This window comes from Aggregatibacter actinomycetemcomitans, from assembly GCF_003130205.1.
Classification (GTDB): Bacteria; Pseudomonadota; Gammaproteobacteria; order Enterobacterales; family Pasteurellaceae; genus Aggregatibacter; species Aggregatibacter actinomycetemcomitans_A.
Map to the genome: position 1 here is coordinate 1 of NZ_NRDF01000006.1, position 93,310 is coordinate 93,310.

At 43.3% G+C, this 93,310-nt stretch carries 96 protein-coding genes, 3 tRNA genes and 3 pseudogenes; 36 read left to right on the forward strand and 66 right to left on the reverse strand.

From position 1 onward, the window contains the following. The first annotated feature begins 124 nt into the window (after positions 1-124). The 3 genes from galK (at position 125) to DK423_RS05765 (ending at position 2,490) form a co-directional block, all read left to right on the forward strand. Positions 125-1,279, forward strand: a complete 1,155-nt coding sequence (gene galK / locus DK423_RS05755) for a galactokinase (protein ID WP_005555715.1) — start codon at positions 125-127, stop codon at positions 1,277-1,279. Further along, entirely contained in the window at positions 1,273-2,307 is a 1,035-nt protein-coding gene (galM, locus tag DK423_RS05760) for a galactose-1-epimerase (protein WP_005555716.1), read from the forward strand. Before galK ends, galM begins: the two co-directional genes overlap by 7 nt. Positions 2,308-2,403: 96 nt before the next feature. Then, positions 2,404-2,490: transfer RNA gene (locus DK423_RS05765), tRNA-Leu, on the forward strand. Between the two features lie 78 nt (positions 2,491-2,568). Here DK423_RS05765 and DK423_RS05770 read toward each other — a convergent pair. The 8 genes from DK423_RS05770 to citC form a co-directional block, all read right to left on the reverse strand. Beyond that, a complete protein-coding gene (locus tag DK423_RS05770; RefSeq protein WP_005555718.1) occupies positions 2,569-4,068 on the reverse strand; it encodes a disulfide bond formation protein B in 1,500 nt (499 codons plus the stop codon). A gap of 18 nt (positions 4,069-4,086) precedes the next feature. Next, complete coding sequence (locus DK423_RS11130; RefSeq protein ID WP_005542624.1) at positions 4,087-4,254, reverse strand: hypothetical protein; 168 nt, start codon at positions 4,252-4,254, stop codon at positions 4,087-4,089. A gap of 91 nt (positions 4,255-4,345) precedes the next feature. Next, positions 4,346-5,779: an anion permease gene (locus DK423_RS05775; protein WP_005555720.1), complete on the reverse strand. Its 1,434-nt coding sequence runs from the start codon at positions 5,777-5,779 to the stop codon at positions 4,346-4,348. Then, positions 5,766-7,178 carry a triphosphoribosyl-dephospho-CoA synthase CitG gene (gene citG / locus DK423_RS05780; RefSeq protein WP_005555722.1) on the reverse strand — a complete coding sequence of 471 codons (1,413 nt, stop codon included), beginning with the start codon at positions 7,176-7,178 and terminating at the stop codon, positions 5,766-5,768. Before citG ends, DK423_RS05775 begins: the two co-directional genes overlap by 14 nt. A 174-nt stretch (positions 7,179-7,352) precedes the next feature. Next, positions 7,353-8,855, reverse strand: coding sequence for a citrate lyase subunit alpha (gene citF / locus DK423_RS05785; RefSeq protein ID WP_109043905.1), 1,503 nt, complete (start codon positions 8,853-8,855; stop codon positions 7,353-7,355). A gap of 14 nt (positions 8,856-8,869) precedes the next feature. Continuing rightward, on the reverse strand, positions 8,870-9,745 hold the full coding sequence (citE, locus tag DK423_RS05790; RefSeq protein ID WP_032996502.1) for a citrate (pro-3S)-lyase subunit beta: 876 nt from the start codon (positions 9,743-9,745) through the stop codon (positions 8,870-8,872). Next, entirely contained in the window at positions 9,742-10,029 is a 288-nt protein-coding gene (gene citD / locus DK423_RS05795) for a citrate lyase acyl carrier protein (RefSeq protein ID WP_005555728.1), read from the reverse strand. Before citD ends, citE begins: the two co-directional genes overlap by 4 nt. A 39-nt stretch (positions 10,030-10,068) precedes the next feature. Further along, positions 10,069-11,076: a [citrate (pro-3S)-lyase] ligase gene (citC, locus tag DK423_RS05800; protein WP_032996503.1), complete on the reverse strand. Its 1,008-nt coding sequence runs from the start codon at positions 11,074-11,076 to the stop codon at positions 10,069-10,071. A 246-nt stretch (positions 11,077-11,322) separates the two neighbouring features. Between citC and corC the strand changes: the two genes are divergently transcribed. Together corC and lnt are read left to right on the forward strand one after the other, a co-directional pair. Continuing rightward, positions 11,323-12,219 (forward strand): CNNM family magnesium/cobalt transport protein CorC, encoded by an 897-nt coding sequence (corC, locus tag DK423_RS05805; RefSeq protein WP_061885952.1) that lies wholly within the window; start codon positions 11,323-11,325, stop codon positions 12,217-12,219. A gap of 370 nt (positions 12,220-12,589) precedes the next feature. Continuing rightward, positions 12,590-14,134, forward strand: a complete 1,545-nt coding sequence (gene lnt, locus DK423_RS05810; protein WP_061886585.1) for an apolipoprotein N-acyltransferase — start codon at positions 12,590-12,592, stop codon at positions 14,132-14,134. Between the two features lie 61 nt (positions 14,135-14,195). Here lnt and infA read toward each other — a convergent pair whose 3' ends face one another. Further along, positions 14,196-14,414: a translation initiation factor IF-1 gene (infA, locus tag DK423_RS05815; protein WP_005541870.1), complete on the reverse strand. Its 219-nt coding sequence runs from the start codon at positions 14,412-14,414 to the stop codon at positions 14,196-14,198. Between the two features lie 218 nt (positions 14,415-14,632). Between infA and pepB the strand changes: the two genes are divergently transcribed. The 3 genes from pepB (at position 14,633) to dspB (ending at position 17,654) form a co-directional block, all read left to right on the forward strand. Continuing rightward, a complete protein-coding gene (gene pepB / locus DK423_RS05820; RefSeq protein WP_005555583.1) occupies positions 14,633-15,937 on the forward strand; it encodes an aminopeptidase PepB in 1,305 nt (434 codons plus the stop codon). Positions 15,938-15,948: 11 nt separating this feature from the next. Next, positions 15,949-16,374, forward strand: a complete 426-nt coding sequence (gene ndk / locus DK423_RS05825; protein ID WP_005555585.1) for a nucleoside-diphosphate kinase — start codon at positions 15,949-15,951, stop codon at positions 16,372-16,374. A 134-nt stretch (positions 16,375-16,508) separates the two neighbouring features. Then, a complete protein-coding gene (gene dspB / locus DK423_RS05830; protein ID WP_005555586.1) occupies positions 16,509-17,654 on the forward strand; it encodes a glycoside hydrolase dispersin B in 1,146 nt (381 codons plus the stop codon). 89 nt (positions 17,655-17,743) lie between these two features. On the opposite strand, the gene apbC is transcribed toward dspB, so the two are convergent. Continuing rightward, positions 17,744-18,856: an iron-sulfur cluster carrier protein ApbC gene (apbC, locus tag DK423_RS05835; RefSeq protein ID WP_032996490.1), complete on the reverse strand. Its 1,113-nt coding sequence runs from the start codon at positions 18,854-18,856 to the stop codon at positions 17,744-17,746. A gap of 172 nt (positions 18,857-19,028) precedes the next feature. Here apbC and metG point away from each other — a divergent pair, with 172 nt between their 5' ends. Next, positions 19,029-21,092: a methionine--tRNA ligase gene (metG, locus tag DK423_RS05840; protein ID WP_005555592.1), complete on the forward strand. Its 2,064-nt coding sequence runs from the start codon at positions 19,029-19,031 to the stop codon at positions 21,090-21,092. 135 nt (positions 21,093-21,227) lie between these two features. Here the strand turns inward: metG and iscX are convergent, their stop codons facing one another. From iscX to trmJ, 9 genes are all read right to left on the reverse strand, one after another. Then, positions 21,228-21,422, reverse strand: coding sequence for a Fe-S cluster assembly protein IscX (gene iscX / locus DK423_RS05845; RefSeq protein WP_005542240.1), 195 nt, complete (start codon positions 21,420-21,422; stop codon positions 21,228-21,230). After that, positions 21,422-21,763 carry an ISC system 2Fe-2S type ferredoxin gene (fdx, locus tag DK423_RS05850; RefSeq protein WP_005542241.1) on the reverse strand — a complete coding sequence of 114 codons (342 nt, stop codon included), beginning with the start codon at positions 21,761-21,763 and terminating at the stop codon, positions 21,422-21,424. The genes iscX and fdx overlap by 1 nt, the downstream gene beginning before the upstream one ends. An 11-nt stretch (positions 21,764-21,774) precedes the next feature. Then, positions 21,775-23,634: a Fe-S protein assembly chaperone HscA gene (gene hscA, locus DK423_RS05855; RefSeq protein ID WP_005555595.1), complete on the reverse strand. Its 1,860-nt coding sequence runs from the start codon at positions 23,632-23,634 to the stop codon at positions 21,775-21,777. Between the two features lie 20 nt (positions 23,635-23,654). Continuing rightward, positions 23,655-24,176 (reverse strand): Fe-S protein assembly co-chaperone HscB, encoded by a 522-nt coding sequence (hscB, locus tag DK423_RS05860; RefSeq protein ID WP_005555597.1) that lies wholly within the window; start codon positions 24,174-24,176, stop codon positions 23,655-23,657. A gap of 11 nt (positions 24,177-24,187) precedes the next feature. Then, the gene (iscA, locus tag DK423_RS05865; RefSeq protein WP_005555599.1) at positions 24,188-24,511 is read right to left on the reverse strand and encodes an iron-sulfur cluster assembly protein IscA; all 324 of its coding nucleotides are present in this window, start codon (positions 24,509-24,511) and stop codon (positions 24,188-24,190) included. A gap of 142 nt (positions 24,512-24,653) precedes the next feature. After that, a complete protein-coding gene (gene iscU, locus DK423_RS05870; protein ID WP_005542252.1) occupies positions 24,654-25,037 on the reverse strand; it encodes a Fe-S cluster assembly scaffold IscU in 384 nt (127 codons plus the stop codon). Positions 25,038-25,096: 59 nt separating this feature from the next. Further along, positions 25,097-26,311, reverse strand: coding sequence for an IscS subfamily cysteine desulfurase (locus DK423_RS05875; protein ID WP_005555601.1), 1,215 nt, complete (start codon positions 26,309-26,311; stop codon positions 25,097-25,099). A 54-nt stretch (positions 26,312-26,365) separates the two neighbouring features. Further along, positions 26,366-26,839, reverse strand: coding sequence for a Fe-S cluster assembly transcriptional regulator IscR (iscR, locus tag DK423_RS05880; protein WP_005555603.1), 474 nt, complete (start codon positions 26,837-26,839; stop codon positions 26,366-26,368). A gap of 61 nt (positions 26,840-26,900) precedes the next feature. Next, positions 26,901-27,641 carry a tRNA (cytosine(32)/uridine(32)-2'-O)-methyltransferase TrmJ gene (gene trmJ, locus DK423_RS05885; protein WP_005555605.1) on the reverse strand — a complete coding sequence of 247 codons (741 nt, stop codon included), beginning with the start codon at positions 27,639-27,641 and terminating at the stop codon, positions 26,901-26,903. A 150-nt stretch (positions 27,642-27,791) separates the two neighbouring features. On the opposite strand from trmJ, the gene suhB reads away from it, so the two are divergent. Beyond that, a complete protein-coding gene (gene suhB, locus DK423_RS05890; RefSeq protein ID WP_032996491.1) occupies positions 27,792-28,592 on the forward strand; it encodes an inositol-1-monophosphatase in 801 nt (266 codons plus the stop codon). A 52-nt stretch (positions 28,593-28,644) separates the two neighbouring features. On the opposite strand, the gene DK423_RS05895 is transcribed toward suhB, so the two are convergent. The 5 genes from DK423_RS05895 to DK423_RS05915 form a co-directional block, all read right to left on the reverse strand. After that, the gene (locus tag DK423_RS05895; protein WP_109043906.1) at positions 28,645-30,756 is read right to left on the reverse strand and encodes a hypothetical protein; all 2,112 of its coding nucleotides are present in this window, start codon (positions 30,754-30,756) and stop codon (positions 28,645-28,647) included. Positions 30,757-31,133: 377 nt separating this feature from the next. Next, positions 31,134-32,180 carry a ferric ABC transporter ATP-binding protein gene (fbpC, locus tag DK423_RS05900; RefSeq protein WP_005555611.1) on the reverse strand — a complete coding sequence of 349 codons (1,047 nt, stop codon included), beginning with the start codon at positions 32,178-32,180 and terminating at the stop codon, positions 31,134-31,136. A gap of 15 nt (positions 32,181-32,195) precedes the next feature. After that, positions 32,196-34,253 carry an ABC transporter permease gene (locus DK423_RS05905; protein ID WP_005555613.1) on the reverse strand — a complete coding sequence of 686 codons (2,058 nt, stop codon included), beginning with the start codon at positions 34,251-34,253 and terminating at the stop codon, positions 32,196-32,198. Between the two features lie 26 nt (positions 34,254-34,279). Further along, positions 34,280-35,323: an ABC transporter substrate-binding protein gene (locus DK423_RS05910; RefSeq protein WP_032996492.1), complete on the reverse strand. Its 1,044-nt coding sequence runs from the start codon at positions 35,321-35,323 to the stop codon at positions 34,280-34,282. Positions 35,324-35,484: 161 nt separating this feature from the next. Next, entirely contained in the window at positions 35,485-36,525 is a 1,041-nt protein-coding gene (locus tag DK423_RS05915; protein ID WP_005555619.1) for an ABC transporter substrate-binding protein, read from the reverse strand. A gap of 305 nt (positions 36,526-36,830) precedes the next feature. On the opposite strand from DK423_RS05915, the gene udk reads away from it, so the two are divergent. From udk to DK423_RS05935, 4 genes are read left to right on the forward strand one after another with little or no spacing between them, the layout of a single operon-like run. After that, positions 36,831-37,481, forward strand: a complete 651-nt coding sequence (udk, locus tag DK423_RS05920) for a uridine kinase (RefSeq protein ID WP_032996493.1) — start codon at positions 36,831-36,833, stop codon at positions 37,479-37,481. A 9-nt stretch (positions 37,482-37,490) separates the two neighbouring features. Continuing rightward, the gene (gene dcd, locus DK423_RS05925) at positions 37,491-38,075 is read left to right on the forward strand and encodes a dCTP deaminase (protein WP_005555623.1); all 585 of its coding nucleotides are present in this window, start codon (positions 37,491-37,493) and stop codon (positions 38,073-38,075) included. Next, the gene (locus DK423_RS05930) at positions 38,076-39,278 is read left to right on the forward strand and encodes an AsmA-like C-terminal region-containing protein (protein WP_005555625.1); all 1,203 of its coding nucleotides are present in this window, start codon (positions 38,076-38,078) and stop codon (positions 39,276-39,278) included. It begins immediately after the preceding gene. 1 nt (position 39,279) lies between these two features. Next, positions 39,280-40,476, forward strand: coding sequence for a sugar transporter (locus DK423_RS05935; RefSeq protein ID WP_005555626.1), 1,197 nt, complete (start codon positions 39,280-39,282; stop codon positions 40,474-40,476). 69 nt (positions 40,477-40,545) lie between these two features. Here DK423_RS05935 and der read toward each other — a convergent pair whose 3' ends face one another. Then, positions 40,546-42,087 (reverse strand): ribosome biogenesis GTPase Der, encoded by a 1,542-nt coding sequence (gene der, locus DK423_RS05940; RefSeq protein ID WP_109043907.1) that lies wholly within the window; start codon positions 42,085-42,087, stop codon positions 40,546-40,548. 284 nt (positions 42,088-42,371) lie between these two features. Between der and DK423_RS05945 the strand changes: the two genes are divergently transcribed. Continuing rightward, entirely contained in the window at positions 42,372-43,355 is a 984-nt protein-coding gene (locus DK423_RS05945) for a DnaJ C-terminal domain-containing protein (protein ID WP_061886862.1), read from the forward strand. Between the two features lie 22 nt (positions 43,356-43,377). After that, positions 43,378-43,668, forward strand: coding sequence for a chaperone modulator CbpM (locus DK423_RS05950; RefSeq protein ID WP_005555634.1), 291 nt, complete (start codon positions 43,378-43,380; stop codon positions 43,666-43,668). A 64-nt stretch (positions 43,669-43,732) separates the two neighbouring features. Here the strand turns inward: DK423_RS05950 and purA are convergent, their stop codons facing one another. The 3 genes from purA to putP form a co-directional block, all read right to left on the reverse strand. Then, positions 43,733-45,031, reverse strand: a complete 1,299-nt coding sequence (purA, locus tag DK423_RS05955) for an adenylosuccinate synthase (RefSeq protein ID WP_005555635.1) — start codon at positions 45,029-45,031, stop codon at positions 43,733-43,735. An 87-nt stretch (positions 45,032-45,118) separates the two neighbouring features. Further along, the gene (gene cmoB, locus DK423_RS05960) at positions 45,119-46,084 is read right to left on the reverse strand and encodes a tRNA 5-methoxyuridine(34)/uridine 5-oxyacetic acid(34) synthase CmoB (RefSeq protein WP_005555637.1); all 966 of its coding nucleotides are present in this window, start codon (positions 46,082-46,084) and stop codon (positions 45,119-45,121) included. 13 nt (positions 46,085-46,097) lie between these two features. Continuing rightward, complete coding sequence (gene putP, locus DK423_RS05965) at positions 46,098-47,618, reverse strand: sodium/proline symporter PutP (protein WP_005555639.1); 1,521 nt, start codon at positions 47,616-47,618, stop codon at positions 46,098-46,100. A gap of 138 nt (positions 47,619-47,756) precedes the next feature. On the opposite strand from putP, the gene rng reads away from it, so the two are divergent. The 4 genes and pseudogenes from rng to DK423_RS11135 form a co-directional block, all read left to right on the forward strand. Further along, positions 47,757-49,232: a ribonuclease G gene (gene rng, locus DK423_RS05970; protein ID WP_005555641.1), complete on the forward strand. Its 1,476-nt coding sequence runs from the start codon at positions 47,757-47,759 to the stop codon at positions 49,230-49,232. 116 nt (positions 49,233-49,348) lie between these two features. Further along, positions 49,349-49,996 carry a glutaredoxin 2 gene (grxB, locus tag DK423_RS05975; RefSeq protein ID WP_005555643.1) on the forward strand — a complete coding sequence of 216 codons (648 nt, stop codon included), beginning with the start codon at positions 49,349-49,351 and terminating at the stop codon, positions 49,994-49,996. A 14-nt stretch (positions 49,997-50,010) separates the two neighbouring features. Continuing rightward, positions 50,011-50,709, forward strand: a complete 699-nt coding sequence (locus DK423_RS05980; protein ID WP_005555646.1) for an SIR2 family NAD-dependent protein deacylase — start codon at positions 50,011-50,013, stop codon at positions 50,707-50,709. Positions 50,710-50,994: 285 nt separating this feature from the next. Further along, positions 50,995-51,174: pseudogene (locus DK423_RS11135) on the forward strand (IS1595 family transposase); the annotation flags it as partial. A 45-nt stretch (positions 51,175-51,219) separates the two neighbouring features. On the opposite strand, the pseudogene DK423_RS11140 reads toward DK423_RS11135, so the two are convergent. The 4 genes and pseudogenes from DK423_RS11140 to mobH form a co-directional block, all read right to left on the reverse strand. Then, a pseudogene (locus DK423_RS11140) lies at positions 51,220-51,456 on the reverse strand (ParA family protein); the annotation flags it as partial. Between the two features lie 75 nt (positions 51,457-51,531). Further along, a tRNA-Lys gene (locus DK423_RS05990) sits at positions 51,532-51,607 on the reverse strand. A 278-nt stretch (positions 51,608-51,885) separates the two neighbouring features. Then, positions 51,886-52,707: a tyrosine-type recombinase/integrase gene (locus DK423_RS05995; protein ID WP_061886700.1), complete on the reverse strand. Its 822-nt coding sequence runs from the start codon at positions 52,705-52,707 to the stop codon at positions 51,886-51,888. An 83-nt stretch (positions 52,708-52,790) separates the two neighbouring features. After that, positions 52,791-54,677, reverse strand: a complete 1,887-nt coding sequence (mobH, locus tag DK423_RS06000) for a MobH family relaxase (RefSeq protein ID WP_109043908.1) — start codon at positions 54,675-54,677, stop codon at positions 52,791-52,793. A gap of 278 nt (positions 54,678-54,955) precedes the next feature. On the opposite strand from mobH, the gene DK423_RS06005 reads away from it, so the two are divergent. The 10 genes from DK423_RS06005 (at position 54,956) to DK423_RS06050 (ending at position 61,835) form a co-directional block, all read left to right on the forward strand. Further along, positions 54,956-55,135 (forward strand): hypothetical protein, encoded by a 180-nt coding sequence (locus DK423_RS06005; RefSeq protein ID WP_005700774.1) that lies wholly within the window; start codon positions 54,956-54,958, stop codon positions 55,133-55,135. Next, entirely contained in the window at positions 55,132-55,410 is a 279-nt protein-coding gene (locus DK423_RS06010) for a hypothetical protein (protein WP_005700773.1), read from the forward strand. The genes DK423_RS06005 and DK423_RS06010 overlap by 4 nt, the downstream gene beginning before the upstream one ends. A gap of 10 nt (positions 55,411-55,420) precedes the next feature. Next, entirely contained in the window at positions 55,421-55,585 is a 165-nt protein-coding gene (locus DK423_RS11145; RefSeq protein WP_187370356.1) for a hypothetical protein, read from the forward strand. A 639-nt stretch (positions 55,586-56,224) separates the two neighbouring features. Then, complete coding sequence (locus DK423_RS06020) at positions 56,225-56,560, forward strand: hypothetical protein (protein ID WP_061886697.1); 336 nt, start codon at positions 56,225-56,227, stop codon at positions 56,558-56,560. Positions 56,561-56,599: 39 nt separating this feature from the next. Continuing rightward, entirely contained in the window at positions 56,600-57,076 is a 477-nt protein-coding gene (locus tag DK423_RS06025) for a hypothetical protein (protein ID WP_061886696.1), read from the forward strand. 24 nt (positions 57,077-57,100) lie between these two features. After that, on the forward strand, positions 57,101-57,328 hold the full coding sequence (locus tag DK423_RS06030) for a hypothetical protein (RefSeq protein ID WP_061886695.1): 228 nt from the start codon (positions 57,101-57,103) through the stop codon (positions 57,326-57,328). A gap of 166 nt (positions 57,329-57,494) precedes the next feature. Continuing rightward, positions 57,495-58,088 (forward strand): recombinase family protein, encoded by a 594-nt coding sequence (locus DK423_RS06035; protein ID WP_061886694.1) that lies wholly within the window; start codon positions 57,495-57,497, stop codon positions 58,086-58,088. Between the two features lie 381 nt (positions 58,089-58,469). Next, positions 58,470-58,868 carry a hypothetical protein gene (locus DK423_RS06040; protein ID WP_061886693.1) on the forward strand — a complete coding sequence of 133 codons (399 nt, stop codon included), beginning with the start codon at positions 58,470-58,472 and terminating at the stop codon, positions 58,866-58,868. A 16-nt stretch (positions 58,869-58,884) separates the two neighbouring features. Then, positions 58,885-60,147 carry a DNA cytosine methyltransferase gene (locus DK423_RS11340; protein ID WP_061886692.1) on the forward strand — a complete coding sequence of 421 codons (1,263 nt, stop codon included), beginning with the start codon at positions 58,885-58,887 and terminating at the stop codon, positions 60,145-60,147. A gap of 32 nt (positions 60,148-60,179) precedes the next feature. Next, a complete protein-coding gene (locus tag DK423_RS06050) occupies positions 60,180-61,835 on the forward strand; it encodes an ATP-binding protein (RefSeq protein ID WP_109043909.1) in 1,656 nt (551 codons plus the stop codon). 120 nt (positions 61,836-61,955) lie between these two features. Here DK423_RS06050 and DK423_RS06055 read toward each other — a convergent pair whose 3' ends face one another. The 3 genes from DK423_RS06055 to DK423_RS06065 all read right to left on the reverse strand — a co-directional run bounded on the left by DK423_RS06055 (position 61,956) and on the right by DK423_RS06065 (position 62,886). Further along, positions 61,956-62,177 (reverse strand): hypothetical protein, encoded by a 222-nt coding sequence (locus tag DK423_RS06055; RefSeq protein WP_061886690.1) that lies wholly within the window; start codon positions 62,175-62,177, stop codon positions 61,956-61,958. A 33-nt stretch (positions 62,178-62,210) separates the two neighbouring features. Beyond that, positions 62,211-62,456, reverse strand: a complete 246-nt coding sequence (locus tag DK423_RS06060) for a hypothetical protein (protein ID WP_061886689.1) — start codon at positions 62,454-62,456, stop codon at positions 62,211-62,213. Positions 62,457-62,550: 94 nt separating this feature from the next. Beyond that, entirely contained in the window at positions 62,551-62,886 is a 336-nt protein-coding gene (locus tag DK423_RS06065; RefSeq protein WP_231102121.1) for a hypothetical protein, read from the reverse strand. 380 nt (positions 62,887-63,266) lie between these two features. Here DK423_RS06065 and DK423_RS06070 point away from each other — a divergent pair, with 380 nt between their 5' ends. The 5 genes from DK423_RS06070 (at position 63,267) to DK423_RS06090 (ending at position 67,458) form a co-directional block, all read left to right on the forward strand. Further along, a complete protein-coding gene (locus DK423_RS06070; RefSeq protein WP_081111329.1) occupies positions 63,267-63,707 on the forward strand; it encodes a TIGR03757 family integrating conjugative element protein in 441 nt (146 codons plus the stop codon). A 7-nt stretch (positions 63,708-63,714) separates the two neighbouring features. Further along, on the forward strand, positions 63,715-64,629 hold the full coding sequence (locus DK423_RS06075; RefSeq protein ID WP_061886687.1) for a TIGR03756 family integrating conjugative element protein: 915 nt from the start codon (positions 63,715-63,717) through the stop codon (positions 64,627-64,629). A 21-nt stretch (positions 64,630-64,650) separates the two neighbouring features. After that, entirely contained in the window at positions 64,651-66,645 is a 1,995-nt protein-coding gene (locus DK423_RS06080) for an integrating conjugative element protein (RefSeq protein ID WP_061886686.1), read from the forward strand. 22 nt (positions 66,646-66,667) lie between these two features. After that, a complete protein-coding gene (locus DK423_RS06085) occupies positions 66,668-67,009 on the forward strand; it encodes a hypothetical protein (RefSeq protein ID WP_061886685.1) in 342 nt (113 codons plus the stop codon). A 113-nt stretch (positions 67,010-67,122) separates the two neighbouring features. After that, entirely contained in the window at positions 67,123-67,458 is a 336-nt protein-coding gene (locus DK423_RS06090) for a hypothetical protein (protein WP_109043910.1), read from the forward strand. Positions 67,459-67,475: 17 nt separating this feature from the next. On the opposite strand, the gene DK423_RS06095 is transcribed toward DK423_RS06090, so the two are convergent. The 27 genes and pseudogenes from DK423_RS06095 to DK423_RS06225 all read right to left on the reverse strand — a co-directional run bounded on the left by DK423_RS06095 (position 67,476) and on the right by DK423_RS06225 (position 89,460). Then, the gene (locus DK423_RS06095; protein WP_109043911.1) at positions 67,476-68,999 is read right to left on the reverse strand and encodes a conjugal transfer protein TraG N-terminal domain-containing protein; all 1,524 of its coding nucleotides are present in this window, start codon (positions 68,997-68,999) and stop codon (positions 67,476-67,478) included. A gap of 12 nt (positions 69,000-69,011) precedes the next feature. Next, on the reverse strand, positions 69,012-69,341 hold the full coding sequence (locus tag DK423_RS06100) for a hypothetical protein (RefSeq protein ID WP_109043912.1): 330 nt from the start codon (positions 69,339-69,341) through the stop codon (positions 69,012-69,014). Continuing rightward, the gene (locus DK423_RS06105; protein WP_109043913.1) at positions 69,322-69,780 is read right to left on the reverse strand and encodes a hypothetical protein; all 459 of its coding nucleotides are present in this window, start codon (positions 69,778-69,780) and stop codon (positions 69,322-69,324) included. Before DK423_RS06105 ends, DK423_RS06100 begins: the two co-directional genes overlap by 20 nt. After that, complete coding sequence (locus tag DK423_RS06110) at positions 69,752-72,622, reverse strand: conjugative transfer ATPase (RefSeq protein ID WP_109043914.1); 2,871 nt, start codon at positions 72,620-72,622, stop codon at positions 69,752-69,754. The genes DK423_RS06105 and DK423_RS06110 overlap by 29 nt, the downstream gene beginning before the upstream one ends. Further along, positions 72,622-73,029, reverse strand: a complete 408-nt coding sequence (locus tag DK423_RS06115; protein WP_109043915.1) for a TIGR03751 family conjugal transfer lipoprotein — start codon at positions 73,027-73,029, stop codon at positions 72,622-72,624. Before DK423_RS06115 ends, DK423_RS06110 begins: the two co-directional genes overlap by 1 nt. A gap of 13 nt (positions 73,030-73,042) precedes the next feature. Next, positions 73,043-74,461, reverse strand: coding sequence for a TIGR03752 family integrating conjugative element protein (locus DK423_RS06120; protein ID WP_109043916.1), 1,419 nt, complete (start codon positions 74,459-74,461; stop codon positions 73,043-73,045). A 10-nt stretch (positions 74,462-74,471) separates the two neighbouring features. Then, positions 74,472-75,332, reverse strand: coding sequence for a TIGR03749 family integrating conjugative element protein (locus tag DK423_RS06125; protein ID WP_061886682.1), 861 nt, complete (start codon positions 75,330-75,332; stop codon positions 74,472-74,474). Next, a complete protein-coding gene (locus DK423_RS06130; protein ID WP_061886681.1) occupies positions 75,332-75,970 on the reverse strand; it encodes a PFL_4703 family integrating conjugative element protein in 639 nt (212 codons plus the stop codon). The genes DK423_RS06125 and DK423_RS06130 overlap by 1 nt, the downstream gene beginning before the upstream one ends. A gap of 8 nt (positions 75,971-75,978) precedes the next feature. Continuing rightward, positions 75,979-76,353 carry a TIGR03750 family conjugal transfer protein gene (locus tag DK423_RS06135; protein WP_061886680.1) on the reverse strand — a complete coding sequence of 125 codons (375 nt, stop codon included), beginning with the start codon at positions 76,351-76,353 and terminating at the stop codon, positions 75,979-75,981. 18 nt (positions 76,354-76,371) lie between these two features. Continuing rightward, on the reverse strand, positions 76,372-76,761 hold the full coding sequence (locus tag DK423_RS06140; RefSeq protein ID WP_061886679.1) for a DUF2976 domain-containing protein: 390 nt from the start codon (positions 76,759-76,761) through the stop codon (positions 76,372-76,374). Positions 76,762-76,777: 16 nt separating this feature from the next. Next, the gene (locus DK423_RS06145; protein WP_061886678.1) at positions 76,778-77,017 is read right to left on the reverse strand and encodes a DUF3262 family protein; all 240 of its coding nucleotides are present in this window, start codon (positions 77,015-77,017) and stop codon (positions 76,778-76,780) included. Further along, positions 77,017-77,301, reverse strand: a complete 285-nt coding sequence (locus DK423_RS06150) for an integrative conjugative element protein, RAQPRD family (RefSeq protein ID WP_231102122.1) — start codon at positions 77,299-77,301, stop codon at positions 77,017-77,019. The genes DK423_RS06145 and DK423_RS06150 overlap by 1 nt, the downstream gene beginning before the upstream one ends. Before the next feature lie 203 nt (positions 77,302-77,504). Continuing rightward, positions 77,505-78,191: a TIGR03747 family integrating conjugative element membrane protein gene (locus DK423_RS06155; protein WP_109043917.1), complete on the reverse strand. Its 687-nt coding sequence runs from the start codon at positions 78,189-78,191 to the stop codon at positions 77,505-77,507. Beyond that, complete coding sequence (locus DK423_RS06160; RefSeq protein WP_109043918.1) at positions 78,191-78,514, reverse strand: hypothetical protein; 324 nt, start codon at positions 78,512-78,514, stop codon at positions 78,191-78,193. Before DK423_RS06160 ends, DK423_RS06155 begins: the two co-directional genes overlap by 1 nt. Further along, positions 78,515-80,752, reverse strand: coding sequence for a type IV conjugative transfer system coupling protein TraD (gene traD / locus DK423_RS06165; protein WP_109043919.1), 2,238 nt, complete (start codon positions 80,750-80,752; stop codon positions 78,515-78,517). Continuing rightward, a complete protein-coding gene (locus tag DK423_RS06170; RefSeq protein WP_109043920.1) occupies positions 80,749-81,252 on the reverse strand; it encodes an integrating conjugative element protein in 504 nt (167 codons plus the stop codon). Before DK423_RS06170 ends, traD begins: the two co-directional genes overlap by 4 nt. A gap of 41 nt (positions 81,253-81,293) precedes the next feature. Next, entirely contained in the window at positions 81,294-82,004 is a 711-nt protein-coding gene (locus DK423_RS06175; protein ID WP_109043921.1) for a transglycosylase SLT domain-containing protein, read from the reverse strand. Further along, the gene (locus tag DK423_RS06180; RefSeq protein WP_109043926.1) at positions 81,983-82,702 is read right to left on the reverse strand and encodes a TIGR03759 family integrating conjugative element protein; all 720 of its coding nucleotides are present in this window, start codon (positions 82,700-82,702) and stop codon (positions 81,983-81,985) included. The genes DK423_RS06175 and DK423_RS06180 overlap by 22 nt, the downstream gene beginning before the upstream one ends. 38 nt (positions 82,703-82,740) lie before the next feature. After that, entirely contained in the window at positions 82,741-83,343 is a 603-nt protein-coding gene (pilL2, locus tag DK423_RS06185) for a PFGI-1 class ICE element type IV pilus protein PilL2 (RefSeq protein ID WP_109043922.1), read from the reverse strand. Positions 83,344-83,446: 103 nt separating this feature from the next. Beyond that, positions 83,447-84,286, reverse strand: coding sequence for a TraX family protein (locus tag DK423_RS06190; RefSeq protein WP_109043923.1), 840 nt, complete (start codon positions 84,284-84,286; stop codon positions 83,447-83,449). Positions 84,287-84,315: 29 nt separating this feature from the next. Next, positions 84,316-84,900 (reverse strand): hypothetical protein, encoded by a 585-nt coding sequence (locus DK423_RS06195; RefSeq protein ID WP_109043924.1) that lies wholly within the window; start codon positions 84,898-84,900, stop codon positions 84,316-84,318. A 170-nt stretch (positions 84,901-85,070) separates the two neighbouring features. Next, a pseudogene (locus tag DK423_RS06200) lies at positions 85,071-85,277 on the reverse strand (DUF3560 domain-containing protein); the annotation flags it as partial. A gap of 126 nt (positions 85,278-85,403) precedes the next feature. Further along, positions 85,404-85,886, reverse strand: a complete 483-nt coding sequence (locus DK423_RS06205; RefSeq protein ID WP_061886676.1) for an STY4534 family ICE replication protein — start codon at positions 85,884-85,886, stop codon at positions 85,404-85,406. A gap of 84 nt (positions 85,887-85,970) precedes the next feature. Continuing rightward, positions 85,971-86,183: a hypothetical protein gene (locus tag DK423_RS06210; protein WP_061886675.1), complete on the reverse strand. Its 213-nt coding sequence runs from the start codon at positions 86,181-86,183 to the stop codon at positions 85,971-85,973. A 792-nt stretch (positions 86,184-86,975) separates the two neighbouring features. Next, positions 86,976-89,009, reverse strand: coding sequence for a DNA topoisomerase III (locus DK423_RS06215; protein ID WP_061886674.1), 2,034 nt, complete (start codon positions 89,007-89,009; stop codon positions 86,976-86,978). Between the two features lie 12 nt (positions 89,010-89,021). After that, positions 89,022-89,270 (reverse strand): hypothetical protein, encoded by a 249-nt coding sequence (locus tag DK423_RS06220; protein ID WP_061886673.1) that lies wholly within the window; start codon positions 89,268-89,270, stop codon positions 89,022-89,024. Continuing rightward, positions 89,257-89,460: a hypothetical protein gene (locus DK423_RS06225; RefSeq protein WP_061886672.1), complete on the reverse strand. Its 204-nt coding sequence runs from the start codon at positions 89,458-89,460 to the stop codon at positions 89,257-89,259. Before DK423_RS06225 ends, DK423_RS06220 begins: the two co-directional genes overlap by 14 nt. 131 nt (positions 89,461-89,591) lie before the next feature. Here DK423_RS06225 and DK423_RS06230 point away from each other — a divergent pair, with 131 nt between their 5' ends. Continuing rightward, the gene (locus tag DK423_RS06230; protein WP_061886671.1) at positions 89,592-90,581 is read left to right on the forward strand and encodes a hypothetical protein; all 990 of its coding nucleotides are present in this window, start codon (positions 89,592-89,594) and stop codon (positions 90,579-90,581) included. On the opposite strand, the gene DK423_RS11025 is transcribed toward DK423_RS06230, so the two are convergent. From DK423_RS11025 to DK423_RS06245, 4 genes are all read right to left on the reverse strand, one after another. After that, entirely contained in the window at positions 90,550-90,954 is a 405-nt protein-coding gene (locus DK423_RS11025) for a hypothetical protein (protein WP_061886670.1), read from the reverse strand. The two genes, DK423_RS06230 and DK423_RS11025, sit on opposite strands and share 32 nt — an antisense overlap. A gap of 20 nt (positions 90,955-90,974) precedes the next feature. Beyond that, complete coding sequence (locus tag DK423_RS06235) at positions 90,975-92,201, reverse strand: DnaB-like helicase C-terminal domain-containing protein (RefSeq protein WP_081111326.1); 1,227 nt, start codon at positions 92,199-92,201, stop codon at positions 90,975-90,977. 5 nt (positions 92,202-92,206) lie between these two features. Then, entirely contained in the window at positions 92,207-93,040 is an 834-nt protein-coding gene (locus DK423_RS06240) for a ParA family protein (protein WP_061886257.1), read from the reverse strand. Positions 93,041-93,117: 77 nt separating this feature from the next. Continuing rightward, a tRNA-Lys gene (locus DK423_RS06245) sits at positions 93,118-93,193 on the reverse strand. Positions 93,194-93,310 lie beyond the last annotated feature (117 nt).

The window sequence follows — 93,310 nt, forward strand, 5'->3', positions numbered from 1 at the left end:
CTCAGTGTCTGGCACTTGGGACAGGTTCAATTTCTTACCCTGATTTTATGATTTAACTTTATCGGTTGAGATACAAGGGACAGGCTTTAAAGCCAAATTCACGAAAATTCAAAAGGATATATTTATGCCCTCAATTGAAAAATCCCAACACATTTTCACCCAAAAACACCATAAACAGCCCGAACTCACCATTTACGCACCCGGTCGCGTCAATATCATCGGTGAACATACCGACTACAACGACGGTTTCGTGATGCCTTGCGCCATTAACTACGGCACGGCGATTGTCGGGGCGAAGCGTCATGATCATGTTTGGAACGTCTATGCCGCCGACTTGGATTTATCCGATGAATTTTCCCTTGACGGCGAGATTCCTCAAAGTGAACAAAAATGGGCGAATTATGTGCGTGGCGTAGTGAAATTTATTCAGGAGCGTTGCCCGAATTTCAAACAGGGCGCGAATTTGGTGATTTCCGGCGATGTGCCTCATTCTTCGGGTTTAAGTTCATCGGCGGCGCTGGAAGTGGCGACCGGCAAATTCTGTCAGCAACTGGGCGATTTGCCTTTGAGCCATACGGAGCTTGCGCTCATCGGGCAGCAAGCGGAAAACAAATTCGTGGGCGCCAACTGCGGCAATATGGATCAGCTGATTTCCGCTCTTGGAGAACAAGATCATTTATTGATGATCGACTGCCGTAGCCTTGAAACCCTGCCGACGCCCGTGCCGCATGATGTGGCGGTGATTATCGTGAATTCCAATGTGCCGCACGATTTGGTGACGGGCGAATACAATACCCGTCGTCAGCAATGTGAACGCGCGGCGGCATTTTTCGGCGTGAAAGCCTTGCGTGATGTTTCTGTGGCGCAATTTAACGAAAAAGAAGTAGAACTGACCGTACTTGATCCTTTAGTTGCCAAACGTGCACGCCATGTGGTGACGGAAAATCAACGGGTGCTGGAGGCGGTAGAAGCCTTTAAGCGTAATGATTTAACCCGTCTTGGCGAATTAATGGGACAATCGCATGATTCTATGCGCGATGATTTTGAAATCACCGTGCCGCAAATTGATTATCTGGTGGAGCTGGCGCAATTGGTTATCGGTAAAAACGGCGGCGCTCGCATGACCGGCGGCGGTTTCGGTGGTTGTATCGTCGCCCTTGCTCCTCATGACAAAGTGGACGCCGTACGCCACATTATTGCGGAAAATTACGAAAAAAAGACAGGTTTGAAAGAAGATTTCTATGTTTGCACCGCTTCGCAAGGAGTACGCGTATGCTAGAACAACGTGCACAAAGCATTGCACCGGACGGCTTGCCGTTTAACCTGTTTACCTTGCAAAACGCACAAGGTATGCGCGTGCAATTTACCGACTGGGGCGCGACCTGGACTTCTTGTTGCGTGCCGGTGAACGGCGCATTGCGCGAGGTTCTGCTGGGCTGCAAATTAGAAGATTATCCCATTCAGCAAGCGTACCTCGGGGTCAGCGTAGGGCGTTACGCCAACCGTATCGCTAACGCACAATTTCCGTTGAATGGCAAAGTTGTACGCTTAACTGCCAATCAAGGCAAACACCAGCTGCACGGCGGAAACGGCTTTGATAAACGCCGTTGGGCGTTGGAAAAGTGCGGTGAAAATTTTGTGTGTTTTTCACTGCATTCCGCCGATGGTGATCAGGGTTTTCCCGGCAATGTGAAAGCCACCGTGACTTACACCCTGACCGAGGAGAATTCGGTGAAAATCGAATATGCCGCCCAAAGCGATCAGGATACCGCGCTGAATTTAACCAATCATGCTTATTTCAATTTGGAAAATGCGACGCAGGGCGCAGATGTTCGCAATCACAGCTTGCGCCTCAACGCCGATTTTTATTTACCGGTGGATAGCGAAGGCATCCCGAACTCGCCGCTCAAACACGTTGTCGGCACCGGCTTTGATTTCCGCATGGCGAAGCCGATTAAACAGGATTTCTTGCAGGGCGAACAGCTTGCCGCCAAAGGCTACGATCATTCCTTTATTGTGAATAAAGCCTGGCAAAAACCTTGTGTCCTGCTCACCTCTCCAAACGGCGATTTAAGCCTGGAAGTGCTGACTTCACAAGCCGCCTTACAGGTTTACACCGGCAACTTTCTTGCCGGCACCCCGACCCGCGAGGATGGGGAATACGCCGCTTACAGCGGCATTGCCCTGGAAACCCAATGCCTCCCTGACACCCCAAACCATCCCGAATGGCAAAATTACGGCGGCATCGTAAAAGCAGGCGAAGAATATTACCAATGGACGGAATATCGGTTTAAGGAAAATCAATAAGATAAAAGTGCGGTGAAAATTTCACGTGTTTTTTGATTAACAGTTTTTATTTCTGTATAATCGGCGGCGTTTTAATGCGTTATCGCAAAATCTTATGTCCGTGTGGTGGAATTGGTAGACACGTTAGGTTCAGGTCCTAATGCCTTAATCGGTGTGCAGGTTCAAGTCCTGTCGCGGACACCAAATCAAAAACGGTGCAGATCATCAAGGTCTGCACCGTTTTTTATTCTTGTTCAGCGACTTTATAAGGTGAGTCGCTATTTATTCTTCAGTTAGAGAATAAAGTAAATTTTTGCCTTTTTCATAGCTAAGAATTTGCATTACACCATGCTTGAAAGTAATCCCCTGAGGGTTTTCAATACCATTAAATTCATAAACATGAGTGATTTCCTTTGTGATTGGATTTATTTCTAACACTTGAGAAAATTGCTTGCTTACCGCGTATAGATTCCCATTATAGGCAGTTAATCCTGTGATGTAATAATCACCTATACTTTTTCCTTCTGTTAGCGCTATTCCCTTTTTTACCTTCGGGGTGAATTCTTCAGAAAGAATATTGTCACTTTTATCGAAGCGGGAAATTATGAGTTTCTGATTTTTTGAATTCGGTACAGTAGCTGTATAGATGCTATTGTTTTCCGGTAAGTAAGCCATTGATAGAACGTGAAATAGGCGCGAACGTACAGTGTTATAAGCACCACGGGCAGTTACAACATAATTATTTAGACCTTCTATAAAACTCGGATAGTTTTCTTTTGCAGTACGATTTGCATCTTCTTTAAAGAATACAAAAATTTTGTTCCACCCTAGTACGCCAAACTCATTTTCATTGAAGAACGCACTGCCTACCGGTATACGCCCATTAGCTCCGTTTAAATGATCTAACACGGAAAAGCGTTGAATTTCACTTAATGTATCATTAAGTAAGTATAATCCCCATTTTTCGGTGGAAATAAAATACTTATCCTTTCCGTTATAAGCAATATCTGTTGCAGGGGCGTTTAGTGGTATGGTTATGGCTTCTTGTTTTTGAATCACTAATTTTCCGGTAGAAGACAATGGAGCTTGTCTTGCATCAGTCGTAAATTGCATAGCGGTTGTTGGTTGACTTGGCAAATCCGGTGCCTCTACATGCCAAGTATTGCGTAATGAAGTTGGTCTGCTAAGACGTTTCCAGCTTTCGGTAGTCCAGTACCAATAGTCGGAATTAAACGATAATCTTGCAGGATTACTTACTCCCATATTCGGAGGAAGTCCCGTACTTATGAATGCCTGAACCATATTGCCGCAGATGACAATCATGAATAGAACCATACATGTTTTACTTAATATGCTCAATTGCTTATGAGATTGACTAACAAAGTTGTAAATATCTTTAGTAAAACAAAAAATTAAGGCGACAAAAATGAGAACGACAGCATGGATTACCATCGGCCAGCTATAAGTATGAGCACCTAAAATTTCAGCCCACCAACCTTGATGAATATCCCATGCAAAGCTGCCGGAGGAATGTCTAAAGCCGGCAAATATGCCAAATACAGCGATAAATATTACCCAGCCGATATATTTAGGTTTCGGTCCATATCGTATTATTAGGAAAGTAAACATTACTTCAGCGAACATTAGCATGCGGTGAGCCCAGCAAAGAATACAGGGAGACTCTTTATCAATAAAGCCCAGATAAAAAGAGGCAACACCCAAGACCGTTGCAATAGAAAGCGCAGATAAGCTTAGTATTCCATTGAATATTTTTTCATTCATGTTTTGCTCCTTACTTAATCAATAGGTAACACCCGGAAGAATCATTGTTTTCGTCGCCATAAAGAATACAAAAAATGCACTTAATACGACTACGCATGTAATCCTATAGGCTATTTTTTCTCCTTTGGGCTTAGAAAAAATTAAATAAGCCGCAATCAAATATAAAAAAAGCTGTAACATTTCCATATATACTCCTTAAATTTATCTAGATTAAATGATATTCAGCTGTTAGTAAGTGAAGATAGAATCATTTAGTTATTCTATATTTTTCTTACAACTAACCTAAATTGAACAGGAATTTCCACCACGCCATACCGATGGTTAAGTGGACGATTAAGCTGCCGGAGGCGATGATCGCGCCGGCGGTCCACCAGGATTTGATGTCGTTATAGCCGGCACCAAATGCAATCGGACCCGGACCGCCGCCGTAGTGCGTGACGGAGCCACCGTAGGAGTTGGCAAATAACAAGCCTAATGCCAATAATTCTGTAGGGGCGCCGGCAACATGACCGACGGTCGCGAATACCGGTACCATGGCGGCGACATACGCACCGCCGGAAGCGAATAAATAACGTACGGCAACGCTGAGGGTTAAGATCACGATAAGGGCTAAAGTGCCTTGTCCCTCAAATTGTAGAACGGATTTTAAGGATTCGGCTAACCAGCCGAAGAATTGGGCTTTTTCAAGCAAGCCGGACATTCCGATGATACCGCCGTACCAAATTAAAGTATTCCAGCCGCCTTTGCTTTTTAGAATGTCATCCCAAGACACGATATTCAGCACGATACAGCACACCATCACGATTAATGCCACGATGGTCGCGTTGACGTTTAACGCGGAGGAGAAAATCCAGCCGAAGAGGGCGATGACGAATAACACGATTAACGCTTTTTCGCGGAATGACATCGGGCCGAGTTCTTCCAAACCTTTTTTCGAGATGGCTTTGTTATCCACCTCTTTCATTTCCGGCGAGGAAACCCAGTAGCAGATTAACGGAATCACGAACAAGCACAGCAAGCCCGGTACGGACGCGGCTAAGAACCAGTGTAGCCAGTCAATGTTGAAGCCGAGAATCGGCGCCATTAAGGAAAGGGCGAGCGCGTTCGGCGCCATGGCGGTTAAGAAAATGTAAGATGTGGTTTTTACCACCATGTACACGTTCATCATCAAATAGCGACCGGCTTTTTTCGGACTTTTTTCCGGGTCGGAACCTAATGCTACCGCCACACTGTTAATGATAGGGAAAATAATCCCGCCCGAACGCGCGGTGTTGGACGGCGTTGCAGGGGAGAGCAGTAAATCCAGGAACATGGTCACATAACCCAAACGCAATGTGGTGCTGCCCATGGCGCCGATCATGTGATAAGCGATACGTTTACCGAGACCGGTGATAACGAATGCCGAGCTTAATGTGAAGGCGGTGAAAATCAGCCAGGTGGTACCTGATTTATAGCCGTTGAGGATGTCGCCGGCTTTCAGAAATTCTGCTGCACCGTTAGTATTACCGATAATCGCGCCGGAAACCGCAACTGCCGCCAGCAAGATAACCGGCTCGCCGTACGGTTTTAGTACCAAACCGACGATGGTGGAGATATAAACCCCAAGTAAGCGCCAGGCGATCAGAGAAAGTCCCTCCGGCGCCGGCAAAATAAAGGTGACCAACGGTATGGCTACCAAGATCGCCAGTTTTGCATTTTTAGATAATGCCATGTGAATTACCTCTTAAAGTTTGAAAGAAAATCATCAGTGCCAACAAATCGGCGCTACCGCCTGCGCTTAAATTTCGCGCGATGCAGGCGGCATCAAATTTCATTAAGGCTTGTGTCAGTTTCGCTTTATCCGACACAACGGTTTGATCTTCAAGCAGATCATGGGCTGTTTGCTGCACAAAATGTAACCCGTCCATCCCGCCGCGATGTACCACGTTCGTATCGGCATTGGTCGCCATTAGGTGCAATAACAGAATGAGTAGGCAATGTTCACGATCCTGTTGATGATCCTCATCCAACAGCGGTAACAACGCCTGAATTTGTTGAAAGCCACTTTCCGCTTCGCCACGCGCACCGGTTAAACCGAATTGACGGAATAATCGAACGCCGGCGGTGCTCGGCAAATGGTCCGGATAATGCCGTAGTTCGGCAGTTAAGCCTTGCGCAAATTGCGCCACCAAATCGCAAATGGATTTAACCTCAAAAATCACCGCACTTTGCGATAAATCCTGTTGCTGCACCAAGCGCCCGATGGCGGTACACACCAAGCCGAAGGAAAAAATCGCGCCTTTGTGCGTATTCACGCCGTGAGTCGCTTTGAACATCGCCTTTTCGGCTAAAACACCCAACGGACGAACCTGTGCCAGAATCTGCTCTGGCGGCAGAGACGCCGTTTGCATTCCTTTTAATACGAACGCCGTAAAAAAAGGCGTTAAACTGACCGCACTTTGCTCGAAAGTTTGCAGGTTCATGTCCTTGTGCGCCCCGTTATTGACGGCATCTACCAAGCCCGGCTTCGGCGACAAACGGGCTTCCTGAACCAACGCCGAATAAGCCGCATTGCCGATTTGTTCCGCCAAATCATGTTGTTGCGCCCGTTTGTGCATTTCCGCCAGAATCTCCGGCACGGCATGAGTGCGCGATCTGGCACACACTTTGGCATCCGCACCGCACACCAAACAGGTCCGCGGCGGCAGCCCGAAATCGCTTCGGCTAAGCAAATTGCCTTCATGATCGAACACGTCCAAATCCCAAAGGCGGGCGAGGGGAAGGCTTTCTTCCAGTTCAATCATTGCCGCCTTCAACGCTTTGGCATCCATGGGCAACATAAAAAATGCCTCATGTCCCGTTTCCAACGGACGAATCCGTTCTGCGCTCGGTGTCACGGCAAACTGCACAAAAAGTGCGGTGAGTTTTTCCAGCGTTTTTGCAAAAACATAATCCAGCAGGGCATTTTTTTTCACGCCGCCCACGGCGGTCAGCGTGACGCAAAGCAACGTTTGACTGTACTGCGCCAACAGTTTTTGTTGCAGCAACGCACGCGCTTCCCGCGCAGATAAAAGCTGCTCAAGGGAGATTTCGGTTCCTGCCGTGGAAAAATGTTTTAGGGATATTGTCATAAAAATAACTGTAAAAACGACCGCACTTTATGAATTTTTAGTCACTGCCACTTATTTTAGTAACCGTTACTTATTACGATGGCACGCGTCTCCCGACGCGAGCCTTCATTTTCTTATTTTTTATCAGCACGCGTCAGGAGACGCGCGCTATCGGTTGAGCGAAGAAAGTCACCCTTATTCTTTCACCTGATAAACCGTATCAATCACCGAGCCATCACGATACCGCACGACTGCCACAGGTTTGTCGGTAAATTCGATTTCTTTCGGTTTACCGGTGAGGCTGTAAGCGCGTTCGCACAGTTGCTCGATGGTGAATAACGGAATGCCGGTGGCGGTTAAGGCTTCAATGAGATCCGGACGTTTCGGATTCACGGCGACGCCGTGGTCGGTGACTAAAATGTCGATATTCTCGCCCGGGGTAACGCAGGTAATCACGTTTTCCACCACGGTCGGAATACGTCCGCGCACTAACGGTGCAACGATAATCGCCACTTGAGCGGAAGAAGCGGTGTCACAGTGACCGCCGGAGGCGCCGCGAATCACGCCATCGGAGCCGGTGAGTACGTTGACGTTAAATTTGGTGTCGATTTCCAAAGCGGAAAGAACGACTGCGTCTAAACGCTCTACGGAAGCGCCTTTGGAGCTGTAATTGGCATACTGGTTGGCGGACACTTCAATGTGGTTCGGGTTGCGCGCCAGGGATTCGGCGGCAACGGCGTCGAAACTTTGCACGTCGATGAGTTTTTTGATTAAGCCTTTTTCGTGCAGATCCACCATGCTGGCGGTGATCCCGCCGAGGGCGAAGTCGGCTTTAATGTCGTCGCGCACCATTTTTTCTTCAAGGAAGCGGGTGACCGCAAGGGAAGCGCCGCCGGTACCGGTTTGTAAGGAAAAACCGTCTTTGAAATAACCGCTGGCGAAAATCACTTCGGCACATTTACGGGCGATGAGTAATTCGCGCGGGTTAGTGGTCATGCGGGTGGCACCGCCGCCGATTTTTTTCGGATCGCCCACGGCATCCACTTGCACGATAAGATCCACTTGGTCTTGCGCAATGCTAATCGGGTGGTGTGGGTAGTCGGCAAATTCTTCCGTTAATAACACCACTTTATTGGCGAATTCCGCATCTACGCGGGCATAGCCGAGGGAGCCGCATTTGCTTTTACCGCTGAAGCCGTTGGCGTTACCGAATTTATCGCAACAAGGCACACCTAAAAATGCCACGTCGATTTTCAGTTCGCCGGATTTCACCAAATGCACACGACCGCCGTGGGAGTGAATGTTGACCGGTTCATCCAATAAGCCGCGGGAAATTTCTTCCGCTAATTGACCGCGTAAACCGGAGGAATAGATTTTGGTGACCACGCCGTTTTTGATGTGTTCGATGATCGGTGAGTGGCTGTCGATGAGTGAACTGGAGGCAAGGGTTAAATTTTTGAAGCCCATTGCTGCGATTTTGTCCATCACCATGTTGACTACGAAGTCACCGGCGCGGAAGGCGTGGTGGAAGGAAACAGTCATGCCGTCTTTTAAACCGGAGCGTTTAATGGCGTCTTCTAAGGAGTCGCAGATTTTGCGATCTTTCGCCGTGCGGGCAAGGGATTCCGCTTTCGGTACTGCCTGATACACCGGACGATTGGCATTGAATTTTGCAATGCGTTGTTCTCTTGTTGTCATCTTTCTTATCTCCCTTACTCTTCACGAATGCCTGATTTTGCGCGTTCTAACACGAGTTTCGCACGATCAATAATCGGCGCATCAATCATTTTGCCGTTTAATGAAACCACGCCGGAACCTTGTCTTTCCGCTTCTTCCGCCGCTTCAATAATGCGTTTTGCCTGATCCACGTCTTTTTGTGTCGGCGCGAACAAGTTGTGTAACAATTCAATTTGACGCGGATTGATTAAGGATTTGCCATCAAAGCCGAGCTGTTTAATTAGCGCCGCTTCTTTTAAGAAGCCCTCTTCATTGTTGGCGTTGGAATACACCGTATCAAAGGCTTGAATGCCTGCCGCACGCGCTGCCTGAAGAATGGAGCAGCGGGCGAATAAAAGCTCGATACCTTCCGGCGAACGTTCGGTTTTCAGATTACGTACATAGTCTTCTGCGCCCAAGGCAATGCCGATTAAACGCTTGGACGCGGTGGCGATTTGATTGGCTTGGGTAATGCCCAACGGCGATTCGATGGCAGCGAGCATTTTGGTGGAACCCACTTCACGCCCGCAGGCTTTTTCGATTTCGGTGATTTCGCGATCCATATCGATCACATCCTGTGCCGTTTCGGTTTTCGGCATCCGCACCACATCCACACCGGCACGCACCACGATGTTTAAGTCCGCCACGCCGAATTCGGAATCCAATGGATTCACCCGCACCACGGTTTCAATGTCTTTATACAGCGGATGTTGCAGGGTGTGCGCCACCAATAAACGGGCGGTATCTTTTTCTTTTAACGCCACCGCATCTTCCAGATCGAACATGATGGAATCCGGTTTATAAATAAAACTGTTACTTAACATTGCCGCATTTGAGCCCGGCACAAACAGCATACTTCTTCTTAATTTCATAGCACCGCCTCCCAGTTAATGTTTTCCTCTGTGGCGCGTAACACCGCCGCTTTCACGCGTGCCTGTAACACGCAATCAAGGGCGCCCTTGTCCTCAATAATCACTTGTGCCGCGGTGACGTTCAATTTGTCCAGAACCGCGCGCACGGTGGCGTTGATTTGTTCACCGAATTGTTTGGCGACGGAGCTGTTGATTTCAATATCTAATGAATCAAAAGGCTGAATCCGCACTTGCACGTCACTGGATTCCAGCGTGCCCGCAACGGCTGCTTTCGTTATCTTCATAGGTTTTTCCTTCTATTGGGTGATAATTAAAAAACGTTTTTAAAAACGACCGCACTTTTGTAAGTAATTCAACGTCGTTGTCGGCACAAAGGCTGCTAATGCCGTCCAATTCTTTTCGGCTAGCAATTGTCTGACGGCGGAGGCGGAAATGGCTTGCCCGTTGAGGGGTTTGCGCGGGATTTCGATCATGTCGATTTTCGGCGCGTCCATTTCGGCTTCCATCAGCCAGTAGAACATTTGGCGGTTGTATTCCGCCGTCACCGCGCAAGTCGGTTCCGTTCCCACAAAACGGCGGTTAATGCCTAATGCGGGCGCGATATAGCGGCGGAATAATTTCAAATCTACGGCAAAATAGCTGTCGTCGGTAATTTTTTGGTCTTTTAGGAAATAATCGGGAAAGGTAGCTCGGGAAATAATGTAGTCGGAGCCGGAATGAAGCGTGATATTGGTTAAATCGGCAATGCCTTGTCGGATTAATGTAAAACGTTCCTCGTAAGAAAACTGCGAGGCATCTTCACCCACCACGAATAAATGCAGGTGATCGCATTGTTGTAACGCCCGTTCGATTAAATACCGATGCCCCAAGGTAAACGGATTGGCGTTCATCACAATGGCACCGATATGCTCGCCCGCCACGCGCATGGCACGCCATGCTTCGCATTGTTTTTTCAGGCGGGTGGCGCTGTTTTCCAGCAGCACGACGTAAGGATAGGCATCGGAGATGGTGTAAAAACCGCAGGCGTTAAAAAGTTTTTCGTATTCGGGTTTGGTGTAAATGAAGAGGTGAGGGCGATTGAGTTCGTAGGCGAGATTGACTAATTCGGTGCCAAGCAGCAAGGCGACACCGTTGCCGCGCTGGGATTCGTCAATGGCGACGCATTTGATGATGTTACCCGCCAAACCGCCGCAAACCGCAATCTGTTGCGCCTCGTCGTAACCCACAATGAAATACTCGATTTGCGCATCTAAATTCAATTCGTTTTTGGCTAAAAATTCGCGGATGGCACTGAGATCTTTATGCGCCGTAGATAGTCGCTCAAACTGCATTTGCCCTCCGAGAAAAAACGAAAAAAAGTGGGCGTATTTTACTTGAGTTTCATCGTTTTTGCTAACACAAAAGGAGTATTGTTGATTTTGCTCAATTTTCTGCGAATTTTCTTTTTTGCCATGATTTTGTGACGTAGCACAAAATTCGCGGAAAAAAACGACCGCACTTTTGTTCTTCCTTTTGCGCTTTCGGGGCAAATATGATACTTTTCGCCTGTCAATCCGACGGTAATATTTTTAATTTTTATGAACGAAGAACACTCGACCAACCAATCTGAAGTTACTAAAAAATCTTTTTTCCAATCCCTTTTCGGACGTTTCTTTCAAGGCGAGCTTAAAAATCGCGATGATTTAGTGGAAGTGATCCGAGATTCCGAACAAAACGATTTAATCGACCAAAATACCCGCGAAATGATTGAAGGCGTGATGGAAATCGCCGAATTGCGCGTACGCGACATCATGATTCCGCGCTCCCAAATCGTGTTTATCGAAACCGATCAGAATTTGGATTCCTGTTTGGATACCATCATCGAATCCGCCCACTCCCGTTTCCCGGTGATTGCCGATGCGGATGACCGCGACAATATTGTCGGCATTTTGCACGCCAAAGATTTATTGAAATTCCTGCGTGCCAATGCGGAAGAATTTAATTTGCTGACCATGATTCGCCCGACCATGATTGTGCCGGAAAGCAAACGGGTGGACAGAATGCTGAAGGATTTCCGTTCCGAGCGCTTCCACATGGCGATTGTGGTGGATGAGTTCGGCGCGGTGTCGGGTTTGGTGACGATTGAAGATGTGTTGGAACAAATCGTCGGGGATATTGAAGACGAATTCGATGAAGAAGAAGTGGCGGATATTCGTCAACTTTCGCGCCACACCTATGCCGTGCGGGCATTGACGGACATTGCAGATTTCAATCAGCAATTCAATACCCGATACGCCGATGAAGAGGTGGATACCGTCGGCGGTTTGGTGATGCAGGCATTCGGTTATTTGCCGAAACGCGGCGAAGAAATTACGCTGGATAACCTGCACTTTAAAGTCACCTCCGCCGACAGCCGCCGCATTATCCAACTCCGCGTCACCGTGCCGGACGAACATTTGCCGGAGATGGAAAAAGAAGAAGAGGTTGCAGAATAGATTTATTGACGGCGTGCATTTTCCAATGCGCACTTCAAATATCTCCTTTTAGGGAAAGCTTAACGATGGCGCGCGTCTCCCGACCACAGCTGTTCGAAATATTGTAATATATTGATATTTAAAAAGTATCTTGCCTTCCCCCGTTTACGGGGGAAGATGCCCGAAGGGCGGAAGGGGGGGATTTATCTTGATATTTTGTTTAAAAATTGAGATTTCGCCCCCTCAGGGCTTCGCCCAGCTCCCCCCCGTAAACGAGGGGAGCCAAGTTTTATAATATTTCGAACAGCTGTGTCTCCCGACGCGTGCCGTTTATTTCATTACATAACGAAAATTTAGGAGTTTGCGTCCGGAGACGCGTGCCATTCCGTTTATGAACAAATATTTCACTTATCTTATCGCACTCATTTCAGGCGCCGTCGGCGTGTTTGCCTTTGCGCCCTTTCATTATTGGGACTTGTCCTACGTTTCGTTGTTCGGGTTGATTTGGGTAATAAAAACACCGCAAAAATCCACCGCACTTTTGTCCGCCTTTTTATGGGGCTTGAGCTTTTTCACCTTCGGCGTGAACTGGCTGCATGTCAGCATTCACCAATTTGGCGGCGCGCCTTTGGCGTTGAGCTATTTCTTGGTGGTGTTGCTGGCGGCATATTTGTCTTTGTATCCGCTCCTGTTCGCGTATTTAGTGCGTCGTTTGCAGGTGCAACGGGCGGTGCTTTACCCTGTGTTATGGACATTTACCGAATTCTTGCGCGGTTGGGTGTTTACCGGTTTCCCTTGGTTACAATTCGGTTATACCCAAATAGGCAGTCCCTTTGCCGGGCTGGCGCCGATTTTCGGCGTGACGGGATTAACCTTCTTTGTGATGTTTATAAGTGCGGTCGTTTTTAACATCGTTTCTGCGTTGAAAAATCCGCAGAAAAAAATCAATGTGGCAATGATGAATGCGTTAATTTTGGCGATTATCGGTGGCGTTGCCGCTTACACGTCGCAACTCAGTTATGTGAAAGAGAACACCGAAAAAGCCCTTAATATCACTTTGGTGCAGGGCAATATCGAACAAAATCTGAAATGGGACCCCAATTATTTATATCAAACTATGGAAAATTACGGGCGTTTGATTGGCGATAATCTGGGCAAAACGGATTTGATTATTCTGCCGGAAGTGGCGTTTCCAACCTACGAAAATGACATTCAGCCATTTTTCCAAGCATTGCAGTCGCTAGCGGAAAAAGCGGATACGGAAGTGATGGCCGGCACGCTTTATCAGGATGAAAGCGAGGGCAAATCGCTTAATTCCATTGTGGTGGTGGGCAACAAAAGCACGCCATACCGTATGCAAACCGATAACCGTTATAACAAGCATCATCTCGTGCCGTTCGGCGAATATGTGCCGCTGGAAAGCATTTTGCGCCCGCTTGGTTCGGTGTTCAATTTGCCGATGTCCGCTTTCCAAAGCGGTGATGCGGTACAGAAACCGTTACAGGCGAAGAACCTGAACTTCACGGCGGCGATTTGTTACGAGATTATTTTAGGCACGCAATTACAACAAAATCTCACAGCAAATAGTGATTTTATCGTCACCATTTCTAACGATGCCTGGTTCGGCAATTCCATCGGTCCGTGGCAGCATTTGCAAATGGCGCAAATGCGCGCGCTGGAGTTAGGTAAACCGGTGATTCGCGCCACCAATACGGGCGTTACTGCCTTTATTGATGCGCAGGGCAACATTGTGGCGCAGGCACCGCAATTCGTGGAAACGGTGTTAACCCGTAAAATTGCACCAACCGAAGGCAAAACGCCGTATGCCGTGTTCGGCAATATACCGTTGTATGCCTTAAGTGCGGTGTTTTTCTTGTTGCATTTACTGGGAATGTGGCTTCAGCGCATCATGCTGAGAAAGGCGCAAAAAGACTAAAGAAAAAAGTAAAAACACCGGATAAACGCCGGTGTTTTTGTTTGGGTGGTTAAGCCGAAAATTAACGGCTGCGGAAAATGATGCGGCCTTTGCTTAAATCGTATGGCGTCATTTCTACGGTGACTTTATCACCGGTTAAGATACGGATGTAGTTTTTACGCATTTTGCCGGAAATGTGAGCAGTTACCACGTGACCGTTTTCCAACTCAACGCGAAACATGGTATTTGGCAAGGTTTCTAAAATCGTGCCTTGCATTTCAATGGAATCTTCTTTTGACATTTAATCCTCTAAAATAATTAATCAGTGCTACCGCCGGTTTCCGTTGGCGGAATCTTGTACAAAAAGTCGGTGCGGATTATACCGTTTTTGTTGATGGCAAGAAAGTTTTTTAAATCAGAAGCCTGCCGGAATCGGTTTTTTCTTCGATTCATGGTGAGAAAAGCCGTGAAAACTGATATATTAAAAACGATTATCATTTGTTTCCAATGGGAGAAATTATGTCTATGCACGTTTTGCTTTCGAACCAACCGGCATCTGCCGTGTGGGGCGAAAGAGCGTTAATCAGTTTCAACGAAGATAAAGCCACCATTCATTTAACCGATTTTTCCGACCGCACTTCCGTACAAAAAGCCGCACGCAAATTACAAAATCAAGGCATTTCCAATGTCACATTAAGTGGCGAACATTGGCAGCTGGAAAATTGCTGGGCGTTTTATCAAGGCTTTTATAACGCTAAGAAACACTTCAAGGTTCAATTCCCGACCTTATCCGCTACACAACAAGAACTGAATCATCGCATTCAATGCGGCGATTTCGTGCGTGAAATCATTAATTTACCTGCCGCTATTTTAACCCCGGAAGAACTTGCCCAACGCGCGGCGAAGTTTATCGTTCAAACGGCGGAGCAACAGGGCAAAAAAAGTGCGGTTGGTTTTTCCATCGTTTCTCGTGAGGAGTTGCTTGAGCGCGGTTACCACGGCTTATGGCAGGTAGGCAAAGGTTCGCAAAATCTACCTGCGATGTTGCAATTGGATTTCAACCCGACAGGCAACCCTGATGCGCCCGTGTTGGCGTGTTTGGTAGGCAAAGGCATTACCTTTGACAGCGGCGGTTACAGTATTAAACCGAGCGACGGCATGAGTACCATGCGAACCGACATGGGCGGCGCGGCGTTATTAACGGGAGCGTTGGGCTTGGCAATTTTACGCGGCTTAAATCAGCGGGTGAAATTATTCCTTTGCTGCGCAGAAAATTTGGTCAGCAGTCGTGCCTTCAAATTGGGCGACATTATCCAATATCGCAATGGCGTGACCGTGGAAATTCTGAACACCGATGCGGAAGGACGCCTAGTGTTGGCGGACGGCTTAATTGACGCCGATGCGCAACAACCGCAATTTATCGTGGATTGCGCCACTTTAACGGGTGCCGCAAAAGTCGCCGTCGGCAATGATTATCACAGTGTTTTGTCTATGGATGATAATCTGGTCAGCGAATTATTCCGTTGTGCCGAACAGGAACAGGAGCCGTTTTGGCGTTTGCCGTTTGCGGAGCTACATCGCGGGCAAATTAAAACCGCCTTTGCCGACATTGCCAATACCGGCACGGTTCCCGTCGGCGCAGGTGCCAGCACTGCCACCGCTTTTTTATCTTATTTCGTGAAAAATTATCAACAGCATTGGTTGCACATTGATTGCTCCGCCACCTATCGCAAAACATCAAGTGATTTATGGGCGACCGGTGCCACAGGTGTTGGCGTGCAAACTTTAGCCAATCTATTAATTACTAAAGCAAATCAACAGTAAGAGGAGGTTACATGAGCTTACAACGAACATTATCCATTATTAAACCGGACGCGGTGAAACGTCACTTAATCGGCGCAATTTTGGCGCGCTTTGAGCAACAAAGCTTTAAAGTTGTGGCAGCGAAAATGTTGCATTTAACGCAGGAACAGGCGGAAGGTTTTTATGCCGAACACCAAGGCAAATCGTTTTTTGTGTCGTTGGTGGAATACATGACATCCGCCCCTGTGTTGGTTAGCGTATTGGAAAAAGAAAACGCCGTACAGGATTACCGCACTTTAATTGGCAGTACTAACCCTGAAAACGCTGATAAATGCACGATTCGCCATGATTTTGCCTTAAGCCAACGGGAAAACTCCGTACATGGTTCCGACAGTCCGGAAAGTGCTGTCCGTGAAATCGCCTATTTTTTCGTGAGCGATGAGATTTGTAGTTATTAGGATTGAACAATAAGTCTTTTGTGAAAACAGAATGGCTTTTTTACAGAGAAATGTGCTCTGTTTTTTTATATTAATTTAACTATTTAATGAGATTAGTTTAGCAAAAGGTTACAAAACTTCTACAAGGAATTTTTATGAATTATATTAAAAAAATTATTTTATCTCTTTTCCTACTGGGACTATTTAGCGTGTTGAATTGTTGCGTAAAAAGTAATTCCATATATCCGCAAAAAACAAGTGCCAAACAGACCGGATTAATGCTGGACATCGCCCGACATTTTTATTCACCCGAGGTGATTAAATCCTTTATTGATACTATTAGCCTTTCCGGCGGTAATTTTCTGCACCTACATTTTTCCGACCATGAAAACTATGCGATAGAAAGCCATTTACTTAATCAACGCGCGGAAAATGCCGTGCAGGATAAAGACGGTATTTATATTAATCCTCATACCGGAAAGCCGTTCTTGAGTTATCGACAACTTGACGATCTCAAAGCCTATGCTAAGGCAAAAGGTATTGAGTTGATTCCTGAAATTGACAGCCCGAATCACATGACGGCGATCTTTAAATTGGTGCAAAAAGACAAAGGGTTGAAGTATCTTCAAGGGCTAAAATCACGCCAAGTGGATGATGAAATTGATATTACTAATGCTGACAGTATTGCCTTTATGCAATCTTTAATGAGAGAGGTTATTGATATTTTTGGTGACACGAGTCAGCATTTTCATATTGGTGGCGATGAATTTGGCTATTCTGTGGAAAGTAATCATGAGTTTATTACGTATGCCAATAAACTATCCTACTTTTTAGAGAAAAAAGGGTTGAAAACCCGAATGTGGAATGACGGATTAATTAAAAGTACTTTTGAGCAAATCAACCCGAATATTGAAATTACTTACTGGAGCTATGATGGCGATACGCAGGATAAAAATGAAGCTGCCGAGCGCCGTGATATGCGGGTCAGTTTGCCGGAGTTGCTGGCGAAAGGCTTTACCGTCCTGAACTATAATTCCTATTATCTTTACATTGTCCCGAAAGCTTCACCAACCTTCTCTCAAGATGCCGCTTTTGCCGCCAAAGATGTTCTAAAAAATTGGGATCTTGGTGTTTGGGACGGACGAAACACCAAAAACCGCGTACAAAATACTCATGAAATAGCCGGCGCAGCGTTATCGATCTGGGGCGAAGATGCAAAAGCACTGAAAGGCGAAACAATTCAGAAAAACACGAAAAGTTTATTGGAAGCAGTGATTCAGAAGACGAATGGGGATGAGTGAAAATAAATGGCTAACGCGTGTTCAAAATAAAAGTGCGGTCAATTTAAAAAACGTTTTTCAAACCAACCGCACTTTTTACCTATCCTTTCCTAATTCACTTCCCGGAACATAATTTCGCTTGGGATTACGGAGCCTTGCCAGTAGAGTTCGCTTGCGACTTTTTCTGCCAGTTGTAGGAAGCTGTGGGCGATTTCGCTGTCCGGGGCGGCGATGACGGTCGGTTCACCGCGATCCAGATCTTGGCGAAGGCGGATGTGCAGCGGTTGCTGACCCAATACTTTGATGTTGTATTTATCCGAGATGTGTTCTGCGCCGCCGGTGCCGAAAATGGCTTCTTGGTGACCGCAGTTGCTGCAAATGTGCATGGACATATTTTCCACGATGCCCAACACCGGTACGGAAACCCGTTCAAACATGGCGATACCTTTCACTGCGTCCAGTAAGGCGATGTCCTGTGGTGTGGTGACGACCACCGCGCCGGTGACCGGGATTTGTTGGGACAAGGTGAGCTGAATGTCGCCGGTACCCGGCGGCATGTCGATGACGAGATAGTCTAAATCCGGCCATAAAGTTTCTTGCAATAATTGGCTTAAGGCACTGCTTGCCATCGGGCCGCGCCAAATGGTGGCGTTGTCTTCGTCCATGAGGAAACCGATGGAATTGGCATATAAACCGTGCGCCTGAATAGGGGTGATGTGTTTGTTATCCGGTGATGTCGGGCGTTGGTGCGGTGCGCCGAGCATATGCGGGATGGATGGGCCGTAAATATCCGCGTCTAAAATGCCCACGCGTGCGCCTTGGAGTTGTAAGGCGATGGCAAGATTTACGGAAATGGTGGATTTGCCCACGCCACCTTTACCGGAACTCACGGCAATAATATTTTTCACGCCTTTCACCGCGGGGTGATTGTTGGCGCGTTTCAGGGTGGCAATTTGGTAGTTAAGCTGCCACTTCAGGTTTTCTGCATCCGCCGCCTGTTTTAACGGCGCGGTCAAGGCATTTTTTAAGTCCGCAAAAGCGGTATTCCAGGCGAAAGGCATTGTCAGCTCAATGCGTAAGGTGTCGCCGCCTTTTTCGGCTTTTTTTAATGTGTTGAGGGAAATGAGATCTTTTTGTAGGGTAGGGTGTTGAAAGTCTTTGAATAACCGAACAATCCGTTCCTTTTGTTGTTCCGTTAAATTTTCTGAAAATAACGTCGCCATAATGTCGTCCTTTCTAATGTAGTAAATTCGTTCGCTATATTTAATCACGCCCGCCTTTATCTGTTAAGTTAAAAATGTCTAAACCATGATTAAACTAGAAAAAATACCCTCAATAAGGTAACATAAGCGCCAATTTTTTCCCTGTTTTTCACGAATTCTTAAGGTCAATATTATGCCGAATAATAAACGTAAAATCCTCGTAACTTGTGCCCTGCCTTATGCCAATGGCCCGATCCATTTAGGTCATATGTTGGAACACATTCAAGCGGATATTTGGGTGCGTTTTCAAAGAATGCGCGGCAATGAAATTCACTTCGTTTGTGCCGATGACGCGCACGGCACGCCGATTATGCTGAAAGCAGATCAGATGGGCATCACGCCGGAGCAATTAATTGATGATGTGCGCCAAAAACACATGGCGGACTTTGCCGGTTTTAACATCAGTTTTGATAACTATCACTCCACCCACAGCGAAGAAAATCGCGAGCTTTCCGAATTGATTTACAATCGCTTGAAAGAAAACGGTTTTATTAAAAGCCGCATTATTTCTCAATTATATGATCCGGAAAAAGGGATGTTTTTGCCCGATCGTTTCGTGAAAGGCACTTGCCCGAAATGTAAATCGCCTGATCAATACGGCGATAACTGCGAAGTGTGCGCGGCAACTTACAGCCCGACGGAATTGATTAATCCGCGTTCTGTGGTGTCCGGTGCAACGCCGGTGATGAAAGACTCCGAACATTTTTTCTTTGATTTGCCGAGTTTTGAAGCCATGCTGAAAAACTGGTTGGGCTCCGGCTCCTTACAATCGGAAGTGGTCAACAAAATGCAGGAATGGTTTGAAGCCGGTCTTCAGCAATGGGACATTTCCCGCGATGCGCCGTACTTCGGCTTCGGGATTCCGAATGCGGAAGGCAAATATTTTTATGTGTGGTTGGACGCGCCGATTGGCTATATGGCGTCCTTCAAAAATCTGTGTAAACGCGAAAGTCATATTGATTTTGATGGTTTCTGGCGCAAAGACAGCGACGCGGAATTGTATCATTTCATCGGCAAAGACATCATGTATTTCCACAGCCTGTTCTGGCCGGCAATGCTGGAAGGTGCCGATTTCCGGAAACCGAGCAACATTTTCGTGCACGGTTATGTGACGGTGAACGGCGAGAAAATGTCGAAATCCCGAGGCACCTTTATTCAAGCGGCAACCTATTTGAAGCACTTGGATCCGGAATGTTTGCGTTATTACTACGCAGCGAAACTGAGCAATCGCATTGATGATTTGGATCTGAACTTAGAGGATTTCGTGCAGCGCGTGAATACGGATTTGGTGAATAAACTTGTCAATTTGGCTTCCCGTAATGCCGGCTTTATTCAAAAACGTTTCGACGGAAAATTGGCGGCAACCTTGGATGATCAAGCTTTATTTGATGAATTCGTCGCACAATCGGCACAAATCGCCGCTTATTATGAAAACCGTGAATTCGGCAAAGCCATTCGTGAAATCATGGCGTTAACGGACAAAGCCAATAAATACATTGATGACAAAGCCCCTTGGGTGATTGCCAAAGAAGAAGGCAAAGATGCGGAATTACAAGCGGTTTGCTCTATGGGAATCCAGTTATTCCGCGTGCTTATGGGTTATTTAAAACCGGTGTTGCCGAAACTTGCCGAACGGGCGGAAGCTTTCCTGCAATCGGAATTAACCTGGGCAAATTTGGCGCAACCGTTGCTAAATCACCAAATTGCCCCGTTCAAAGCGCTGTTTTCCCGTTTGGACGGCAAACAAATTGAAGCCATGATTGACGCCTCAAAAGCCGAAAATGCACAGGTCAATGCCGCGCCTGCCGCAGCGAAAAGTGCGGTTGAAAATAGCGGTGAATCTGCCGGTGGTATTGAGCCGATTGCGGAAACCATCACGATTGACGATTTCGCCAAATTGGATTTACGCGTAGCGAAAGTGCTGAAGTGCGAAGCCGTGCCGGAATCCAATAAACTATTGCGTTTTGAGTTGGATTTAGGCGAACACAAACGCCAAGTGTTCTCCGGCATTAAAGCCGCTTACGACAAACCGGAAGAACTGGAAGGGCGCTTTGTGATTGTGGTGGCAAACCTGGCGCCGCGCAAAATGAAATTCGGTGTGTCCGAAGGCATGATTTTAAGTGCGGGAACGGGCGGCGCCGATTTATTCTTGTTGTCCGCCGATGGGGGCGTGACAGCAGGAATGCAGGTGAAGTAGTCAATAATGACAAATTTATCGGACAGACTTTATGTCTGCCCGATAAACCCGATGATATGAATAAGGACAGGCATAAAGCCTGTCCTTATGGTTAACGTCTGCGATTAAAGTGCGGTTGTTTTTTTGAGAGAATTTCTACTCGTATTCTTCCAACCACTTCAGCAAAATTGCTTCTAAAATGGATTCGTTGGATTTTTGCGGATCGTCATCAAAATCGTCCAGCTCACAAATCCAGCGGTGTAGATCGGTAAAACGCACGGTTTTCGGATCCAAGTCCGGGTTATTGTCATACAAGGTTTCGGCGATTTGTTGCGTGTCGGTCCACTTCATTAATGCGCTGCCTCATTTGCATGGTTGATGTTATATTTCGGAATTTCCACCACTAAATCTTCATCACCAATAATACATTGGCAAGACAAGCGGCTGTCTATTTCCAAGCCCCAGGCTTTGTCTAACATATCTTCTTCTTGATCGCATGGTTCATTTAATGAATCGCCGCCTTCGCGCACCACCACGTGGCAGGTGGTGCAGGCGCAGGAACCGTCACAGGCGTGGTGAATTTCCACACCGGCGTTATGGGCGACCTCTAATAAATTGTCACCGGCGGCGGCATCAACCACCATGCCTTCCGGGCAAAACTCTTCATTGGGTAAAAAAATCACTTTTGGCATGCTAAACGTCCTCACTTTCCTACAATATCTTCAACGGATTGACCTGCCAGCGCGGCGCGAATAGATTTGTCCATACGGCGTGCGGCAAAGTCCTGCGTTGCCAGATCTAATGCTTTGATTCCTTGTTTGATAGCAATGGAATCTTCTTGTTGTTTTAACTGTTCCAACGAAATAATCGCATTTTTGACCGCACTTAATTCGTCGTCATCTAATAAATCATAATCTTGCGCCAGCGCCGAACGCACGCTTTCCAGTACGCGTTCCGCTTCCACCCGTTGTTCCGCCAATAAGCGCGCCTGAATGTCCTCTTTGGCATTTTCCATGGAGGCTTTCAGCATATTGGCGATTTCATCGTCCGTTAAGCCGTAAGACGGTTTTACCTGAATGGACGATTGCACGCCGGTGGCTTTTTCCATGGCGGTGACGCTTAATAAGCCGTCCGCATCCACTTGATAGGTCACGCGAATATGCGCCGCGCCGGCCGCCATTGGCGGAATACCGCGTAGGGTAAAGCGGGCGAGGGAACGGCAATCGGCAACCATTTCCCGTTCCCCTTGCACAATATGCACGGACATGGCGGTTTGCCCGTCTTTGAAGGTGGTAAATTCCTGCGCGCGCGCTACCGGAATGGTGGTGTTACGTGGAATGATTTTTTCCACCAAACCGCCCATGGTTTCAATGCCGAGGGACAGCGGAATCACATCCAATAACAACAAATCGGAATCCGGTTTGTTGCCGGCAAGAGTATCCGCCTGAATCGCTGCGCCCAATGCCACCACTTTATCGGGGTCAATGGAAGTTAGCGGTTGTTTTTGGAAAAATTCGCCCACTTGCTCACGCACGTAAGGCACGCGGGTGGAGCCGCCCACCATGACCACTTCGTGTACGTCATCCGCTTCCACACCGGCGTCTTTTAAGGCGCGACGGCAAGCTAACAGCGAGCGTTTGACTAAAGGCTGAATCAGTTCGTTAAATTGTTCGCGGGTGATGTTGCCCAACCAATTACGGTAATGAATCTGTGTTTCCGTTTCGTGGCTGAGCGTTAATTTAATTTGATTGGCTAATTCAATGAGTTCGCGATATTGGTTGTCGTTTTCCGGTTTCACCGCGGATTGTTCGATAATCCAATTGGCTAATAATAAATCGAAATCATCGCCGCCCAACGCCGTGTCACCGCCGGTTGCCAATACTTCAAACACGCCGCGTGAAAGGCGCAAAATTGAAATATCAAATGTGCCGCCACCCAAATCATACACCGCAATGACGCCTTCCTGTCCGCTATCCAAACCGTAAGCAATGGCGGCGGCAGTGGGTTCGTTGAGTAAACGTAAGACATTTAAGCCGGCGAGTTTTGCCGCGTCTTTGGTGCTTTGGCGTTGCGCGTCGTCAAAATAGGCGGGGACGGTAATCACCGCACCGACAAGGCTTCCGCCCAAGCGTTGCTCACCAAGTGCGGTCAGTTTTTTCAGTATTTCTGCGGAAACTTCAATGGGACTGCGCGCGCCTTGTGTGGTTTGCAATAAAGGCAAGCCGTTTTCGCTGGCGACAAATTGATAAGGTAAATTCGGGTAACGTTGTTGAATATCCGCCAGGCTGCGACCGATTAAACGTTTGACGGAAATCACGGTATTTTGCGGATCCTGCGCCGCAAGTTCGGCAGCTTCATAGCCCACGATAATATTATCATCGCCGCCAAAATGCACTATGGAGGGCAGCAACGGGCGATCTTGCCCGTCGAGTAAAATTTCGCTGTGACCGTTGCGCACGGAGGCAATGAGGGAATTGGTGGTGCCGAGATCAATGCCTACCGCCAGTTTATGTTGATGCGGTGCGGCACTTTGACCGGGCTCTGCAATTTGAAGTAATGCCATGTTATATCTCGATATTTTTATTATAAATCAAATAGATTTTCTTCAACCCGCTCAATTTCGGCTTGGAGTTTTTTGATAAAACGTAATTTATCCGTAATTGTCCGTGCCGTTTGCCATTGTTGTTCGTTAAGTGCGGTGGATAATTCCGTTAAAATGGCGCTACGGGTTTGCTGAATATCTTGGCTGAAAACGGTTAATTCGTCAGCATTTTTTTGCTGTTCGATAGTTTCCAGGGTTTCCCGCCATTCCATTTGCTGCATCAAAAAGGCGATATCGTTGGTGCTTTTTTCTTCTACGTTTTCCGTTTCGCCGGTGTTGATGTCGATAATGCTGTCGGCGCGTGCGATGGGATCTTTTAAAATGCGCAGGGCATCATTAATTTCCGCCGATTTTTGAATAGCGAGACGTTGTTCCTGCGCGGAAGCAGCAGAAAAATTATCCGGATGGAGGGATTTTTGCAGCGCTAAATAACGTTCGTTTAATAACGCCGCATCCACTTGAAACGCGACGGGCAAATCAAATAAAGCAAAGGGATTGTTCATAACCGCCTCAATTACACGTTAAAACTTTCGCCGCAACCGCATTCGTCTTTCACGTTCGGATTGGTGAATTTGAAACCTTCGTTTAACCCTTCTTTGGCGAAATCCAATTGGGTGCCGTTTAAATACACTAAACTTTTGGTATCGACGATCACTTTCACGCCGTGTTGCTCAAACACCTGATCGTCTTCGTTTAACGCATCCACAAATTCCAGCATATAAGACAAACCGGAACAACCCGAGGTTTTGATGCCCAAACGCAAGCCGATACCTTTCCCGCGTTTTGCTAAAAATGTTCTCACGCGATCTGCCGCGCTTTCGGTGAGAGTGATAGACATATTTTATTTCTCCAAAACTAACAAATAGAACGATAACCGCTATTGTTCTTATTACTTTCTTTAGTTAGAAAAAGACAAAAGTGCGGTAGAATTTTTCGGTGTTTTGAAAAACATACAGAAAAGCGACCGCACTTTTATGTTATTAAGAGCCTTTTTTTGCTTTGTAATCGGCAATTGCCGCTTTGATGGCGTCTTCTGCCAAAATAGAGCAGTGAACTTTTACCGGTGGTAATTCAAGTTCTTCGGCGATCTGGCTGTTTTTGATCGCGCCGGCTTCTTCCAGGGATTTGCCTTTCACCCATTCGGTGATTAATGAACTGGATGCGATGGCGGAACCGCAGCCGTAGGTTTTGAATTTCGCATCTTCAATAATGCCGTCGTCGTTGACGCGGATTTGTAATTGCATCACGTCACCGCAAGCCGGTGCGCCGACCATGCCGGTGCCGACGGCGCTGTCTTTTCTATCCATTGAACCAACGTTGCGTGGGTTTTCGTAATGATCGATAACTTTGTTACTGTATGTCATTTTTCTGTTCCTTTCCTAAAATAATATGGCTAATCGGGCGACTTCCATCGCCCGTCGAATTAGTGGGCTGACCACTCAATGGTGTTTAAATCGATACCTTCTTTGAACATATCCCAAAGCGGGGATAATTCACGCAATTTTTCTACCGCACCTTTCATCAGGCTTACGGTATAGTCGATTTCTTCTTCGGTGGTGAAACGACCTAAGGTGAAACGAATGGAGCTGTGTGCTAATTCATCGTCACGACCTAATGCACGTAGGATATAAGACGGCTCCAGACTGGCGGACGTACAAGCGGAACCGGAGGAAACCGCGATGTCACGCAACGCCATTATTAATGATTCACCTTCTACATAGTTGAAACTGATATTCAGGTTATTGGCGACGCGGTGTTCCATGGAACCATTCACATAGGTTTCTTCGATGTTTTTTAAGCCGTTGTACAGGCGATCGCGCAGGGCTTTAATGCGCGGAATTTCCGTTGCCATTTCTTCTTTAGCAATGCGATAAGCTTCGCCCATGCCGACGATTTGGTGCACCGGCAAGGTACCGGAACGCATACCGCGTTCGTGTCCGCCACCGTGGATAATCGCTTCTAAACGAATGCGCGGTTTCCGACGCACATATAAGGCGCCGATGCCTTTTGGCCCGTATAATTTGTGGCTGGACATGGACATTAAATCTACCGGTAATTCGGCAAGATTAATTTCCACTTTACCAACGCTTTGAGTTGCATCCACATGGAAAATGGTTTTGTTGGCACGGCACAGTTCACCTATGGCTTTAATGTCCTGAATGACACCAATTTCGTTATTTACGTGCATGATTGACGCTAAAATGGTGTCGGGGCGCAATGCCGCTTTGAATTTTTCCAAATCGATTAAACCGTCGGATTCCGGCTCCAGGTAAGTGACTTCAAAGCCTTCGCGCTCCAATTGACGGCAGGTATCAAGCACTGCTTTATGTTCGGTTTTGCAAGTGATAATGTGCTTACCTTTGGTTTGATAAAAATGCGCAGCGCCTTTAATGGCGAGGTTGTCAGATTCCGTTGCACCGGAGGTAAACACGATTTCACGGGAGTCGGCACCGATTAAATCGGCAATTTGATTACGGGCAACGTCAACTGCCTCTTCTGCTTGCCAGCCGAATTTGTGTGAACGGGAAGCAGGATTACCAAAAACACCGTCGATGGTTAAATATTCCATCATTTTTTTTGCTACACGTTCATCTACCGGACAGGTTGCCGCATAATCTAAATAAATGGGTAGTTTCATTATTCACTCCTAAATAGTTATAATTTGACCGCACTTTAGCTACTTAGTGGGCCGTTAGCCGTTTACCACGACTAAATTTTCAAAATTCTGAGGTTTGTCAGGGGAGGCAACGCCCTGTTGTCTGCTTTTTTGTTGGAGAACTAATTCTTCCAAGGTAATTTCACTTAAGAAATCTTCAATGCGTTGGCTCAATTTTTCCCATAAGGAATGGGTTAGACATTCGGAACCGTTGCTGCAGTTGCCATGTCCAAGGCAAGCTGTCGTTTCAATATTTTCGTTGACGGCAGTAATAATCATCGCAATGGAAATCTCACTTGGCGCAAAGCCCAATTTGTAACCGCCGCCCGGTCCGCGCACGCTTTTCACCACATTGTGACGACGCAGTTTGGCAAACAATTGTTCTAAGTAAGATAAAGAAATATGTTGCCGTTCGGAAATATCAGACAGGCTCACAGGTCCATCATTGGCATAAAGAGCAATGTCTAAAATTGCGGTTACCGCATAACGACCTTTGGAAGTTAATTTCATTTTTTTGTGTTCCTAATAAAATTATGAATGCGAAAAATCTTTACATTGTTGACTTATTTAGTCAACTATTATCCTGGTTAAGATTTAAGTTTTTTTCTACCGCACTTAACATACCAAGCAGAATGTTTAATTCTGTTTTTTCTATCCCGGCGCGGCTGTATAATCGTCGCAACTTTTGCATAACGCCTTGATTTTGAATGAATCCAAGGGAACGATAAAGCTGCTCCGTGTGGTTAAAAAAATATTCTAATTCCTCCATCTGCGGGTAAATATTCGCGTTATTGCGGATATTTGGGGGAGGCGATGCTATAGTTTGGGTCAAATATGCCATTCTGACTTCATAAGCGATTAATTGCACCGCCATGGCAAGATTAAGTGAGGCATAATCGGGATTGGCGGGAATAGTCATATGATAGTGGCATTTGAGTAATTCCTCATTAGTTAAGCCGACGCGCTCGCGCCCGAACACAATGGCGACTTTCCCGTTTGTTGCATAAGCAACGGCTTTTTCGCCACACTCACGCGGTTCAATAAGTGAATTCTGCAAATGGCGCAATCTTGCGCTGGTACCGACGACTAAAGAGCAATCGGCGACCGCTTGTGAAAAGTTTTCCGCTATAACCGTACTTTTCACCACATCTTGTGCACTGGCGGCAAGAGCGATAGCCTGATCATCCACGTTTTGTTTCGGCGCGACCAACACTAAATCCGTTAATCCCATTGTTTTCATTGCCCGTGCAGCAGAACCGATGTTGCCACTGTGTGAGGTTTCAATTAAAACAATCCGAATATTTTTTAACATTATTTTTACTATATGACTTAAAATATTGGCTATTCTAACATAATACCCTTTATTTTTAGTCAACAATTCTAGAGATTTTTCTGATAGCTATTTCCTTATAAACTGCTTATAATTTGAGATCTGACTGTTCTTTAAAATCCGGTGGAATCTATGAATCCAATGTTAAATATCGCGATTCGTGCAGCACGAAAAGCGGGCAATATTATTGCGAAAAATTATGAGCGTCGTGACGATATCGAAACGATGGAAAAAGGTAAAAATGATTATGTGACGAATGTCGATAAAGCGTCCGAAGCAGCGATTATCGAAGTGATCAAAAAATCCTATCCCGAACACACCATCATCACCGAAGAAAGCGGTGCGCTGGAAGGGAGCGATAATGACGTGCAATGGGTGATTGATCCGCTGGATGGCACCACCAATTTCGTGAAAGGCTTACCGCATTTTGCTGTTTCTATCGCCATTCGCGTCAAAGGCCGCACTGAAGTGGGCGTGGTTTATGATCCAATCCTTAACGAACTTTTCACCGCCGTACGTGGCGAAGGCGCAAAATTAAACGAATTACGTTTACGCGTTGAAAACAAACGTGATTTAAATGGCGCTATTTTAGCCACCGGTTTCCCGTTCAAACAAACCAAATATATTCCGATGCAATTTAACATGATGCAAAGCCTGATTGCCGATGTGGCGGATTTCCGTCGCACAGGCTCCGCCGCGTTGGATCTTTGCTATGTGGCGGCAGGTCGCGTCGATGGTTATTTTGAGTACGGTATCAAAGCTTGGGATGTGGCGGCAGGCGATTTAATCGTGCGTGAAGCTGGCGGCATCGTCACCGACTATAATGCCGGTCATGCCTATTTAAAATGCGGTCATATCGTGGCAGCCGCCCCGCGGGTTTTAAAAGAAATCCTCGGCAAAATCCAACCCGCTGTTGCCGACGACTTAAAATAAGATTTAAAACGACCGCACTTCAAATAAAGTGCGGTCGTTTTCTTTGGTGTTTTTAGTTGTTCGGTTTTTCGATTTGATTCGGTTGAACTACCTCTTGTTTTTCACTCTCCGATTGTGGTTGTATTCCTGCTTGCGGTTTTACTTCCTCCGCTTCCTCTTGCTGTTCAACTTCTTCCGTTTGTTTTAATATTTCTTGTCGGATTTCTTCCTCGGTTTTGCCGTTGATAAACGTGCCTTTGTCGGTTTTTTCCAGTTTAATCACGTAATTATCCTTGTCTTCCAGGAAAAGCGGAGAAAGTGTGCCTTCCGGTTTTATTTCCATTTGAAGTTGTTGCCAGAATGGTGAGTCATTTTTGATTTTTAGACTTTGCTCGTTGGTGCCATCGATTAAGCCCTTGTTAAGGGAGATATTGAGTGAGCCTCTGAGGTTTTGGTCGAGCACATCGAATGGTGTTTGGCTATCTTTTTGTGATTTAATCGCGCCGTTGATATCCAGTTTAAGCGGATAGGCTTTGGTAGCAGGATAGGTGTTCAAATTCAGCGTAATTGTTGCGTTGTTTATGCTTAAATCTAATCCTTTCCATTGGTTTTCAATGTATTTCTCTGTGGTTTCTGAGGTGAAATAGGCAGAACACAGTGGCGCTGCCAGACCGGAGCAAAACTGCACTTCTGCCAGCTTCGGGTAATTGTTGATGGTAAGCGGAAGGCTGACGGCAAGATCTTCAATTTGTATTTGTGCTTCAGGTAATGCCAGTTTTTGCATGGAAAGTGTGGATGCACCGCGATATTGATGATTTTCTTCCGTGGATTGGCTTTTTACGGATAAGTTCTCAGACACAACATTGCCATAATTGAATGATTGCAATGCAATTTCCGTGTTGCTATTGCTACCGGATGCTTTCGCCCATTTCTCTTTTAATTTTAACAAGGCGTTGTTGTCTTCTTTCGGCGGGGTTTTTACCGTAAAGGAATCCAGATAAAAAGGAATGAACGCCAACTCATTTTCCAAGTTGTAATTTTCTAAATGATAGATAATTTTGGCGCCTTTCGCCTGCCATTGCTTGTTTTGATCTTCCGGTGTTTGCTTGACGTTACCGACATTAAGTTGCAGATCAATATTCGCGTTGTCGAGATGACGATTGTTCATTTTTAGGCTGAAGGTTGTGTCATTCAAATTGAAATAGGGTTTTTGATTTTTCGGGGCTTCAACCGATTTTACAGCAAGCGAACCGTTGAACTCCTCGTTTTGGATTAGCACGGCAACCAAAAAATTAACGGCATTTTTTATGCCTTGGTTATCATTGGTGAGTTTTTTAAATTCATCGGCAAAATCAACCGCACTTTTCACGCCTTTCTGGGTGAGATTGAGTGACAAACCGTGGATGGTGGTCTGGCTTTCTTCCGTGGTGCGTTCTTTATTGGCAACGCGGAGAATATCACTGCTGAATTTGGTGGTTAAATCACGATGTTGTGACTCTTCGTTTTTCTTAATATCAAACTGATATTTCGCATTTTTGAGCTGAATTTTAGTATTTTCACCGTTCATTAAATTTAATTCGGCGTTTTTTATGTTCAGTTCAATTGACGAAATATCATATTGATTATCGCCCACCGGCACGAAGTGGAGTTTTCCGTTAATTCGTTCCAGTTTGCTGTTTTTGTCGTAATTGAAGCCACTTAAATCGGTTTTAATGTTGACGTCTTTGTTTTCCGCATTGAAATTTAAGGTGACGGCAAGGTTTTGTGATTTATTGGTGAAATCGCGAAATTCGGTTAACACGTCCGATTGCAGGTAATCGCCCACCGGCGAGAATTTGCTGTTAATGGTGTTTTTATCAATGGTGATATTGAGATTTTTGTTTAATTGGTGAACTAATTGATCGGACAGTTTGGATTCCGCTGTGATAAAAAACGGCAGAGCAGTAAGCTTGGCAGAAATCACATCGGTGGTTTTACCATCCGGATTTTCAAGGCTAAAAGTTAAATGACGGCTGAAAAAGTTGTTATTTGTTTCGGTTACATTGAGGCGAAGTTGATTATCCAAGGAATAAGGGAATTTTTGTAACACCTGATCCACTTGTTGATTGGTGTAAATTTGTGCACCGCTACCGATAGCAACGATGATGGCGGCAAGTGTTAATGTGATTTTTCTCTTTTTGCTCATGTTGTCCTCAAGTTTGAATTAAGGGAGGTTAGGGTGTTATATAGCACAATCAAAAGTCTTTGCCTCTCCGTTTACGGGGGGCTGCCGAAGTCTGAGGGGGCCCTCTTCCGCCCTTCGGACACCTTCCTCCGCAAATAGGGGAAGGAAAGTCATTTTATCTATGGCCGGCATATAACAGCAGTTTCCAAAATGCCGTAAATCATTACTCATAAATCACAAAAAGTGATTTATTCGCCCCTACGGGGCCGTTGGCTTTGCCAACGTTCAAAAAACGTTGTTTTTTGTGCCCACACTTAGGGCTTGTGTGCTCATTAAAACACACAAGCCCTAATCTTTTGAATACAAAGTGCGGTTAAAATTTCAATTATTTTTTAATTTTATTCATTTTTTAACAGGAAAACCCCTTGTTCGGAAAGCTGAACATAGGCTTCCTGCAATGCCGGGTTGAAGTGTTCCGGGCGGCTGTTAATCAGCAAATCTTTGCCGTGCCATTGCGCCACCACTTCCCAATGGTTGCCCATGTACACCGCACTTTTAATGCTGCAACGTTGGGCTTCGCTGCCGGTTTCGGAAAGATAAACCGCTTCCGGGCGAATCCCTACCAGGCAATCACCATCTGCCAAATGAAATTGCGCAGCGTCTTTCAGGGTTAACTCATAGCCGTCAATATTGACGGTGCTTCCTTGCAATTTCGCCGGGAAAATGCTGGATTCGCCCATGAAGTTGGCAAGAAATAACGAGTTCGGGCGTTGATAAAGATCTTTCGCCGACGCTTTTTGCATAATTTTGCCTTTGTTCATCACGATAACTTCATCAGACACTGCGAAAGCCTCCGTTTGGTCGTGGGTCACATAAAGCGACGTGATGCCGAGGCTTTGTTGTAATTCACGGATTTTTTCACGCATGGCGCGACGCAAGTTGGCATCCAGGTTACTTAGCGGCTCATCGAACAATAACACTTTCGGTTTGAGCACAAGCGCACGGGCAAGTGCCACACGTTGCTGCTGACCGCCTGAAATCTGATCCACATAGCGCTCTTCAAACCCGGCTAAATCTACCAATTCCAAGGCTTCTTTTACCCGTTGTTTACGTTCTTCTTTGCTCACGTTTTGCATACGCAAGCCATAGCCCACGTTATCGCCGATGCTCATGTGCGGGAATAAGGCGTAGGACTGGAACACGATACAAATATCGCGGTTTTGAATGGAGGATTTGGTCACGTCTTCGCCGTCAATAAAAATTTGGCCGGAGGTCGGGTTTTCCAAGCCTGCCACCAATCGCAATACGGTAGTTTTACCGCAACCGGACGGACCGAGCAGGGTGACCATAGTGCCGCGTTTAATAGTTAAATTCAAATTATCGATCACTACGGATTTGCCGAAAGATTTGGTGATATTTTTTAATACTAAGAAATCATTGTTCATATTTTTACCTATAACTTAATTCATTTTTTTCGCTTTGGAACGGGAAATGCGGGTGTCACCGACAATCCAGTCGAAGAATAAAATAATCGCCATCATTACCACGATTAAGAGGGAGCCATAGGCTATCGCGATACCATACTCGCCGTCTTCTACACGGTTTAAGATGTATGAGGTAGCTACCCTGGTATCTGCAGTAACTAAGAAGACAATCGCACTAACGGTTGTCATTGCACGAACAAAGCTTGTTACTAACGCAGATAGCAGTGCCGGTTTTAATAGCGGGAAAACAATAAAACAAATTGTTTTGAATGAGCTGCCTTTAAGAGATAAAGAGGCTTCATCTAATGATTTGTCTAGTTGCCCTAAACCTGCAATTGCAGCACGCATACCTACAGGCATATTACGCATGATCATTGATAGAATAACGATGAGGCTGGTACCTGTAATGTAAATAGGCGCATCATTAAAGGCAAGAATATAAGATACACCGGCTACCGTGCCCGGTACGGCAAAGCAAAGCAAAGTGAGAAACTCTAATGTTTTCTTACCTTTAAATTCTCTTCGTACAGTAATGTATGCAATTAATAAACCAAACAATGCAGTGATCGGTGCAGCTGTAGCTGCGAAGATAACGGTTTGAATCAATGATGGCCATGCTCCATCGCTGAAGCCTTGTCCAAATAAGGTAATGTAATTTTTCAGTGTTAAAGTGTAGTTTACACCCCAGTTTACGGTGAAACTACCGTAGAAAATACTACCGTACAATAATATGTTAAATACTACCCAGCCCCCTAAAATAAGGGTAATGGCGTATTTCATTGTGGTTGGTAATTCTTGTACATCACCTCGATAAGATTTACCTGATACAGTCGTATAGGAACGGTTACCTATCCACCAATATTGGATGATAAAGATACCTAAAGAAAAGACTAACAATATTGTACCCAAGGTACTTGCAGAGGCGTAATCCAGTTGGGAACCGGCTATATAGAAATAAATTTGTGATGATATAACATCAAAACTACCACCTAAAACTAATGGTGTACTAAAGTCAGCGATAGACTGGATCGCAACGACTAAGAATGAATTAGCTAATGCCGGTTTCAATAATGGGAAAATAATATTAAAGAAAGTCTGATAGCGATTAGCTCTTAACGTATACGAGGCTTCTTCAATTGATGGATGAATTGATTTTAGTGCACCCTCCAATATCATGAAAGACATTGGTGTTAAAGCAAGCGTATGGGCAATAACAATACCGGTAAAACCATATAACCAATTACTATCAAATCCTAAGTACTCAACTAGATATTGGGTAATGTAACCGGAGCGCCCTAACATTAGCGTTACCCCTAATCCAACTACAAACGGCGGGGTGACAATAGGTAATATAGAGAATATTTTACCTATTACGGCACTACGTTTGGCAATTCTTGTTGTGTATAATGCAAATATCAAGCCAAATGTGGTAGCGAGCACGCCTATTGTGCCGGCAACAGACAGTGAATTTAGGATGATTCTGACAACATAAGGCTGCTTTATGATATCTATGACTTGCCCGGGAACAAACTCTGTTCCTTTATAGAACATTGACATAAAGATCGCTAATGTTGGATAAACGATAAAAAAGAATATTAATAAGACAATGCTAATTAAAGAGCCAATGATGAATTTATCACTTTGCATGACTTTCATTTTGGCAAGCGCATTCGTAGAAACCCCGATGAGTGCTATGGTGAGAACAAAAATAGAATAGCCCAAACTGATTTTTGCAATTGTGGCTGAAACCATCACAAATACAAAAATTATACAGGATAAAATGAACTCTATTTTCCCCTGATACACAGCTCCTTTCTGTTTACATAGGTGAGAAAATACAGGGATAAGAAATAATGAACCAAACCATAGCCAACTTAAATTAGGTTGATTCCACCCCATTGCGGCAAGTATTTCATCCGAAGTGGAATCCGATATTCCGTAATATAATGCTAACGATGGTAGGAAAATAAAGCCTGCCATTGCTAACATTACCCAAAAGAGATTGGAATTGAGAAAATTATACTGCTTTCTCATAAAGCCTCCGTTTCCAGGTTACAAGTTTATTTATTTAATTTGACTTCATGTACCCAACGATCAATCAAACGACTCCGTACATCGGAAGAACCAAATTTATCAAAATCATATTTAATTAAATTCAATTCATTTGATTTTAATGCGTAAGGAGAACCCTCGGCATTTACATTGGTTAAAATATGGTGAGATTGTCCTGTTTTCCAAGAAAGTTCTTGAGACTCTTTAGACATAGCCCAGTCAACAAATAATTGAGCATTTTTTAAATTACGGGCGTTTTTAATAATGCTTACACCGCCTAACTCGTAACCGGTACTTTCGCAAGGTACGACAACTTCAATCGGGGCGCCATTTTGTTTTTCAAAAGAATAATTTTGTAAAAATCCAATTCCGATTGTAGTTTCCCCACGGGCTAAATTATGTGCAGGGGCCGTCCCTGCTTTTGGATACTGAGAAATATTTTTATCAAGATCCTTTAAATAGTCAAATGCAGCATCCTCACCCCAAAGTTGAACAAAAGTGGCAATAGCAGTATATGCGGTTCCTGCGCTTTGAGGATCTGAAATTTGAATTTCATTTTTGAATCTTGGATCTAATAAATCTTTCCAACATTTTGGAACATCAGTAATACCAAGTTTCTTTAATTTCCCTGTATTAACACCAAAACCCAGAACTCCCATATAAACAACAGAGCTATAGTTGCCTTTACGGCGCCCCGGGTCTTTGAATTCCGGCATAACTTCCTTCAATAAAGGAGATTGATATGCTGTTAGTAAATCCATCTCAGCTGCTTGTGAATGAGGATCAAACGTTCCTCCATACCATACATCGGCTTGTGGATTATTTGTTTCTGCTTTTATTTTGGCTAGGGTGCTTCCTGAACTATTACGGATAAAAGTAGCATTTACATCGTATTTTTTAGCAAAAGCTTGGACCTGAGTTTCACACACTGAATTCTGCGCACTACAATAGACGACTAATCGCCCTTCAGCCAGGACATTAGTTGAGAAAAAAATGCCACTAAGTACGGTTGCAGATGCGGATACTGTTAATGCAATTTTCGAGGGTTTCATTTGAACACTCCTGTGTTTTTTATTTTATGATGGCGTGCGTCTCCTGACGCGTGTCCTCGGGATAGTGATAAGCGTGTGCCAGGAGACGCGCTATCAAACTGCTCCTGCAAATAAAAGTGCGGTTAAAAAAACACATGGATTTTCCACCGCACTTTTCAGCGCTATTTCGCTAATTTTACCTCTTGTACCCATTTTTCAATCAGGGCTTTGCGTTGTTCGGTGGCGCCGTATTTTTCAAAGTCGTAATTAATAAGGTTGAGTTTGCTCGGGTCAAACGCCGTTGGGGATTGTTCTGCGGTGGTGTTAGTCAAAATTTGTAAGGAATCCCCTTGTTTCCAGGCTAATTCCTGCCCTTCTTTGGATAACGCCCAATCCACGAATAATTTGGCATTGTCCGGGTTGCGTGCGCCTTTCAAGATGCTCACACCGCCTAATTCATAACCTGTGCCTTCACACGGAACCACCAATTCCAACGGTGCGCCTTGGCGCTTTTCCAGAGCATAATCGTGTAAGAAACCGATTCCTACTGCGGTTTCGCCACGGGCAGCGTTACGGGATGGGGTGACGCCGGATTTGGTGTATTGGGAAACGTTCGGATGTAAGGCTTTTAAGAAATCAAAGGCTTGTTCTGTGCCCCACAATTGTACGAAAGTGGCTAACGCAGTGTAAGCGGTACCTGCGCTTTGCGGATCGGCAATTTGCACTTCACCTTTAAAACGTGGATCCGTTAGGTCTTTCCAGCATTTCGGCACCTCTTTAATACCTAACTTTGCAAGACGTTCGGTGTTCACACCGAAGCCCAAAATCCCCATGTAAATGGCGGAAACGTAGTGACCTTTGGTTTTTGCCGGGTCGCGGAAGCGCTCTATGATTTCGTCAATGTGTTTGGATTGATAAGGTTCAATCAAACCGAGTTCGGCAGCTTGTGCCTGTGGATCGAAAGTACCGCCGAACCAAACATCTGCTTGCGGGTTATTTTTTTCTGCTTCCACTTTGGCGAAGGTGCTGCCGGAACCGTTGCGGATGAAGGAGGTTTTTACATCATATTTTTCGCTAAAGGCTTTGGTAGTGGTTTCACATAAAATGTTCGTTGCGCTACAGTACACCACCAAGCGCCCTTTGGCGGTTGCCGCTTGTGAGGCGAGTAATCCGCCGGCTAAAAGTGCGGTGGAAATGGCGAGAGAAAGTGATTTTAATTTCATACGAATAACCTCTTTTGTCCATGAGATATAAAAATTTAATGCCAACCTGCGTTGGCATTTTGTTTTAGGTTATGAAGAATATTAACGAAATTTTTTCAGAATTAATGTGATAATTCTCACAAAAATAATAATTTTATGGAGTGAATTTATCGTTTCATCTTCTGATTGTAGAAATTTTGTTTATTTATGTTGCTGTAGGGTGGCTGAATTTTAGACAGCAACTCTATAAAAATCGGATTTTTTTCTTTATAATTCCCCGAATTTATTTACGTGCCTATTACACGCCAAAAGGGAAGGAAATCGGTATGTCAGACACTCAAAATTCATCTTGTATTATTATCGCCATTGCGGGGGCGTCTGCCTCTGGAAAAAGCTCTATCGCATCAACCGTTCATAGAGAACTGTGCAATGAATTAGGTTGCGAAGAAATCGGCATTATTGCGGAAGACAGTTATTACAAAGATCAAAGCCATCTGGAAATGGTAGAGCGGGTGAAAACCAATTATGACCATCCCAACTCCATGGACCGCGATTTGCTCATTCGACATTTGAAATCCCTTAAGGCCGGCAATGCCGTGGATATTCCCGTTTATAGCTATGTTGAACATACCCGCACCGACGATGTCACCCATTTTACCCCGAAAAGAATCGTGATTTTAGAAGGCATTTTGTTATTAACCGATGAACGTGTGCGTCAGTTGGCGGATATTTCCGTGTTTGTAGATACGCCGCTGGATATTTGCTTTATTCGTCGTTTGCAGCGTGACATGGAAGAGCGCGGGCGTTCTCTGCAATCGGTGATCGACCAATATCGTGCCACCGTGCGCCCGATGTTCCTGCAATTTATCGAGCCGTCTAAACAGCACGCCGATATTGTGATTCCGCGCGGCGGCAAAAACCGCATTGCCATCAATATGTTAAAAGCGCAAATTATGCAGTTATTAAGCCGAAAATAGGAGGCGCTCATGAGATTATGTGATACCGACATTGAACGTTATCTGGACGAGGGATTAATTTCCCTCAATCCGCGCCCGTCGAACGATAAAATTAACGGCGCCACGATTGATGTGCGTTTGGGCAATTCCTTCCGCGTATTTCGTGAGCATTCCGCCCCTTACATTGATTTAAGCGGTCCGAAAGAAGAAGTGTCGGCGCAGTTGGAATCGGTGATGAGCGATGAAATCATTATCGGCGATGATGAAGCCTTCTTCTTGCACCCCGGCGTGCTGGCACTTGCTACGACCTTGGAGTCGGTAAAACTGCCGGCGAATATTATCGGCTGGCTGGATGGACGCTCTTCCCTGGCGCGTTTGGGTTTAATGGTGCATGTTACCGCCCATCGTATCGACCCGGGTTGGGAAGGTAAAATCGTGTTAGAGTTTTACAATTCCGGCAAATTACCGTTAGCATTACGCCCGAATATGATTATTGGCGCCTTGAGTTTTGAAGTGTTAAGCGGACCGGCGGCGCGCCCGTACAGCAGCCGTAGAGACGCAAAATACAAAAATCAGCAAAATGCCGTTGCCAGTCGCATTGACGAGGACAAATAAATGAAAAAGATCGCAATTATTACCGTGGTCGTCATACTTGCGATCTTTGCATTTTTTTATGTCCGGATTCAGAAGCTGGAAACGGTGGTTTCTACGAAACTGGCACAACATGAAACCCAATTTCAAGCGTTTAGCTTAGGCTTTTTCCCGCAACCTTACCTTGCTTTTGAAAACGTTAAACATAACCAAATCAGTATTGCAAAGCTGACCGGTAGATTTCCGTTATCCGCCTTGTTTTCCGGGAATGTCAAATTACAGGCGCTGGAAATTCAAAACGCCAAATGGTCTGAAAATGCACAGAATAGCGCCGATATTCAAATGCGTTTTTCCGATTTTTCTCTCGATAATATTTCTCCCGACGGCATTGCCTTTAGCGGCGATAATTCGGTTACGGTGGAATTGGCAAAACCGTTGTACGGCAACAATAAAACCTTTAATTTCCGTTTTATCAAGGGCGCGATTCAGCGTAACGGCGAACGAAAATTTACGGCGCAGTTTGACCATGCCGTTTTAAATGCAGAAACCTTAGGCTTTATTCAGGCGGATTTAGACTTATCCCAATACACCAAGCACCTGACCGCAGACATTAATTCTTATTGTCCGCCCGATTCGCCTTGTACCGCACGCTTGGATTATGTCAGCGAGCCGGAAAAAAGTGCGGTCGGTTTTTCCGCTAAAAATTATCCGCTGGAACGCCTGCTGACCTGGTTCACTTTCCCGAAAACCATTACCGGCAATGCCGATGTGGACATCGCCATGCAGTTCGACCGTTCTCAAATTATCGGCGGTAAATTCTATTTTGATGCGAGAAATGGCGAATTATTGGGGATAAATTTGTTGGAGTTGGCAGGACGACATTTGCCGGTTAACTGGGATGCTTCGGCGTTAAAAGACAGAAATAATATTAATACCAAATACGACCGGATGACCGGCAGCTTCCGTTTGCAGGGACATCAACTTGATATTGAAAAAATGATCTTGAAAACCACCGCACTTTTAGGTGAGGGGCGTGGCCGGGTAAATTTGCAAGCTATGCAATGCGATGTTGATCTGAACCTTCGTCCAACCAATGAAAAATACGCGGACATTGTACTACCGATTCATTTCTTTAATAGTTGCTATTCGCCGCAATATGAAATGAATATCGACAAAGCATTTCGCAATAAAATCAAAGAACTTCTTCGACGTAAATTAAAACAATAATATGGTCTCTTTAAAAATTGTACGACGCCTGAAATTTTTTCGCGTTGTGTTACTGGCATTTGCTGCGTTTATTTTTAACACCACCGAATTCTTACCCGTCGCCTTGTTATCCGACATTGCGCAAAGTTTTGAAATCCCCGTGCAGCAAGCGGGGCTGATGATCACTGTTTATGCCTGGATTGTTTCCCTGATGTCACTGCCGTTTATGCTGATGACGGCAAAGCTGGAGCGGCGTAGTTTGCTGATTAAACTCTTTATTGTGTTTGTCGCCAGCCATATTTTTTCCGTTATGGCGTGGGATTTTTGGATCCTGCTGTTATCCCGGATCGGTGTAGCGTTTACCCATGCGATTTTCTGGTCTATTACTACGTCTCTGGCGGTGCGGGTCGCGCCGAAGGATAAAAAAGCGCAGGCGATCGGGTTGCTGGCAATGGGCAGCGCGTTGGCGATGGTACTGGGTTTGCCCCTTGGACGGGTTATCGGGCAGTATTTTGGTTGGCGTGAGGCGTTCGGTATTATTGCGTTCCTGGCATTTACAGTAACGGCGCTGCTGTATCGCTTTCTGCCGCATCTGGCAAGTCGCAACGCCGGTTCGCTAAAATCCGTCCCTTTATTATTCAAACGCCCGCTGCTGGTGGGCTTATATGTGCTGACTATCCTCATTATTTCGGCACATTTCACCGCTTATAGTTATATTGAACCGTTTATTGTACGTATTGGCGCAATGAGCGATAGCACCGCCACGGCGATCTTATTGATTTTCGGCTTATCGGGTATTACTGCCAGTTTGTTGTTTAACCGCTTTCACCGCTTCGCACCGGCAAAATTCTTGTTGAGCGCCATGGCTATTTTAGTCATTTCTTTGCTGCTGTTATTGCCGTTCAGTCAAAATCAAAGCGCCATGTTCTTACTGGCATTTATTTGGGGGGTAGGCATTTCCGGTATCGGTTTGAGTTTGCAGGTGCGGGTGTTGCAGCTGGCACCCGATGCCACTGATGTGGCAATGGCGATCTATTCGGGGCTTTATAATATCGGCATCGGCGGCGGTGCATTATTGGGCAATCAGGTCATGCAACATTTCGGACTTGCCAATATCGGCTTTTCAGGCGCCTTGTTTGCAGCGCTTGGATTTATGTTGTTTATGTCTATCCATTTTCGCTATGGAAAAGCCAATCGCGAAAATTTAACGCATTTATAATGAACCGACCTATTCATTAATAGATTGGAAAATAGAAAAGTGCGGTGATTTTTCACCGCACTTTTTGTGTTATCTTTTCGCTTTCTTAATAAACTTCATCAAACGTTTACGTTTGCGTAATTGGTTTGGCGTGAGTTTATTGCGTCTGCCGGCAAACGGGTTGTTGCCTTCCTGGAATTGCAAACGAATCGGCGAGCCGATGATTTTCAGGCTACGACGGAAATGGTTGGACAAATAACGTTTATAGGAATCCGGTAATTTATCCACTTGGTTGCCGTGAATCACAATAATCGGCGGGTTGTAACCGCCCGGGTGGGCATATTTGAGTTTTACCCGACGACCGCTAATCATCGGCGGTTGGTGTTCCTCCGTGGCGATTTGCAAAATACGCGTTAGCATAGAGGTGGTCATTTTTTGTGTGGCACATTCGTAGGCTTCTTTGATGGAATCAAACAAATTGCCGATGCCGCTGCCGTGCAAGGCGGAAATAAAATGCACACGGGCAAAATCAATAAAATCCAAACGGCGATCCAGTTCCGATTTCACCCGATCTTTCACTTCCATATCCAAGCCGTCCCATTTGTTCACCACGATCACCAGCGAGCGACCGGCGTTTAAAATAAAGCCGAGGAGGGATAAATCCTGATCGGAAATGTTTTCGCGCGCGTCAATCACCAATAACACTACGTTAGCGTCCTGAATGGCTTGCAGGGTTTTGATGACGGAAAATTTTTCCACCGCCAAATGCACTTTTCCCCGTTTACGCACGCCGGCAGTGTCGATTAGGGTGTAATCCTGACCGTCGCGTTCCATGGGAATATAAATGCTGTCGCGGGTGGTGCCCGGCAAGTTGTAAACCACCACGCGATCTTCACCTAAAATGCGGTTGGTCAGCGTGGATTTGCCGACGTTCGGGCGCCCGACAATGGCGATTTTGATATTTTTCTTATCGGGCGTCTGTTCCTGCGCCAGTTCTTCGTCTAAAAGTGCGGTGTCTTCTTCGTTTGAAAAATCGAAGTCCTCGTCCCATTCGTCGAATTCGGTGGTGTTGGTCTCATTGGAAGAAACGTCGGTATTTTCCACCGCACTTTCTTCGCTTTCTTCCGTCGTTTGCTCCGCCAACGGACTAAGTACCTGCTCCATTAAGCTCACAATGCCGCGCCCTTGAGAAGCGGCGATTTGGGCAATGTCGCCCAAGCCTAATTGGTAAAATTCGGCGCAGTGGGAATCCGCATCAATGCCATCCACTTTATTGGCGACCACCACCGTGGTTTTGTTTTGGCGCTGGCGTAAATAATTGGCGATGCCAATGTCCGCCGAGGTTAATCCTGCGCGGGCATCCACCAAAAAGAGAACGATATCCGCTTCTTCAATGGCGAGCAGCGATTGTTCCGCCATTTTTTCTTCTACGCCTTCTTCCGTGCCGTCGATACCGCTCGTATCAATGACGATAAAATCATGGCCGGCAAGGTGGGCGTGACCGTATTTGCGGTCGCGGGTTAAGCCGGGAAAATCGGCGACGAGGGCGTCGCGGGTGCGGGTCAGGCGATTGAATAGGGTGGATTTTCCCACATTCGGGCGACCCACCAAGGCAACTACGGGAGTTGTCATAAAAACCTCTTATAAATGAAATGTGCCACGGGAAGATCGACATCGGCACTTGAAAAATGGCAGGCATTATAGCGGATTTTAGCCATGATGAGAAATCACAAGGCTTTGACGTGATAATTTATTTCTAAAAATCACTTTAAAAATTTTCTGTCGGCATTATATTAAATAGGTGAAATTTTATACTGATCATCTCATCAATTCATGCAATGCCGCAGGGCGTTCTTACACTTGGCGGCAAATCAAACCGAATAATCGCATTTAGATATTAAGCAATAAGGATAACTATGGCAAAACAAAACTATTACGAGATATTAGGCGTGGATAAAAATGCCGATCTCGATGCAATTAAAAAGGCGTATCGCAAATTGGTGCGCAAATATCATCCCGATGTCAGCAAAGATCCCGACGCAGTGCAAAAAACCGCCGAGGTGAATGAGGCTTATGAAACCTTGAAAGATTCGCAAAAACGGGCGGAATACGATGAAATGCTGGCAAACCCGTTTGGTGCGGGGCAAGGAAATCCGTTTGGCGGCGCACATCAGGGCAATCCGTTTGAAGGCGCATACGGCGATGGCAGCGGTTTCCGCCATTATGAATTCCACAGCGGCGCGGGCGGTGAACCGTTTGGTCAGGGGGATTTCCATTTTGAGGATTTATTCTCCGCTTTCGGTCGTCGCGGTCAGCAACAATCACAAACGCGCCAAACCGGGCCGATAAAAGGCGAGGATCAACACGCCGAGCTCAGCATTGATATTTCGGCGGCGTATCAGGGTGCGGAGCGTTCTTTAAGTCTGAATATGCCGACCATTGACGAACACGGGCGAATTATTCAACAGACCAAAACCATGAATGTGAAAATTCCGAAAGGCATTGCCGAAGGGCAACAAATTCGCTTGTCAGGGCAAGGCTTACCGGGCATCAACGGAGGTACAAGCGGAGATTTGTACTTGAAAATCCGTTTCCATGAACAGCCCGATCTCTATGTGAAAAACAAAAAAGACGTTTGTCAGACTATTGATATTTTCCCATGGCAGGCGGTGCTGGGCGGCAAAACCGTGGTGTCCACTATCGGCGGAAAACTGCAAATCAACCTGCCGGCGAACAGTCAAAGCGGCAAAAGTATTCGTTTGAAAGGCAAAGGCATTCCGGCGAAAGACGCAGGCGATTTGTATTTGAATATTCGTATTGTGGTGCCGGCGGTAGAAAACGAGGCGGATCGTGCCGCATGGGAACAATTAAGCGCGCATTTTGCCGCGAAACAGGCGTAACACAGAATAAGGAATGGACGTTATGAAACAAGATATTGATATTAAACTGAGTTTTAGTGAGATGTTGAATGTGTGTGCCGGTGAACGGCAGTGGTTGTTGGCGCTGATTGACGAGGGCATTATTTCCGTGGAAGGGCATCCGGAGCAGGCAGTATTTAGCGGCTTCCAAATGGCACGCGTCCGTCGAGCCCACCGCTTAAGCCATGATTTTGAAGCCAGCGTGCCTGCCTTGAGTTTGATTATGCAACTGCTTGATGAAGTGGAAGAATTGCGTAAGCAAACGCGCTCTATTTCGTTGTTAAGCGATCATTAAAAAACATTTGAAAAACACACCGCACTTTGAAAGCCCAAAAGTGCGGTCGTTTTCCCATGCGTTTTTACGCGGCAAACGGATCTTGCAGAATCATGGTTTGTACGCGATCCGGTCCGGTGGAAAGAATGGCAACCGGTACGCCGGTGACTTCTTCGATGCGTTTGATGTAGTCGCGACAGGTTTGCGGCAATTGGTTAACATCGGTGATGCCGAAGGTATTTTCTTTCCAGCCCGGCAAGGTTTCATAAATCGGCTCAACACCTTCCCAATCTTTCGCGGCGAGCGGGGCATATTCCACGATGTCGCCGTTCGGCATTTTGTAGCCGACGCAGATTTTCACTTCATCGAAACCGTCCAGCACGTCTAATTTGGTCATGCAGAAACCGGAAATGGAGTTCAACTGAATGGCGCGACGAATTGCCACCGCGTCAAACCAACCGCAACGACGCGGACGACTGGTGACGGCGCCGAATTCGTTACCTTTGCGAGCGATTTCAGCGCCTGTTTCATCAAATAATTCCGTAGTGAACGGGCCGCCACCCACGCGGGTGCAATAGGCTTTGATGATACCCAATACATAATCCAGATTGCGCGGACCGAAACCGGAACCTGTCGCCACGCCGCCGGCAGTGGTGTTGGAACTGGTCACGTACGGATAGGTGCCGTGGTCGATGTCCAACATGGTGCCTTGCGCGCCTTCAAATAAAATGTTGCCGCCGTTTTTGCGGGCGGTATCTAAGATGGTGGTGATGTCGGCGACCATGCCGGTGATAATATCGGCAACGGCGAACACGTCATCTAAGGTTTTTTGATAATCAACGGGTTCGACTTTGTAATAATTGACCAGTTGGAAGTTGTAGTAATCGAGGATATTTTTGAGTTTTTCGGCGAAGGCTTCGCGATCGAACAAATCGCCTACGCGTAAACCGCGACGCGCCACTTTGTCTTCATAGGCAGGACCGATACCGCGCCCGGTGGTACCGATGGCTTTTTTGCCCAACGCAGCTTCACGGGCGTGATCCATGGCAACGTGGTAAGGCAGAATTAACGGACAGGCTTCGGAGATCAATAAACGGTCGCGCACATTCACGCCACGGTTTTCCAGTTCGCCCATTTCCTGCATGAGTGCCGCAGGGGAAAGCACTACACCGTTACCGATTAAACAGGTGACGTTATCGCGCAGGATACCTGAGGGAATTAAACGTAGAACGGTTTTTTCACCGTTGATGATTAAGGTATGACCGGCATTATGACCGCCTTGGTAGCGCACTACATATTTCACGCGATCGGTGAGCAGGTCAACGATTTTCCCCTTTCCTTCATCGCCCCACTGAGCGCCGAGAACGACAACACTTTTACCCATAATTTTCCGCCTTTTTTAGCTTGAGGTTATAAAAATCAACGGTTGCCTACTTTACTATTTTCGGCTTGGAATCTCAATGCAACTCCTTTATTTATTCGCCAAAAGGACCGCTCTTTTCGGTGCGGGATAGCCTTCGATGGTTTTGCTGTGATCATTCGGATCAAGAAAATCCACCAGCGATTCATTTTCCAGCCAGTCGGTCTTCCGTTGTTCTTCCAATGAAGTCACCGCCACATCCACGCAACGCACATGGTTAAAACCGGTTTTTTGTAACCAATGAATTAACGCGGCAACGGAAGGAATGAAATACACATTTTTCATTTTGGCATAGCGATCCATCGGCACTAAGACGGTGTTTTCGTCGCCGTCCACTACTAAGGTTTCCAGCACCAATTCGCCGCCTTTGACCAGTTGGGCGCGCAGCTGCGAAAGATGATCCAGCGGTGATTTACGGTGATACAACACGCCCATGGAAAACACCGTATCAAACGCCGAGAGGGGCTGCATTTGCTCGATACCGAGTGGAATCAGATTGGCACGACGATCGTCGTTTAACAATTTACGCACGGCTTCAAACTGGCATAAAAATAATTCCGTCGGATCAATACCCACCACCATTTTCGCGCCTTCGCCCACCATGCGCCACATGTGATAACCGCTGCCGCAACCCACATCTAAAATGGTGCGATCCTGCAACGGGGCAAGATGGGGCAGCACGCGATCCCATTTGAAATCGGAGCGCCATTCGCAACCCAGATGAATGCCAAGCAAATCATACGGGCCTTTGCGCCACGGCATGAGCTGTTTGAGGTGGTGCACAATACGCTGCCGTTCGCCCTCGGAAAGGGGAGAAACGCTTTCAGATTTGACCGCACTTTTCAGGTCAATGCGGGATGCCGCCAAGTGCGGTAGAAATTCTAAGACTTTCGCCCATTTGGCGTAGTCGCCGTGGGTTTGTTGCTGCCATTGTTTGAGTTGCAGGGGCAGCGTTTCCAGCCATGGTGAAAGATTGGTGGTGGCGATTTGTTGATAAAAAGGGCGAAAATCGATCATTTTGCTGTCTCGCTTATAAGGCTTCTTTGTATGCTTTTTGGGCTTTGTCAAAGGTGTCGGTAATTTCCGCATCCGGTTTTGCCGACAGCAACGAAACCACCACAATGGCAAGGGTCGCCAGTAAGAAGCCCGGAATCATTTCATAAACTTGCGCCAATTCAGTGTTTTGCGGCAACCATTTTTTCCAGGCAATCACGGTGATGGCGCCGGTCAACATGCCCGCCATCGCACCCGAAGATGTCATGCGTTTCCAGAATAAGGAAAGTAACACGACAGGTCCAAAAGCACTGCCGAAGCCCGCCCAAGCGAATTCCACCAGTTTTAACACCAGGCTTTTTTCATCTTGTGCAATCCAAATGGCAATGCCCGCAATCACTAACACCATGGCGCGACCAAGCCAGATAAGTTCTTTTTCCGACGCTTTCGGCCGAATGAAGCCTTTGTAGAAATCTTCCGTAATCGCCGTAGAGGAAATGAGTAATTGCGCACTTAAGGTACTCATTACCGCTGCAAGAATGGCGGACAACAACACGCCGGCAATCCACGGGTTAAACAGGAGGCGGGATAATTCAATGAAAACCTGCTCCGGTTCTTTATTGACCAGGGCAGCCGATTCAGTGCTGGCGTTCGCGTAAAAATAAATTATGCCGAAGAAGCCGATAGCGATGGCGCCCACCAAACAAAGTATCATCCAGGTCATGCTGATTTTGCGTGCGTTGTTGAGAGAATGGACGGAATCCGCCGCCATGAAACGGGCGAGAATATGCGGTTGTCCGAAATAGCCCAAGCCCCAAGCGGCAAGACTCAGTAAGCTGACGGTGGAGGTGCCGCGGAATAAATCCGTAAAGTCTTTTTGTGCGCTGATTTCCGCTTGTTGTAAGACGCTTTGCAACTCATCAATGCCACCAATGGAAATAACCACGAAAACCGGCGTGAGCAATAACGCGAAAATCATTAAAGTGGCTTGAATGGTATCCGTCCAGCTAACGGCAAGGAAGCCGCCGATGAAGGTGTAAATGATGGTGGCGAGCGCGCCGTACCAAAGTGCGGTGGAGTAGTCAATTAAAAACAGATTGCGGAATAATTTCGCACTGGCAACCACGCCTGAAGCGCAATAAACGGTGAAAAACACCAGGATAATGGTGGCAGAGACGATCTTCAATAAGTTATGGGACGTGCCGAAACGGTGATGAAAATATTCGGGCAGGGTTAAGGCGTTATTGTTGAATTCTGTGTAAATGCGTAGGCGACCGGCGATAAATAGCCAGTTCAGGTACGCGCCGAGGGTTAAACCGATGGCGATCCATCCCTCAACCAAACCGGATAAATAGACTGCGCCGGGTAACCCCATTAACAGCCAGCCGGACATATCGGAAGCGCCGGCGGACATGGCGGTGACGAAACTGCCCAAACGGCGACCGCCGAGAATGTAATCGGAGAAATTTTGAGTGTAATAGTAAGCGGCAATCCCGATGCCGAGCATGCCGACGATATAAATAACAAATGTGACAATTGTTGGATCTAATCCAAGCATTGTACCAACCTTAGTACATAGACTGCTGAAAAATGTGAAAAGAGGCGCATTTTACCGCATTTGCCCCTATTATTCTATTTTCCTTTTCGTTAGACTTATCAGACGAAAAAACAATTAGCAAACTTAATCAGGGACATTATGGATTCGGTCGAATTATTGGTCAATGTGACACCCAACGAAACGCGCATTGCCCTTGTAGAAACAGGTTTATTAAAAGAAGTACATATTGAACGCCAAGGCAAACGCGGCATTGTGGGAAACATTTATAAAGGGCGTGTGACCCGCGTGCTGCCGGGAATGCAGTCGGCGTTTGTGGATATCGGCTTGGAAAAAGCCGCCTTTTTGCACGCCTCAGACATCGTCTCGCACACTGAATGTGTGGATGAAAACGAACAAAAGCAATTTGTGGTAAAAGACATTTCCCAGCTGGTGCATGAAGGGCAGGATATTGTCGTGCAGGTGGTGAAAGATCCGCTCGGCACCAAAGGCGCACGCCTTACCACGGATATTACGCTGCCTTCCCGCTATTTGGTGTTCATGCCGGAAAACAGCCATGTGGGTGTGTCGCAGCGTATTGAAAGTGAGGAAGAACGCGCTCGTTTGAAAGAACTGGCGCTGCCGTTGTGCGACGAGTTAGGCGGCTTTATTATTCGCACCGCTGCCGAAGGGGCAAGCGAGCTGGATTTGCAACAGGACGCGGAATTTCTGAAACGCTTATGGCGCAAAGTGCTGGAACGCCGCGCCAAATACCCGACCCGCTCCATGTTATACGGCGAATTGGCGCTCACCCAGCGTATTCTGCGCGATTTCATCGGCGCTAAATTAGATCGCATTCACATTGACTCCCGCCTTTGTTTCAACGAAGTCAAACAGTTCACCGAAGAATTCATCCCGAACCTCTCCGACAAACTGATTTTATACGCGGGAAATCAACCGCTCTTTGATGTCTATAGCGTGGAAGCGGGTATTCATAACGCGTTGGATAAACGGGTGAACCTCAAATCCGGTGGCTATTTGGTTATCGAACAAACGGAAGCCATGACAACCATCGACATCAACACCGGCGCCTTCGTGGGGCATCGCAATCTGGAAGAAACTATTTTTAATACTAATATCGAAGCTACCAAAGCCATCGCTCAACAGCTCCAATTGCGTAATCTCGGCGGCATCATCATCATCGATTTTATTGATATGCAAAAAGAAGAACACCGCACCCGCGTGCTGGAATCTTTGCAGGAAGCCCTTGCCGGCGATCCGGTGAAAACCAATGTCAATGGCTTCACTCAACTGGGCTTAGTGGAAATGACCCGCAAACGCACCCGCGAAAGTTTGGAGCGCGTGCTCTGCGGCGATTGTCCCGCCTGCCAAGGGCGCGGACGGGTGAAAACCGTGGAAACCGTGTGCTATGAAATCATGCGCGAAATCATTCGCGTACACCATGTTTTCTCCAGCGAACAATTCGTGGTTTACGCTTCCCATGCCGTCGCCGATTACTTGATTAACGAGGAATCCCACGGCTTACTGGCGGAACTGGAGGTGTTCATCGGCAAACAAATCCAAGTAAAAACCGAAGTGTTTTATACTCAGGAACAGTTTGATGTGGTGGTGATGTAGCCTTGACGATATAAAAGTGCGGTGGATTTTGCGAACGTTTTTTAGGTGGTGTAGGTATTAAAAAACACCGCAAAAATCCACCGCACTTTCCGTGAAAACCAACAAAAGGAGAACTTATGAAACTCTATGTTTACGATCATTGCCCGTTTTGCGTGCGCGCCCGTATGATTTTCGGCTTGAAAAATGTCCCCGTTGAACTCGTGACCATCTTAAATGACGACGCGGAAACGCCAATCCGATTGGTCGGCAAAAAAGTCGTGCCGATTTTAGTGAAAGAAAACAGCGAAGCTATGCCGGAAAGTTTAGACATTGTGCGTTACATTGATGAACATAACGGCGAAAAAGTCTTATCGGAAACGGTGCGCCCGGCAGTGGAAGCCTGGTTAAAACAGGTCGGCAGCTATCAAAATCATTTGGTCATCCCACGCTTTACCCGTCTTGGACTGCCTGAATACGCCACCCAAAGTGCGGTCGATTATTTCACCGAAAATAAAGAAAAATCCATCGGCGATTTTGCCGAAAATCTCGCGAATACCGACACCTATCTCGCCCGCTTTGCCCCCGATTTAGCGCAACTTGCCCATCTAATCCAATCGGACACCGCACTAAACGGCAGCCTTTCCCTGGAAGACATTCTCGTTTTCCCCATCCTGCGCAATCTCACCTGCGTAAAAGGCATGGTTTTCCCGCCGAAAGTCAACGCTTATGTGGAAACCATGTCCCGCTTGAGTCAAGTGCCGTTGTATCGGGATAAAGCGATTTAACGAGGAGGGAAAATATGAAACCCCTTTGTGTCGTCCTAAGCGGCGCGGGTATTAGCGCCGAAAGCGGCATTCCCACTTATCGTGCGGCAGACGGTTTATGGGCAGGGCATAAAATTGAAGAGGCGTGCACGCCGGAAGCCCTGCAACGTAACCGTCAACAGGTGCTGGATTTTTATAACGAACGCCGCCGAAATTGCGCCAAAGCCAAACCTAATGCGGCACATAACGCGTTGGTAGAATTGGAACGCGCCTATCATGTACAAATCATCACGCAAAATGTGGACGATTTACACGAACGCGCGGGCAGTGCCAACGTGTTGCATTTGCACGGCGAATTAACCAAAGCCCGTAGCAGCTTTGATCCCGATTACATCGTGCCTTGCACAGGCGATCAATCGGTGCAAGACAAAGACCCGAACGGGCACCCCATGCGCCCGCATATTGTCTTCTTCGGCGAAAATGTGCCCATGTTGGAACCGGCCATTGATTTGGTTTCGCAAGCAGACATTGTGTTGGTCATCGGTACATCGTTACAGGTTTACCCGGCAAATGGGTTAGTCAACGAAGCCCCAAAAAACGCCCAAATTTACCTCATCGACCCAAACCCGAACACAGAGTTTATTCGCCATAACGTCAACGTAGTAAAAATAAAAGCGGGCGAAGGCGTGCCGAAAGTGGTGGCGGAATTATTGGAGAAGGCAAAAAACAGCTAGAAAAATGACTGCACTTTTCATGCCGATAGCGACATTTTGGTGTCGCTATTTTTTTGTATTTTCTAACGACATAAATTGCCGTATGAGTGAATAAAATAAGTTTCGTGTTTAATACAAAACAAGGAGAGTATTATGAGAACTGCACCACTTCATGAGGTGAAAGTATTTATGTGGGCTTAGAGTGTACTTAATTTAGGGTCTTACTAGATAACGAAATAACATCCCATGCAGGTTCTAATAACTCAATTGAGATTAAGTCAGCATACACAGAATAAACTTATCTAATTGTTCTTAGACGTTAGCGCCAGAATAGCAGGTTAGTTAACATAAAAAATACAGCCGCCAGTTATTTTCATCTTATTTACCAAACCAGCCCTCATTTAGAGATGTTTGAGGGCGAAATTGAGACCGATGAACGTTATTGCGGGCGGTATTCGTAAAGATAAACATGGTCGTGGTGCAGCAGAATTTTGTTGAGATGCGGGTTTTTAATGCCAGTCTTTGAAACGAAGATGGTTCAACATCACGCAGTGATAAAAACTGACGGATGCCGCCGGGAGCGGTTTCAGCTAAACTATAGTAAGCGCTTAGTGTCGGTTGTGTATCTGTATCAATCAGTAAGGTTCTTAAACCATGGTCTGCACAAAATGCACCGATATTGGCGGCATTAGTGCTTTTGGCAGAACCACCTTTGGTACAGGCGATTGTAACAACGTAAGGTTTTTTAGCAGTGTGGTTAATGCACATAATTTTACTCACTTAACAGAAGATTAACGTTAAGGAGTATCGACTTTGGGCAACCGGTCCGGAACTTTAACTTTTTGGTGGGTCGTGAAGGGTTCGAACCTTCGACCAACGGATTAAAAGTCCGCTGCTCTACCGACTGAGCTAACAACCCATGTGCATTTTTATTTGGAGGGTAACTATTTAATAAGAAAGGTATTATTAAATGGTGCCCGAGGCCAGACTTGAACTGGCACGCCTCGAAAGGCGAGGGATTTTAAATCCCTTGTGCACACGATTAGTGAAAAGAAAGAGTTAGACCTTACGCGATGTACCCAGCCAATACATCCAGATCTATCCACTAACGTCACGTGGATACTGTCATATCTTACACAAATTTACTAGTTTGTAAAGCCTGAACAGTGATTATTTCTAGTGTGCATTGATATGTCTTCAAAGAGAATTTGCATATTTCCTAACCATTTCAATGTCATCCTCAATGTAACTTAGTGTTACTTTAATATCTTTATGACCCAATAGTTGCTTGGTTATATATAAATTTTCAGGATTTCGCATTAAATTTGTTGCGGCAGTATGTCTGAATCTATGAGGTGAGCTTATTACACCGGTATATTTAGATATAACTTTAAACAGATAACTGACCTGATCTTCTGTCATTGATTTTCCCTTTCGCTTCACTGCATTAGAGAAAAGATTTAAATTAAATAGTTGAGTATTTGAAGGTTGTTTTAATTTATGTAACCGATCAATTAGCTTTGCCAAATAAGGATATAATGTGTCTGAAATAGGCAGAGTGTGATAATCGTGATTCTTATTAATTTCTGGGGATATATAAATTATTCTTTTTTCAAGATCAATATCTTGTATTTTTAATTTGGTTAATTGGGCTCTGCGGATTGCTGTACAGCGGAATGTCATTATAAGTGTTTGTATAAACCATGTGGGTCGGAGAATTTTAGGAAGGTTGGCATTATCTTTGATTCCGCAGCTTAATTTTCGTAACTGTTCTGGACTATATACTTTCTTTCTATGCCGTCCTTCTTTAACAAATAATCCATCAAGTGGGTTTTTATCGAAGGAAAGTATTTTATGTTCTATACCAAATTTAAAAATAGTTTTTAGCTGTCTAATATAACTATTCCAAGTAATAGGGCGAATAGACTTATCTAAAACATTTTTTCTCCATCGCAATAAATCAGTGGTTGATAAATCTTCCAGGGAATCAAGCTTGCAATTTTTTTGTAGCTGTCGCATTGCTTTCTTGTAACTCTTTATCGTATCTGTACGTAGGCGACGATGGAAAAAAAAATGAATCTAATAAAATGTCGAATGAAACTTTACTCATTCTGGATCTCCTCTATTAGTGTTAAGTGCAGATTATCAATTAAAATCTGATTGCCGAAGAAGTATTCGGTGTCTTTAATTAAGTATCCAACCAATTTTGAAGACTTTCTTGGTCCAGCTACGGAGCATTTCCAGAAATTTTGGCTGTCTTTATTTGGTAAATGGTATTTCTTGTGTAATTTTAAATCTTGGAAGGCATATTGCAAATTTTCTATGTCCTTTTTCGTGAAGCTAATATTAAGGCTATTGTAATAGTCTTGAAAAATACCTGGGCTAACTAAAAATAGGTGACCTTTGACTATGTGAAGCTTGGCATTTTTCACATTGATAGCTAGTTTTTTAGTACTAATGCCTAGTTTAAGCCAGTCAATGAATGCTTTTCCGGAAATGGTATCTGGCTTTTGGGTGGCGAGTGTTTTTTCTTCAGTAGATTTGATTTCTAAGGATTTCTCTGAACTTTCTTTATTGGATTCCATATTCTGAGCTTCATCTTCAAAAGATGAAGCTTGGACTGAACCATCGAATAGCCCTAGGACAAAATCAGCCATATCAGCATTATCCTTAACCTTAGTTTCTGGTACGGATTGGATTTCGTTTTGAATTAAATTATCAGCCGTTTCTTTTGTCGGTTCTGCACTTGAAAGTAAGTTTTGCTCTGAAATTGCACTTTCTGTAGTACAAATTTCTTTTGAATCATTATTCTTAGCCTCAACATATACTTCTCCAGCAAAAAATTCAGGACGGTCATTAACGTTTTCCCAAATTATTTCTGGTTTTATTTTTAGAAGAGTAAATGCTTTGGGTGGGCACCACCCTGAATCTGCTTTTATTCTACAATGCCAGATAGCGGTATTATCAGGTGTAGATTCAACAATATTAAGCGATTGCATTTCACTAAATAATTTAGGGTTATCTGAAGGAACTGATATACCTTGCTCCAGTAGATAGGCACGAATCTGATCAGCAGTAGACTTACTCATTAACCAAAGACCATCATTTGTATACCAACCATCTGCTGGACCTTTAGGCGTATTGATTTTTAATTTATGTTGTAATAGATGACGTAATGCAAGAATTAGTTGTTTTGCAAACGATGTAACCGGACGTTGTGTCAGTTTTGTTATATCACCACCAATAGCCAAAGTTACACTATTTTGGTCCGCTTTTTGTACTATTTCGGATAGTAGTCCTGCTTTATCGGAATGTCCTGCCATAGCATACATTAAAGACGAAAATGCCTCTGGATATTGAGCCAGCCAATCAAAAGCTTCTTGGGGAATTAAGTAATTAGCAAGATAACTACCCAGAACTGGGTGAAGTTCATAATCTCTTCCTTTTATGTATTTAAATTTGTAAGGTTGTGGCGGAATGCCATGCCAAGCAAACCAGCGTGATCCATTTTTTAGTTGTATTTCTATATCAACAATAATTTTGCCAATGTCGTGGACAAGTGCTTGGTAAATGATAGCCGCACTCCAAGCATCTCTTTGTTTTGATTGTTCTTCAGGTGCTGCATTTGGTGGTAAAACGTAGCTTTGTCGTAATTTTGCTGCAAAAGAAAGCACCTCTAGTCCATGGTCAAGCATTCCTCCCAAATGAGAGTGGTGATGAGCTTCCGAGGCAGGTAATAGTTGAACCATCTCAGCATAGCGTTCAATCGGCTTTTGGTATAGTGAACTAAACATGTCCTGAGTCATGGAAACCTGTTGCCATAGTACATTCAGATATTTTTGACGTAATTCACTTTTTAGTAGTTCTACTGCGGGCAATGGGCTTATCCAACCATCATTATCAATCATTGGTAGTGTCGGTTGGATAGTAATATCAAAGGATTCGGTATTAGATTTTTTACTTAGGATTTTATGAAAAATGGAAAACATAGTTGCTTCATATCTTAGTAAGGGGTGTTATTTAATGTTGCAGAATACAAGTGATGAATATCAAAACAACAAATAAGTGATCATTAAAAACAGATAAATATGGTGCGGGTTGTTCCTGCCTTTTGAAAAAGCCTTTTGGCCTTTTCAGGTAAGACCTTTCCCTTGGAAAGGTTATCCTTAAATTTTACCCTTAGCCCGCTAGGGCTCCCTTGTTCCTTTTACCTTTTTGCGGTTTTGTTGTATGATTTCAAGGTATGTAGATCCGTGTTGGAGAAAATATGTTAAATCAAGCTAAATTAAAAAATGAGCAAACTCACTTTCAAGAAAGAGTATTATCAGTGTTTGAACAGTCCTTAACTGAAGAGCAACGCTTTTTACAAGGTGTCTTGAATGGCAAAATTAAGACCTACTCACATGAAGAGGTAATGAAAGATTTGCGCAAGGCATTGAAACGATGAAACAGGATTACGTTGTTCAATGGTCTGAAATGGCTAGATTTCAGCTTTTAGATAAAGCGGAATATATTTACACACAAAGCCAAAGTAAGGAAGTGGCTGACAAATTCATTGAGGAAATAGAGCGTCTATCAGAAAAACTTAGTTACATTGCTGACGCCTATACTGACGGGAGATTTCACATTTTTCCACTTAAAAATGGGCATTCAGTGAAGTTTCTGGTTGTAGGAATGTATATTATGATTTACGCTTTTTTGCCAAAAGGTGTGAATCATTAAGAAGGGGTGTATGTTATTTAAGCTCGAACCCGAATATGAAGATTTTTTAGCTCAAAAGATTCAAATGGGGCTAGTGGACCTTGCTGAGGGGCGTTACTCAACTGCTGAACAATTTAAGCTAGAAATGGAACAATTATTAGTTCATAAGGAATATGAATTACAGCAATATGGCTAAGCTACAAATGCTTGCAGTCATCTATAGTTAGCGGTTGTCTCCAAGACATAGTGATCAGCTTGCTCCATTTTTTTGCATTGCTACTTGTTCATATCTTCACTACTCTCATAATCTCCGTAGTTGTTTTCTGTCTCAGTGTTTTCATCTTCGTTTAGTTGTGACTCAAGGATTTTTCTGTCTTCATCACCCAAAAATTTCCAATAGTTGCAAATCAGTTCCTTTTCTCCATACCTTTCCCATACTCCCGGATAAAAATAATCTGCATCAACATGGCAAATTCCACCTACGTGTGGGGACCGAGTGTTTGCTATGGCTCCAATAACCTGAATAAACGTAATGCATAAAATAGGAAGTGTGTTAGGTTTCATTGTCTAGATAGATGATATGGTTTTCTCAATTCTAGATATTCCATTTCCTATCTAACAGATTTATTCATATTTTCATTTCAACAGATTTCAAAAACTATCCTGAATCAAAAAACAATTCATCAGTACGATTTTGCTCAAAACTTCTATGATTTAGTCTATAAACTTTGAGGTGAGTTTTTAGACTGTCTAAAAACCTATAAAAAGTAAGATTTTAGACTAATGGTTATCACTAGTCTAAAAAGTTTTAAGTTTTGAATAAAGGAAAATTTTTATGAAAAAATTCTCAAACATAAATTCATTAGAATACTGCCTTTTATCTTGGTATTTGTATTTAGATGAACTAAAAAAAAGAAGGAAAAGAAAGTTATGGGATAGGTTATTAAGTAAAAATATAATCCAAGCTTATGTAATGCAAAATAATTTCCAAGGTTTGTTGCAATGTAAAGATGCGACAGAGATGACTAAGGAAATTGGTTTTTTATTGCTCAAGGCGGGAGAGATACCATTAAAGACCCCTGATGAATATGGTATGAGTCATGCTTATGATATAGAAAGAATGATAGATAAATTAAGAAATATAGCGAAAATAGCTAATGAAACATACTAACATAGTAATTGTTAAGTTATTGATAATAAGGAGATGGCTATGTCTGAAAAAATCGGCCTTTCATTACTAGAGAATAATAGAATCAGAATCCTTTTGAACTCTAATCAAGTAATAGAATTCGAGCTTCGTAGAGGAGAATATGGGCATTCTCCGTATTCTGATGATAGTTTTGTTGGAATTGAAATTACAGATAATTCAGAACAACAAAAAATTATTGAGTTAGCAACAAAATATGCAACTAAAGACTTTGGCGTTCAGTCTTTATTTCAAGAGGGAGAAGGAGAACACGCAATTCAATATGAAAGCTGTGAGATAGATTTCACACCAGAGTGTGTAGATAAAAATGTATTTCTGAATGAAATTGTTTTTCTTAACCAACTTAATGCTGATCTGATTGAAAAAATCAAGTCAGAAAAATGCACGCAAATAATGATTAGCTTTCCGATGAATTATCCTGATGGATATTTAGAAAAAAAATTAGAGCAACTAAAGAACTTAATATCTAATAACAGTTAAGTTTTGCACATACAAGGATATTAAATGAAATTTAAAAAAATCTCTTTCATTACATCAGAGTTAATGCTTGTTTTGGTGTCAGTAGGGCTTTCGATTGAGTTAATAAAATGGATAAGCCCAATCCTAAACGCGGATAATTTCAGTGGTATTATAGTTAAAGCAGTCTTGCTAATAATTTGTGTATCAGGTATCTACTCTGTATTATCAAGACTAAACGCTTTGCTTTTTAAAGCTGTAGATAAAACGAATTAAGTTTAAATTTTGAATAAAGAGAAAAACGATGGTAGAAATATTAAGTTTAGTAGCATTGTGGCTTTGCATAATTTCGTTGTGGATTAGAGTTTATCTTTTAGAAAAGATGATTGTTGAGCTTAAAAGCAAAATTGATAAATCTTAGGTTTTGAGCGAGGATAAAATTATGGCAAAAATCGGTTACGCAAGAGTTAGTACTCAAAGGCAGGATTTAAGCGAACAAATCACTATACTCGAAAAATTTGGTTGTACAAAGATTTTTGCCGGTAAACACTCAGGTAAAGCCGATAAAAATCGAGAACAATTAGATGAATTACTTGATTATATTCGTGAAGGTGATGTTGTCGTTGTTACAAAACTTGACCGACTGGGACGAAGTTTGACTCAGTGTTTAAATACTCTAGAACTGTTTAAAAAGAAAAAAATTGGATTTATTGCTGTTCAACAAGGAATTAATACGCAAACGCAAGACAACCCGATGGGGATGGCATTAATCCAATTGCTAGGCATTTTTGCGGAACTGGAGAGAAATTTCATTGTAGAGAGAACCCAAGACGGAAAACAGGCAAAACTTGCTGCCGGTAATAAAAATGCTTTAGGTGGTCGCCCTCCTAAGGTAACAGATAAAGTTCGTCGAGGGATTTACAGGGATTTTGCTAAAGGCTTATCCATCAATGATGTAGTTCTAAAATATAATTTATCCAGAGCTACAATTGCGAGACTAAAAGGGCAATTTAATCGTTCAAAATTTGCTCTTTAATTCTGTAGGATATCATAAATACCTAAGCTCTCTCCCGAATTGTAGGATGCCCTTTGTAAGGGAACGAAAATTCCTAACCATTTGTAAAAACAGAAACTCATTGTTCCACTTAGTAAAGGAAAGTGGATATCTTGTAACGATATCATGTAATACAAGTAAAAATAAGGCATCTCATGCCCCAGTCCATCATGCCAATCCAAAGCATTAACAATAATTTTTGACTATCAATGATTTCTTAGTACCGCAATTACAAACCAATTTTAGCCCTGATGATAGAGCAGTTTGTATTAGATAACTATTTTGTATAGTTATCTTGTTCTTATTATTTATTTATTATAATATTGATATATCATCTATAAAATTATTGGTATTATGATAAATATGACTCTTGTTTTACGTTCTGCCCCACTGATATCTATTGATATAGATAATGCATTAAAAGAAAAACAGCTGACATTGAGTGATTGTGTTACACAGTTTGATTCATTTTATTCTTCAGCTATTAGAAATGGTGAAATCATGCCTTTGAATAAAGATTTCATACAGCGAGTTAGAAAGGGAAAATATAAGGTGGTTACTAACAGAATAATACAGCTTTGTAAATTTTTACATATCAATCCATATGAGACGCCTTCATCAAAAATAGCAATTTCAGAATTGAGAAATATTGAAAAACTGATATGCGAACATCCTGAGTTAGAAAAAAGAATAGCTCAATTCTTGCATGAAGCATATAGCTTAGTGAAATATGGAATAAATATTAAGTCATCAACAAATTAGATAATTAGAGGATAGGATGAAATTTATTGATTTATTTGCTGGTCTGGGAGGGTTCCATGTCGGCTTATCTAATAATGGACATCAATGTGTATTTGCTTGTGAAATTGAACCGGATTTAAGGCAGATTTATAGAGAAAATTATGGGCTGGAACCATTTGATGATGTGACGAAAATTGATGTAACTCAGGTTCCTGAGCATGATATTATTTGTGCAGGATTTCCTTGTCAGCCTTTCTCTTTGGCTGGAAAAAAGAAAGGTGCAGAATGCCCGAAATCAGGAAAACTAATAGATTATGTTGTAAAAATTGCTCAATTTCACTCTCCTAAGTTTATTTTCTTAGAAAATGTACCCAATATACTAAATATTGCAGAGGGAAGTTTCTGGCAATACTTGATACAATCTTTTGAAAGTGTTGGTTATACTTTACACTATAAAATAATTTCTCCTACTGATATTGGTATTCCTCAAAATAGAAAGCGGATCTTTATTGTTGCCGTTCGTAATGATTTTAATCAAGGGAAATTTGATTGGCCAGATATGTCTCATTGTGGGCAAATCAACTTAGTTGATGTTCTTGAAAAGGCCGCATTGTCTAAAAAGCTGGAACCACGTAAGGAAAAATTACTTAAACATTGGCAATTGCTTTTAGATGCGTTGCCACATGGCGATATGGGGGCTATATCTATTGTTGCTCCTGAGTTCGGTGCAACTTATCCATATGATTTTCGTAAATTATCTTTACAGGAAATGAAGAAATACAAGGGATCGTATGGACAAGATTTATCAAACTGTTTAACTTGGCAGGAGATCTTAGAAAAATTACCTGCGTATACCAGAAAAGAACACAAGGTTGCTGATTGGATCCTGAAATCAGTGAAATATTCAAGAAAGCTCTATTTAGAGAATAAATGCATATGTAAGAGATGGGCTACATCTCTTGATAAAGATAATAATAGTTGGCAAATATTGGAGTGGAGAGGAGAACCTAATGAGAGAAATATTTATAGCCATTTAGTACAATTTAGAGCGTCTGGAATAAGAGTATTGAGATCGAATATTGCTCCCTCTCTCATTTCTATGACACCAACTCAAATTCCAGTGATCCCTGCTGAATCACGCTACTTCTCTGCATATGAGGCTGCAAAATTACAACATCTTCATCATCTAAAAAAATTACCATCAAATACAATTAAAGCTTTTCGAGCATTAGGCAACGCTGTAAATGCTAAAATTGTTGAGAAACTTACACAAAATATTTCTCAATTGGCTATAGAGTAAATTTTTATACCTACTAAGTAGAGGATAATACCATGCTAACGGAACCTAAAACATTTGAAGTTGACGTTTCTCCAGAGATGCAACTCTATAAAATTTTACAGAAACAATCTTATGAAATTGAGACCGCCTTAGCTGAGTTTTTAGATAACTCAATACAATCCCTTATTGACTATAAGGGAACTCATAAGAGAACTCAAAAAGAAGATTTATTACTATTTAAAATAGAAATTGATTCGAAAAATAAAAAAATAACAATAACTGATAATGCATTCGGTATTAATCGTGAGAATTTTCAACGAGCTATTCGTGTCGGGCATAGATCGGGGTTTTCACATGGGAAAGATAGTTTATCTGTTTATGGCATAGGCTTAAAATCGTCAGCTATTTGGTTTTCTGACACGTGGTCTATTGAAACTACAGCTATTGGACATGGAGAAAAACTAACTGCTGAATTTGATTTGAATAATTTATTAGCGACGGGACAGCAATGTATTGTTGTTAATAGTGAACCATGCGAAGAAAGAGAGCATTATACAAAAATCTCTATTTTAAACTCTATGAGAAATTTACCTGAGGAGTATTATAGAGATACAGTACTTCCTTATTTACAAGAGACTTTCTATAAGTTTCCTTTTTTAAAATTAGAGATTATTTATGATAACTTAGTCCTACATACGGATAAAGCGCATGTTTCTACTCCCGCTCCTCTTATTAGCCCTATTGTAGATCGAAATCATCAATTTAGTGGTGATAATGTGGTTTGGAAGAAGCTAATTGATTTAGATTATGCTGGACGACAAGTAAAAGGATTTATTATGATTATGGATAAAGGTGGATATAAACAACCAGGGATTAGGTTATTTCGAAATAATAGGGTTATTAATGGCACCTCAGCAAAAAGAAATGTTCCTAATAGCCTTTATCAAACTTCAAATAAATATTCTGCCCAAAGGATATATGGTGAACTGCATTTAGATGATTTTCCTGTTAACTTTATGAAGACAGGATTTGATGAAAATCTTGACGGTTTGTATCGGCTACTTCATTCTGAGTTAAAAGGTAATGGTAGAGAACCGGATTTTTTAGCTCAGGCAGAAAATTATAGAGCTAAGCAAGATAAGCGTTCGACTAAAGAAAGGATGACAGCAGAACAAAATGAGAAAAACGCTCTGGTAACAGATAATTCTGGCAATACTAAATTATCTTCTGATAATTCTATTAAGAATAAAAAAAGCTCAAATGTGACAGTGTTAAGTGAAAAAAATCCACCTATTCCAGAGAAGATGCCTGAAAATATTGAGTATTCCAAAAAGGTTAGTGAGGCGTTAGATTCGTTGGAAACGAAAAAGCTAAGACGCTTTTATGATTCGTTGTGTCGCATTTCTTTAACCAAAGATCCTCTGTTAGCCTATGTTTGCGCCTGGTCTTTTTTTGAGTCGTTAAAATCATATCTTAAGAAAGAAGCAAACACGACGGATTTTCCAAGCTTTTTTAATCAATACATTATTAATATTGTTGAAAATAAGGTAGATAGAAAACCTTATACTCAAGCATTAAGTGAAATCCATGTAAAAGGAAATTTATGTAAGCATGATGGAAATTATGAAACAATTAATGCTCAGCAATTAGCTGTCGATTTTAAATTATTGGAGAATTTGATATTAAAAGTTATTAAAATTAATGTGTGAAAGGGTTTTAAGTCGTAATTAAATAAAAAACCTAACACGATTATAAATCTAAGTTAGGTTTTTTTATTTATTAACCAATGTGACGCTTTGGCATATGCGATTGCAAATTAATCTCTTTTTTTAAAATTTCATTAATTTCTGATCAACAAATCTTTTTAAAATTTGTTTAATTAATGGCTGATAACCAATACCATGGTATTTGGCTATAAACTCTAAATTTTCAAGAATATCTTTTTGCATTCTTAAAGAAATTGCTTGCAATTGGATAACAGATCCCGACGGAAAAACTGTTCCCGCCGGGATGAAAATAAGAATGCCAAAATTGAACGGAAGTGCGGTCAAATTTTGGCATTGATGTGAAGGATCGTTGTTTAGTTAACGATGATGAAAAATGTGTAATGTATTTTCGTTTTTTTGACATACTTCCAAATAACGAAAATGTTGTCCGGAAGTAGCCGGCATTTTTACTAAAAAACGAATTGATTCCGCATGGTTGGGGCGATTCTCCCACGCATTAATAGCTTGTGCAGTGATCGCATCTACCAATGCATCATCAATATGTTCTGCCTGATTTTTACTTAGATACCCGGCGAAACATTCTAACGTAAATTCAACTTTCATTGTGTTTCTCCAAAAACAGGGAAACACATCTCCTGTAAGGAAATATATTTCCCTACAGGGTGAAAGGCCCAATAACATTAAGACCGAGTATTAGTTACCAGTATAAATAGGCAAATGAACCACAGATGCCTATCACAAAAGCAATAAAAACGGCAATAGCTGATTTTTTTAGCCAATTCTTACGCATATCAATAATGCTCTCTTCGTATTCGGCTGCTTGATTATCCAATAGCATTTGTAGCTCATGAAATCTACGCGCCTCTTCGGCCTCAATACTTCGATTGATACCATCAGTGACATCTTTGTATTTATGAGTTGCTTTTGCCTTAGCTTTAATGAATAAACGTCCAAGACGTTGTCCGAAACGATAGGCTAGTGTTGGTTGAGGACTCGTGAGTGGAACAAGCTGTTCTACATTTGAGGATGTCATAGTCATTCTCCTGAGTTAATCGTTAAGAAAATTCCGAGAGAATGACAATTCCGAGGGAATTATCTTTCCCTTCGGAAGGTCTGGTTGAGATGGCATACCTACATTCCGTAGTGTCCCTTTCAGTATGCTGGGAGCATTTGGGCTTTTGATTCTACTTACGCGTGGTAAGGCGTTGCTTCTCAAGAATCATGCAACTTTTAAGGGCTGCCTGAACAGCGTCTTAATACCTTCATCATACGGAAGATGAAGTAGACGAAAAGATAAAACTGTTTTTTCAAATCGGATAATTATCCTGATTTTAAAATGAGTTTACGCTATCTCGAATTTCCTCCTTCAGTTAATGTGCAGTCTAATATTAGGGCACTTATTTAAGGAATTGCATGCACATCAATAAATGGCTTTTAACACTGAGTCTGACGAGTCAATTCGTGTTGGCAAACAGTGTTGAAATAATCCCTTCCATTACGGTTTATACTACTCAAAATTATTCAATTACTCATCCTGAATTGGCTGACCAAATATATTACCTGGATAGCGTTGAACAATGGGAAGACAAAATTAGCCGCCAATTAAGTCATGATCCGGCGCAGGCTCAACGACAGGCGCAACAATTTTTTAATTCTCCCGATTGGGTCAATTACCAAAACAAATTGAAATCCGCATATCAAGGCATCATTAGTGGTTGGCAAAATGGTATTAAAAAGGTTCCGGCGGTTTTGTTTCAACATCCTAATACCGAAATTACTGTCGTTTATGGTGAAACGAATGTCTTGAATGCCAAAAAACAATGGCTGCGATGGTTCGAACAACAAAATAAGTGAGGTGAACATGTACTTGAAAAAACTCGGTTTATATGCGATTTGTTTTTCGCTATGTACACCTGCCGCCGGTTCTCTTAATACAGCGACCATTATGGCCTCCAGTGCGTCGCCGGATTGTATTGAATACAAGGTGGTCGGTACCTGTTTTTGGCTATTTTGTACACAATTTGGGTGCAAGGTAAGAACCTCAACAAAAGTGAAGCACCATATCCCGGAAACGGTGGTATCAGCTTACAACCATGAAGGTCAGAATCCCTGGCAGGAAATGAACATGGTAAGCCAGGGCGTAAAAGGGGGTGAATATCGCTCGCCACAAAAAAATTATACCCAACTAAATTTTAAAAATGTGGATGCCATTGGCCATCCGCAAGGGGCCATAAGCCAAATGCTAAATAGCACTGGCTATTACTGTCAGAGTCAGACAACGCCGTTTTTCCCCTATTTTTTGAGTAGTTTAGATTTCTTTGCTTGGCGCCAATCGATTCCCGAAATGTTTTATCCGGAAGCATTGGTTCCCGGCATGCGGGAAATCCGTGGCAATGGAGAAACCTGGGGAAATATTTTCCCGCGTAGTGGCGCTGTTACTCAGGTAGACGATTATAAGGCTTCAGCAGTTACCGCACACCGAGTCGCAGACTTCCTGACCCGCATGGGACAACCGCACATTTATATACCTACCGCAAAACAAGAACAGGGGCAAAATGGTCATTGGTATCCGGAGCCGGTACAAGAGGGTGATATCCAAAATCATAAATGGCAGCAGCTTCATCCCCAATTATCTCAATCTTGTAGCATTTTCCCTGATACACCGCAGAGTATGTTATCTGAGGACGGCAGTTATGCCTGGGCGTTATGGCGACCATATAAATGCTGTAAGCGCCGGGGGCAAACCTTCTTATATAGTATTGATTGGTCCAATTAAATTCATCTATGGAGAATATATATGCCTAATTTCATAAAAAAATCACATATCGCGTTATCCATTTCACTTTTTGTTAGCTTAGGGATAAGTGCACCATTACACGCTGATTCCGTTATGGACAAACTTGATTTTAGTAAAGCGGATTCAATTTTATCGGATAAAGTGTTTTATCAAATTGGCGGTGGGGTTGGCTATATGGCTCCGCCGACTCGGGCAAATACGATTAATGCGGCAGAATTTGGTCTCGGTTGGAAAGCCAACCTTATGTGCGGCAATTTTGACATGAAGACGACCATCAAGAATCAGCTAAACGGGCTGACTGAAGGCTTTAAAGATTTATACAGTAATATCATTGAATCTGCGACAGGTGCGGTAGCAAGTCTGCCGGCAATGGTTATTCAACGAGCCAATCCTCAGCTCTACGATATTCTAACAAACGGGTTGTTCCAGGGAAAAATTGACTTTGCTAATTTAAAGACCAGCTGTGAAGAAATGTCTAAAAAACTTGCCGATTCTACATTAGATGGGCGCTGGTCATTAAGTGCGGACATGGAGAAATATAAAACGCTACTGACAAATGAACCGGATGCCAATAAAGTCCAGAAGCAACTTGAAAATAATAAAGGTAAAGAAGGGAAAACCTGGGTCGGAAATCAAAAGAAAGGGGGGGAGGGACAGGAGCCTATTAATCTGGTTGAAGACGTTGCTTCAGCCGGTTACAACATGCTAAATAATCGTCCGGTTTTAGAAAAGAAACCCATTTCCGGCTCCAATTGTAACGGATTACTTTGCCAGACCTGGGAAGATCCTAAACAGCTTTCAGACTGGCTGACCAAAGTTGTCGGTGAACAAACACTTTCGACCTGTGCCGAAAATTGCGGAACACCAAGTAGCTCTAAGCCGGGTGTCGGTCTCACACCAGAGATTGAAGAGGAAAATATCCGCACTTTATCAAACCTTGAAAAAGCACTTAATATGCCGGTGCCGTCCCCAGAAATTTTAGCTCAACTGAGCTCATCAACAATACCGGTTACTCGCGGACTAATTGAGGCATTGCGTGAAGATCCGGATGTTGAAGTATTAAGTCAGCGTTTATCAAGTGAGTTGGCTCTCTCAAAAAGTATGGAAAAACTACTTTTGGCGCGTCGTGCGGTACTTGCCGGAATGCGCGAGCCTAACGTGACGAATAATAAAGATGCGACTGATGAATTAGATAAAGTGCTGAGGATTATCGATCGGGAAATTGAACAGGTCAATATGGAAACTAGTCTGCAAAAATCCATTACCAGTAATACGGCGACTGCAATATTGCAAAATAAAGAACGTCGTGACCTTAATTCAGGGCCATATAATTTACCACAAGATAGCTTGGATAAACGAGTTAATAAGCTGGTAAATGGTACGGTAAAAAATGAAGAAGACACCTCTGAACCGGCAGATATTCATATTCCGCATAAATCTGTGACGTTAGGTGTGCCGAGTGTTGCAGATAACGCTAATCGTCCATCGTTCAATGGTAGCAATAGTCCGGTATCTGCCGGTAGAAATCCGAATGCTACTATTCCGGATAATCAAATCACTGCAAAAGATAAGCAGGAATTTATTCGACAAACCATGCCGATTGCCAAAGCGATTGAAGAAAAATGGGGTGTTCCGGCAGAAGTGACTATTGCTCAAGCAGCGCTAGAATCAGGTTGGGGGAAAAAAGTGAAAGGAAATGCTTATTTTGGTATTAAAGGGAAGGGTTCTAAAGGTTCTGTCAATTTTGGTACGCACGAAGTTATCAATGGTAAAAAAATCCGCATGAATGATAATTTTGCTTCTTATGGTGGCTTTGGGGATGCTGCGAATGGTTACGGTGAGTTTTTAAATAAAAACAAACGTTATCGTGAGGCATTTAAGCATAAGGATAATCCGGTTGAATTTGCAAAAGCCGTAGCTAAAGCCGGTTATGCAACTGACCCGGAATATGCGAACAAGTTGACAAGTATTATTAAATCCAATAAATTTGCATAAATGTTGTGAGAAGGAGATGATGATGAAAAAATTAATGATTGGTGCGTTGATGTTCGGTATGAGCATTGTAGCTAATGCCGCTCCGGTAACTTCATCAGATGAGGCGTATCAAGTTGTTGAGACTTCGGTTTATAAAAATAAACTGACCAAACTCACTAAAGAATGTATCAAATACAGCATTGATGAGGATGCTGAAGCGTATTTAGTTGATATTTATGAAGTTCATAATAAGAAATGTGGTGGTGACCCCTCCGTACAACACCGGTTATTCAGTTATAGTGTAGACAAGAAAACCGGTGCATTAGCGACGGATGCCATGCGTGAAGGCGTGGAGTGGGATGGCACATTACAACCGATACAGTAAGCGGAAATAATGTAAAAAGCTGAATAGTGATATTCAGCTTTTTTATTGCATAAACAAATGGCGGGATGTACACTAAGAATAACCGTATTAGTAACAAAAAAGAGGAGATAGCGATGAATGCACAATCATTCGGTCATGTATTTGGCATGCTGTTCAAGCGTGTCGAACAACGCTTGACGTTTATTCCTCCGAAATTAAGAAAAGTCATTTGGGTAGGTCTTGCTATTGTTGGATTACCGGTCTTTTTAGTGGCTTTCTTGCTCTTACGAGCATGGTTATACAGAAAGGTGTCTTTGTATGAAAAAGGAGAACTATTATATCCTACAAACCAAGCACAAGAAATAATTGAAGAGTTACAAGATATAAATCAGAAATTAGATAAGTATAGAAAATATAACGATAATATAATTGGAAGTGGTAATGGTACTGGAAACGGGATTAACTTTTAGTTAATCCCGTTTTGTTATCACTTATTCATATTTGTATTAATTTTTGCTTGCATTGCGTTACTACCCATATTGCCCGCTTTTTCTCCAGCTGTTTGAGATGATTTTGCTCCGTTTGCCATTGATTGGGCAATATCTCCAGTTTTTATCCCCGCCCACCCCATTGCAGTAAACCATAACGCCGGAACCACGATAAACAAGCTTCCCATCACGAAATTAATAATAAAGTCATCTTGGGTGTTTTCTAAAAAATACGGATTAATACGGCTGTGCGCCGATGAATTATACAAAATATCCAGTAATGCCGAATCCAGCCATCTAGCTAATTCCCACCAAAATGATGTTGTCACAATGGCAAAGTGCACAAATGTGATCGTAATCACGGTTTTCAACGAATAAGCACTCAAGATAATGATTGCCGGTGTCAGAATGATAACCACCATAATCAAAAATGCCTGTATCATCGGTAATGCTTGGCGTAGTGAATCAAGTCCGGGGAAAATGGCCAGACTGCCCACAAGGGAACCCGCGCCGGCAGCAGTTCTGGCTGCAGCATTTGCCATGGTCGGATCAAGGTTGCCACCGTAACCCGGATAAACTTTTCCTTTGGATACATCGATATTTTCCGGGCGGAGTAGTGTTCTCAGTAGGGCTTCATCTTGATTATCGACCGAGTTAAAAAAGTCACTGACTTGTGCGGAAAGGTTTTGTCGCATATCGGCCAATAAACGTGGTCTTAATCCGGCTTCAGCATTATTCCACCACTGATCACAAGTCGGATAACCGCCATTACCGTTGTTTGGTAACCCTGCGTCACGTGCGTTATCGTAAGGAAATAGTTTAATCGGCTGTTGTGCCCGATAGCGAGGGTAGAGCTCACTATTTTTAATAAGCAGTTTGCCGCCTAACCAACTGATTTCACGAGCTTGCGCTTCATTTAAACTGACCTGGCTTTCTTGCACTTTCCGTCGTGCCGGAACGTAGCATTGTTGCGTAAATTGCTGTACCTCGGTAAGTAGTGCCGGGTTATTGATTTTTTCATGTTGTACCTCAAAGCGAACCTGGCGTAAGTCAATCTGACATGGAATGGTCGAGGCAAAACCATGTGTTAACCCTTTATTGATTTTGTGCATTATTGCCCACCAAAGCGGAACCCTTGCTTGTTTGCCGCCGAAAGTGGACTCGATATAGCTACCATAGCCGGTTTTGCTTGGTTCAAGCGGGACTTTGTAACCGCATTGTTTAGAACGCTCCACATTAAATCCAATGTTATCGAGCGACACCGGAATAACTGGGGCGAGTACGAGGATAACAACAAACATTGCCGGGATCAGATTTAAGTAAAGCCAACGAATTAATAATTCGCCTTTCTCACCTTCATCATCTCCCTGTTTGCCTACATCTAACCAGGTCTTAATAATTAAACCAATCAGCGGCAGTAACCACAATCCGGTACCGGCGAAAAGAGAAAAAACGCCGTTATTAATAATCCAGCCCAGCAATGTTAGAAAATATTCCAAGTAACTATCGGTATAAAACGTCATTTGTTTTCTCCTTTAGGCAAGTGCGATTTGACTGACGGCTTCCGCAAAAATTAGCGTGGCGATAATCGACCATTGGGTTGTTTTAGGAAGACCGGCTTTACTCTTTTTATTAATGCTGAACATTAAGCCAATAGTGAGAGCATAGAGTCCTAATCGCACAAAAAACCACATAATACGGGTTTCGTGAAACCATTGTTGCAAATTAATCCCCGGCAGATTGATTGCGATAAATTGCCCTAATAGTGCAAGTACAATTAAGGTCACTATCGGTGTGATAATAAAGCCGAGTATAAATTTTAAACGACGACGTGAAGGCTTCGTGTTATTCGGTGTGTTGTTCATTATTTGCCTCACTATACATAGGATTATCCCCAATCTTTGTGGATAACGGGGAGAGGAGTTGTGCCGGGAGTTGTTGTGCCAGAAATTGAATCAACCAAAAGGCATCAACGTGATCGGCAATTTCAATATTGAGCCGAGCGGGCCAGTTTTGCGTATCAAATGCCGGGATAGCAAAACGCCCGGAAACATTTAACAGAAAGTGCAATTCGCTTAAATCACCCGAGATATGCACTTTCCAACTGGTTAAATTAAATACCCGGTGCGGATAGGCGACAATACGACAATGTTGTCCCACTTTGTGGATGATTTTGTCTGCAAATTGAGCCAGGTTTTTTTGAATATCCTCTGCGACAAATTTTAATGACTGGACTCTTGGACCTATCTCAAATAAATACGCATAATTCATCAGATTAGGCTGCAATGGTTGCTGTATCGTCATTGGCTGCAATCCCCCGTTTTCTGTCTAAATCTTTTGCAACCATGAGGGCTGCATCTAATTCGCTACAATTGTGCTCCATCATTAATTGCTTACGTTGCGCTTTTTCGTGTTTTTCCGTCATGCCCAAGGCTAAGAATAAACTTGGTGGTACAACCCGGAATAGGGCTTCCATATTAGTTGCGAGAACCACGCCCTCAGTATATTTTTTGTCTGCTTTTTTGGCGGACAATAACATCAGTTTTTGCGCTTCAGTCAATCGTCGGAATCGATTGACCTGTTCCACCTCATCATTGGATAAGTTGAGTAATTCCCACCATTCAATCATGCTCAGTAGTTTATCTGCCGCATCCGGGAAGTCAGTCATGTTTTGTGTGGCCAACCATAACCAGATACCCAATTTACGCCACATTTTTGACCCTTTGACTAAAAATTTTGCCAGTAACGGGTTGACGGTAATGATGTGCGATTCATCGGTAATATTCACAATCGGGCGGAAACTGTGTTGGTATTTTTCGCCCAATGAGTTGATATGGTTGATGAGAGAAATATAAGCAATTGCCAATTCGGCCTCATAGCCTTCACGGGCAAACATCGCTAAGTCGACAAGGGTAATATCTGCCTCTGGCCAGATTTCACCTTCACGGTTAAAGAATCGACCGTTTACGCCGCTACAGAACATATCCATAGCTTCAGCCATTTCGGCAAGTCGGCTTTGTCGTTCCGGACGAATATTTTCGTCACGACTGAGCTCTTCTAACGCCGCTTTGACATCTCCGGTGAGCACTTGACGTTGTTCCTGAGCGGTTTTTCTGGCAGCTAACAATATTGCCTGACGAATTGCCGAACGGTCGGCACGGCTCATTTTATCGTCTTCTTTGGTCTCACCACCGGTGATCATCAATCTTGCGGTTAACTCCATTTCCGCAAGTAAGTCACGTTGCTCTTCTCCCTCATTTTCCTCTTCGTCGTTATCATCGTCATTAACTTCGACGGTGACATCCATCTCTAAGAGTTTATGTGCCTCTGAGAAGAGAGGAAGAACAATGTCACTGCTCGGTTCAAGGGAAACTCGGTTAACGCTTAAACCGTAACGTTCGGCGTAATCGGCAAACAGCCCAAAGGAGTTACCGGCCTCAACGATGAAAAGACGGGGACGGTGAACCGCCATGAGTTGGGACATTTGAGCGGTTAGCGTTGCTGATTTGCCTGAGCCGGTTGGTCCTAAAATCAGTTTATGAGCATTTTTGGTCCGGTCTTTAGGATTTAACGGATCAAAGTCGAAAGGTGTTCCCCCTCGATTAAAATAGGTAATACCAGGATGGTCGGTGCCTGTTTCACGTCCGAATACCGGTAACATATTCGCTAAATGTTGCACCCAGTAATACTTGGTATAGTTATGTGATTTAGCATCCTGTTGTGGGTTAAAGTTCATCGGCAGCCAACGTAAATAGCTATTCAGCGGAGCAACTTCTGAACCCTCTTTCACCGGTACCAGATTGTTACTGAGTAGCACTGTCCGAAGTTCGCGGGCACGCTCTTTAAGCTCTTCCTCATTTTTACCTCGAATATAGAAGGCAAGCGCCCCATGGTATAATTTATGTCCGTCTTTTAAGTATTGGGTTACGGTAATAGCGTCTTGTTTTAAGTAGATAGAGTCATAGCCTTTGCCTACAGCACGATTACTGAGGGTATCCAAATGGGTTTGTAGGCGATCTTGCGGATGTACGACTATGGTAGTAACCATAATGGTTGATTCCGGTAGTAAATCAAAAAGCGCATTGATATTACGGCCTCGAGTGACCTCACCTGTCATGTGGCCGACTTGAGGTTCTTTACGAATGCGATCGACTACCACGACTTCATGGGGTTGGTTATCAAAATACCAATATTGTCCTTTACTTTCCGGGGGACTATAAAACAGGTTTTCACTGAAATCCTGCCAGGTTAACGGCATTTCGTTTGCTTTTTGTTGAGGATAACTCAACAAGTCATAACAGGCTTTATTATCCAGTCCTTTGAAATTTTTTGAAGGATTAGGATTAAACCAAGGGAGCAACCAATCGTGGATTTGTTTGCCATTTTGCCGATGCATGGTTAAACCGGCAGTTGCAAAGGCACTATTCACACGCTCACAGGCATTATTTAACAGTGAGATGCTATCGGTTTCGTTATTGCCAACATAGCGATAGATCACCATCCGAGTGCGGCGTATTTTGCCTGCCCAGGCCGTATTCGTGACCCTGTCATCAATAAATAACCCGCCGGGCTTTGTCACATTTTTTAAATGACGTTCAATTTCCGAGAGCCACTGTTCGGTAAATTCGCTCCCATAAGCTTCCGGTGAAACTTTTTGTATGTAATCCCGTGCATGAGATACATAACCACTTAAATCTTTTTCATCCTGGCAATAAAACTGCACAACATAAGGGTTATTATCCAGCTCATCGAAACTATCCTGTAAAGCGTCTTTAACTAGCGTTCTCACCCGGTTTAAAAATTCTTCACCACGTCCTTCCGTACCGATAGGTTTTACATCAAAAACCGCACCGGCACTTCTCCCGTCGTCAAGTAAAAGTACACCTTCCGTATCTAAATATTCGCCGTAAGGTAAGTGATCGACAAAAGACGGCTCCGCCCCATAAAGCTTTTGATTATGCCGTGATTGTGTCGCTTTTCCGCTACGTGGAATAGCACCGAATTGAGGGGTAATATCGCCGGCAGGTTGTATTATAGCGATATCCACTTCAGAACTTTCAGTAGCTTCAATTTTAGGCGGGAGCGGAGCAGATTTCTTTTCCTTTGCTGGAAAAAATGACTGTAAGACATCTTGTAACAAGGACATTATAACCCCCTGGTGCGTTCGCCGGGTTGGGCATATTGTACCCGTCCGTAAAATGGGATCACGGAGGTATAACCCGGAATCGGCATGGGTTCACCGGATTCGGAAAGGTGCGGGTAAACGTACATAATTAAATCCGGATTAGGTAATGGAAATAAATTGGTGACTTCATTTTCTGCAGTTCGGGTATAACTTTGTTGTTCCTTACTTGAAATATATTTGGGTTCTTCAATCATGCGTTGTCCCTGATTACGGTAAGTGTGCAGCTGAGCGCTGTTACCGCCGCCTTTATTCCAGATATCCTGCATGGTCGCCTCACCGGATGGGAGTAGGTCATTTTTCGAGGTTGAGCATGCGGTGATAAGGCTAAGGCTCACTAAAATCGTGCTTATCGTTGATGTGTAATTCATATTTTGCTCCCTGTTAATCTAGTGCGGATGTCCGAGCAGATTGGTCATATCTGACTTTGCGACCGGTGGTGTTATAGTCGATTTTGATTTCTTTATTAATGTGTATGGCAACTTCCTGACCAGGTGGAACATAGACAGCATCAAATGTCTGTCCATAGCGCTGGCGAAACCAGTCTGCCGTCTCTTTTAAGCCGGAACCTAATGCCTGTCCTAAAATGTATTTTCCATTGTTGCCGGTAACGGCACCAATGACGGCATTTCCATCGACGACCGTTGTAGTTTGGGATTGCGCTATGCCTTGTGCGGCAGCAGAAGCGCCTGCCAGTAAAAAATTCGTACCTAAATATTCCGGCGCGTTGGTTTTACGTGTCCCCTGGATACAAGGCACACCACGGGGATCGGATAGCCAACCGATTGACTCTTCGGAACCGGAAGAAACGATACGTCCATCGGTAAACACGAAAGTTAAGCTTTTCACATCACCGCGTACGCAGGAGAGCGTCCAGTCGCCGGTTGCCGTACCGGATACGATAGCTCCCTCAACATCCGGTAATTCGATACCGTTGGCGATGAGGTTGTCACGACCGATGAGAAGTTTAAACGGATAAGGTTCAGTGACGTTGTTATCTATCGGCACTCGCCCGACCAGTGCGGTCAATGCAATGGAATTTGTTAATGTGGAGTTTTGTGCAATGGTGAAAAAAGGAATTTCTTTGCCTTTTGGGACTGTAGTACTTTTGCCATTTATTTCAGCAAAAAGAGTTTCTTGCGTTGAATTTTTTGTGTTAGAGGTCGGCTTCAAACTGGATGGAAAGCCAAATTTTGCCCCGGTCTGGATGTTCCCCAGTGGTAACAGATTACCTTTGTCATCCATTGCGATTCTGTCGATGGGTTCTACCCATTGAATACTTTCGCCATTACTCATATTATCGGCGGTGTTTGAAGCGCCATTAATCGGTAATGCCTCTGTTGTACCATTCCCACTTGTCCCATTAATAGCTGAAGTAACTTGTTTTTGTGCCGAGTCTTTTAACTGTAAAAGTTCATCTTTCAGTGTTTTTAATTCATCAGCTAACGCTCCAGCTTCAGACTGTACGGTTTGCTGAATCTGATAATCCACATCGTCTTGTTTTTTCTGTAAACGTGAGTTTTCAGCAATTAATTTTTCATTTTTTGAGACAATTTCATTTAATAGTTTTTCATTTGCTTTCGCCTTGCCGATTAAGGTTCTAACCGTGTCATTAGGCGTATCGCCTTCTATTCCCATGGCACGTAATTCTTTCGGAGACAGATCTTTCAGTGACGTATCCAGGAAAGCTTTTTGCTGGGACTCAGAAGACGTAGAGCTTGGGGCGAATAAAAACCATAACATCAGGCTTATTGCAAAGACGACGATTGCAATAACGACGTAAAATCCTTTATTTGCTTGCATATCGTTCTCCTTATTTCATGACGGTGGTTGTGGTGGTCACTTTTTTCAGTTTTTTGGTTTTGTACTGTTGAGTTTCGGGGATAAGTGCTTGGTTGGCATAACCTTCAGTGACCAGATAAAGGGTCGTGGTGTCTTCCGGGGAACCATGCCCGCCGAGCCAGGCGTGTTGGAAGGTGGCCGCATAAAAGCGTCCTTGTAACTCCCTCGGGTCAAGTTCAATGCGGGAGCTACCACGGTTTTGTAGGCGAATTGCGGTGACTACGTAATTATCCATTTGCCAGCTTAACAGTGGGGTAGCTTGAACCGGATAGGCCGGTAATAACGTTGTGATTCGGCTTGGTAAACGGTGGGCGACTTGTCTGACACCTTCCAACGGTTCGACAGTACGCAGTGGCGCATAAAACATTTGTGCGGCATAACGGGTCAGTGCGGCAGGCACCGGAAGTTGGGGTTTTACCTCTGGCAAATCCGGCGTTTCATGGCTGTCTTGATTGAATATGGCTGATTGTTTTTCCAGTTTTTCTGTGTAGGTAAAACGTACCGGTTCGGTTGCATTAGGTACACTGGCTTTCCCTTCTACATCTAATAAAATTAGTTCACCGGAGGCTAAGTCAACCAGTTGTAAGCGCGTTTTCGGAAATTCGTTTAACGCTTTAAAGTAAACCGCACCACCGGTAGATTGTATGCGTAATTTGCCCTCTAATTGCGCCGGGTAGCCCACTTTGACATTTTTCTCTACAAAGACGATACGTTCTTTTTCGACTTGTAATTCAATGGGGAGGGGTTTGCGTTCCCACTTCATTAAAATATCTGCCGAGGCTACATTGGATAGAAATAATGATGCCCCTAATAGTAAAATCATCTTTTTCATTATTTGCTCTCTTTGGATTCAATCGCTTCTAAACGTAACGGAATTGAGCTGTAGCAGTTAAAGCCAAGCCCCCACGGATTTTTACTTATGTCGGTATCCATTTTCACGATACTGATAGGAAAACGGGTTAATGTGTTTTTTACTTTTTCATCTTTGAAAAATTCGTCTACGTTTAAGTCCAGGTTTACTGTCCAGCTGTCCGGACTGTGAACGATGACTCTGTCATTGCTAAATCCGCGTCCGACAATCTCATAGACGCCTCGGGTGCGTTCTTTCAACTCACCGTTACTTAAACGGTCGTAATAGTCTTTCTCTAAAAACTGCTGGCAGCCGGGCGTGGTTAACGCTCTGAGATCCTCGATATTCTCTTTATAGTTTTCTTCGCCGTTTTTTACCCATCTGTTTAACTGCTGGAATGTTTGGTAGGCAAAGGCGTAAACAGTGGAAGGCGGCACTTCCCACATGGAACGCTGACTTCCTGCACGCATATCCGGCGGAATGTGAACGGTAAAAAATCTTGGCAGACTGTATATCACGCCACATAAAACAAGGCAGATGATAAATAACGCACCAATTGCCATGCGGGCTGTGAGGATGTCTTTTTTAGCCTGGTTAATGGCACCTTTTAATTTACTCATAATTTTTTTTACTTTCTGCGTTGTCGATGAATAGACCAATATCCTTCATGAGAAATAAATTGATTACCTCCCAATACGGCATCGATTTTGACTTCAAGTACCCGGTTTAGATAACCGTCCGGTCTGCCTCGTTTCAAGCGGGCAATGAGTGTTTTGCCGATTAAAACGGTGCAGATGCAAAGCAACATGGCTAATGCCGGAATAAACAGCCAATAATCAATTCCTAATAACAGGACGATGAGGAGACCAAGAAGTGCGCCGATAATGAAACCGATAATTGCCGTCACGAAAAATTCCGTCATTGTCATGCCGCCGAAAACGGTGGCCTCTCGGTTAAGTCGATTTGGTAAGAAAGGGATGGTTTGTTCTCTTTCGCTTGACATCTCGGTCTCTCCGTGAGATTAGAATAATCCGACAGCCAGTTTGACTAACCACAGACAGAAGAAAATGACGAGAAAACCGATAATCAGTGCGGCGAAAAACGGTCCCCAACCTTTTTTGGAATTTTCATCAGTCGCTTCGTTATAGGTTTTAACCAGGGCTTTGGCGACAATCATAATTGCCCATGCGGAAAGCAGGATAGCGGCCAATGCAACGAAAGATTTTGCTACAATATAAATAATCTCCATCGGATCTTTTGAATTGTTATCAACGCCGGGAATTTTAAATTCCGGGATTTTGCCGGTATCAATGCCTTTAGCAAACGCAGATTGCATTGCGCTGGAAACCAATAAAGCAAATGTAAAATAGGATTTTGAAAGAAATTGCAGGCTGGATTTAATGTAGTTCATAGGATTTCCTTATGAATTAATAGACGAAAAATGCAACAAGAATAAGAATTAGTGCCGCACCCAAAAGAACGTATTTCAAAAAATCGAAGATATCGCGGTTGCCGGAGGCTAACCCTTTATAACCATGTGTAACCGCCCATGCGTAGGCAAATAAGAGCAATGCAACCAAAATAATGATAAGCAGCCACTTCAACTGAGTAGGCGCCATGTCACTTGCTGTAGCAAAACTATCCAGAGGGGAAACATTCTCAGACATTATTGCCCCCGGAGTTTTGTATAATCTTCGGTCAGGCTACGAATCGCTTTAGGATTTCGGGGGATCGCGCGAGAAGGATTAATATATTGTCTAATACCTTCCTGTACTGTCGTGATGTCACGTTGTGCGGCAGTATAATCGAAGTATTCTCGGCTTTTAACAGAGGTTCTGGCTTGAGACGCCGCCCGTTGCAGTGACAATTTTGCCGCATCCATTTGTTTAATGGCTTGTGCTAATTGCTCTTGCTCTGTTGCTTGAGCCATCATTGTGCCCCCCAGGCACATCCATAATATGAGGTGAAACTTGCCTCGTTTATTGTTCGGCATAGATAACTCCGTATTTGATCTAAGTTCGGGGTTAAGAGTGCCAAAGAAGCTTTGGAATTTTAATGAGAAACTCTATTTGGATTTGAAACAGTTTTTCAATGAAAAAAAGAAAAGGCTACCTTTGGTGGGATAGCCTTTTGAAAAATAATGATGAAATTCTTTTAAAGGTATTTTTTAAAGCTGGCAAAGGTTACGCAAATAGATAAACCAAATAGAAACGCTGCCGGCATTAATACTAAATTAGGGTAAATTGATACCGGAACGGATAGGTAAAAAATCCATGCGCTAATCATTACCGGACCGATCAGGCGTCTGGCATGATGATAAACAAAGCTGGATTCTCTTCCTGCTCCAAATTTACGTAAATCACGCATCATCATTCCTTCGGTTAATCCGGCAAATGCGGCCAGTAAGAAAAGCGGACAACTGAAGATGATCACAATCAGCCTGATCACAAATGTGATCGAAACATAAATAACAGATTCAATATAGGCCCGTGCGTAATGATATATCCATAATTCCCAACTGCTGTGTTGTGCCGGATTGTCTAACCATTCCCGTAACCCGGTTTTTACGAATAACCAGTTATTCAGGTTCAGAATAAGCGCTTCCGCGAGCTCTTTAGGTGATTGATAAGCAATACCACGGGTTAAATCCTCGGATAACCAACCAAGTTCTCTAATCATCATTTGTTGACTATGCAGGTGACCTTCGTCCGGCCAGAAGAAAGCGATGCCAATCCATTCCAGGATGATACTTAATACCAATGAAATAAATAAGGCGGCAATAACCGCATTAATGTAATAGCACGGTCCTTTTTTCTTTTTCTTCGGTACTTGTTCAGCCATTACTGTAACCATCCTCTTGTTTTGATTTTACAGTGGAAAAGCACTTCACCTGATAATGCGCCCAGCTGAACCCGAAAACAGATTAATTCATGTGTTTTGGCTTCTTCGGTCACCGGAATATCATTGGCAGTCCATAGCGTGAGTTTTGTCGAATATTTTTGTGCAAATTCATGGACGCTGTATTGGTGTTCACTCCAATCATTTAGGTAAGGAATAAAATAGTCCATCAATTCATCCTGATTTTTTAACCCACAGGAGACTGATATTGGATGGTTAAAATCAACTTGCATATCCGGTAAATCTAATAAATTGTAATGACACATTTAGTCTTCTCCATCATCGCCTTCATCGTCTATATCATCGACAACATTTTGTTCGTCTTCATCTTCCACCGGCATGTCAATATCACCATATTGTAGCTCATCATTGACAACCACCGTCGCTTTACCTAATGCCATAGATTGGAATGCTTCGGCAATATCATGTGACGGCGCGTATTCGGAAAATGCCCCTTCCCACCAGTTTGGTACGATATGATAATTTTTACGCATATATGCGGTCAGTTCTTGCAACGATTGAGGCATGATATCGTCTTTATCGACAGCCGGTAATGGCATTCGTAACTTATACAGAGTACTTCCATTCAGCAATGCAAAAGCCTGACCTTTCGGCAAATTCGTAATGTGTGACGGTGAGAGCATGGGGACCATTTTTTCAGAGATTCGTTGTCCGGTATTGGATACAAATACCTTATCATCATCCGGATTGCTGGAGTCTGTGGTACTGGATGTCACCATACTTTGGTAGATAGTCACCTCATTTAATTGACGAGTTAAGAGCTCTGCCGTCGCCGGTTCTTTTACGCGAAACATGAGTAGTGTGTTAAAGTTACCAATGGTTTGTCCGGCTTTGGCTTTACTGCCGATACGCGCCTCAATATCGGAGAGTGTTTGGGTATAGGCGGTAACTTGCATACCTGCACCCCGACCTTTGTTGATCAGCGGGATAAATTCATCTCCCATAAGCTCATTAAACTCATCACAGTGTAAATTAATCTTAGGTGGTTTTGCTCCGGTTTTAAATGCATCCGGCAGACCTTCATCTACGCCGAATTTATAAATATGGCCTGCCATCGAAACTAAATCGGCAAACATACTATTACCGACAGCGGCAGCGACCGTGGTGTCCGATAAGGCATCTAATCCGACATAAACGATACCTCGTTTACGGATAATGGATTCCCAGTCAAATATCGGGCGTTCGTCGTGAATATCCGTGTAATCCGGAGAGAGCAGTTCAGCCACTTTACCTGTTGTTAGTTTTTCTAATAGCGGTAGCAGTGAAGCCACAATTTTGTCAAAGTAGGTTTTATCGTATCGAACTGCACTGGATAACCCTTCCAGAATCGGGTCGAATATTTTGTTTTCTAAAATATATTGGTTGATGACTGCGATAAGTGGGCGATCTTTCATTGAAAACGGCAGATTTTTAACATCTAAAGCAGCCGCGATTTGCGCCAGTGTCGGCCAGATTTTTTTATCAATATTGTCAAAGTAGAGTTTTGCGTAATCTAAAAATAATGTATCAATATTTTGCACAAAACGGGAAATTTGCGAGTAATCCGGGCGTTGGCCCATTTCAACTAATGCTTTGGCGACAATATTTGTAAACCGCCATGCAAACTCCTTGAATGCGGCAGAATTTCCCGCTCCGCTTAATTGTCCGGAGATACGACCGGCAACTTCTGAAATACGTCCAAAACGCCCGATAGGATTATAACGGGCAGAGATTTCAGGGTGCCCTAAATGGAACACATAAAATTCATTTTCCCGTCCTGAACGTTTTGCTTCCGCATACATACGCTTAAGCATGTCCGGGTCACCTTTAGGATCGAAGAATATCACGACTTCACGTTCTTCAAATGTCTTTCCACGGTGAATATCCTGAGTCACTAAGACCTCGGCAAACCGGGTTTTCCCAACCCCGGTTGTACCGAATACCAGTGTGTGGCCACCTCGCGTCTCAAGAGAAAGCATAATATTTTGTTCATTGGGTTCAACCCCGTGCATTACCGGAATACCGCCGACCGGAGGGAGCGGACGTACCGGGTTTAATGCCCAATCTTTCGAGATGAGTCCGGATAACCAATTATCATGTGTCTGCTCATAAAGACGCGCAGCTTTAAACCATTTCCCCGGCTTCCAGTATTTTTGTCCGTTTGCTGAAAAACAATCATAGAGACGTTGCGTATGTTTCGGATCCCATTCAAAACCACGTCCTAAAAATAAGGATTTGGTACTGACCGGAATTTGTCGGCTGGTTAAGGCGTAATAGGGGAGTCGTTTGAGGTTGCGATGATAACGAACAATTTCCATACCCTGACGAAATCGCATGATACCCAGTCCGGCAAACCCGCTGGCCAGTCCGTAGCCAATAAGCGGGCTTAATGCGAGAGACCAAGGGGCAGCTGCACAGATAAATGCACAGGTACTATGTACGGCCGCCGGGTAAAACTCAACCGGTGGACGCAATAACGCTTCTAAAGTGTGTTTTTGACTCATTGTGATAATCCGGACTCAGTTAATAGCGCAGGGTAATGTTGAAGTTTTAAACGCTCGGCTAAATCGTCCCCCGGCGTGGGTAAAAGGGGTAATTCCGGGGCAAGACGACGTAATGTCATCAGTTCATCAACAGTTTTTACATTCACTACTAAACCGGTCGCATGCATGGCTACTAATTGCTGATAATTATTCTTTAACCATTGGGCTGATGTATTATCGGCACCGATAAGGAAAATAGGTTGGATACCGCTTAAATTCATTGAAACCGGTGTAATATGCCCGGGAGATAAGCGATGAGAAACCACCGGTAAAATGTCTGATTCGGTTAAGGTTGCCGGAATGGCGTTAGGATGTGCTTCGATCATACTCTGGTCAGGTTGTAGTGCTTCGTAAAAATGTACCGCACTTTCACCGCCTATATCTGCGATAACCTTTAATTCGGCATGAGTTAAAGTCGGTAATATAAGAGACGATAATAAAATTAAGACTGTTTTTTTCATGTTTATCATTCCTGGCGTTCCGGTTAGTTTTAAAAGTGCGGTTAATTTGTCGGATTGACCCACCGGATTTTGTTATCATCAGATGGTGCTACCCAGTATATGGCGGTATCGTTGGGTTGTACCCAATTGGATTTTTTTGAGGAAGTCGGTGGCGCCATAAAATTGGCGATTAATTTATTTTGGCTGTAGCGATTTTTTTGGTAGGCAATAAAGTCACTCACACTCATCCATTTTTTCATCCCGTTTCGGCGCATATTTTTGATATCTTCAACTGTTGATTTTCCGAGTAATGCGCGATAAATCCCTTCCAGACCGATGTTATGTGCCATGTAAAGGTTTTCATCACTTGGTGAGATACCCCGTCGAATAAATTGTTCTGTATGCCAGCGGGCATAAAGTGCGGTGGCGAGCATATTCACTTTTTTGTTATGTCGGGGATCGGATGGGGTATCTCTATTGCCGGATGTAATGGGTGTCATACCAATCTTGGCACCTTCAATCGTATTTGCTAACCAGTTCCAAGTCCCGGGAGTGAATTGTCCGATGCCGGTGGCGCCGGTATGGGAAACATTGCCATACCACCCGTCCTCAATTTTGACCAAACCGCGTAGCATGGCTTCATCTACCTGATAACGGTAAGCGGATTCTTTAATATAGGTATCAATTTCTGTCCCAAAACCATTAAAGGCTAAACCCGGAGTAATACAGGCAAAGAGACAGACTATCGGTACTAATAAGCGAGGCGTTGCCATTGACCGTCCTTTTGAATTTGGAATGCGACCGGCATTTTCCCATCACCATATTGCAGCCAGTTGCCGGTATCATGATTTAGGGTAATTAAGCGTTGTTTTACTTTGACCGGATCAATACGATGTTTTTTCGCCCATTGACGAATGGCATCATCGTCATGACGACTACCGACAACGTAAATATCGACCGGAGTTTTGTTATTCACATAAGAGAGAATTCGTCCAATGTCCATGTCACATTTTTCACAATTATCCAACCGGGTAAAATACAATACCCTTCCCGCACTTTGCGATACATGTGGCTCGACATTAAACGGAAGCTCATCTGGGTAAAGTTCAGCTATGGCTTTATCATAAGCACGTTGAAAGACGAGTTCTTTTTCCATTCGGTCATGCATTTTTTTTGCTAAAAGACGGGCATAATACGTTCGTTCTTGTTCCGTTTTGGCCTCAATGCCTAACGTCGTCAGCGGATCTAACCCGGGAGACCAGGTTCCCCGCTCCCCATTTTGTAATTGTTCATATTTGTTCCACTCTTCAACGGTAAGTCCCCATTCCTGGGCTTTGAGCTCTAACTCTTGTTGATTAAGTTGTCCGGTCACAATATTTTTGTGTTGCACAGCTTGATTGTTTAAGTTCGTTGCAATCGTTGAAATATCGGACTGTGATGTTTGCGCATGAACAAGCCCACTCAGAGACATTGTCAGTAGTACCATGCCGGAATAAACAAATTTCATGATTACTCCTCAATAATTTCGGTTGTTGTAGTTGTCGTCGTTTTCATCTCAATCGGATGTTTGTTATTGGTGATATTTTCCGGAATGGATGTTCGTTGCTTGAAACAGACGGTTCGGGTGATGTCATTTAGTGTGATTTCATAAGCCGGTCCCGCGAGCATTTGTAATGCGTCACGTAATCGCATTGGTCCAAACCGATAATGTACTTTTGGCAGCGGGCGGGAAAAGAGAATTGGGAGTGTTTGTTCAGGCTGGCTAGTGCGATTACACAGTGAAAGTCCGGTATCTTTTAATGTGGTGTTTAAGCCTCTTTCGACATTGGCATTAAATATTTTCTTATTTTTTTGTGAAACAATGACAGTAACGCTTTGGTCAAGTAAATATTTTTGCCCGTCTTCCGGCGCCAACGTAACTAAAGTATAACGGCCTTCCCGTAGCACTTCGGGGGTTGCCGGGTAATTATTGACATAAATATCCGGTTGAATAATTCGCTCGGTTAATTGAGATGGTGTTGTTGATGCTACGGTAGCCGTTTTCGAGGTCGGTTTTTGTACGCAGGCACTTAATGCACAGATAGTTATCGCAGCTAAAATAAATTTCTGCATGGTTAATTCTCCATAGGTTAGTACTAAATTAATTTGTGTTTACTATGGATAACTAATCAAAAAATTTGAATGATTTATTGTTCTTCCGACCAAGATAAAAAAATTACCGAATAAACGTAGACAAAAGTTTTAGAATGATCAAATGAAGAGGGTAGTACATATAGAAGAAATTTTTAAAAATCGTTGAGCGCGGGCGGGGAATTGACAAACTAGGTATAGAGATAAATTTTTCGGGGTAAGTCAATAATAATACAGTAAAGCTGATTACTATTATGGGAAGTATAAATAAAATCGAACCGAAATACGCAGATAACATGGACGCATTTTGTGCAATCGCAATCGCTATCAGGACACCTGCACCACAAAGCTGTTGATGTGGTGTTTTAGCTACTTTGATATAAATATAACTTGAAACGCAGTAGATAAGACCCCGTAAATCATAGTCTGAAACGTAGGCAACGCAGAACGCCAAAAGCGCCGCAATTATACCGATTATCTTATAAGTTAATTGAGGTTTAAAAAGCATTTGTCCGGCATAAATGAAGGTAATGACAGCAAAAAACTGAAATAAAATATTGAGTTCCTCGATGGTGTACAGTGATTGAGCGAATACCCATTGATAAGCTATTTGCGCAATACAGGCCCAACCGAGCATACGGATGAGATATTTTTTTACGTTGACCTCCGGTCGTGAAAGATTCGCGGCAATAATAAAACCAAAAATCAGAAAAGCACTTCGTCCAATGATACGTAACAATATGGGAAGTTCCTGAAAATATGAAGGATTTAAAATAATCGCAATATGATCTGCCGTCATCGGGAATAATCCTATCCATTTTAGCAGTTCAGTTTGAGATGAAGTTAAGGGCGCCATGGTATTTAATGCGTGAAGTAAAGCCGGGGTTGATGAATAAATACATAATATCTTAAAAAAGAAAAGCATATCTACAGAAAGTAGATATGCCTGATAAGTTAATATTCGTAGGTAAACATAATGGTTGTGACGCTACGATCTGCTTCAGTAATGATAAACAGGTTTTCCTCATCTACCGTATGCAGGCTTACAACCCGCTTGTGATGTTTTACTGCATTATCATTGAGTAACCAGTCTGACTGACAAGTATTGCCCCAATCATAACTCAGTTGTCGTTTGATAAGCTCGTGGATTTTATCGGAGCTCAGGACTTCTGACACGGCTTGAGTCACTCTGACCTTTCCCAATGTGAACGGTCTTTTTCTTGGGTTATCTAAAGACCACGGAAAATATCCTCGATATTCATTGGTAGCCTCATTTGAAAAATAAAGCGTAGTTAAGTTATTTTCTGCTGTCCGGTCAGTAAATACAACAACTTCACCGACAGGCGATGGGTAGTGTGAATAAATGCCGGCAGCATTTGGGTGTGGCGCGACAACATTATCATCAAGCAAATCCGGTGAACATTTGCCTTGCTGCTGATATTCCAAAAGATTGGCAATTGCAAAATCACTCAAGTTTTCGCGAATTTGACGGGAAATGCAAACCTGACCGATTTTAAAAAAATGATGGTGATGACACATAGAAGTTTCTCCTTGAATTTTAGATTGATGAAAACGTAAAGGGGAAACTTCCCTGCGCGGGGACGTTTCCCCGTTGGGTGAAGTGGTAGATAAAATGAAGTTATAAATAATTTTGCTCGGCAAAACTTAGGTAACTGTTTGGTGAAACGATGAAATGATCGAGTAGCCGTAGCACGCGTTTGACTGTTATTACCGTCGCAACGGGTAAATGAGTAAAAGTAATGCCCATCTGCTTGCTTCACCAAATTATGGACAACCACTTCGGTTTCATTACCATGTTTTGAGGTTAATATGATAATTTCACCTTTCTGGTGTAATTCCGGACATTTGGCGACAAAAACGGTTGGTGTGAATTTGGCATATTGGTTGATTGTCATAATATTTCTCCTAAGAATTGAAGGGAAATATTATGTCCACAAGGGATAATATTCCCCTATGGGTAAGTGATGGAAGGTAAAACTTAAAGAAAAAGACCAACAAAATGCTGGTCTTTTTCGTGAATGTTAAGCCGCTTCAGCTGCTGAGGATTCTTCAGACTCCGGTGCAGGCTCATTGTCAACCGGATTGACCGGTTTTTCATAGTATTTCAATTCGCCATCAACTTTAATCATTTTGATACGAATTAAACGACCTTTTAATGAAACGCCGGTATCACCTTTTTTGTGATACTCACTATCTTTTGAATAAGTGAATGTGTCATACCACAAATCACTCATCACGAATGAAATTAAAACTTTTTTCTTCGTTTCAACAGCGTTTTTACAGCGCTCAATGAGCTTTTCAGCTTCTTCACCAACAACATTCATATCAAAAAAACGATATTCGGCGTCACTGGCAGGACCAACGAGAGCTGATACACGGCAGGCAAGGAATGGTTTTCCTTTTTTAGGGGTTACTTCGCGTATATCGCTTAAGTAACCGATGCCGGTAGTGTGCAGATTGAAGTATTGGGCTTGATTAACATTTTGTTGAGTTTGAGTAGTCATGATTTTTCTCCTAAGTGAAATAAAAAAGCGGAGAAACATTCCTACCCAAATCGGGAAAAATGTTTCCCGCCAAGGGTTAAGTAATTAATTTGAAGCGAACCAACCAAACTGGTCGTCTTGCAAATAATAACGTTGAAAACCAAGCTTCTCTACATTGACATTATGCTGTGCGAGGGCTTGTTTGAGGCTTTCTTGATTGCATTGATTTTCCGGTAACGGATTTATTTTATCTGTAGAGATAAAATAAAAATCTTTCCCATGAAAATCTCTTTTGTGAACAAGATTTGCGGTGTGCATGATGTTTCTCCTAAATAAAACGGAGAAACGTTTTCTCCTACGGGAAACACATTTCCCCGTAAGGCGACAAATTAGTTGAGGTGGCATTCCTGCATAAGCAGTGTATCCTTTCAGAATGCTGGATAACATATTGGCTTTTGATTCTACTTACTCAAGGGTAAGGCGTTGCTTTTCAAGAATCATGCAACTTTTAAGGGCTGTTTACACAGCGTCTTAAAACTCATTAGGTGTATTAAAATACAAAAATAGGAAAGAGAGTAGGAAAAATTAAAATATGGATTTGGAGATATTTTTGAGAAAGGAAAAAGCCACTGCTGAATCAACAATGGCTTTTATATTTTGACTATAGATTAACTAAAAATTAAACAAGTAGACCAATCTAAATTGAGGCATAAAAACAATCACATCTTCGTCACAATGCTTTATTTTCATGTTTCGCATTATCCAGTTACTTTGTGGTCTTTAACTGGTTATATCTGTGGCATCTTTCAGACACAAACGGCACTCCTTTTTTCACCAGGGAGCTCAGGTATGGAAAAAGTAGCAAGCCATTGCGAATTCTTAATAACATTAAGGGGAATATGATTAAGAATTCGCAATGGCGAGCGTTTAGAGTAGGTGTGAGTATGAGAGACTTACTCAAAATACCAGGTGGCATACCCATCGACGCTGAACGTTGGACGTGATAGAACTCCCTTTCAGTATGCTGGGAGCATTTTGGCTGGTTGTGAATTGATAACCGACAATTCACTAAACGGCTCTTTAAGCTTTCATAATAACACAAATTAAAATTCATTGAACCAACTTTCTTAGGTTGGCGATTTGTTGACTGATATTTTGAGCATTACCGCCTCCTTTTCGACGCGCTGTGGATTTGCCAATGTTCTCAATATACCGACAATCCGGGTAGGCAGTACAGCCCCAAAATTGTCCGTTTTTGCCGTTGCGTTTAGCCATCGGTGCGCCACATTGAGGGCATTTGCGAATTTCAATTTTCCCGAGACTGATTCCTTTGCTCATGCAGTCATTTAATAAGCGTCGAATGAATGCCTCTTGCTTTTGCATAAATGCTTCTAATGTCAATGAACCTTCGGCTATTTGATTTAGCGCCTGTTCCCAGAGTGCTGTCAGCCCCGGATCTTTGAGTACAACAGGAAGATTATCAATTAAGGTAAATGCTTCCGTTGAGGCGATCAGCGATTTACCTTTCTTTTTCAGAAAACCTTTGTTGATAAGCCCCTGAATCAAACCTGCACGGGTTGCTTCCGTACCAAGCCCTTCGGTCTCTCTTAAGCGTTTTTTCAGGTCCTCATTAACGACAAATCGTGCCGCATTCTTCATCGCTGTCAGCAAGGTTCCTTCTGTGTAGTGATTAGGTGGTGAGGTTTGCAGGGATTTCATCTCCGTATCAAGTATTTTGCATTGTTGATTGGTAGCGAGTGTCGGTAATGGTTGTTGATTATCATCACTATCTTCCAACGTTTTACCAAATAAAATTTTCCAACCCGGTACTATCATCACATTACCTCGAGAAATGAAGGTGTGGGAACTGCACTTTAATAAAATTTGTGTTTTATCACTTTGGCTGATAGGTAAAAATTGTGCCAGATAACGACGGCGGATTAAATCATAAAGCCTAAATTCTTCTTCAGACATTTTGCTGATATCTACTTTAACCGTTGTAGGAATAATACCATGGTGAGCCGTAATTTTTTTATCATTCCAGGCGCGGGATTTTTGCGTCAGATTTAGATGGGAGGCAAGAGGCTGTAATCGAGTATCTGAGGAGATTAAGCTCTTAATTACTTGTGGTGCTTCAGCCAGCTGCGATTCCGGCAAATAACCGCAATCCGTTCTAGGGTAGGTTGTTGCTTTGTGGGTTTCGTATAAGGATTGAGCAATATCTAATACCTGCTGAGCGCCTAATCCGTACAAACGGTTTGCTTCACTTTGTAAATCGCTTAGTGCAAATAGCAGCGGGGCACTTTGTTTCTCCCGCTTGGTCTCTACTGACTCCACTTTCATTACGCCGGCTTGTTGCACTTGTTGATTCACTGCTTGTATCGTTTGTTGGGATAAACAGAGTCCGTCCTCATCACAGTGTTGCTCAGGGATAACATATTGAGCAGTAAAATTCTGTTGCCCAGAAGAGAGGAGTGCGGATAAGGTAAAATGATTTTTGGGAACAAAGTTTTGAATTTCTCTATCTCGATTGACAACTAAAGCAAGGGTAGGACTTTGCACCCGTCCCACTGAAAGCGGCTTGCCTTGGTAACCTTGTTGTTGAGCCAGCAAGGTAAATAACCGGGAAAAATTCATGCCAATGAGCCAATCCGCCCGACTACGCCCTAATCCGGCATAATATAACGGTAAGGTTTCATGATTAGGTTTCAATAAGGCTAAGGCTTTACGAATACTGACATCATCCAATGCCGATAACCAGAGGCGCTGGATCCCGCCTTTAAATCCGGCTAACTCTAATAATTCCCGGGCGATGGTTTCACCTTCACGATCAATATCGGTTGCAATGATGACGGATTGTGCTTTTTTAATGAGTTTGATGACAGTATTGAACTGCTTCTTCGTTTCTTTCTTGGGTGCCAGTTGCCATTGTCCCGGAATAATTGGTAAGGTTTCCAAGGACCATTTTTTCCATTCCGGCTGATATTCCTCCGGATCTAATTGCTCCACCAGATGTCCAATTCCCCAGGTGACGACGGTTTGTCCGTCCGGGGTTGCAAGGCAACCGTCACCACGTTGGTTGGCTCCTAATACTTTGGCAATGTCATTTCCCTGAGAAGGTTTTTCACAAAGATAGAGTTTCATTTTTTACCTCGCTTAAACGCATTCCAGAGAATTCAGCCAATCCGGACAAACACTAATTCGGATAAACTGCATATTAAGATCCCAGCCATAGTTATATACATTCATAGAGCTTATTGTGTTGCCGGGTAAGGTAAATCCGGGTTTCTCCTTAAATCCATATACCTCACCTGTCGGTTGTGTCGCAATATAATTTACCCACTCGGGAACCATATATTGTTTACCCCGATAGAGAACGGATTTCTCCTTATTAAAGCTTGTCATTGTGTGCTCCTTTTTTCTTTTGCAATGCATACTGTTTCAACTCTTCAGTAGAAATATGTTGTAATCCTTTTTTGATGATTTCCTGCAAAATGTCAGTTTCTTTAACCATTACTTTGCTTTGGATAATTGTCTCTACCGTTTTTGCTTCGACCTGCTGCCAGAGTTCAATTTCAATGTGTTTAGTCGGCATACATCTCCTTAATCTAAATATTTAGGAATAGATATTGATATTTTGGAGTTTTTAGATTAAAAATTAATAAGAAAGCAAACAATGAGGAATTGTTTTTCCTTTTTAATGAAAAAATAGCGGGTAGGTGAATTATGTCTATACAAGAGGCTTACTGTATTCAGCTTGATAATGTCGTTTCAATTACCCAGGCTAGAACGGAATTTTTGGATCGCTCGCCTTGCAAAAGATTTCAGTTTTTATGCTCAACAGAGTCATGTCGGCAAAGAGGGGTGAAAATTATCGGGGTGAACTATGACCATTTCCCGGATGAAATAAAACAATCACCTCATTTTAAGTATCGAAGTGATAATAACCAACCTCATTCACCAGATTGTCAATGGACTCAGTCTGTTACGGAAAAACTTGCCGGGGAAAGTGATGAAGAATATAAGGTAAGAAAAGCTCGAAGTCGTCTGCATGATTACATAGACGAGTTTCAACTGCCAGAAGATAAATCTGAGCTACAGGATAAGCTGACAAAATTATCGCAAAGCACATCTCAATCTACAACAAACAAAACTACATCAACCTCAACTCAATCAAATCAACAGCAAAAGCGGTATGTTAAAACGAGTCAGTTAATGAGACTGGTTGAAGCCTATTTAGATGCAAAGAAAACCTTATCAGATGACGACTTTATGAGGCTACCTCTTAAGGTGGCTGATTCAAATGTGAAATACTTATACCAATATTTTCGCAGGACGGAAAAAGCGATCAGAGATAAGCATAAATGTGTTTGTATTGGTGAAGTAGAACTGTTTGAATCTGAGGATTGGTTATATTTTAAATTACGAAAGCCTTATCAAGAAAGTGAAACTACATCACCAATTCCTATCTGCTTAGGGATTAAAAAGACGACTTTGGAAACGTACCATTATCGTAGAATGCTTCGTTCACATATTGATAGTAATACATATAAACGCAAGTATTTTAAAGTATATTTCATCCCACAGGAGACTGACTTTAATACCAAAAAAGTTAAAAATAAGGAAGGGAAGGAAATTGATATCTATTTTTTTGAGATAGAAGACCTTAACTTATTTTGTTTATTTAACTACAGCTATTTGAAAAAGAAAAAATGAGATTAATTCTTTCGTTTTTTAAGTATTGATGTAAATGATAGATAAACCCGTTTACATCAAGAGAGTCGTATACACAAATTTCTCCTTCAAAAGCAGTAAATGAAAAATCAGCAAATTCCACACACTTCATCTCTGACAATGTGAGTATGTAGCTACCTTTATTACTATTATAGAATTCAAGAGAGTGCCAAATAATACCTGATAATCTATAAGCCCAATGGTTTAGGAAAATAGTATCCGTACTATCGGTTTCTGAGGTAGATGACACTAATGTATCTTTGATATGTGTAAATAAGGCATGTAATTGTTGTTGGTACGTGGGATTTAATCGGATGTTGCCATTAGTCGTATTTGCTTCAAATAATGATTCCATATTAGTTAATCCTTATAGTGTTAATCATGAGAAATTAATTGACGAATCAGCCGCTGCCCAATCCAACGCACTACGGGCACTGCCATAGAATTACCAAGCGCTTTATATCTTGGCGTATCAGGACAATGCAATGCCGGTTTGTTACGGTAAGGAATTTGAGTGTAATTATCCGGAAAACCCATCAAACGTTCACACTCGGTTGGTGTTAACCTACGTAGGCGGGTTCCTGCTTGAATGGAGATGACATTTTCCTGTCCGTTGTTGCGGCCAAGGCAATGGGCCGTTTTATGACTGGTAATCGGGTCTTGGGTGCCGTGTAATCGGTACGGACTTAGTGACGGTTCATCATCAATAAGCAGGCGATCTTGCCAGTTCTTCATGATGTAACCCGTTGTTTCCGCAACTTTTGCCCATTCCGGTTCGGTCAATTCTGTGGCTTGACGGATGGATTGCAAACTAACTCGGGAACGCATTGACATAAAGCGCTGAATCAATTGTTCCGCTGGCATTTCTTGGCTATAGAACTGTATTGGTGCGTCTGTATATTTATCCAAAGTACTTTGCGCTATGAGCTGCGCGAAAGCGGTTTTCCCCATTGAGGGACGGGCTGCAACAATGATAAGTTCACCGGGTTGTCCGCCTGTCGTGGCTTTGTCTAAGTCTTCAATGCCGGTTGGCGTACCACTCACCGGATCGGCGGATTCTGCCGCCTGTTCCATCTGGGTGAGAATTTTCTCAAAAGACTCACGTAAATTAGCAACATTATCCTTTTCCTGATTAACGGTAATATTGGTATATTGCTTATCGACACTTTCCTCAAAGACAGACAAATCTTCATCATCTTTTGAAACTTGCATTTCATTAACAATAAACTGCCCCAGTGCCGCAAATCGACGTTGTTTACTATGGCGGGCGATCACTTTCGCATAGGCTACAATATTTGAAGAGGAAGGTGTGTTATTGACAATTTGCGCAAGATACCCAAAACCAAACTCATCAATGAGTGACTTATCGGTAAAGTACTGCTCCAGTGTCAAAATATCGACAGGTTTGCCGAGCTGTAACAAATGCACAATGCCTTCAAAGATAATTTTGTGGATATAGTTAAAAAAATCATCCGCATGGATTAGTGTGGAAACTTCATCAAATAACTCGTTCTTTAAAATAAGACTCCCTAATACGGCAGCTTCCGCCTCGACGGAAAAAACTGGTTTAGCCTTGATTTGAGTGATTTTTTCTTTTGCCATGACAATTACCCCCGTTGCATTGGTTGTTCAAAATGCGCTGCAAATTGAGGTAAAAGCAAACAGCATAGTTGCTTAATGACCGGGTATTCGGCTGTACTGTGGCGGTATACCGGCAGAGAGTAGGTCGCCGCTTCTCTGTAAGCTACATGATCCGGAATGGAAAAATCGAGGAAGGTTTTGCTACCGTCAAATGTACTTTCGAATAATGTGTGTAGCTGTTGCATAACAAACTTGACATCGTTGGTATTATCAACGCAATTTGCAATGGCTTTTAACGGAGGCAGTTTAAAGCCGAAAGATTCAAAAGTTTGTAAATCTTGGTACATCCCAATCGTTCCACGGATAAATTCTTTTGCCGATAAAATTTGTGGAAGAATAGGGCAGAAGAGAACATCGGCAGCAAGAACGGACATATCTACAGTAATGTCGCGTGTGCCGCGTGTATCGACGACAATCACGTCATAGTTATTAATGCTTTTGAGGAGATGACTGAAACGAATGACACCGTCCGGGGCATTGCGCAGCATTTGACTGACATTATTAGAAGGGTCATTTGATTGAATTAAGTCTAGATTCTCAATAACAGTTTTAGAAATAATATGAGACGGTTCAACATCTCGTTGTGAGAGAAACTCATGGATTCCGCCGGGAGCGGTCTCGGCTAAACTGTAGTAAGAACTTAGTGTTGGTTGCGTATCCGTATCAATAAGTAAGGTTCTTAAGCCATGATCTGCACAGAATGCACCCATATTTGCTGCATTCGTACTTTTAGCAGAACCACCTTTGGTACAGGCAATCGTAACAATGTAAGGTTTTTTATAAGTGTGGTTAACGCTCATATTTTACTCGCTTAACAGAAGATTAACGTTAAGGAGTATCGACTCTGGGTAATTGGTCTATGAACTTTAACTTTTCTTGGTGGGTCGTGAAGGATTCGAACCTTCGACCAACGGATTAAAAGTCCGCTGCTCTACCGACTGAGCTAACGACCCGTGTGCATTTTTCTTTGGAGGGTAACTATTTAATAAGAAAGGTATTATTAAATGGTGCCCGAGGCCAGACTTGAACTGGCACGCCTCGAAAGGCGAGGGATTTTAAATCCCTTGTGT

Bases quoted from the DNA above. Each gene is read 5' to 3' on its own strand.
- putP (WP_005555639.1), bottom strand. From the start codon at position 47,618: ATGCTTGGATTAGATCCAACAATTGTCACATTTGTTATTTATATCGTC.
- DK423_RS06150 (WP_231102122.1), bottom strand. From the start codon at position 77,301: ATGTGCCTGGGGGGCACAATGATGGCTCAAGCAACAGAGCAAGAGCAA.
- DK423_RS06050 (WP_109043909.1), top strand. From the start codon at position 60,180: ATGCTAACGGAACCTAAAACATTTGAAGTTGACGTTTCTCCAGAGATG.
- DK423_RS11145 (WP_187370356.1), top strand. From the start codon at position 55,421: ATGTTATTTAAGCTCGAACCCGAATATGAAGATTTTTTAGCTCAAAAG.
- iscX (WP_005542240.1), bottom strand. From the start codon at position 21,422: ATGAAGTGGACCGACACGCAACAAATCGCCGAAACCTTGTATGACAAT.
- DK423_RS11130 (WP_005542624.1), bottom strand. From the start codon at position 4,254: ATGGAAATGTTACAGCTTTTTTTATATTTGATTGCGGCTTATTTAATT.
- DK423_RS05775 (WP_005555720.1), bottom strand. From the start codon at position 5,779: ATGGCATTATCTAAAAATGCAAAACTGGCGATCTTGGTAGCCATACCG.
- DK423_RS06140 (WP_061886679.1), bottom strand. From the start codon at position 76,761: ATGAACTACATTAAATCCAGCCTGCAATTTCTTTCAAAATCCTATTTT.
- iscR (WP_005555603.1), bottom strand. From the start codon at position 26,839: ATGAAATTAACTTCCAAAGGTCGTTATGCGGTAACCGCAATTTTAGAC.
- DK423_RS06170 (WP_109043920.1), bottom strand. From the start codon at position 81,252: ATGAAAAAAACAGTCTTAATTTTATTATCGTCTCTTATATTACCGACT.
- DK423_RS05945 (WP_061886862.1), top strand. From the start codon at position 42,372: ATGGCAAAACAAAACTATTACGAGATATTAGGCGTGGATAAAAATGCC.
- DK423_RS05905 (WP_005555613.1), bottom strand. From the start codon at position 34,253: ATGAGAAAGCAGTATAATTTTCTCAATTCCAATCTCTTTTGGGTAATG.
- DK423_RS06210 (WP_061886675.1), bottom strand. From the start codon at position 86,183: ATGCACACCGCAAATCTTGTTCACAAAAGAGATTTTCATGGGAAAGAT.
- DK423_RS06020 (WP_061886697.1), top strand. From the start codon at position 56,225: ATGAAAAAATTCTCAAACATAAATTCATTAGAATACTGCCTTTTATCT.
- DK423_RS06230 (WP_061886671.1), top strand. From the start codon at position 89,592: ATGTCTATACAAGAGGCTTACTGTATTCAGCTTGATAATGTCGTTTCA.
- DK423_RS05915 (WP_005555619.1), bottom strand. From the start codon at position 36,525: ATGAAATTAAAATCACTTTCTCTCGCCATTTCCACCGCACTTTTAGCC.
- DK423_RS06005 (WP_005700774.1), top strand. From the start codon at position 54,956: ATGTTAAATCAAGCTAAATTAAAAAATGAGCAAACTCACTTTCAAGAA.
- DK423_RS06105 (WP_109043913.1), bottom strand. From the start codon at position 69,780: ATGACGATACAGCAACCATTGCAGCCTAATCTGATGAATTATGCGTAT.
- DK423_RS06225 (WP_061886672.1), bottom strand. From the start codon at position 89,460: ATGCCGACTAAACACATTGAAATTGAACTCTGGCAGCAGGTCGAAGCA.
- mobH (WP_109043908.1), bottom strand. From the start codon at position 54,677: ATGTTTTCCATTTTTCATAAAATCCTAAGTAAAAAATCTAATACCGAA.
- citE (WP_032996502.1), bottom strand. From the start codon at position 9,745: ATGAAATTAAGAAGAAGTATGCTGTTTGTGCCGGGCTCAAATGCGGCA.
- apbC (WP_032996490.1), bottom strand. From the start codon at position 18,856: ATGGCGACGTTATTTTCAGAAAATTTAACGGAACAACAAAAGGAACGG.
- DK423_RS06160 (WP_109043918.1), bottom strand. From the start codon at position 78,514: ATGTGTCATTACAATTTATTAGATTTACCGGATATGCAAGTTGATTTT.
- DK423_RS06075 (WP_061886687.1), top strand. From the start codon at position 63,715: ATGTACTTGAAAAAACTCGGTTTATATGCGATTTGTTTTTCGCTATGT.
- hscB (WP_005555597.1), bottom strand. From the start codon at position 24,176: ATGAACAATCCCTTTGCTTTATTTGATTTGCCCGTCGCGTTTCAAGTG.
- ndk (WP_005555585.1), top strand. From the start codon at position 15,949: ATGAGCTTACAACGAACATTATCCATTATTAAACCGGACGCGGTGAAA.
- DK423_RS06240 (WP_061886257.1), bottom strand. From the start codon at position 93,040: ATGAGCGTTAACCACACTTATAAAAAACCTTACATTGTTACGATTGCC.
- DK423_RS06135 (WP_061886680.1), bottom strand. From the start codon at position 76,353: ATGTCAAGCGAAAGAGAACAAACCATCCCTTTCTTACCAAATCGACTT.
- DK423_RS05875 (WP_005555601.1), bottom strand. From the start codon at position 26,311: ATGAAACTACCCATTTATTTAGATTATGCGGCAACCTGTCCGGTAGAT.
- corC (WP_061885952.1), top strand. From the start codon at position 11,323: ATGAACGAAGAACACTCGACCAACCAATCTGAAGTTACTAAAAAATCT.
- citD (WP_005555728.1), bottom strand. From the start codon at position 10,029: ATGAAGATAACGAAAGCAGCCGTTGCGGGCACGCTGGAATCCAGTGAC.
- galK (WP_005555715.1), top strand. From the start codon at position 125: ATGCCCTCAATTGAAAAATCCCAACACATTTTCACCCAAAAACACCAT.
- metG (WP_005555592.1), top strand. From the start codon at position 19,029: ATGCCGAATAATAAACGTAAAATCCTCGTAACTTGTGCCCTGCCTTAT.
- DK423_RS06220 (WP_061886673.1), bottom strand. From the start codon at position 89,270: ATGACAAGCTTTAATAAGGAGAAATCCGTTCTCTATCGGGGTAAACAA.
- dspB (WP_005555586.1), top strand. From the start codon at position 16,509: ATGAATTATATTAAAAAAATTATTTTATCTCTTTTCCTACTGGGACTA.
- DK423_RS06205 (WP_061886676.1), bottom strand. From the start codon at position 85,886: ATGACTACTCAAACTCAACAAAATGTTAATCAAGCCCAATACTTCAAT.
- grxB (WP_005555643.1), top strand. From the start codon at position 49,349: ATGAAACTCTATGTTTACGATCATTGCCCGTTTTGCGTGCGCGCCCGT.
- DK423_RS06115 (WP_109043915.1), bottom strand. From the start codon at position 73,029: ATGAATTACACATCAACGATAAGCACGATTTTAGTGAGCCTTAGCCTT.
- DK423_RS06215 (WP_061886674.1), bottom strand. From the start codon at position 89,009: ATGAAACTCTATCTTTGTGAAAAACCTTCTCAGGGAAATGACATTGCC.
- DK423_RS06090 (WP_109043910.1), top strand. From the start codon at position 67,123: ATGAATGCACAATCATTCGGTCATGTATTTGGCATGCTGTTCAAGCGT.
- DK423_RS06235 (WP_081111326.1), bottom strand. From the start codon at position 92,201: ATGGCAAAAGAAAAAATCACTCAAATCAAGGCTAAACCAGTTTTTTCC.
- der (WP_109043907.1), bottom strand. From the start codon at position 42,087: ATGACAACTCCCGTAGTTGCCTTGGTGGGTCGCCCGAATGTGGGAAAA.
- DK423_RS06070 (WP_081111329.1), top strand. From the start codon at position 63,267: ATGCACATCAATAAATGGCTTTTAACACTGAGTCTGACGAGTCAATTC.
- DK423_RS06195 (WP_109043924.1), bottom strand. From the start codon at position 84,900: ATGTGTCATCACCATCATTTTTTTAAAATCGGTCAGGTTTGCATTTCC.
- DK423_RS11025 (WP_061886670.1), bottom strand. From the start codon at position 90,954: ATGGAATCATTATTTGAAGCAAATACGACTAATGGCAACATCCGATTA.
- DK423_RS06095 (WP_109043911.1), bottom strand. From the start codon at position 68,999: ATGACGTTTTATACCGATAGTTACTTGGAATATTTTCTAACATTGCTG.
- fdx (WP_005542241.1), bottom strand. From the start codon at position 21,763: ATGCCAAAAGTGATTTTTTTACCCAATGAAGAGTTTTGCCCGGAAGGC.
- DK423_RS06155 (WP_109043917.1), bottom strand. From the start codon at position 78,191: ATGGCTGAACAAGTACCGAAGAAAAAGAAAAAAGGACCGTGCTATTAC.
- DK423_RS06010 (WP_005700773.1), top strand. From the start codon at position 55,132: ATGAAACAGGATTACGTTGTTCAATGGTCTGAAATGGCTAGATTTCAG.
- udk (WP_032996493.1), top strand. From the start codon at position 36,831: ATGTCAGACACTCAAAATTCATCTTGTATTATTATCGCCATTGCGGGG.
- purA (WP_005555635.1), bottom strand. From the start codon at position 45,031: ATGGGTAAAAGTGTTGTCGTTCTCGGCGCTCAGTGGGGCGATGAAGGA.
- DK423_RS06030 (WP_061886695.1), top strand. From the start codon at position 57,101: ATGAAATTTAAAAAAATCTCTTTCATTACATCAGAGTTAATGCTTGTT.
- DK423_RS06080 (WP_061886686.1), top strand. From the start codon at position 64,651: ATGCCTAATTTCATAAAAAAATCACATATCGCGTTATCCATTTCACTT.
- DK423_RS06110 (WP_109043914.1), bottom strand. From the start codon at position 72,622: ATGTCCTTGTTACAAGATGTCTTACAGTCATTTTTTCCAGCAAAGGAA.
- hscA (WP_005555595.1), bottom strand. From the start codon at position 23,634: ATGGCATTACTTCAAATTGCAGAGCCCGGTCAAAGTGCCGCACCGCAT.
- DK423_RS06040 (WP_061886693.1), top strand. From the start codon at position 58,470: ATGACTCTTGTTTTACGTTCTGCCCCACTGATATCTATTGATATAGAT.
- citG (WP_005555722.1), bottom strand. From the start codon at position 7,178: ATGACAATATCCCTAAAACATTTTTCCACGGCAGGAACCGAAATCTCC.
- DK423_RS06085 (WP_061886685.1), top strand. From the start codon at position 66,668: ATGAAAAAATTAATGATTGGTGCGTTGATGTTCGGTATGAGCATTGTA.
- DK423_RS05910 (WP_032996492.1), bottom strand. From the start codon at position 35,323: ATGAAACCCTCGAAAATTGCATTAACAGTATCCGCATCTGCAACCGTA.
- DK423_RS05950 (WP_005555634.1), top strand. From the start codon at position 43,378: ATGAAACAAGATATTGATATTAAACTGAGTTTTAGTGAGATGTTGAAT.
- DK423_RS05995 (WP_061886700.1), bottom strand. From the start codon at position 52,707: ATGCGACAGCTACAAAAAAATTGCAAGCTTGATTCCCTGGAAGATTTA.
- pepB (WP_005555583.1), top strand. From the start codon at position 14,633: ATGTCTATGCACGTTTTGCTTTCGAACCAACCGGCATCTGCCGTGTGG.
- DK423_RS06190 (WP_109043923.1), bottom strand. From the start codon at position 84,286: ATGCTTTTCTTTTTTAAGATATTATGTATTTATTCATCAACCCCGGCT.
- iscA (WP_005555599.1), bottom strand. From the start codon at position 24,511: ATGTCTATCACTCTCACCGAAAGCGCGGCAGATCGCGTGAGAACATTT.
- DK423_RS06100 (WP_109043912.1), bottom strand. From the start codon at position 69,341: ATGAACAACACACCGAATAACACGAAGCCTTCACGTCGTCGTTTAAAA.
- pilL2 (WP_109043922.1), bottom strand. From the start codon at position 83,343: ATGCAGAAATTTATTTTAGCTGCGATAACTATCTGTGCATTAAGTGCC.
- DK423_RS05895 (WP_109043906.1), bottom strand. From the start codon at position 30,756: ATGAGCAAAAAGAGAAAAATCACATTAACACTTGCCGCCATCATCGTT.
- DK423_RS05980 (WP_005555646.1), top strand. From the start codon at position 50,011: ATGAAACCCCTTTGTGTCGTCCTAAGCGGCGCGGGTATTAGCGCCGAA.
- DK423_RS05930 (WP_005555625.1), top strand. From the start codon at position 38,076: ATGAAAAAGATCGCAATTATTACCGTGGTCGTCATACTTGCGATCTTT.
- citF (WP_109043905.1), bottom strand. From the start codon at position 8,855: ATGACAACAAGAGAACAACGCATTGCAAAATTCAATGCCAATCGTCCG.
- suhB (WP_032996491.1), top strand. From the start codon at position 27,792: ATGAATCCAATGTTAAATATCGCGATTCGTGCAGCACGAAAAGCGGGC.
- trmJ (WP_005555605.1), bottom strand. From the start codon at position 27,641: ATGTTAAAAAATATTCGGATTGTTTTAATTGAAACCTCACACAGTGGC.
- galM (WP_005555716.1), top strand. From the start codon at position 1,273: ATGCTAGAACAACGTGCACAAAGCATTGCACCGGACGGCTTGCCGTTT.
- DK423_RS06060 (WP_061886689.1), bottom strand. From the start codon at position 62,456: ATGAAAGTTGAATTTACGTTAGAATGTTTCGCCGGGTATCTAAGTAAA.
- fbpC (WP_005555611.1), bottom strand. From the start codon at position 32,180: ATGAACAATGATTTCTTAGTATTAAAAAATATCACCAAATCTTTCGGC.
- DK423_RS06130 (WP_061886681.1), bottom strand. From the start codon at position 75,970: ATGAGTAAATTAAAAGGTGCCATTAACCAGGCTAAAAAAGACATCCTC.
- DK423_RS06180 (WP_109043926.1), bottom strand. From the start codon at position 82,702: ATGTCTCTGAGTGGGCTTGTTCATGCGCAAACATCACAGTCCGATATT.
- iscU (WP_005542252.1), bottom strand. From the start codon at position 25,037: ATGACATACAGTAACAAAGTTATCGATCATTACGAAAACCCACGCAAC.
- DK423_RS06025 (WP_061886696.1), top strand. From the start codon at position 56,600: ATGTCTGAAAAAATCGGCCTTTCATTACTAGAGAATAATAGAATCAGA.
- traD (WP_109043919.1), bottom strand. From the start codon at position 80,752: ATGAGTCAAAAACACACTTTAGAAGCGTTATTGCGTCCACCGGTTGAG.
- DK423_RS05770 (WP_005555718.1), bottom strand. From the start codon at position 4,068: ATGAATGAAAAAATATTCAATGGAATACTAAGCTTATCTGCGCTTTCT.
- DK423_RS06035 (WP_061886694.1), top strand. From the start codon at position 57,495: ATGGCAAAAATCGGTTACGCAAGAGTTAGTACTCAAAGGCAGGATTTA.
- infA (WP_005541870.1), bottom strand. From the start codon at position 14,414: ATGTCAAAAGAAGATTCCATTGAAATGCAAGGCACGATTTTAGAAACC.
- DK423_RS05935 (WP_005555626.1), top strand. From the start codon at position 39,280: ATGGTCTCTTTAAAAATTGTACGACGCCTGAAATTTTTTCGCGTTGTG.
- DK423_RS06125 (WP_061886682.1), bottom strand. From the start codon at position 75,332: ATGAAAAAGATGATTTTACTATTAGGGGCATCATTATTTCTATCCAAT.
- DK423_RS06145 (WP_061886678.1), bottom strand. From the start codon at position 77,017: ATGTCTGAGAATGTTTCCCCTCTGGATAGTTTTGCTACAGCAAGTGAC.
- lnt (WP_061886585.1), top strand. From the start codon at position 12,590: ATGAACAAATATTTCACTTATCTTATCGCACTCATTTCAGGCGCCGTC.
- DK423_RS06065 (WP_231102121.1), bottom strand. From the start codon at position 62,886: ATGACATCCTCAAATGTAGAACAGCTTGTTCCACTCACGAGTCCTCAA.
- rng (WP_005555641.1), top strand. From the start codon at position 47,757: ATGGATTCGGTCGAATTATTGGTCAATGTGACACCCAACGAAACGCGC.
- DK423_RS06175 (WP_109043921.1), bottom strand. From the start codon at position 82,004: ATGGCAACGCCTCGCTTATTAGTACCGATAGTCTGTCTCTTTGCCTGT.
- cmoB (WP_005555637.1), bottom strand. From the start codon at position 46,084: ATGATCGATTTTCGCCCTTTTTATCAACAAATCGCCACCACCAATCTT.
- dcd (WP_005555623.1), top strand. From the start codon at position 37,491: ATGAGATTATGTGATACCGACATTGAACGTTATCTGGACGAGGGATTA.
- DK423_RS06120 (WP_109043916.1), bottom strand. From the start codon at position 74,461: ATGCAAGCAAATAAAGGATTTTACGTCGTTATTGCAATCGTCGTCTTT.
- citC (WP_032996503.1), bottom strand. From the start codon at position 11,076: ATGCAGTTTGAGCGACTATCTACGGCGCATAAAGATCTCAGTGCCATC.
- DK423_RS11340 (WP_061886692.1), top strand. From the start codon at position 58,885: ATGAAATTTATTGATTTATTTGCTGGTCTGGGAGGGTTCCATGTCGGC.